This is a genomic window from Rhizobium sp. HT1-10, from assembly GCF_049472505.1.
In the GTDB taxonomy this organism is placed as follows: Bacteria; Pseudomonadota; Alphaproteobacteria; order Rhizobiales; family Rhizobiaceae; genus Rhizobium.
Genome location: NZ_JBCEBQ010000004.1, coordinates 343,303 through 458,645, shown reverse-complemented (window position 1 = coordinate 458,645; position 115,343 = coordinate 343,303). Strand labels below are relative to the sequence as shown.

Below are 115,343 nucleotides of genomic sequence, written 5' to 3'. Positions count from 1 at the left end.
CCTTCCTCGACGTCAAGGGCGGATCGCTCGTTACGCAACAGCCCGTGGCAATCTTCAAAGGCCTCGCGTCAATTGTTGCACAGTCGCTCAAGATGACGGATAAGGGAACTGTAATCGAATTCGACGGACAGGTGAAAATGCACATCGATGCGTCCACCGTCCACAATACGGGCAGCTAACCGCCGGGCGGACCATGACAAACGATTGTCGCATGAACTTTTCCAACTCTGCACTCCGCAACGCAGCCGTAGCCTGCGCGATTGGCGTGTTCGCTGTGATGACGGCATCTGGCGCGAGCGCCCAGCAGTCGACCACGACGAAGATGACCGGCCTCAATCTGAACAAGGATCAGCCGATCCAGATCGAAAGCGACAAGCTGGAAATCCATGACGCGGAGAGCAATGCCGTGTTCACCGGCAAGGTCAACGTTGTCCAGGGGACGACGACGATGAAGGCCGGCAAGATGATCGTCTTCTACAAGAAGAAGGCGCAGGCCGACGCCGCTGGCCAGGCCGCAGCCGCCAAGAAGCCGCAAGCCGGCAACTCGGTGGTATCGGGCGACACCGACATCGACCACATCCTCGTGTCCGACAAGGTCTACCTGACGTCAGGCACACAGACTGCCACGGCCGACAATGGCTCCTTCGACATGGCAGCCCAGCTCGCGGTGCTGAAGGGCGACAAGGTCATTCTGACGGACGGTCCGAATGTGTTCACCGGCTGCATGCTGACGGTGCACATGGATAGCGGCGAAGCACAGCTCGACAGCTGCGGCGGTCGCGTCCAGATCCAGCTCGATCCGAAGTCGAAGCAGCCTAACGCTGCGAAGACGAACTGATCGCGACTCTCGGGTGACAACACAAGATATGACTTCGAATCCAGGCACCTCCGAGCCATCGTCGCAGGCGCAGCCGTCCCGCTATGAGGGCACGTTGATCGCGCGTGGCCTCACGAAGACCTACCGCACGCGGCGCGTCGTCAATGGCGTGTCACTGGTCGTGCGTCGCGGCGAAGCCGTCGGGCTGCTCGGCCCGAACGGTGCCGGCAAGACCACCTGCTTCTACATGATCACCGGTCTCGTTCCCGTCGATGAGGGCAAGATCGAAATCGACGGCAACGACGTGACGACGATGCCGATGTATCGTCGTTCCCGTCTTGGCGTCGGATATCTTCCGCAGGAAGCTTCGATTTTTCGCGGCCTCTCCGTCGAGGAGAATATCCGCGCGGTGCTCGAAGTGCACATAAAGCGCAAGGATGAGCGCGAGGCCAAACTCGACTCCCTGCTCGAAGAATTCCATATCCGCAATCTACGCACCATGCCCGCCATCGCCCTTTCGGGCGGCGAGCGTCGACGCCTGGAAATTGCCCGCGCCGTGGCAACCGACCCGACCTTCATGCTGCTCGACGAGCCCTTCGCCGGTGTCGATCCGATCTCGGTTTCCGACATTCAAAACCTCGTCCACCACCTGACGGCGCGTGGAATTGGCGTATTGATTACAGACCACAACGTCCGCGAAACGCTGGGGCTGATCGACCGTGCCTATATTATTCATGCCGGCGAAGTACTGACCCATGGTCGAGCCAATGACATCGTTAACAATCCAGAGGTTCGCCGCCTTTATCTTGGCGACAATTTCAGTCTCTGATAGTCTATACTGGCACAGAAATTAATCTTGCCCCGATAGATGCCCTTGACCAAACCCAATAAAAAAGCAATTTTTGGGCCAGTTGGAAAATGCTGACCGTTTCAAAGCGGTAGCAGCGTTTCCCAGAGGGATCGAAGGGGAGTTCTGCGTCCGTCATGGCCTTATCCGCCAATCTTTTCCTGCGCCAAAGCCAAAGTTTGGTCATGACGCCGCAGCTGATGCAGTCCATTCAGCTGCTACAGATGACGCATTTCGAACTCAACCAATTCATAGCCCAAGAAGTCGAAAAGAATCCGCTGCTCGAATTTTCATCTGATGACGGTGAATTGGGCAGCGGCAACAGCCGAGAACCGGAAGAGGACAGCCGCGGTGTGTCCGACGATGGGCGGGCCGACGATGCCGCTGCCGAGCGCCAGAGCGGCGAACTCGCGAGCGACTGGTACGAGAGCGGCGGCAGCGGCCATACCGAGCGACTGAACGACGAGCTCGACAGCAATTTTAGCAATGTCTATCCCGACGACGGGCCGCCGCAGCGCCTGGACGCTCCCGAGCTCGTCAGTCAGTGGAAATCCATGCCCGGCAATACCGAGGCAGCCGAGCGCTACGAACTGGACGACTTCGTGGCCGGGCAAATCTCGTTGCGGGATCACCTGAACCAGCAGATCCCCTTTGCCCTCAATTCCCGCGTCGACCGCATGCTCGCGGAGCATCTCGTCGACCAGCTCGATGACGCCGGCTATTTTCGCGGAGAAGTCGCCGAGACCGCGGCGCGTCTCGGTACCGCCTGCGCCGAAGTCGAACGTGTTCTCTCAGCGCTTCAGACGCTCGATCCTCCTGGCGTGTTCGCGCGCTCCCTGTCCGAGTGCCTTGCCATCCAACTGCAGCAAAAGGATCGGCTCGACCCTGCGATGGAGCGGTTGCTGCAGCATCTGGAGCTTCTGGCGCGCCGCGACTTCGTAACGCTGAAGCGGCTCTGCGGCGTCGATGAGGAAGACCTTCTCGACATGATGAGCGAAATCCGCCAGCTCAACCCCAAGCCGGGCAGCAACTTCGAAACCAGCAATACAGAGGCAATCACCCCCGACATCGTGGTGCGATCCGCGCAGGACGGCAGTTGGCAGGTGGAGCTCAATCCCGATACGCTGCCAAGGGTGTTGGTCAACCAGTCCTATTTCGCGCGCATATCGAAAACCGGCGATGACTACGCCTTCCTCTCCGAATGCCTGCAAACCGCCAATTGGCTGACCCGCAGCCTTGACCAGCGCGCCAAGACGATCATGAAGGTAGCAAGCGAGATCGTCCGGCAGCAGGACGCCTTCCTGATGAACGGCGTCAGCCAGTTGCGACCGCTCAATCTGAAGACCGTTGCCGATGCCATCAAGATGCACGAATCAACCGTCAGCCGCGTCACGTCCAACAAGTACATGCTGACGCCGCGCGGCCTGTTCGAACTCAAATATTTTTTCACGGTATCGATCGGCGCCGTGGAGGGCGGCGACAGCCATTCCGCGGAGGCCGTGCGCCATCGCATCAGACAGCTGATTGTCCAGGAGGCGCCGAACAATGTGCTCTCCGACGACGACATCGTAGACACGCTGAAGAAGAGTGGAGTTGAGCTCGCTCGGCGCACGGTTGCGAAATATCGGGAGGCGATGAACATCCCCTCCTCCGTCCAGCGGCGGCGTGAAAAGCGAGCCATGGCAAGGGTTGCAGGCTTCTAGGCCTAGCACTAATTCAACTTCATGGTGCACTTTTCCCCTATGCGCGCGGATGGGCTGTTGACTCTCGACAGCGTCGGCGCTAGAAGCCCGCCGCAATCCGGTGCAAGGCATCATCATTCGAGGAAATCCCGCTTCTCCCCACTTTTCGTCGACCGAGGCTTTTTGTCAAAGATCGTGCGAAGTGCTTGGATGAGCTAGACGCTTGGCGTAAGCTAGCCGGCGCAACCACTACAAAAAGGGAAACTCCATGAGTGTGCGTGTATCCGGTAAACATATGGAAATCGGCGAATCCTTTCGGCAGCGGATCGAAGAGCAGATCGATATGGCAGTCACCAAATACTTCGACGGAGGCTATTCGGGGCAGGTTACGGTGCAGAAGTCGAGTTCGCGGTTCGCTGCGGACTGCAAGCTTCACCTCGACAGCGGCGTCATCCTGCACGCCGCCGGTGAGGCGATGGATCCGCAAGTGGCCTTCGATGCTGCTCAGCAGCGCATCGAGAAGCGCCTGCGTCGCTACAAGCGGCGGCTGAAGGACCATCATGCGACCAATCCTGCCGACGATGCCTTTGGTGAAGTGGCCTACACCGTGATGGACGGCATGCCGGATGAGGACCATGAGGTCGCCGACGATTTTGCACCGGCGATTATCGCCGAGAGTTCGAAGCAATTGAAGACGATGTCGGTGGCGAACGCTGTTATGGCGCTCGACATGACCGACGAACCGGTGCTGATGTTTCGCAGCGCCGGCAAGGAACTGAACATCGTCTATCGTCGTCATGACGGCAATATCGGCTGGATAGACGCAGCTAGCATCAAGGGCTGAGACAGCACGGTGAGCGGCGGGTTACCCGCCGCTCTTCCGGGAGCATCCCGGCACACGAGGAAAAAAGAATGGCTTTGGCAGATCTGCTTCAGCAAGACGCGATTATCCCTGCCCTGAAGGCAAACTCCAAGAAACAGCTTCTTCAGGAAATGGCGGCGAAAGCTTCCAAGCTGACGGGGCTGCCAGAGCGGGATATTTTCGACGTCATCCTGCAGCGCGAGCGGCTGGGTTCGACGGGCGTCGGCAATGGCATCGCCATTCCTCACGGCAAGCTGCCAAGTGTCAAGACGATCATCGGCGTATTCGCTCGACTGGACGCATCGGTCGATTTCGAGGCGCTGGACGATCAGCCCGTCGATCTGGTCTTCCTGCTTCTGGCACCCGAGGGCGCCGGCGCCGACCACTTGAAGGCGCTGTCGCGCATCGCTCGCGTGCTGCGCGACCAGGATCTGGTGGCCAAGCTGAGGGCAACGGAATCGGCCTCGGCGATCTATGCATTTCTCAACGAAGAGCAGGCTTCGAACGCCGCCTGATCTCTTGCCGCCGTAGCTCCAGTGGCTACGGCTTTCCGGTGTGACACTGCGGAGATATGCGCCGCCGACGCCGTGATAGCGATTGACTCGCTCCTTTCACTCTCCCACCTTGCTATGCTCGTCACAGCAATCCAGCCACGGCGCGTCTACGCCGTGAGCGACTTGTCAAAACGAAGGCGTCTTTATCGGGAGGGTCTTTTGCGCCGCAGACGCGGTGCGCTGGATCCCCGCCACGAGGGCGAGGACGAGGACGAGGGAGGATAGATGCTGCAACGAGCGACCGCCAAAAGAGCGGCCACTCCAGACGAGTTGAGACGTTAACTTGGACGAGCTTCTTCTGAGCTCGCCCACCAAAAATCAGGCGTCTTTTTCGTCGAACGGGCTGTTGGCGCCGTTCTCGGTCTCGACGATCTTCGGGCCGCCCTTGGCAACACCAACCATGGCTGGGCGCAGGATGCGCTCGCCGATGCTGTAGCCGTCCTGCACAACCTGGACCACCGTGTTGTTCGGCACTTCCGTGTTGGGGATCTCGAACATGGCCTGATGGAAGTTAGGGTCGAACTTCTGGCCGACCGGCTCGAGCTTGCGCACGCCGTGGCGCTCAAGCGTCGACAGCATGGAGCGTTCGGTCATCTCCACACCTTCGATCAATGTCGACAGTCCGGCATCGGCCCCGGCGCGGACGTCGGCCGGGATGGCATCGATGGCGCGGCGAAGATTGTCGGAAACAGCCAGCATGTCACGGGCAAAGCCGGCCACGGAGTAGGACTTGGCGTCCTTGACTTCGCGCTCGGTGCGGCGACGCAGGTTGTCCATTTCAGCGGCCAGCCGCAGATAGCGATCGCGCAGTTCGGCGTTTTCGCCCTTCAATACTTCGATGGGATCCGGCTCCGACGGCGCTGCTTCCGCAGCGTCATCCACATCCGGCGCGAACTCTTCGATGTTCTCGTTGGGCGTGGCGTCGTGTGTATCATTGGTCGTATCGACGATCATGACAGTCTCCGAATTGGATGGTCTCTAGGATGTGCCCGATATCGAGGTTTGACCGCGAAAAATCAAGGCTTACGGATGAAGAACCGGCGATTTGCCGACAATCGCCGCGATTGAGCGCGACGGCGCTATAACCCGTTGCGCGACAGGCGGGAAATCAGCTGCGCGGTGTAGTCGACCATCGGCACGATCTTGGCATAGTTCAGCCGCGTCGGACCGATCACGCCGACAGCGCCGACGATCTTCTCATCGCTGTCCCGATAGGGTGCCACGATGAGGGACGAGCCCGACAGAGAAAACAGCTTGTTTTCCGAGCCGATGAAGATCCTTACCCCGGGCCCGGTTTCGGCGAGATTGAGCAACTCGATCAGGCTGTCTTTCTTTTCCAGATCGTCGAACAGCATGCGCAACCGGTCGAGATCGCCAGCGTCTGCAAGGCCCTCGAGCAGGTTGGCCCTTCCGCGCACAATCAGTTGCCCGGGCTTGCTTTCGTCATCGTCGCCCGACCAGACCGCGATGCCGCGCTCGACCAGATCGCGAGAGAGAACATCCAGTTCGTGGCGGACATCGTTCTTCGAGGTCTGCAACTGCGTGCGCAGGGCGGGTAGTGTCTGCCCGGTCATATGGGCGTTCAGAAAATTGGCGGCCTCCGTCAGCTGCGACGACGTCACTCCGGCCGGAAGTTCGATGATGCGGTTCTCGATCTGGTCATGCTCGCCGACGAGCACGGCCAGTGCCTTGGTCGGTTCCAGGCGGATAAACTCGACATGTTTCAGCACCGGGTCGCTCTTGGTGGTGATAACAATGCCCGCTCCACGCGAGATGCCTGACAGCATCTGGCTTGCACCCGACATCACCGACTGCATCGGCTGATCGCGATTGCTGCCGCGGATCTGACGATCGATGGTGGCGCGGTCCTCGGCCGAGAGGTCGCCGACCTGCATGAAGCCATCGACGAAAAAGCGCAGGCCGATCTGGGTCGGAAGCCTGCCGGCGCTTATATGCGGTGAGTAGATCAGGCCGAGCTCTTCGAGATCGCTCATCACGTTGCGGATCGAGGCCGGCGATAGTGACATCGGCAGCAATTTCGAGAGGCTGCGCGACCCTAGCGGCTCGCCATATTCCAGGTAGCTCTCAACGATGCGGCGGAAAACTTCCTTCGAGCGTTCGTCGAGTGCGGAAATTGCCTCTGAAATCGACGATGTCAAAACTCCCATATCGCCGTCATGCCCAATCCGTTGATCCTCATGAAGTTATAGCTGCTCGTGCGGCAATGACAAAGGAAAATGCCGCAGAGCCTGGCCAAGGGTGCCAGCCTGCTTTTTCTTTGCAAAAGTGGGCAGTCAATCGTAGAAGCGGGTCAACACCATCAGGAGTATAACATGCGGCCTTCAGGCAGAAAAACCGACCAGATGCGCAAGGTCTCGTTCGAGCGCAATTTCTCCAAGCACGCCGAAGGCTCGTGCCTGGTCAAGTTCGGCGATACCCATGTGCTGGTCACCGCCAGCCTTGAAGAAAAAACACCGACATGGCTGCGCAACAGCGGCAAGGGTTGGGTCACCGCCGAATACGGCATGCTGCCGCGCGCCACCGGCGAACGCATGAAGCGCGAGGCCGCAAGCGGCAAGCAAAGTGGCCGCACCCAGGAAATCCAGCGTTTGATCGGCCGCTCGCTGCGCGCCGTGGTCGATCTGCAGGCGCTCGGCGAGCGCCAGATCAGCCTCGACTGCGACGTCATCCAGGCAGACGGCGGCACCCGGACGGCGTCGATCACCGGTGCCTGGATCGCGCTGCACGACTGCCTGAAGTGGATGGAAGGCCGCAGCATGATCAAGCTCGACCGCGTCCTGAAAGACCATGTCGCCGCCATTTCCTGCGGCATCTTCGCCAGCCAGCCGGTCATCGATCTCGACTATCTCGAGGATTCGTCGGCGGAAACCGACGCCAATTTCGTCATGACCGGCACGGGCGGCATCGTCGAAATCCAGGGCACGGCCGAAGGCAAGCCGTTTTCGGAAGAGGAATTCCTGACGCTGCTCGGCCTTGCCAAGAATGGCTGCCAAGAACTCGTTGCGATGCAGAAGCAGGCGATCGGCTGATCGACGGAGGAAGCCATGTCCGCCACGATTGAAGGCATCCTGGAAACCGCGCTCTATGTCGACGATCTCGACGAGGCGGAGGCATTCTACGGAACGACGCTCGGACTGGTAAAAATCACCCGCCAGAGCGACCGGCACATCTTCTTCCGCTGCGGGCCCGGCGTGTTGCTGGTCTTCAACCGGGAAGAGACTGTAAAACCTGCTCCGGCGGAAGCGCTTCCGGTGCCGTCGCACGGGACGGTCGGAAGCGGGCATGCCTGCTTCCGCGTCGCCGCCGAAAATCTGGATGCCATGGTGCAGAGCCTCCGCGCTGCCGGCGTTTCGATCGAGGCCGATTTTCTCTGGCCGAACGGCGCGCGCTCGATTTACTTCCGCGATCCGGCGGGCAACAGTCTGGAATGCGCCGAACCCGGCCTCTGGGCCATCTGACAGGAATACCCATGCGCAAGCTCGAAACTAAGACCATCGTCGTTGCCAGCCACAATGCCGGCAAGATCGCCGAAATCGCAGACCTGATCGGCCCGATGGGATTTGTCGCCAAATCGGCCGCCGAACTCAATTTCGTCGAGCCCGATGAAACCGGCACGACCTTCGAGGAAAATGCGATCATCAAGGCGCTGGCCTCCGCCAAGGCTTCCGGCCTGCCGGCGCTGTCCGACGACAGCGGCCTCGTCGTCGATGCGCTCGGTGGCGATCCCGGCGTCTACACCGCCAACTGGGCGGAAACCGCCGACGGCACGCGCGATTTCGCCATGGCGATGCAGAAGGTCGAGACCGCGCTACAGAAAGTCGGGGCGACGACGGCGGACAAGCGCGGCGCGCACTTTGTGAGCGTCCTCTGCCTCGCCTGGCCGGATGGCCACACCGAGCTGTTCCGCGGCGAAGTCGAAGGCACCATTGCCTGGCCGCCGCGCGGCAGCGCCGGCTTCGGCTACGATCCGATCTTCCAGCCGACCGGCCATGACGTCACATTTGGCGAGATGACCGCGCAGGAAAAGCATGGCTGGAAGCCGGGCGAACCGGAAGCGCTCTCGCACCGGGCGCGGGCATTCAAGCGCTTTGTCGAAACCGGATTGCAGGCGTAGGATAGTCCGGTGAACATTGTCGATTCGCATAGCGCGCTGTTGCGCGACGCCCCCCTTCTGCCCGATACCGGCGAACCCGGTTTCGGCGTCTACGTGCATTGGCCGTTCTGTGCCGCCAAATGTCCCTATTGCGACTTCAACAGCCACGTCCGCCACCAGCCTGTCGACCAGCCCCGCTTTACCGCCGCCTTCCTCAGGGAAATGGCGTCGATGCGCCAGCTGAGCGGCCCGAAGACGGTGACCAGCATCTTTCTCGGCGGCGGCACGCCATCGCTGATGACGCCGGAGACTGTCGGTGCCATCCTCGACGGCATCGCTCAACATTGGCACGTCCCCGATGGCATCGAGATCACGCTTGAGGCCAACCCCTCCAGTGTCGAGGCGGAGCGCTTTCGCGGCTATCGTTCGGCCGGCGTCAACAGGGTTTCGCTCGGCGTTCAGGCCTTGAACGATCGCGATCTCAAGTTTCTCGGCCGCCTGCACAACACCGAGAACGCCCTGAAGGCGATCGGGCTCGCACGCGACATCTTTCCGCGCATGTCCTTCGACCTCATCTATGCCCGCCCTGACCAGACGGTCGAAGACTGGGAACGCGAATTGAAGCAGGCGATGTCCTATGCCGTCGATCACCTTTCGCTCTACCAGCTGACGATCGAGGAAGGCACGCCCTTCTTCGGCCTGCACAAGGCAGGCAAGCTGGTCGTTCCAGACGGGGACCAGTCGGCCCTGCTCTACGAGGCGACCCAGGAGATCACCGAGCGCGAGGGGATGCCGGCCTACGAGGTCTCCAATCATGCACGCCCCGGCGCCGAAAGCCGTCACAACCTCACCTATTGGCGATATGGCGACTATGCCGGCATCGGGCCCGGCGCCCATGGTCGGCTCAGCCAGGGCCACAACAAGCTGGCAACGGCCACCGAGCGCAAGCCGGAGAGCTGGCTCGACATGGTCGAGCGCGACGGCCACGGCATTCTCGACCAGGAAATGCTCGGCTATGACGAGCAGGCCGACGAATTGCTGCTGATGGGGCTGAGGCTGAAGGAAGGCATCGATCTCGTTCGCTGGCAGCATTACTCCGGCCGCGAGCCGGACCCGAAGCGCGAGGAATTCCTGCTCGAGCACGGCTTCATCGAGCGCATCGGCAATTCGCGGCTGCGCTGCACGCCGGCCGGCATGCTGATCCTCGATTCCGTGGTGGCAGACCTCGCCTGCTGAAATCAGGCGTTGGTGAATGGACAAGGCGGTGCAAGCACTTCAGTACCGCCTCACCCTCGCAGGCTGAGCGGCCTTCATTCATAAATCGAGCGACCAGGTCTGGCCGACGAGATCGTGGCCAAAGGCGTGATGCGGGGCCTCGTTGACAAGCTTGAACCCGGCGCGTTGGTAGAGCCGCCGCGCGGCGGTCAGTACGGAATTCGTCCATAGATCCAATCGCGCATAACCGCAGGCACGCGCCCGTTCGATGCAGGCATCGACGAGCATCCTCGCCACCCCTGTTCCGCGCGCCTCGGGTTCGACATAGAGCAGCCGCAGCTTGGCGACATCAGGCTGATCGCTCCGCACCAGAAAAATCGAACCGACGATCCTGCCGTCAAGCTCGGCAATCCAGGCCCCCTCCTTTGCGGCATCGAAGAACTGATGGAAATCAGCCAGGATCTTCGCGGCCAACGCCTCATAGTCGCTGTTCCAGCCATATTCATGCGCATACAGCACTGTCTGGCGATGAACGATCCAGCCCAGATCGCCCGGTCGCGGATCGCGCAACGTCAGGGCTTTCGTCGGGTCTGCCTCGAAAATCCGCGTCATTGTCTGGGCCGCCCACAGGAGACTACGGCGGTCCGACGGCGGCAGGCCATGGAGCAATCCGCCGACCGCGTCGCGCGTGTTGCCTTCAAGGGCCGCAAATGCCGTGCGGCCGGCCTCCGTCAGAGACAGAAGGACGTTTCGAGCATCGCCTTCCTGTGCTCGCGTGTCCAGCAATCCGCGGCTGGCAAAACGCTTCAGGGTCCGACTGACCTGAGCGCGGTCAAGATCGAGGGCTCGGCCTATTTCAGCTGCGGTGGGGTCGGCTCGATACGCCAGCTCGTAGAGAACGCGCGCCTCGCTCAGCGTAAACGGGCTCCTGTCGAGATGGGCGTTCAGCAGGCCGATCCGTTTGGTGTAGATGCGGTTGAAAGCACGAAGGGCGTCTATGTCCTGTTCGTCAGCGTCGCTTGCCATAACACATCCCTATACGGTTGACTGAATCAACCATATAGATTGTTGATTGAATCAACAATAGCGGCGGGTGCGCCAGAATGTGGATTTGGTCGCAGCCCGCCGCTCCATGGCTTTGCCTTTCGGATTGATGCCCGGCTAAGGAATTCGCATGACAGCCCGACGGCATCGAGAGTCGGGAAGATCGCGCCCGTTTTCAGGGCGACCCACCCGCACCAAATAATCGGTCGCGACCTGGCGTCCGAGGCCAACTTAGAGTTTATTCGAGACCGTAGCGTCATGCCCCCTCGTGAACCTGCCGTTACCTGCTAGAACACAGGCAGGCTTCTCAGGAGATTTTCAGATGACCCGTACCCTTCTCGTGATCGACATTCAGCAGGACTATTTCCCGAACGGTGCGCTCCCGCTGTGGCAGGGTGAGGAAACCGAGGGACGGATCGTCTCGGCGATTGCCCAAGCGCGCGCCGCCGGCGACAAGATCGTTCTCGTACAGCATGTTTCGACAGCCACGACCGGCCTCTTTGCCGCTGGTGGCGCTGGGACTGCCATCCGTCCCGACATCCTCGCAGCCGCAGGCGACGCTCCCGTTGTCATCAAGCGCAGCGCGGACGCTTTTCAGGACACCGATCTGGCGACCCACCTCGCCGGAACGGAGGAATTGCTCGTTTGCGGAATGATGACGCAGAACTGCGTGGTATTTACCGCGATATCGCGGGCGGCGGACGAATTCAAGGTTCGGGTAATCGGCGATCTCTGCACGGCGCCGACAGAAGTCGTGCACCGCATCGCGCTCAATGCGCTGAATTCGAAACTGCAGGTTTCGACGGCTTCGGACGTCTGGATGTAAGCGACGTCACGGCTCACCGGATATTGGCGCGCGGATTAGAGTTCGCGCTTCCCTGACAACAAGACGGCCGGCGCATGCAGGCCGTCTCGTTTGGTTTGACGATCTCTATTCGTTGATCAGCCGCTTCAGCAGCTCGATCTCATGCGACAACTTGGTATCGCCCGAAATCAGCTCTTCGATCTTGCGGACGGCATGCAGCACCGTGGTGTGATCACGTCCACCAAAGCGGCGACCGATTTCCGGGAAGGAGCGCGGTGTCAGGGTCTTGGCCAGATACATGGCGATCTGGCGCGGCTTGACGATAACCCGCGTGCGACGGTTCGAAACCAGTTCCTGGCGCGACACATTATAATGGCGGGCGACGACACGCTGGATGTCCTCGATACGCACCCGGCGCGGCTCGCCTGACCCGACCAGATGGGCGAGCAGCTCGTCGACGCGCTCGACCGTCAGGTTCGGCTCGAAGGAGCGACGGAACACCAGCTGATTGAAGGCGCCTTCCAGCTCACGACCGCTGGCCGTCACGCTGCGGGCAACGTGCGACAGAAGCTCGGCCGGAATTTCCAGCGACGGATCCTCGATCTGGGCAGCGGCCAGGCGGCGATTGAGGATTTCGAGACGCATCTCGTAGTCGGGGGCCTCGAGCTCGATGGCAACGCCGCCCTGAAGACGCGAGCGGACGCGCGGATCGAGCGATTCCAGCTCCCAGGGTGCGCGGTCTGCGGCAACGACGACCTGCTTGGCGCTGTCGAGCAGCATGTTGAGCAGATGGCAGAACTCGTGCTGGATCATCTTTCCCTGCAGGAACTGCATGTCATCGATGATCAAAAGGTCGATATTGCGCAGCGATTCCTTGAGGGTCAGCGCATCGTTGTCGCGGATGGCGGTGGCAAAGCGCCACATGAAATATTCGGCCGTCAGATAGACGACACGCAGCGCGCGCGGATTGCGGACGGCAGCATTGGCGATTGCCTGCAGCATGTGGGTCTTGCCGAGGCCAACGCTCGAATGCAGGAATAGCGGATTGAAGCGCACGGCACCGGCGCCAGCTTCGGCGATCGTCTCTGCGGCTGCAAGCGCGATGCGGTTGGAACTGCCCTGGACGAATGTATCGAAGGTGTAGCGGGCGTCGAGCGGCGAGCCAAATAGCGGTGTACCGAAGCTCGGCGTGCGGGCAGCACCCGCTGCCGTGACGGCTTGCGCCACGGCCTGGCCCGCAGGCTGGGCCGTCGGACGGCGCAGGGCGGCAACGGAGCCGCTATCGGGTACCACGACCTGCTCATCGACCGTTGCAGCTTTTACGCCGTGCCTCTGGGCGGTGCGGACGAGGATCTCGACCTTGAGGATCTCGGCATCCTCGGCCTGGAACAGGCTGGTGATCATGTCGAGATAACGGTTGTTGATCCATGACTTCAAAAAGGTGGTCGGGACCGTGAGACGAACGACGCTCTTTGAGACGGAGTGAAGCTTCAATCGGGCAAACCAGCTGGCGTATACGTCGGCACCGACCTGCGCCTTCAAACGTGCGCTCACACGCTCGAACAATACACCATGCTTCATGTCTGCTTTGTCCCCCGCCACTTCAAGGCAACTCGTGCTCAACGCCTGCTGCGCACCGTCGCCACCTTTTACCAGCGCGCCGGTCGTCATCGTATTCATCTGCATTTCGCCGCCTTCCAGAATTCAGTCCTGTCGGGCGAAGGAACGCCGCCCGATATTTTCTCGCAAGATGGTGGGGTTACGGCTCCTACTGAGCTTCGCCGCCACGCATCGGTTCATCATCCACAGCCCACATAGGAGCAGCGCAACGTCATTGACGAATTCCGCAATCAAGCGGCTTCCATCCTCGATCGTCTCGCCTCGTCGCAACTCTCCGGTCCTCGCTTACCGAGCGGCTGCGCCGTAGTGGCCATTCATTCTTGTCTCGTCCAAACCGACATTAAAATCAGCTTTCGGGACATACGCCCGCCTTCGGGAAACATCGCTGTCTTCCGGCTTGAACGCGTCAACTTTATGAAAAAACGGAAACTAACGCTCCGTCGCAAGAGACAAAACTATCCACCCTGCCTGAAATGGCAGCGTTCGCCAAAGCCGTTTCGGATGAAGCCGCGCCCCTTGCTGGATTTCATTTAGGCAGGATCGGACCACAAGATCAACGGGCATTTTTGCACCGATTGGAGGGTTTGCCATTGACTCCCGCAGCCAATTTTGGCTGTCACGACCCTGTCAAAAAAGAATCGCTTTTGAATCAAGGGGATTCACCCTTGGTGCATTTTCGACACGTCGAAAAACAAAAAAAATAATAAACTTCTTGACTCAATTGGCCGAGCCGACTGGCGGAAAAAGCCGCAATCTACGCCCTTAAATTCCGCCAAGCCTCTGATTTACAACTTCTTTTTGCGTCACGCCGACGACATTATTTTGACACATATGTTTGGCGCGGGCTGTGGAAAAAGCTGAATCCGAAAAGCCCGGCCAATGGCCGGGCTCTGATCTTAACGATGCAATCGTTCGATAAAACTTAAGCGGCGGGAGCCGAAAGCGCCTTCACACGCTTGGCCAAACGCGACACCTTGCGCGATGCCGTATTGGCGGGAACCACGCCCTTGCTGGCTGCACGAGCCAGTTCAGGTTCGACCGCCTTGAAGGCTGCCGTTGCCAGAGCAACGTCGCCGGAAGCGATGGCTTCCTCGACCTGGCGAACGAATGTACGAACGCGCGAACGGCGCGCCTTGTTGACGTCTGTACGGCTAGCAATCTTGCGGGTCGCTTTTTTTGCCGAGCTGGTATTGGCCATGTATGCCTCTCTAGAATTCGAACAAAGTCCCGTCATCGTCGCGCCAGAACTCGCGGTCCTGTCATCCAGCAATGCGGGAGCAATCGCGGAAAACCAGATAGGCTTTCCAAACTGTGGCGGGCATATAACCTTAAAGCGCCGGGTCGTCAACGCGGATTCCGGAAAAACCGGCGCCGCCTGCGTTTTCCACCATTGCCTCCAGCCTTACCGGTTTTTGAATTCCGGCTTGCGCTTGGCCACGAAGGCAGCCATGCCTTCCTTCTGATCCTCGGTGGCAAACAGGCTCTGGAACAGGCGCCGCTCGAAGCGCAACCCCTCCTCCAGCGAGGTCTCCGCGACCCGGCCGACGGCCTCCTTGGCCATCAATACCGAGAGGCGGGAGTGGGAAGCAATCTTGCCGGCCGCCGCCAGGGCTTCCTCCAGCAGCTTTTCGGCCGGCACCACGCGCGCGACAAGACCCGATCGCTCGGCCTCGGCGGCATCCATCATGCGGCCGGTCAGCACGAGGTCCATCGCCTTGGCCTTGCCGACCGCGCGCGTCAGGCGCTGCGAGCCGCCCATGCCGGGTATGATGCCGAGCGTGATCTCCGGCTGGCCGAACTTCGCGGTTTCGGCGGCGATGATGAAATCGCACATCATCGCCAGTTCACAGCCGCCCCCGAGCGCGAAGCCTGCAACGGCGGCGATGATCGGCTTGCGGGCCTTGGCGATCTCGTCCCAGCCGCTGAGGAAATCCGCAGTGTAGACGTCGACGAACTGCAGGGCTTGCATTTCCTTGATATCGGCGCCGGCGGCAAAGGCCCTGTCTGAACCGGTCAGGACGATGGCGCCGATGGCGTCATCCCCGTGGAAAGCGTCATAGACGACCTTGAGTTCGCCGAGCATGGTCGCGTTCAGCGCGTTGAGCGCCTCCGGGCGGTTGAGTCGGATGAGGCCGACGGCGCCGTAGGTTTCGACGATCAGGGTTTCATAGGCCATGGATTTGTCCTCGCACTATTTCTGGCAGGTGGCACAATAGAAGGTCGAGCGGCCGGCCTGGACGATGCGCTCGACCGTACCGCTGCAGCCCGGCGTCCGGCAAGCCGCCCCCTCCTGGTCATAGACGGAAAAGGAATGCTGGAAATAGCCGAGGGAGCCGTCCGTCTGGATATGATCGCGCAGCGACGAGCCGCCGGCGGCGATGGCATCGGCAATCACCTCCCGGATAGAGGCCACCAGCAGCACCAGCTTTTCACGCGGTTTGCCGGCCTTGGTGACGAGAGTGCCGCTCGCCCGCAGCGGCGACAGGTGTGCCCGCCACAACGCCTCGCAGACGTAGATGTTGCCGAGGCCCGCGATCATCTTCTGGTCAAGCAGTGCGCTTTTCAGCGGCTGTGCCTTGCCAGCGAAGCGCTTTGCGAGATCGGGCGCGCTCAGTGCGTTGCCGGTTGGCTCGGGGCCGAGGTCGCGGAAAAACGGGTGGGACGCCATCTCGCTGCGGACGACGATGTCCATGAAGCCGAAGCGGCGCGGATCATTATAGACGATCCGCGATTGCTCGCCATTGCGCGTCAAATGGAAGATGACGTGGTCATGGGCCTCGTTCTTGGAACGCGGATGATGAAAACCGCCCGGCGTAACGGCCGCAATATCAGCTTCGATGCGGAACGATCCCGACATGCCCAGATGGGCGATGACGGTCATGCCATTGTCGAGGTCGATCATAAGATATTTGGCACGGCGGGACAGGGAAACAATCCTGCGTCCGGCGACAGAAGCGGCGAACTCCAGCGGAAAGGGAAAGCGCAGGTCGCCGCGACGCAGCTCCAATCGGACGATCTCCGCCCCTTCCATCGCCGGGGCAAGGCCGCGCCGGACGGTTTCGACCTCTGGTAATTCAGGCATGGTGATCCATCTTTAAGGCTGACCAACGGCGATCCGACCGCGACCAAATGCGCTTTGCTTTCCGGCGGCCATGTTCTAAACCATCGGCAAAGCCGAGTGTCAGGCAATCAGATAGCGTGGCAGCGGCATTTTCGCTACGGTCCGTGGTGATTTAGCAATGGAGTTGAGTGATGGCAGACAGCCGCACCGCCGCCGATGGCGGCATGGAAACGTCCTACGGATTTCGCGACGTGGCAAGCGGCGAGAAGCAGGGCCTTGTCAACGACGTCTTCCATAAGGTCGCCAAGCGCTACGACGTCATGAACGACGTCATGTCGATGGGCCTCCACCGCGCCTGGAAGGACGCGATGATCGGCGCCCTGCATCCGCGTAAGGACCCCGACTACAAGGTGCTCGATGTGGCCGGCGGTACCGGTGACATCGCTTTCCGCATCGTCGAGGCTTCCAACAAGCTGGCGCACGCCACCGTGCTCGACATCAACGGCTCCATGCTCGCCGTCGGCGCCGAACGGGCCGAAAAGAAGAAGATTTCAGAGAACCTCACCTTCATCGAGGCCAACGCCGAAGAGCTGCCTTTCGAGGCCGGCAGCTTCGATGCCTATACGATCGCCTTCGGTATCCGCAACGTGCCGCGCATCGACGTGGCGCTGAAGGAGGCCCACCGCGTGCTGAAGCGCGGCGGGCGGCTTCTGGTGCTGGAGTTTTCAGAAGTCGATCTGCCGCTTCTGGACAAGGTCTACGACGCCTGGTCGTTCAACGCCATTCCGCGCTTCGGCAAGGCGATCACCGGCGAGGCAGAACCCTATCAGTACCTTGTCGAATCGATCCGCAAGTTTCCCAACCAGCAGGACTTCGCGACGATGATCCGCCAGGCCGGTTTCAGCCGCGTTTCCTTCACCAACTATACCGGCGGCATCGCGGCGCTGCATTCCGGCTGGAAGCTGTAGGCGCATGACGGGAAAATCTTACCGTTCGGGACCGTCTGCATGAGCACGTTCGGTGGGTATTTCGGCCTCCTCCGGGTCGGCTGGGTCCTTGTGCGCGAAGGCGTGGTCGAAGCCCTGCCATCGGAAGGATTGCCGCCGTCGGTCAGCCTGGCGAAGTCGTTCGTCGCGCTGTTCGCCCGCCGGCGCGCCAAGACCAAGGCCCGCAGCGACAGGCTTTCAAAGGCCGTCGAGCGCCTGGGACCTTCCTATGCCAAGATCGGTCAGTTCCTGGCGACGCGGCCGGATGTCGTCGGCATCGAATTTGCCAACGACCTGTCGCAGTTGCAGGACAGCATGGCCTTCTTTCCGATGGCCGCCGCCAAGGCGAATATCGAAGGTTCGCTCGGGCGGCCGCTGGACGAACTCTATGCCAACGTCGGCGAGCCCATCGCCGCAGCCTCGATCGCCCAGGTGCATCCGGCCGAGATCAGGACGCCCGAGGGCCGCCGCAAGGTGGCAATCAAGGTCATCCGTCCCGGCGTGCGCCAGCGCTTCGCCAACGACATCTCGGTCATGTATCTGGTGGCCCGGCTGCAGGAGCGCTTCGTGCCGTCCAGCCGCCGCCTGCGTCCGGTCGAGGTGACGCAGGCGCTGGAGCAGACGACGAGGGTCGAGATGGACCTGCGGCTGGAAGCCGCTGCGCTGTCCGAAATTGCCGAGAATACAGCCAAGGACGAGGGTTTCCGCGTCCCGACGGTGGATTGGGAGCGCACCGGCCGCGATGTCATCACCATGGAATGGATCGACGGTATCAAGATGTCCGACGTCGAGGCCTTGCGCGCCTCCGGGCATGACCTCAACCACATCGCCGACACGCTGATTCAGTCCTTCCTGCGCCACACGCTGCGCGACGGCTTTTTTCATGCCGACATGCACCCCGGCAATCTCTTCGTCGATCCGCAGGGCATCATCGTTGCGGTCGACATGGGCATCGTCGGGCGCCTCGGGAAGAAGGAACGGCGCTTCCTGGCGGAAATCCTCTACGGCTTCATCACCCGCGATTATCTGCGCGTGGCGGAGGTGCATTTCGAGGCGGGCTATGTTCCGGCCCACCACAACACGGAGAGCTTCGCCCAGGCGATCCGGGCCATCGGCGAGCCGATCCACGGCCAACCCGCCGAAACCATCTCCATGGGCAAGCTGCTGACGCTGCTGTTCGAAGTCACCGAGCTGTTCGACATGGAAACGCGGCCGGAGCTCGTCATGCTGCAAAAGACCATGGTGGTGGTCGAAGGCGTGGCGCGGATGCTCAATCCGCGCTTCAACATGTGGAAGGCATCGGAACCCGTGGTCGGCGAGTGGATCCGCAACAATCTCGGCCCGAAACGCATTCTCGGCGACATGCAGGACGCGGTGAAGGCCGGCCTGAAATTGGCGGAAGCCGTGCCCGAGATCGCGGCCAAGACGGAGCTCTTCCACCAGCGCCTTCTGGCGATGAGCGAGAGCGGTCTGCGCTTCGACAAGGAGACAGCAGATGCCATCGGCAAGTCCGAGGCGCGACATAGCCGCTCCGGACGGATCGCGCTCTGGCTGATCGCCCTGACGCTGCTCTATATTGCCTGGAAGCTCAGCTGAGGGCTGTTGAGCGAAACTCTATCTCAATCCTGTCTGGCGACACGCCTTGCCGCCGGACGCTGCATGACGGCACAAACGATGAAGAGCTGCCTGTGATCCCCTGGACCCTGCTTGATACCGCATCCATTCCGAACGGCGGCGGGGAGCTGCGGCTGAAGCAGCGTGGCCGCGAGTTCTCCATCATGCTCGGCACAAACGAGCTGATGAACAGCAGGCTGAGTGGCTCGGAAGAAGCGCTGGCGACGCTAAGCTGCGAAAGGATGGCCGGCCGCGCCGCACCGCAGATGCTGATCGGCGGGCTGGGTATGGGATTTACGCTGCGGGCAGCTCTCGGCGCGCTCCCCAAGGATGCAAGAATCACAGTCGCCGAGCTGGTGCCGGCTGTGGTCGCCTGGGCGCGAGGGCCGATGGCGGAAGTGTTCGATGGGTGTCTGGACGACCCGCGCGTCACCGTGCGCGAGGGGGATGTCGCGGCGGTGATCCGGGAGGGCAAGGGGCGCTACGACTCGATCCTGCTGGATGTCGACAATGGACCGGACGGACTGACGCACGCCGCCAATGACGGCCTGTACGACCGGGAAGGCCTGCTCGCTGCCCGCGATGCTTTGAAACCCGGCGGCGTGCTTGCCGTCTGGTCTTCCGGCCCCGACAGCCGCTTTACCAAGCGGCTTCGAGATGCGCGGTTTGCCGTCGACGAGGTCGCGACGCGCGCCAACGGCAAGCGTGGCGGCGCCCGTCACATGATCTGGATCGCCGTCAAGGCCGGGTAGATGACAGAGCCAGGCTTCAGCTGGGAGCCGACTAGGCAGGCATATTTGCCGGCTAATAAAACGCCTTCCGAACGGCGTTTAGCTCCAGAAATTGCCGCGACTTGGCGCGGCGATTGTCTGTCACGACTGGCACATGCCGGTTCACGAATGCCAAGATGGCAGGATGGTCAGGACCTCTTCCTGCGCGAGCCCTTCGGTTGCGCGGCGGTCTTTTCGGTCCGCTTCTCGGCCGGCTTGGCGGTTACCTCGACGGTGGTGGCCTGCGGACTGCTGATGCCTTGTTCCACAGCAGGTTCTTGCTCGGCAAGTTCCTGCCAAGCCTGAAGCCAGTGGCGCATGTCGTCGCCATGCGGGCGCCCTTGCTCTTCCCAGATGCTGTAAGCGCGGTCGCGGATCATCCGTTCGCGGTCTTCGGCCATATGTCTACTCCTCTTTAAACCTTCGCCTTCCGGCAGCGGTTAACGAAAGCAACCATGGGAAGTTCCCGCGATCCAGGCGGCTCGCAATGTCACCTACACAGCTCAGGATGGACAGCGCCGAGCGAACTCCTCAGCCTCGCTGGAGTCTCACGACGTTGGTCCAGTTTTGCGGCGGGGGCGCCGGCTGCATGTCGCTTGCTTGCAATTCGCAGATGAAGCCCGTGCAGTTTGTCGGTAAGCCTTCGCTATACCCGAAGCAACGCAGGACGCTCAGCACCTCGCGATAACGCCCCTTGCCGAGGTGCACGCGGTAGGATTCGCGGCACACGGTATCCTGGATGATGGCGGTGTGTAGCGACTTTGCGATGCGTTTGCGGTCGCTGGCATGCAGACAACCAAGCAGCGCCTCCACCGGGACCCCCGACTTCAGCTCTTCAGCATCGATCGCAAATATACGTGCAACCTCGGCATCACCGCAAAACTTGTTGGTCACCATGTCCCACCAGCAAAGCCCAAGGCTCTCGGCTGGAACCCGTACATTCTCAAGGGCGATCGATCCACCGTCCAACATGACCTGCTCCCAGGCCAGTAAAAGAAGTACCTAATATGCAATACCCGCTGAAACGCGAAGCAACATGAAATTTATTCTGGCCAACGTCTGTTTTTATACTGACTGGGACGTCCGTCTACAGCGCTTCACTTTTTCGTCCTCGCCTTCAGACAGAAATGCGACAGTTTGCCCATTAAAAACGTGGCAGCACCGGCATCTTTGCCATTGTGCAGCGGCCGTGGGCCAGATCCTTGAACTTCCTGCACTCTTGCCGTGCCTTGCGCGATTGCACGGGCGAAACCTGAATGGCCATCGAAGCCGGAAGCCATGGGACTGGCATCGAGCGCGTTTCGCATGTCCGCGGCTCGTCGGTTATTGTCTCCTGCGCCTGAGTGAGCCTCACCCGGGCGTTCTCGACAAAGGCGCCATCGACGTCGCGGATCTTGCCGCAAAGCGCACGGTGCATTTTCATTTCACCATGGCCTGATCTGCCATTCAGCGCGGCTTGAGGCTGGCCTCCTCGGCAGCTTCGACAAACACCTTGCGGGCATCCTCCGAATCCTTGTTGCCGGCAATGGCGGCCCGACAGAAGCGGCGGGCGGCGGCGTGTCGCGGACCTGGGCTGCCCGGCCAGGGGCCGTCAAGAAACTGCAGCGCTTCGGCCGGGTTCTTCAGCGTGATGAATTCGCCTGGCTTGACCGTCAGGGTGACGACCTCGCTCCATCGTGTAGGGCGCATGATATCTCCATTGCCATAGGCGCCCGCCTCCGGGGAGGTCGCCATAGGACTTGATTATGATCAGTGTGGATGGGCCTGCGCCGCTTGGAACAGCGGCGGGCCGGTAGGCGATCGATCCGGAACGACATGCAATCGGCAAGCAAAAAGGCCAGGCAAAGCTGCCTGACCTTTCGAAGATGTTTTGCCCCAAGCACCTGCCGCAGCCGGGAGGGGCAGAAGAGCTTTATACGGCCTGAAGGTTGCCGGCGGACATCTTGCCCGACTTGTTGTCGCGCTCCAGCTCGTAGGAGAGCTTTTGCCCCTCGACGATTTCACGCATACCGGCGCGTTCGACGGCGGAGATGTGAACGAAGGCATCGGCATCGCCGTTGTCTGGCTGAATGAAGCCGAAGCCCTTGGTGGAGTTAAACCATTTCACTGTGCCGGTGGCCATTTTGAAGCCCTTTCAAATAATTTCAGTCATCGCCGCGGTGATGCGGCGAGTTTCACTCTCGATTTTGAAGGGGAAGTTCGTCCAGGGCACGCAGGATACGTGCAATAACAAAAGTCAAACAAGCAATATCGATAGGCTTGAGATAGGTATCGGCGGGGGCAATGTCAACGTCCGCCCGTCCTGCGGTCGCCCCGCGCCTCAGGCAGCGAGGCTTTCAAGCCCTGCGGCCTCGAACATGCGCTCGAGATTGAGAAAGCAGATCATGCCGCTTTCCTGCGCGATGATGCCGTCGGAATAGACCGTGCCGCCCGGCACGTTCATGTTCGGCACCGGCTGCAACAAGGCCGCATCGATCGTCAGGATGTCCGACACGCTATCGACGATCAGGCCCATGGCCGTATCGTTGATCTCGGCAACCACGATTGCGCTTCGCTCGGAGGGAACGGTGCTTTTCATGCCAAGCTTGAGGGAGAGATCGATGATCGGGATGACGGTACCACGCAGGTTCATCACGCCCATGACTTCGGCCGGGGAGTGGGGAATTGGCGTCGCTGCGTCCCAGCCGCGGATCTCGCGAATTGCCGTCGTCCGCACGCAAAACTCCTGACCATTGAGGTGGAAAGACAGGATTTCGAGCGTGTCGCCACTCGAATGCGTTTGCTTGTGGGCGATGTTCATCGAAACTCCTGTCCGCCGAGCGGATTGTTGCCATCGGTAGATGCGGCCGACCCAGAGCCTTGCGGGTCGGTCAACAGCAGAATGACGGCAAACCCTTAGGTTTCGATTAAATCAAGGATTGCTGTTTTAAGTAAAACGGAATTTGGCCAAGTGTTGGCACGCACTCAATTGCCAGCATCCGCGCAACATATCCCTCATGACTTGCCTGCGGGCTGTACTGTCAGGATGTCATAGTCGTGTGTAATGCGCATATTGCACCAACAGGCAAAGGCCGAGCTTAGCAGCGCCAGACTTTCGCCGATCGCCAGCCTGTTGTTGGAGTTGCTGAGCAGCGTCAAGGCGAAGAATAGCAGACCGACGGCATAGACATGGAAGGCGGCGCGCGGAATGGCACCTACCCTGAAAGCGCGAAAGACGGAAAAGAACAGGGCCGCCAAAATCGCCGACATGACCGCAGCTCCGAAGATGCCGTAACGCACCAGTATCTCCAGATAGCCGTTATGGAAAAGCGTGTACCTGACATTCGGATAGCGCGACGCGTTCAACTGATCGACCCATTTGCTCCCCCAACCGAAGATCGGAGCGGCGGAAATCATCTCACCCGCATCATACCAGAGCTGCAGTCGCTCATCCATGGAGACGGGGGTGGTCGGCGAATCGATTGTTCCCCGAACGACGCCATCGAAATCGCTGCCGTCCTGGAAACCCTCCAGCATGGAGATCGCCGCTCCAACGGTCGGGCCGGCCGTCTTGTGGAGGTTATGACGCACCGCATAAACGCCGCAACCAAGAACGATAGCCGCTAGGACAATGACCAACAAGCCGGCTTTTGCGCGCAGATATGTGAGGGAAAGCAGGCCGGCGATTGGCAGCGTCAGGGTCAGCGCCAGCCACACGCCCTTGGATTTGGCGCCGTAGATGGATATCAGACAGAGCACCATGACCAGCGGGCAGACCACTAGCGCGTAGCGGCGCAAGTGAGGCTTCGCATTGTGGTCGGACAGGTAGTGAAGCAGCCAGAAATAGGCCGCCAGCAAGATCAGACCGCAAGCGACGGCACCATGAATCTGGTTGTTCATGATCAGCGGCTTGACAGTTTCACCTGCGAAAATAGCGCCGAATTTCGACGTCGCGCCGAGCATCAGCAGCGCAATCGCGAAAAATGCAGCGACGACGCGCTCGATCCAGGCCTCGGTCATTGAAAAGGCGACGCCGAGGATCGGGAAGAAGAAGGGAAAAGCATAGAGCCATTCCGATGCGCCGCTCTCATGGGGACGCGTCAGGAAATAGAAGTGCAGGAAACGAACAGCGACATAAACGCCCCACGCCATACACAGCCAGCCAAGCCAGTTGGTTGCCGGCCGACGCGGCATTGTCAGGTAGTGGCTAAGCGCGAGGGCTGCGAGAACGGCGCAGGCGTAGCGATAGGCATCCGTTTCAACAAAAACTGCCGAAGCGGCGACAAGCCAGGCGATGCTCATGACGATCATCAAGATGTTTTTTGGCTTCGTGACATTCGACGTGTTCATCATCTTCCCTGATCGCCCGGAGTAACCAGCGACCGTTTCCGGATCGCTCAATCATTTCTTGGTCCACCAAGGCTTATTCCCAAGGCGGCCGGAAGCTGTAAAGCGAAGATCAGATTTTCAAGAGGCGAGAGGCAGAAAATTTCTGCCATCATGGCAAGAAGACCGCACCTCTTCAGTGCGTCACCCCGTCCCGCCGCAGAACCCTGACCGCCGTCAAAAGGATGATCCGAAGGTCAAAGCCGAAGGAGCGACGCTGCAGATACTCCGCATCGAGCTTAACCTTTTCCGGGATCGGCAGCTCGTCCCGGCCGTTGATCTGCGCCCAGCCGGTCAGTCCCGGCACCAGGGCTTCGACGCCACAGGTGGTGCGCAGAGCAATAAGGTCTTGCTGGTTGAAGAGGGCCGGACGCGGGCCGACGAGGCTCATATCGCCCTTGAGGATACACCAGAGCTGGGGCAATTCATCCAGGCTGGAACGGCGCAGAAACGCGCCGATCGGCGTCAGGTACTGCTTCGGATCGGCGAGCAGATGAGTGGCGACGGCAGGCGTATCGGTGCGCATGCTGCGGAATTTCGGCATGCGAAAAATGCGGTTGTTACGGCCAACCCGGTCGGACCAATAGAGAACGGGGCCACGAGACGTCGCCCGGACACAGAGAGCCACCACCAGGATGGGGATGGAAAACACCAACCCTGCGACCAGGGCTGCGAACAGGTCGAAACTGCGTTTGGCGATGGAATAGAACATGAGCGTCTGCCAAGCTGAAAGTTGGGCGTGAATCTCATATCCTGGACATTTTCACAATCTGATTGTCTCGTCGTCACGGTTCCCCGTTGGACTGGACCCTTGTGCACCTATCGTTCGACCGACCTTGCGGCTATGAGCAGAGTTGAAAAAAGGATGATCCGGATGCCAGACAAAGATACGGGAGCGGGCGCATGATCCTGGTCACCGGTGCCACCGGCTTCGTCGGAACGGCGCTTTGTACAGACCTCGCCACACGCGGCATCGCCTTCAGGCCCGTCAGCCGATTGGCGAAGCCGGGATTTCATGCGATTGGCGAAATCCATGCCGGTACGGACTGGTCGGAAGCGCTCATCGGCGTCGAGACCGTTGTCCATCTCGCAGCACGGGTTCACGTCATGGACGAGAAGGCGGTGGACCCGCTGGCGGCCTTTCGCGCCGCCAATGTCGAGGCTACAGTCAATCTGGCACGGCAGGCCGCCGCATCCGGTGCGAGGAGGTTTGTCTTTGTTAGTTCGATCAAGGTGAACGGCGAAGCGACAACGCCGGGACGACCTTTTACCGCCGAGGACCGGCCCGACCCGCTCGATCCCTACGGCGTCTCCAAATGGGAGGCCGAACAGGCATTGTTCGCGCTGGGTCGTGAGACCGGCATGGAGATCGTCGCAATCCGCCCACCGCTTGTCTACGGGCCGGGGGTGAAGGCCAACTTCGCGAGCCTGATGCGGCTCGCCAGGCGCGGCCTGCCACTGCCGCTCGCCGCCGTCGCCAACAGGAGGTCGCTAGTCTTCGTCGGCAACCTCACGGACTTCATCATCCTCTGCACCCACGAGCAGCGCGCTGCCAATCGCACGTTTCTCGTCAGCGACGACGACGATCAGTCGATCAGTCAGTTGCTGAGAGGCATTTCCAACGCCATGGGGCGCAAGGCGTGGCTGCTGCCGGTGCCGCCTCGCCTGCTGGCGATCGCCGCATCCGTCCTTGGCAAGGGGCAAGCCGCGCAGCGGCTGCTTGGCTCGCTGCAACTCGACATTGGCGAAACCCGGCGGATTACCGGATGGACGCCGCCATTTTCGACTGCCGAGGGTCTTGCCAGGACAGTTGATGCGTTTCTGCAGCAGGATGTACGCTCGACTTAGAGGCTCCACACCGCATGGCCGCTGAGGCCAGGATTGCTAAGAGTCAGCGCCGACTTGACGTCGACCACCACGCCGCCGGGTTTCAGCAAGCCAAGCAGGGCCTGCGCGTCGTCGGCGAGATATTGCCGGTGCGGGACTGCCAGGACGAGCGCATCAAGGGCCGGAAAGGCGGACAGATCCGTGAAACGGACGTCATACTCATGCGCAGCCTCATCGGCATCCGCCATCGGATCGTGGATTAACGGCTGCAGCCCGAACTGGTGCAACTCGCGAATGATGTCGGGCACCCGGCTGTTGCGCAGGTCTGGAACGTTCTCCTTGAATGTCAGGCCAAAGATACCGATCCGGGCGCCATTGATCGGCTTTTCCGCTGCAACCAGCATCTTGATCAGCTTCTGGGCAATGAAGGCCCCCATGCCGTCGTTGATCCGCCGGCCGGAGAGGATGACCTCCGGATGGTAACCGAGTTCCTCGGCTTTCGCTGTCAGGTAATAGGGATCGACGCCGATACAGTGGCCGCCGACAAGGCCTGGCGTGAAGGGCAGGAAATTCCACTTCGTCCGCGCTGCCTCCAGCACGTCGGCGGTGCGGATGTCCATCTTCTCGAAGATGATCGACAGCTCGTTCATCAGGGCGATGTTGAGGTCGCGCTGGGTGTTCTCGATGACCTTTGCGGCCTCGGCAACGCGGATGCTGGTGGCGCGATGGATGCCGGCCTCGACGACGCGGCTGTAGATGGCAGCGACCCGCTCGAGCGTCTCGGAGTTATCCCCGGACACGACCTTCACGATACGCTCGAAAGTGTGCTCGCGATCGCCGGGATTGATGCGCTCCGGTGAATAGCCGAGGTGGAATTCCTGACCTTGCTTAAGGCCTGAGACCTCGGCCAGCACGGGGCCGCAGATCTCTTCCGTGACACCCGGAAAGACGGTGGATTCGTAGACGACGATGGCACCTGGCTTTAGCACTTTGCCGACGGTCCGCGACGCCGATATCAGCGGCCTGAGGTCCGGTTGGCGGTTCTTGTCGATCGGGGTGGGGACGGCGACGATGAAAACCGTGCGGTCGCCGAGGTCCTCAAGCCGGCTGGTTATCGATAGCGACGTCTGTTCAAGACGCTCCGGCGTCACCTCGCGGGTCGAGTCGCTGCCGCTGCGCAGTGCTTCCACCCGGGCGGCGTTGATATCGAAGCCGATGACGCCTTCATATTTGTCGGCCAACGCCATGGCGACCGGCAGTCCGACATAACCAAGGCCTATCACTGCAATTTTTTCGTTCACGAATTCTCTTCCTCAGGCGATCCGTGGCAGTTAACGCATCGGGAGCGGTGATGTCAGCTGAAATTGTGTCTTTAGGGCGGATGCAGGTATGGGCGCTGTTGGATGCTGCCCGCCACAGCAGGCACGGTTTGTGGCGATGAAGAGGCGAGCGCCCAGCTTCAGCAATCCCATTTCGCTTCAGCCAATTCTATGGGATGCCATTCTAACGAACGTAAGTTCGCAGGAACAATCTTCGTTACATTATACGACCAGATTGGTAGGCTTACAGCACAAACAAGGAGGTGTTTATGCAGACGCTACGGCTATCCCGACTTCTTGCCACCGCAGTGCTGATCGGCAGCTTCTCGCTGTCGGGGCTTGTGCCTGTCTTTGCGGCAGAGCAGACGCTGCTGAATGTCTCCTACGATCCGACCCGTGAGCTCTACAAGGATTTCAACGCCGCCTTTGCCGCCAAATGGAAAAAGGATAGCGGTGAAAGCGTCGAGCTGAAGGCCTCGCATGGCGGCTCGGGCGCCCAGGCCCGTTCCGTCATCGACGGCCTCGCCGCCGATGTGGTGACGCTGGCGCTCGAAGGCGACATCGACGCCATCGCCAAGGCCACTGGCAAGATTCCGCCAGACTGGAACACCAAATTCCCGAACAAGAGCGTGCCCTATACCTCGACGATCGTCTTCCTCGTGCGCAAGGGCAACCCCAAGGACATCAAGGACTGGCCCGATCTCGTCAAGGACGGCGTCCAGGTGATCACTCCCAATCCCAAGACCTCGGGCGGCGCCCGCTGGAACATTCTGGCGGCCTATGCCTGGGCCAAGCAGGCCAATGGCGGCGACGATGCCAAGGCGGAAGCCTATCTCACGCAGCTGCTGAAGCATGTTCCGGTGCTCGACAGCGGCGCGCGCGGCGCGACCACGACCTTCGTGCAGCGCGGCCTCGGCGATGCGCTGCTTGCCTGGGAAAACGAGGCGTATCTGTCGCTGGAAGAACTCGGGCCCGATAAGTTCGAGATCGTCACACCCTCGGTGTCTATCCGCGCCGATCCGCCGGTCGCCATCGTCGATGGCAATGTCGACAAGAAGGGCACCCGCAAGCTCGCGGAAGCCTATCTGAACTATCTCTATTCCGACGATGGACAAAAGATCGCGGCTGCGCATTATTACCGTCCGATCAAGCCTGCCGCCGCCGACCCGAAGGACATCGCCCGTTTCCCCAACCTCAAGCTCGTCTCGATCGACGATTTTGGCGGATGGAAGGAAGCGCAGCCCAAGTTCTTCGGAGATGGCGGTATCTTCGACAAGATCTATAAGCCGGGACAGTAAGACTACATGCATGCAGCGACCCGTTCACGGTGGCAATTCAGGCAACCGAGCGTCATTCCAGGCTTTGGAATGGCGCTCGGTTTTACCTTGATATGGCTTATCCTTATCGTTCTCATTCCGATCTCCGGCCTGTTGCTGAAGACGAGCACGCTCGGCTGGCCGGCCTTCTGGTCGATCGCATCCGATCCCCGTGTTCTTGCAGCCTTGCGCATGAGCTTCGGCGGCGCGCTGATCGCGGCCGTCGTCAACGCCATCTTCGGCGTCATCCTCGCCTGGGTGCTGGTGCGCTACCGTTTCCCCGGCAAGCGGATCATCGACGCGGTGGTCGACCTCCCCTTTGCGCTGCCGACGGCGGTGGCCGGTATCGCGCTCACCACGCTCTATTCCCCGAACGGCTGGATCGGCCAGTTCCTGTCGCCACTCGGCATCAAGGTCGCGTTCACGCCTATTGGCGTGGTCATCGCGCTGATCTTCGTCGGCCTGCCCTTCGTCGTGCGCACGGTGCAGCCGATCATGGAAGAAATCGACCGCGAGGTCGAGGAAGCCGCCGCGACGCTGGGTGCAAACCGTTTCCAGACCATCACTCGCGTGCTGCTGCCGGGGCTTGCGCCCGCCGTGCTGACAGGCTTTGCGCTGTCCTTCGCCCGTGCGGTCGGCGAGTACGGCTCGGTGATCTTCATTGCCGGCAACCTCCCCTACGTCTCCGAAATCGCGCCGCTGCTGATCGTCATCAGGCTGGAGGAATATAATTATGCGGCCGCGACGGGCATTGCCGCGATCATGCTGATCATCTCCTTCGTGATGCTTCTGGTCATCAACCTCATCCAGACCTGGAGCAGAAAGAGGTACGGTTATGGCGCTTGATACCCAACCAGGTCAGCATAAACTGACGTCGGCGGTAACCGAGAGCCGCTTTGCGCGCTGGACGCTGATAGCCGTCTCCCTCGTTTTCCTGGCGCTGATCCTGCTTCTGCCGATGGCGGCTGTCTTTGTGGAAGCCTTCCGCAAGGGTGCCGGTGCCTTTGTCGAGGCGCTGCAGGACGACGAGACCTTTGCGGCCATCAAGCTGACGCTGATCGTGGCCGTCATCAGCGTGCCGCTCAACCTCGTCTTCGGCGTTGCCGCCGCCTGGGCGATCGCCAAGTTCGAATTCAAGGGCAAGGCCTTCCTGACGACGCTCATCGACCTGCCCTTCTCGGTTTCGCCTGTCATCGCCGGCCTGGTGTTTGTGCTTCTGTTCGGCTCCAACAGCCTGCTTGGGCCCTGGCTCGCCGAGCACAACATCAAGATCCTGTTCGCCGTGCCGGGTCTGGTGCTGGCGACGATGTTCGTGACCTTCCCCTTCGTCGCGCGAGAATTGATCCCGCTGATGCAGGACCAGGGAACCGCAGACGAGGAGGCAGCTCTGTCGCTCGGCGCCAGCGGCTTCCAGACCTTCTGGTATGTGACGCTGCCGAATATCAAATGGGGCCTGCTCTACGGCGTCCTGCTCTGCAACGCCCGCGCCATGGGCGAATTCGGCGCGGTGTCCGTCGTATCAGGGCATATCCGCGGCGAGACCAACACCATGCCGCTGCAGATCGAGATTCTCTACAACGACTATAATTTCTCCGGCGCATTCGCCGTGGCAACGCTGCTTGCGCTGCTCGCCCTGGTGACGCTTATTCTGAAGACGTTGCTGGAAATGCGTTTCAGCGAGGAAATCGCTGCGAGCCGGCGTCACTAAGGAAGACTGATGGAAGTTCGCGTTCAAAACATCCGCAAGGATTTCGGCCGCTTTCCGGCGCTCAACGACGTATCGCTGGACATCCGCTCCGGCGAGCTGATCGCGCTGCTCGGCCCCTCCGGCTCCGGCAAGACGACCTTGCTGCGGCTCATCGCCGGGCTGGAGACGCCGACGGAAGGCACAATCTACTTCGGCAACGAAGACGCCTCTGTCAAAACGGTGCAGCAGCGCAATATCGGCTTCGTGTTCCAGCACTACGCGCTGTTTCGCCATATGACGGTGCTCGACAATATCTCCTTCGGCCTCAAGGTCCGCCCTTCTGCCCGGCGCCCTGCCCGCGCGGAAATCCGTCGGCGGGCTATGGAGCTGCTGGATCTTGTGCAGCTCTCCGGCCTCGAGAAACGCTATCCGGCGCAGCTCTCCGGCGGCCAGAGGCAGCGCGTGGCGCTGGCCCGCGCCATGGCCGTCGAGCCGAATGTGCTGCTGCTGGACGAGCCTTTCGGGGCGCTCGATGCGCAGGTGCGCAAGGATCTGCGCAAGTGGCTGCGCGAGATCCACGACCGCACCGGCCATACGACGGTCTTCGTCACCCATGACCAGGACGAGGCGCTGGAGCTTGCCGACCGAGTCGTGGTCATGAGCCAGGGTGCCATCGAGCAGATCGGCACGCCGGACGATATCTACGACACCCCGAACTCGCCCTTCGTCTTCGGCTTCATAGGCCAGTCCAACTGCATGAAGGTGCACGTGACCGACGGGGCGATCTGGTTCGAGGACCGACCGCTCGGATTGAATGCGCCGGGAGAGCCGGAGGGTCCGGCCAACCTCTATTTCCGCCCGCACGACATTGAGCTGCTGGACGGCTGCGGCGGCTGCATCGCCGGCCTGCTCACCGCCAGCCGGCGGGTAGCAGGCACGCGGCATATCGAGATCGATATCGGCGGCGGTCATCCGCGTATCGAGATCGAGCTGCCGCCGGAAAAGGTCGGCGAGCTGGACCGCAGTCGCATTGCCTTCCGTCCGACCCGCTGGAAGCTGTTTCGTCCGCCCGTCTGAGGGGATCAGGTCTCGCCGGCCGTCGCCAGCTGTGTCAATGTCGTCTTGATCGGCAGATGATCGGAGGCCATACGCGCCAATGGCGTGTTATGGACCTCGATCGCTGAGATCAGTCCGGCGCGGTTGGCGATCATGCGATCGAGCGCGAGGATCGGCATGTTGGCCGGAAAGCTCGGCACCGCCGCCGGCTGTGGGCCGAAGGCCGCATGAAAGGTGTTGAGCGAGGAGCGGTCGCCAAGGCGCCATTCGTTGAGATCGCCCAGCAATATCGTCGGCAATTCGCCGGCCCTCGTCATGATCTCGACTAGCGTGCGCGCCTGCTGGGCGCGAGATCGGCGCAGCAGCCCGAAATGGGCTGCGATGATCCGCAGGATGCTGCCGCTCGACAACTCGATTTCCGCCACCAGCGCGCCGCGCGGCTCCAGCCCCGGCAGCTTGATCTGGTGGACGTCGCGGACAATCCCCTGCTTGAACAGCACCACATTGCCATGCCAGCCGTGGGCCTTGGCAACGCCGGACACGGGCACCGCCACTAGACCTGCCTCACGCTCCAGCCGCGTCAGATCGAGCAGGCCGGTGCGTTCGCCGAACCGGCTGTCCGCCTCCTGCAGCGCGATAATATCGGCGTCGATTTCCTGAATTACCCGAAGGATACGATCAGGGTCGAAGCGACGGTCCGAGCCGACGCATTTGTGCACATTGTAGGAGGCTATCCGGGTTCCGGGCGCGCGCTCGATCGCTGGAGCCTGATCGCGTATGGACTTCCTGTTGCGGATCGAATGCAGAATACTTTTGCGCAGGCTTTCGTTCTTGCTATGCATCTCACTCGACCGACTTGGCGGCGCCCAGGCTATGTCCCTGTCAGAACTATAGGGCTGCCGGGCGCAACTGCCAGTCTTTAATGCTCCCTACGATCAGAGATAGGGCGATCCCAGCCAAAGAACCTTCTCCATAAGCCGGACCCAAAAGGGCCGCCTGCGCAACACGTGCAGGTCGACCTGTTTTGCCGTCGCAAGACTTTCGCGGATATGATCGCCGATCATCTTGGCGAAGTCGCGGTCGATGACCTCCATGTCGACCTCGAAATTCAGACGAAGCGAGCGGGGATCGAGATTGGAGGAGCCGACATAGGCCCATATGTCATCGATCGACAGCAGCTTGGAGTGATTGAAGGGGCCGCTGGCGCGCCAGATGCGGCAGTAGTTCTTCAACATCTGATCGAACTGCGCCGTCATGGCCCGATCGACCAGCGTCAGGTTGTTGACCGCCGGTACGACCACATCGACAGTCACGCCGCGCCTTGCCGCTGTCACCAGCGCGCTGATCAACTCGCGGTCCGGCAGGAAATAGGGCGACATGATCAGGATCGAGGTGCGCGCCACCGAGAAGGCGCCGATCAGCATCTTGTGATTGGTCTCGAGACTGCGGTCCGGCCCCGAGGAGACGACGCGCACCAGCATCGGAGCCTCCGGATCCATCTGCTGCTCGGCGATCCGCCACTCGTGACCCTGGAGGATTTCACCGGTGGCAAAGCGCCAGTCTTCCGATGCGGTGTGGAAGAGATCGGCGACGGCCGGGCCGGTGACCCGGAAATGCGCATCGTGGGCGGCGTTATCGCCGGCGAACTCGGTGGTGAAGCCTTGTCTGATATTCATGCCGCCGGTCAGCGCCACCCTGCCGTCGACAATCAATATCTTCCGGTGGGTGCGCAGGTTGGCATAGGGAAGACGCAGCCCGATGATGACATTGCCATTGAAGACATCGACAGTGACGCCGCCGTCCCGCAGGTGGCCCATGATGCTCGGCACCGAATAGCGCGCACCGACCGCGTCGATCAGCACCCGGACGGTGATGCCGCGCTTGACGGCGTCGATCAGCGCATCGGCGATGCGCAGCCCGATCGGATCGCGGTCGAAGATGTAGGTTTCGAGCAGGATGCTGCGTTCGGCCGAGGCGATCTCTTCGAGCATGGCCGGATAGGCGATGTCGCCGCTTGCAAGCATCTCGATCGAATTACCGCTGGTCAGCGGATGCCGGGCGACCCGGTCGCCGAGGATCTTCATGGATGCGAAGCGAGCGCCGAACGTCTTGCGAATGGCCTCGCCGTTCGCCTCGAAGATGGCAAGTTCGCTCCGCGTCTCCTGACGGAACAGCAGGTCGCGCTGCAGGCTGAGGGATGCCCTGCGTATGCGATTGATACCCGCCACGCCATAGAGCACGGCGCCGACGATCGGCGAAAGGAGGATTACCGCGACCCAACCCGTGGCGGCGCGAACTTCCTCCTTCGTCATGGCGGCGTGAACGGCCGCCGTCGCACCCAGGCTTATCGACAGGACCAGCAAAATATGCGGCCAATAGGTGGTGATCAAATTGAACATGCGGCGACTATAACGGGGCGTGCGGCCGGTGCAATGCGCTGCCTGCCCGGGTATCAGCGGCAGGAACTTCTTTTGCACTGCAAAAAACGAGGGATTAGCTTTTTCAATTGAAGCGCGGGGGGAGCAGGACCATACTGCTGCTACCTTAGCTCTGTTGTTGGCGTGAGCTTCGAGCGGATGTAGCCGACTGCGTAAATCATCCTATTCAGCGGCGACGTCTCCTGCCGGTCGTGCAAGCGATAGCGAGGACATGACATCCGCAGGTCGAGAAGGGACATCCGGGGATGCGTCTTGCGGGGGTCCGGAACTGGAACATAAACACCCTTTCCAAGTTGTATTAATTCTAGGTTCAACGGAGCGAGCAATGACAGAGTCCCGAGACGAATGGATCATGAAACGAGCTTATTCCCTTTGGGAAGAAGAGGGATATCCGACAGGTCGCGATTCCGCCCATTGGGAACAGGCGACGAAGGAGCGGGCGGTTATGGAGACGACGGCGCCCCACGGGCTGGAGGTCAAGCCGAAGACTCGACGTTCTGCTTCAGCGCCGACGACGTCGAAAAGCAATGGCGCGACGCCACCGGCGGCAGTCGCCGCCAAGTCGAAGAGTAAGAAAGGCATCTCAGCCAAAGTCTAGACCTTCGCACCCGGCGAGTTCGACGCGCGCATTGTCAACAGGCCCATCCTTCGGATTGGGCCTGATTTCGTCATGGCGGGTTTGAGCGGGACGCAATGTCCAGCGGAACAAACGCCTGGATTGAAGGTTACGCACTCGCAGTAGAAATGCGTCGACACATCGCTGCTCGACTGCGACGGAGACTTCGGCGTGACCGACGGCACCCTATGGCGCCCTGTTGGTTCACCCATGTGAGGACCGCATGCTCATCGCTCTCATTGCCACGACCTATCTGGCCCTGGCGCTTACAATAGTTTTGGCCGTCGACCAGATAGCCGGCCTTATGTTCAGGGTCCCTGGAGAGGTCGTCCCCCGCCGCCGGCTGGACATCTACGGCCTTGTGCGTCGGGTGGTCAAAACGCGCCTCTAGCCAACCAGGGCGGCGACCTCTTCCAACGGTGCATGTTGGCGCTACATCTTTGACGATGTAGCCAGGCGGCCCAACGGGCTTTGCCTCTATCGACGCCCAAGCCGATGAATGGAATAAGGAACACGACATGGCCTACGAGCTCTATTATTGGGACGGCATTCAGGGGCGTGGCGAGTTCATACGCCTGGCACTCGAAGAGGCGGGTGCCGATTATGTCGACGTGGCGCGCGGCGATGGTCCGGGGCTCGGCACCGATGCGATGCTCGACATCATGAAGAACGGTACGCAGCCGTTCATCCCCTTCGCGCCACCTTTTCTGAAGGATGGCAACGTGTTCATTTCCCACGTCGCCAACATCCTTCTTTTCCTCGGACCCCGGCTCGGCCTTTCGCCGGAAGGCGAGGCACAGCGCCATATGGCAAATGGGCTGCAACTGTCGATCACCGATTTCGTTGCCGAAGTGCACGACACCCATCATCCGCTGGCGACCTCGCAATATTACGAAGATCAGAAGGACGCCGCCAAGATCCGCGCCGCCTCTTTCATCAAGGAGCGCATGCCCAAATATCTGGGCTATTTCGAGCGGGTGCTGCAGGAGAATGCAGCGGGCCCATCCTACAGCGTCGGCAATGCCTTGAGCTATGTCGACCTGTCGCTTTTCCAGGTGATCGAAGGCCTGCTCTATGCCTTTCCCAAGGCTATGGAGGGCTACGCGTCGCGCTGTCCCGCGCTCATGGCCTTGCACGACAGCATAGGCAAGCGGCCGAACATCCTGCGCTACCTCGCATCGGAACGGCGGCTGCCTTTCAACGAGGACGGCATCTTCCGCCACTATTCCGAGCTCGATCAGCAGGTCGGATGATCATCTAGTCCCCAAGGAGACCGTCATTGGCCAAGCAGCCCCGATACTGGAAAGGCTATCTGAAACTGTCGCTGGTGACCTGCCAGGTCTCGCTGACGCCCGCCACGACCGAGAACGCCAAGATACGCTTCAACGTGCTGAACCGACAAAGCGGCAACCGACTGGAGAGCCACTATATCGATTCCGGCACGGGCAAGCCGGTGGATGACGACAATCAGGTGAAAGGCTACGAGCGCGGCGACGACGACTACATCTTTCTCGAGGACGAGGAGATCGAGGCGATCGCGCTCGAGAGCAACCGCGCCATCAACATCGATAATTTCGTGCCCAAGGATTCGATCGACTGGATCTATTATGACGCGCCGCACTTCCTGACGCCGGAGGACAAGGTCGGCATGGAAGCCTTCTGCGTCATCCGCGAAGCGATGCGGGCGAGCGCCGTTGTCGGCATCGCCCGCCTGGTGCTGAACCGCCGCGAACGCGCCGTGCTGCTCGAGCCGAGCGGCAACGGTATCCTGTTGTGGACGCTGCGCTACGGCGACGAGGTCCGTACGCCGGACAAGGCCTTCGCAGTCGCCGAAAAGCCGGAGGCGAAAGCGCTGGCGCTGATGAAGACGCTGATAGAAAAGCGCCGGGAGGATTGGTCGCCCGAGATGACCCAGGACCCCGTTCAGGACAAGCTGGCAGCACTGATCAAGGCGAAGAAGAAAGGCCGCGGCAAGAAGGTCGCTGCCCCGCAAAAAGAGCCGCAGCCGGCGCAATCGGGAAATGTTATCAACATCATGGACGCCCTGAAAAAGAGCATCGAGGCCAACAGGAAAAGCAAGGGTGCCTAAAGGATTGCCGTGGTGTCTCAGCCGGCCTTCTTGCGCGCCGGCTGAGCTTTGGTCGCCTTCGATTTAGCCTTCGCCTTGGGCACGGCCTTCGGCTTGGACATGCCCGCGCTCTCGCGCAGTGCCTGCATGAGATCGACAACCTTTTCTTCCCGGACGGGCTGCTTCTTCGGCAGCCGCTTGCCTTCCACCTTGGCCTTGACCAGCTCGACCAAGGCGGCCTCGTAGCGATCGTCGAAGGCGGCGGCGTCGAAGCTGCCTTTTTTGGTTCCGATGATATGGCTCGCCAGTTCCAGCATTTCGCCGGTGACCTCAATCTCCGGAATGTCCTCGAAAGCCTCTTCCTCCGACCTGACTTCGTAGTCGAAGTTCAGCATGGTGGCGATCAGGCCCTTCTTGTAGGGGCGGATGAGCAGCGTGCGATAGCGGCGGAAGAGTACGGCGTGCGCCAGGGCCGCGACCTTTTCCTTTTGCATGGCCTCGATGACCAGCCCAAGAACCTCGCGATCGTCTTCCTCGACCGGCATCAGGAAGTAGGGTCGGTCGAAATAGAGCTTGTCGATATCGTCCCAGCCGATGAAGCTGTCTATCGCCAGCACCTTGTCGCCGTCTGGGATCACCGAGGCAAGCTCGTCGCTCTCCATGATCAGGTAATCGCCATCATCGAGCCGGTAGCCCTTGACCTGCTCGTCGCGATCCACGGGTTTTCCCGTTTCACTATCGACGAACTGGCGCTCGACGCGGTTCCCGGTCTTGCGGTTGATGATGTGAAAGGATAGCCGCTCGGACGACGAAACGGCAGTGTAGAGCCCGACCGAGCAACTCAGCGCCCCGATCGTCAACTGGCCCTTCCAACTTGCCCGCGCCGCCATCGTCAATGGCCACGCCGGCGGTTGTCGAGGGCGATGATCTTCTCCACAGCCGCCAGTTCCTCGCTGCTGACGGCGGGAACCGGATCGCCGGCGACTGCCTCCAGCACCTCGTTCGAGAGCGCGCCATTGTGCAGCACCCACTCCAGCGCCTCACGGGTTTCGCGTTCCGCCTTGAGCTGGGCATAGAGGGCGATGATCAACCGATCGCGTGGATCGGGCTGCCTCGAGCGCTTGCCGTTCTGCACATCTGCCATGCCCAACTCCTCAACATCTGGTTCGCAACGGCTGCCGCCGTGATTGGTTCCCACCGTCGGTCGACCGGCGGCATCGGTGGCTACGACGCCTCCGCCAGCGGCGCGGGTTCAGTCTCCTCGCTCTTGCGGATCAGGAAGTCGAGCAGGCGGTTTTCATCGGCCCGCAGACCGCGCAACGGCTCGACGAGAGGCTTGAACACCAGTTCGTCGAGGGAATGCTGCTTATTGGCAAGGTCGATGATCGACGGGTGAATATAGCTTGTGCGCGAGATCGCCGGCGTGTTGTGCAACACTTCGGCTGACGCCTCGGACATCTCCTTGACCGTCGGCCGCACGCTCTTTTCGAGCGATGTACGGGCCGATGTAAAGGCCGCGAGCGAGCCGGCCCATGTGCGGAAGGTCTTGGCAGATACCGAAAGGCCGGAGATTTCGCCCAGGTAGAGGTTGAGCCGGCCGGAATCCACCGGTCGCAGGATCCCATGCTCGTCCTTCCAGGCAAACAGCTGGCGGCCCGGCAGATCGGCAATTTCTTCGAGCATCCGCTGCAGGCGTGGATGTTTGAGGCTCCGCTGCACACGCTTACCACCCTTGGCGATAAAGCGCAGTTCGATCCGCCCGTCATTGAGCTTCAGGTGGCGCTTGAGCAGCGTCGTGGCGCCGTAAGTCCCGTTTTCCCGGGCGTAATTCATGTTGCCGACCCGGAGGTGCGCCTCGTCCAGCAGGGTCGCCAGGGCAGCAAGAACGCCGTGGATGTCATCGAGTCCGCCATCGAGATGGCGCAGAACGGCCCGTCGTATCTTTGGAAGCGCCTGACCGAACTCAATCAGCTGGTGGAATTTCTCGACGCTTCGGTGGGACTGCCAGTCCTTGTGGTAGCGATACTGCTTCCGGCCACGAGCATCCAGGCCGGTCGCCTGCAGATGGCCTTCGGGCTGCAGGCAGATCCAGACATCCTCGTAGGCCGGCGGCAGGCCGAGCGACGCTATCCGCTTGCGGTGGATAGCGTCGTCGAGCAAGCTGCCATCCGGCAGCTTGTAGCAGAAACCCTTGCCTCTTCGATGGCGGCGAATACCAGGTTCGCTGTCGTTTACATAAACAAGACCAAGATCTGCAATCGACACGTCACTCATCGAAGCTTCCCGTTACTTCCTGTCTGGTTGAGCCTGGCGACCGAAGTGGAACCAACGCTTACGCTCCGCAGCCTTCGGTTCATCCGGCTGATTGCTCTTCGGCGTAAAGACGGCGACACTGGCGGCGTAGACCATTGCCGTATTTTCTACCTCATGGATGGTGAAGGATTCCTCCGAGCCGGTGTCGGCGACACGGCACCAACCTTCGTCGTCGCCAAGCTCCGGCAGCTTGAATTCGCAGTCGCCGCCGGCGTTGAAGACCAGGAACAGGTCATCCGGATTGTCCGCGTCCGTCGCGTGGACGCTTTTGCCGACGTAGACACCGAGCACACGCAGCTCGCCGTCGTCCCAGGCACCCTCGTCCATCTGGTTGCCGTCCGGCTTGAACCAGGCGATTTCTGCGCGGCCATCCTCCGAGGTCTCGCCAGTCAGGAAGCGTTCCTGCCGGAGAACAGGATGCGCCTTGCGGAAGGCGACGGCCTTCTGGCAGAACTCCAGGAACGGGTCCTTGATGCCGGCCCAGTCGACCCAGCCAATTTCGTTGTCCTGGCAATAGGCATTGTTGTTGCCGCCCTGGCTGTTGCCGACCTCGTCTCCTCCGACGATCATCGGAACGCCCTGGCTCAGCATCAACGTCATGATCATGTTGCGACGGCGGCGGGCGCGGGCCTGGTTGATTTCCGGATTGTCGGTAGCACCCTCGGCACCCATGTTGTCGGAGTGATTGTCAGAGTGACCGTCGTTGTTGTTTTCGCCGTTCGCTTCATTGTGCTTCTCGTTGAAGGACACCGTGTCCATCAGGGTGAAGCCGTCATGGGCGCTGAGGAGATTGATTGAGGTGGTAGCACCGCGATCCGAGTGATTGAACTGGCGGGCAGAACCGGCGATGCGCGAGGCAAGCTTGGCGACCTGGCCGCCTTCGCCCGTCCAGTAGGTGCGCACGGTGTCGCGGAATTTGTCGTTCCATTCGCGGAAGGGATAGGGGAAGCCGCCGACCTGATAACCGCCCTCGCCGATATCCCACGGCTCGGCGATCAGCTTGACGCCGGCCAGTACCGGATCCTGGCGGATGGCGTCGAAGAAGCCGCCCTGCCGGTCGAAATCCATCTCCTCGCGACCGAGCGTGCTGGCGAGATCGAAGCGGAACCCATCGATATGCATGACGCCGACCCAGTAACGCAGGCTGTCCAGCACCATGCGCAGCACCATCGGATGGGAGACATTCAGCGTATTGCCGGTTCCCGTGGTGTCGAAGGTGTGGCGCTGGTCTTCCGGCGACAGCCGGTAGTAGCTTTGGTTGTCGAGACCGCGGAAGCTCATGGTCGGCCCGCGCTCTGAGCCTTCGGCCGTATGGTTATAGACAACGTCCATGATGACTTCGATGCCGGCCGCATGGAACCGGCGGACCATGGTCTTGAATTCGGTGATCCTTTCGCTCGACATGTAGCGGCCCTGCGGCGCGAAGAAGCCGAGCGTCTGGTAGCCCCAGAAGTTGCGGAGGTCTTTTTCCTCGAGGTAGCGGTCATCGACGAAGGACTGGATCGGCAGCAGCTCGATGGCGGTTATGCCGAGCTTTGACAGATGCTCGATGATCGGCTCGCTGCACATTCCGAGGAAGGTGCCCCGGATCTTTTCCGGTACGTCCGGATGGGTCATCGTCAGGCCGCGCACATGGGCTTCGTAGATGACAGTTTCCGTCCAGGGGCGGCGGATGGCCTTGTCTCCATCCCAGTCGAAATCGGAATCCTGGACAACGCCTTTGACCATGAACGGAGCACTGTCACGCTCGTCGAAGGACAGGTCGCCGTCCTCGGCGCCGATGGTGTAGCCGTAAAGCGCATCGTCCCACTTGAGGTCGCCGATGATCTGCTTGGCATAGGGGTCGAGCAGGAGCTTGTTGGGATTGAACCGATGGCCATTGGCCGGATCATAGGGGCCATGTGCGCGATAGCCGTAGACGGTGCCCGGGCCGATGCCCTCGATGTAGCCCGACCAGATATCGCCCTCGCGCTTCGGCAGCGCCATGCGGGCTGTCTCGGTCTTCCCGTCTTCGGTGTAGAGGCAAAGCTCGATCTTCTCGGCATTGGCTGAGAAAACGGCAAAATGCGTGCCAGCGCCCGTATATTCGGCGCCGAGCTCCGGTTTCATGAAGTCCAGTTCCGAGAATGAGAAGCTCATGGGTGTCGATCCGTCCGTGGGTTCAAGGTGGTTGTCAGGTCGCGCAAACGACGGTCAGGACATAACCTGTCCGCCCCACGCGCCAGCCATCGAGCAGCGGCTCGACGACAGACGGCGATGGGGTGATCGTCATGAACATGAAACAACCGTTTGCAGAATTGTGGCTAGCCCGGCGCTACCGGGCCGCCATTGCAAACGTGATGAGGGAATTTAGGTTCCACAAAAATAAGATCAGCCGCCGAAGCGGCCGATGAAGGCTTCCGCCAGCGCCTGGTTAGGGCATCAGCTGGCCGCCGTTGACCTCGACGATCTGGCCGGTGATGTAGCCGGACAGGGTGTTCGAGGCAAGGAACAGAAAGGCACCGACGCAGTCTTCCGGCGTGCCGACGAAGCCCATCGGAATAGACTTGCGTTGCAGCTCCATCTGATCGGCATCGGTGTAGCGTTCGTGGAAGGGTGTCGCGATGACGCCGGGTGCGACGGCGTTGACGCGGATCTTGTCGGCGACGAACTCCTTGGCGTGCCCATGGGTTATGGTCGATACGAAACCCTTGGAAGCCGCGTAGAGAATGGCGCCATTGCCGCCGCCGTTGCGGGCCGCGATCGAGGTGGTGTTGATGATGAAGCCACCCTGCTTCTTCAGGAAGGGGTGCGCAGCCCGTGTCGCCGCAAGCACCGAGCGGGCGTTGAGATTCATCACCCGCTCGTAATGGGCATCGGTCATTTCCGCGGTGGGCAGGCGACCGAGCATGCCGCCGGCGTTGTTGACAAGACCGTCGAGATGGCCAAAGGCCGCCGCAGTTTCGTTGACGACGCGCTCGCTCTCTCCTGCCTCCGAGACATCGGCCTGTATCAGATAAACCGTTCCGCCGGATGCGGTGATTTCGGCTGCGAGACTCTCGGCCGGTTCTCGGCTGGCATTGTAGTGGATACCGACCTTCATGCCTTGTTGCGCAAATGCGCGGGCAAGCGCTGCGCCGATGCCGGTCGATGCGCCCGTCACCAGGACAGCCTTGCCGGCGAGATCGGGAATGCGGATCGATGCGAGTGCCTGTGTCAGTCCTGTCATGGACGAATTCCTCCCTGGAATGCAATCTGCGCGGCTGCGCGGGTTAGTTCCCGTGATAGCAGCGGATACGATGCCGCCGCAACCAAGGGGACAAAAGCGACACCACGGTGTCTGCCGTCCCGTCAACATTTAGAACGAAAGCCAGGTTTGTCACCTGGTCGGCGTGGTGAATGGGGTGGCGGAAGAGCGAGTTTTCGTGTGGCGGCAACTTTTATGGAAATTGCTGGCTTCGCATGACGGAAAAAGTGTGGTTACGTTGTCGCCGATTGGGAACTGGTACAAAGACGCGCATGAAAAGCGATAAGCTCGAGCTTAAATTCTGGGGAGTCAGGGGAAGCATTCCTGTATCCGGCCCGGAATTCGAGCGCTACGGCGGAAACACATCCTGCATTCAGCTGAGCTTGGGCGGCCGTCACCTGCTGTTCGATGCCGGCACGGGTATCCGTGAGGCGTCGGCAGCGCTGCGCGAGGCTGGCGTCACCGACATAGACCTGTTTTTCACCCACTCCCACTACGACCATATCATCGGCCTGCCCTTCTTCGAGCCGATCTACAATCCCAAAGTCAGCGTCAACCTGTGGTCGGGCCATCTGGCCGGCAAGACGACAACGCGGGGAATGATCGACCAGTTCATGCGGCCGCCGTGGTTTCCAGTCGAACCGGACATCTGTCGTGCCACCCTCGGCTTCCGCGACTTCACGCCCGGCGACGTGCTGGAGCCGCATCCCGGGATTATCATCCATACCGTGATGCTCAACCATCCGGGCGGCGCGGTCGGCTATCGCATCGAATGGGCGGGGCGGATCATCGCCCTTGTCTACGACACGGAGCATCGGGACGGGCTGGTCAACCAGGCGGCACTGGACCTGATGCAGGGCGCCGATCTGGTGGTCTATGACACCACCTACACGGAAGTCGAAATGCCGAAATATCGCGGCTTCGGCCACTCCACCTGGCAGGAAGGCGTCAAGCTTGCCAAGCTCGCCGGAGTGAAGCGCCTGGCGCTGTTCCATCATTCGCCCTCCCGCACCGACGAGGAGCTGGACAAGATGCAGGCGCTCGCCCGGGAAAGCCTGCCTGACGCCTTTGCCGCCTTCGACGGCCAGACGATCAGTTTCTAGAAGGCCAGTTTCTAGATCATCAGCTCGCGCACCCGATGCCAACGCACGGCGCCGCTGCCTGCCGTTGCCTCGAACAATTTGGCCATGAAGTCCCAGCAGGCGTCATCGTGCACCAGATGGTGGGTCAGAACGCCGATCGGCTCGTCGCTGCCCGAAATGCGGCGCTCCAGTTCGGCCATCAGCACCGCCACCAGCTCGCTATGCGGACGGCAGCCGCGCGTACCGACCCAGTCTATGATGTCGACGTGGGTGTTGACCAGCTTGATCGGGCTCTGCTGTTCCGCCTCGCCGTAGACGGAGACAGCTTTAAATCCGGAAGCGGGCAGCTGTGGAAGCAGGGCCTTTGCAACGCGGTTCCACGGCGGCACCAGCATTGGCTCGAGCTGGGTTGGATAGAGCGTCTTCAGCTTGTCGAGACCATCGCGCAGTTCGCCAAGCACCACATCTTGGGGCCTTTCGGCGCCGAGCTCGCATTTCTTGCCGCGACCGGCAGCGTGGTTCTCATGGCTCCATCCATGGACGAGCACGGTGGTGTGGGATTCGTCTCGCAGCCGATCGACAAGCGGCCGGCCGGTAAAGGCTGGGATAACGGCGAGGCCGAGCGGCACGGCGAAGCGCGAGGTCAGCGCCAGCAGCCGATCGAGCGCCGGCGTCGGCTCGACCGCGTCGTCGTCGCGGAGCCAGAAGGCGACGTTGCGGCCTTCTTCAGCAATCCGCTGCAAGAGATCGTGCAACGGCTGCCAGATCGGTTCATCGCCCATAACGCTCTCCCAAATGCTGCTGCAGAATGATGTCGAGTCGTCTCGATGCCGCGCTGAGCGACCGCTCGTTGAAGACGAAGTCTTTCGCCGCCAAGCCCATGGCCCGTCGCTGGTCGGGATGGTCTAGCAGGCGGGCAACGGCGCCAGCGAAAGCAATCGCGTCGCCTTCCCGCGTCAGAATTCCGCTCTTGCCGTCCATGACAACCTCCGGCACGCCCGCCGTCGCTTGGGCGACGACCGGGAGGCCCGCTGCCTGGGCCTCTAGATAGGCAAGCCCATAGGCTTCGCCGCAGCCGGGCCAGACATAGATACCGCCCAGCGAAAGCTCCGTCGCGATCCGCTCGGACGATGCCTCGCCCAGCCATGTCAGACGCTGCGGCGGCAGGATCGCGAACATGGCTTCCACCTCCGCCCGCTTGGGGCCATCGCCGATGATCGTCAGCGTCCAGTCCTTATCGCGGATCTGATCGAGGGCGGAGGCAAGCATCCGGTAGCTTTCGAGCTTGTCGCCTGCGCGCATCATCGCCACGGTGACGAGGCGAGCGGGCGCATCGGCAGCGGGCGATGGGAAGCGCGACGGCTCGATGAAGGGAGGAAGGCGGGCATAGTTGCCATCGGGAACGGCGGCTTCGAGCCCCCGCCGATCGCGCTCGGTGAAGCACAGATTGACGGCGGCCTGGCGTACCGCATCCGCGACCAGACGCTGGTTTTCCCGCCAGCCGAGCCCGTCGCGCCGCGTCGAGTAGGAGGCCTCGGCCGTGACATAGGGAATGGCGAATGCGCGTGAAACGGCCGGTCCGATCTGATCGGGCGTCTTGTAATAGGTGTGGTAGGTGAACCACATCTCTGGCCGCTGCTCCGAAGGCAGCGCCAATAGGCGGACTATTTCAGCTTCCGCCCTTTGCGTTATCTCGGCCCGGGCCTGCAGATCCGGGGTCGCGGTAAAGCCGCGCAGCTCCGAGGCGGTATCGACATGGTGGCCGGCCAACTCCAGTGCGGCGATCAACTGGCGCGCCATCAGGCGATCACCCGACGGCACCGGATGGCTCGGCGATTTCAACGGCGCGTAAAAGGCGATCCTCATCGGACCATCGATTTGTTGACGCAGCATCCAGCAGAAGGCAATTGAACCAACAGGCCAAAACGTGTCACCTGCTGGGCAAAGCAAATGCTCCACGGTCTTCCGTCTGCCCACACCTCGACAGGGTTCGGCAATATGTTTAGATCAAGGATCATTCCACAATCCGGCCTGCCGCTATTCGTGACAGGTGGTCGTTAGCTCATCCGAGTGCATTTGTGAACAGCCTTCCAGAAGCGGATTGAACCCATAGCTGCGACCCTCCCCCTGTTTTCCAATCGCTCCATCCGCAGGGCCAGGCTAGGGTCCGGGCTGGTCATGTTCCTGTTCGTGATCATGCATCTCAGCAACCACGCGCTCGGGCTCATCTCCGTGAATGCGGCCGAGGGCGGTCGAGATGTCTTCCTGCTGATCTGGCGAAACCCTGTCGGCACGACAGTTTTTTACGGCGCCGTCCTCATCCACCTCGTGCTGGCATTTCGCGCCCTCTATGTCCGCCGGACGCTGGCGATGCCGATGAGCGAGGCCTTCCAGATCGTCACCGGCTTGCTTGTCCCCCTTCTGCTGATCGACCATGTCATTGGCACCCGTCTCGTCTACAGCCTTTACGGCGTCGCCGACACCTATCACTCGACCGTGCGCTCGCTGTGGGTCACTGCGCCGACCATCGGCTTGCGACAGGCCGTGGCCCTGGTCATTGTCTGGATACACGGCTGCATCGGCATGCACTTCTGGCTGCGCTATCGCTCCTGGTATGCGCGTGTCGCTCCTTTCCTGATGGCCTTTGCCATCCTCTTGCCGGTGCTGTCCCTGCTCGGCTTCGCGGCCATGGGACGGACCGTCGCCTATCAAGTCTCGCACGCGACCGGAGGCGGCCATCCCGGCGGATATTATGGTCCCCACGCCATTGGCAGCGAACCGACCGCTGTCGGCGGCTACGGGGAGACGCTGCCATACCGTGTGGCGCTTCACGGCCTTCTTGCTGTGGCCGTTGCCGGCCTGCTGTTGATGCGCGGCAAGCGCCGCTGGACGGAGCGAGCCCATCAGATCGCCATTCGCTACCCCGGTGGCGAGACGGTCCAGGTGCCGCGTGGCTTTACCGTACTCGAGGCCAGTCGCCTTGGCGGTATCCCGCATTACTCGATCTGCGGCGGCAAGGGTCGGTGTTCCACCTGCCGGGTGCAGGTGCTGGATGGTGCCGGGAGCTTGCTGCCGCCTGACCCCACCGAGCAGAAGACACTCACCAGGATCGGCGCTGCACCCGACGTGCGGCTCGCCTGCCAGCTTCGCCCGAGCCACGACATCACCGTCGTACCGATGCTGGTGCCGATGGCTGAGACGGCGACTCCCACCTTCAGCCAGGAAGCAACCCCCGGGCGAGAGCGGGAAATAGCGGTCCTCTTCTGCGACATCCGCCATTTCACCACGCTGACCGAGGAGCGGCTGCCTTTCGACATTGTCTTCCTGCTCAACCGCTACTTCACGATCGTCGGGCGCGTCATCGAGGCGGAAGGTGGACGCATCGACAAATTCATCGGCGACGGCGTCATGGCACTGTTCGGCCTTGGCACCACGCCGGAGATCGCCTGCCGGCAGGCGCTGAAGGCCGCAGCCGCTATCGTCACCGAGATCGACAAGCTGGCGGCGGAACTGGCGGACGAACTCCCAAAGCCCCTGCAGATCGCCATCGGCGTCCACACCGGCCGTGCCGTGGTCGGATCGATGGGCTATGGCAATGTCAAGGCGTTGACGGCCATCGGCGATACGGTGAATGTGGCGAGCAGGCTGGAGAGCGCCGCCAAGGAATTCGAGACGGCGCTGGTTTTTTCCGAGCCCGTCGCCCTGCTCTCCGGAGTGGAGCTTACCGGTATCGAGGGACGGCAAATCGCCGTGCGGGGGCGTACTGAGGCCTTGCATGTCTATATCGTCCCGAAGAGCGAATGCGGCCGCTTTGCATGAACCAGCGGCCGGTGTAGGGAAAGCAATGATCAAGGCCAGCCATTGGACCGGAAAGACCGTCAAGCGACGCCTGCGCAAGCTGCGGGATCGGCTAGCAACGCGTCTGTTCGACACGGCCATGGGTCGCAAGTTTTTGATCGGCGGCATCGGCCCGCGCGTTTTGACCATGACGGTCGATTGCGGCGATCATAGCATGACGGTCTCACCGTCCGACTACATCGGTCGAAAGGTGTTTCGAAAAGGCCACTTCGAACGGGACCATGTCGACCGGCTGCTGGCCGTGCTGCGTGAGCGGGGCTTGCAGCGCCGGGGCGACGTGCTGCTCGAACTTGGCGGCAATATCGGCACGCAGACCGTCTATTTCGCACTGAGCGGGGCCTACCGAAGGATCGTCACCATCGAGGCCGATCCGCGCAATATCAAGCTGCTAACCCACAACATCATTCAAAACCGGCTGGAAAACCGCGTCACGATCATGGCCTGTGCCGCCGGTGACAGGCTCGGCCAACTGGATTTTTTCCAGCATCCCAGCAACCACGGCAAGAGCAGCGCGCTGCAACAGGGCGGTGGCACCTCGTGCATATCGGTACCGGTCAAGCCTGTGATGGATATCCTCGCCGATGCCGGCGTAGAGGCAAGCCAGGTGGGACTGGTCTGGATGGATATCGAGGGCTACGAGCCGGTGGCCTGCCGATCCATGGAAGCGCTGATGGCGCGCCGCGTGCCAATCTACATGGAATTCACGCCGGCATTCTACCGCCCGGAGGAAGCCTCCCGTCTCCGACAGCAACTGGCAGGCTTTTACCAGACCTGCCTGGTCTTCAGCGACGACCGGCAGATCGAGATGCGTGTCATCGACCTGCCTCTGACCGGAGCCCAGTTCGACGTGCTGTTTTACGGATAGACCTATCTGCGGCGATAGATGAAATAGCGGTCCTCGTGAACTCCGGCCGGCAATGGAAGGGAGACGAGATCCGGGTGATCCAGCGGAAGACCGCTCACGGCAAGACCCTCTGAAACCAGCACGCCCGCCATCAGTTGCGGGAGCCAGCGCAATGTGAGGGCATCCTTTTCCGGGTAGCCTGTGCCGATGTCGGCATGGGCGAGCGCCGCGTTGACGCCGAGGAAGGCCTGCGCGGTTTCCTCGATTTCACCGAGCACGAGATCGCCAGATGGCGGCATGGAATGGGCGGACGCATTGGCTGCGCGGTCGAAGGCGATGATGCGGCGTTTGGGGAAGCGTTCGCGCAGGTGGTCGAAGGTCCGGCCGTTGCCGAGGCCCAGCTCCAGGATCGGCCCGTCGATCGTCGCCAGATCGTCGGTGATCTGGTTGAGAATGTCGCGCTGCGCGCTCAGGCGACGAATGAAGCTGTCCAGACGGCTCATGGTGGTAATCCCTTACCTTCCGCAAATATGCATGCCCGACTAGCAGGTCGTGGCGGCCCCGTCGACTGCGCGAAACGAATTGCAGCCCTGCGTGCCGGCGTCATCAGTGCAACTCATCTCGCACCGGTCTCGTTCACCCTCCGAGGATGTGCTACAGAACTCATGCTCGCTGACGCTGGCTTTTCCGAACGCGTATCGAAGGCACCGGGGTGGGGATATGAATGGCTTGAAACATGACGCGTTCTTTAGCGCCCTGCCGGTGTTTACCCGGTTCGAGGGCGTGACGTCGGACGAGAACTACAGCCCCCTGCCGGATGACTGGTACCTCGCGCTGGCCGATATCGTCAGCTCCACCGAGGCCATCGCGGCCGGACGCTACAAGGCGGTCAACATGGCGGGAGCCAGCGTGATTTCGGCCATCCTGAACGCGCTTGACCGGGCTGACTATCCCTTTGTTTTCGGCGGTGACGGCGCCTGCGTCGCCATCCCTGCCGATGGCCTTGCGCGTGCCCGCCAGGCGCTGGCCTCGGTTCAGTCATGGGTGGCGGAGGATCTGCACCTCAGTTTGCGTGCGGCGCTCGTACCCCTTGCCGATATCCGGGCTCAGGGGCTCGACGTGCGGGTGGCGCGGTTCAGCCCCACCGAGTCCGTGTCCTATGCCATGTTCTCCGGCGGCGGTGCCAGCTGGGCGGAAGCGCAGATGAAGGCCGGCCACTACGGCGTGGAGGCGGACGAGGGCAGGCAACGTCCGGACCTGGCAGGCCTCTCCTGCCGCTGGAACCCGATCGAAGCGCAGAACGGCGAGATCGTTTCGGTCATCGCTGTGCCTGCCGCACACGGCAATGGCCCAGAGTTCCAGAGCCTCGTTGCCGACATCATCGCCATTGCCGGAGAGCAAAGCCGCGAAGGCCACCCCGTGCCTTTCGAGGGACCGAATCTGGCCTTGGCGCTCGAGGGCGTCGCCGTCGAGGCGCGCGCCACCGCGTCCGGCGGACGGATCCTGCGACGCAAGCTTGCCATCGCAGCGCAGATAGGCCTGACGCTTGCACTCCACAAACTCGGCCTTCCCCTCGGCTCGTTCGATGCACGGCGCTATAAGCGCCAAGTCGCGGCTAATACCGATTTCCGTAAATTCGACGACGGCCTGAAGATGACGATCGATCTCGATGCTGCGAGGCTGGCGCGGCTGGAGGCGCGGCTGCAGACTGCGGAAGCCGAGGGTGTCTGCCGCTACGGGCTGCACCGCCAGGCATCGGCACTGATGACGTGCTTCGTGCCGACGCCGCTCTCGCATGATCATATGCATTTCATCGATGGAGCAAATGGTGGTTATGCGATGGCCGCCGCCGCCCTCTCCGGAAAGTCGCGACCGCAGGCAGAACCGCCAAGGAAAGCGGACGGCACCAGCCACGTCGCATCCTTGCCGGCGACGCCTTAGACGGCCGCCCGGGTGCACGCTGCGCACCGGTCTTCCGCCTCGCCCATTGCCTCGTCACGAAAGCGTCTTATCTGCCAATGTGACGACTGCCTTGGGCCCGTTTGCCCGTCAAGAAGAAGCTGGAGACCGGTCCGATGCCCAATGCCCCCTCCAGCGTCTCCGATATCTTCCTCGACAAGGTCGCGGAGTGGCTGACGCAGGCTGCGCTCAAGGGGGAAAATCTCGAAAGCGTCGTGCGCGGGTTCTGCGACCGGATCGCAGCCTCTGGCCTACCGATCGCCCGCGTCCATCTGACGTTTTCCATGCTGCATCCGCTCTACGGTTCGCTCGGCTTCACCTGGCGACGCGCCAGCGGCTTGACGATCGAGGGCTACAGGCACACGGACGGAGAGCCCGAGCGCTTCCTGCAAAGCCCCTATTACCACCTGCTGACCAGCAATCTCGATTACATGCGCCGGCGGATCGATGTCGACGGGCCGCTCGATTTTCCTATCTTCGCGGAATTGCGCGAGGAAAAGATCACAGACTACATTGCGTTCGTGCAGAGGTTTGGCGAAGGCTCCGTGCAGGGCATGATGGGCTCCTGGTCGACGGATGCCGCCAGCGGCTTCAGCGAGCCGATGATTGGAGCGCTCCTGCGGATGCAGAACCATCTGGCGCTCGCCGCGAAGATGGCGGTTCTCGGCAAGCTCGCCAGCAACATGCTGACGACCTATCTCGGCGGCGATGCCGGCAGGCGCGTGCTGAACGGCCAGGTTCGTCGCGGCGACGGGGAAACGATCCGCGCTGTCCTGGTGATGGGCGACATGCGGCAATCGACGATGCTGGCTGAAAAAGAAGGGCGTCAGGTCTACATCAACACGCTCAACGAATTCTTCGATGCGATCGCCGCACCCTTCAATCGCAATGGCGGCGAGATCATGAGCTTTCTCGGTGACGGCTTTCTAGCGGTCTACCCCTGCGATCGGCACAAGGAGCCCTCCAGAGTTGCCTGTCGGGCAGCACTGGCGGCGGTCCATCAGGCGCAGGATCGAATAGCACAACTCAACGAGGCAAGGATAGGCCGGGACCTTGTTCCGGTCCGGTACGGGATCGGCCTGCATGTCGGCAACGTCATGTTCGGCAATGTCGGCCTGCGGGACCGATTGACCTTCTCCGCGTTCGGGGCAGCCGTCAATGAAGTCGAGCGGCTGCAGTCGCTGACCAAGAAATATTCGAGAGAAGTCATCGCAAGCAAGGCTTTTGCCGGCTATAGCGGCGGCGATTGGGTGACGCTGGGCGAGGAAAAGCTCCGTGGCGTGCGAAACAAAGTGACTGTTCTTCACCCTGCGCCGTTTGTTGCCATGACGGATCGGGACGATACTGTTTTCGACGCGACGGCGGATGGTTTGTCGGAGGCAGAGCAAGTTATCCTCCTGCACCGGGATGCGCGGAAGAAGGATATCCGGCCTCAGGCCTGAAAACAGCCGCCAAAATCGATTATAACAAAAGCCCGGCGCATATCAGGAGATGCTTGAAGGCAAAGAGGATTTACGCCCAAAGACTGGAACCCGTTAACTGGACACCCGTTATAGGCTACGTTAGTGTGCGCGGCGGGCACGAATGAGGACGGGGGAAATTCTTTTGCATGGCGTCTGAGACGGACTTGCTGCGTATCGAAAATCTCGATGTATCGTTCTCGCTTTTTGGCGAACGCCTTCCTGTCGTAAAGGGCGCAAACCTCAGAATTCTTCCCGGAAAGGTGACAGCCCTTGTCGGCGAGTCCGGATCCGGCAAATCGATCATCAGCCAGGCTATTATGGGTATCCTGCCGGCCCCCGCGGATGCCTCCGGCCGCATTCTTTTCACTGATCCGAAGAACGGCGTCACCACCGATATTCTGAGCCTGACGCGGGATAGCCCGCCGATGCGGGCTTTGCGCGGCGGTCGGATGGCAACGATTTTCCAGGAGCCGATGACCTCGCTGTCGCCGCTCCACACCGTCGGCAATCAGATCAGCGAAGCGCTGCGCATTCACAGCACGGCCACCAGGGAAGAGCAGCGTCGCAAGACGGAAGAGATGCTGGAACTGGTCGGGTTCCAGGACCCGAAACGCACCTTCAACATGTATCCGTTCGAGCTGTCCGGCGGCATGCGGCAGCGCGCAATGATTGCCATGGCGCTGATCTGCAGCCCGGCGCTGCTGATCGCCGACGAGCCGACAACGGCGCTCGACGTTACCATCCAGGCACAGATCCTGAGCCTGTTGCGCGACCTCCAGCACAAGATGCAAATGGCGATGCTGCTGATCACGCACGATCTCGGCGTGGTCGCCAATATGGCCGACGAAGTGGTGGTCATCTATCACGGGGAGGTTATGGAGGCGGGCCCGGTGGAGACGATCTTCCGCGATCCGCAGCACCCCTATCTGAAGGGCTTGATGTCGGCCGTCCCACATTTCGACATGAAGCCCGGCGAGCGGCTGAAGTCGCTACGCGACGTGCCGGTCAACATCGACACGTTTTCCGCCAAACGCGACGCCGGGCCGGCAGGACCCGACGTGCTGCTCACCGTCCGCAATCTCAGCAAAAGCTACAAGACAAAGAAGCGCGGCCTGTTTGCCACGGGCAACAGCTCCGAAATGCGCGCGGTCGACAATGTCAGTTTCGATATCCGCCGGGGAGAATGCCTCGGGCTTGTGGGCGAAAGCGGCTGCGGCAAGACGACGGTCAGCAAGATCCTGATGCGGGCCGTCCAGCCGGACGGCGGCTCTGTTGTCTTCAATGACGGCCATGGCGACGTCGATGTGCTGTCGGTGCATGGCGACGATCTGCTGGAAATGCGGACCAACATTCAAATGGTGTTCCAGGATCCGGTTTCCTCGCTTTCGCCGCGCATGACGGTCCGCAATATCCTCAGCGAGCCGCTGGAGATCCATGGACGAGGCGACAGTGACAGCCGCAAGGAAAAGGTCGCAGCTCTGATGAAGGCGATCGGTCTCGACGAGCGCTATCTCAGCCGCTACCCGCACAGCTTTTCCGGCGGCCAGCGGCAGCGCATCGGCATCGCGCGGGCGCTGGCGCTCGGGCCCAAGCTGCTGATCCTCGACGAACCTGTTTCAGCGCTCGATGTTTCCGTGCAGGCGCAGATCCTCAACCTTCTGAAGGACCTACAGAAGGAACTGGGGCTGACCTACCTGTTCATCTCGCACAACCTGGCGGTCGTCGATTACATGGCCGACCGTATTGCCGTGATGTATCGCGGCCGCATCGTCGAGATCGCGCCTCGCGGCATCATCCTTCGCGATCCCGTTCATCCCTATACGCGTTCGCTGCTATCAGCAGTTCCCTTCCCGGATCTCGACCGGCCGCTCGATTTCGCCGGACTGCAGGCCGTCGGCCCAAGTTCGAAGCGCAACTGGGGACCGAACTTCTCCGAGGTCGAAGGCGAGGAGCTCGCCTATGCCGATCTCGGCGACGGCCATTTTGTCCGCGCCCATCGGGACGCCAACATTCAGGAATTGCGCACGTGGTAACCCGTCGGACGTTCCTCGGCGCCCTCGCCTCGACGATGCTGCCGTTTCCGGCACTGGCGGACGGGGGACCGCCGCCGGAGCCAGACTATCTGCGCGAACGGCTGGCAGCGGGAAAGCTGCCGAAGATGGTCGACCGCTTGCCGACCCAGCCCCGTGTCGTCAATCTATCCGGGATGGCGCGTCAGCCGGGTGTCTACGGCGGCTCGTTGCGAACCATCATAAGCAGCGAAAAAGACATTCGCTACATGACCATCTATGGCTACGCGCGATTGGTCGGTTATGACGAGCAACTGCGGATGCATCCCGATATACTGGAAACATTCGAGGCGCCTGACGCCACGGTGTTCACCTTCAAGCTGCGGGCTGGACACAAGTGGTCCGACGGTTCGCCGCTCACGGCCGACGATTTCCGCTACTGGTGGGAAGACGTCATCCTGAACAAGGAACTGACGCCCGGAGGCGGCGCGCTCGAACTGCGTCCACACGGCAATCTGCCGCGCTTCGAAGTGCTCGATCCGCTCACAGTGCGATACACCTGGGACAGACCAAACCCCGATTTCCTACCAAGCCTGGCGGCTCCGCAGCCCTTGTCAATCTTTGGGCCCGCCCATTATCTCAAGCAGTTCCACAAGAAGTACCAGGACGAGGCGACGCTGCAGTCGCTGATGAAGAAGGCGCGCGCGAAGAAGTGGGCCGATCTGCACATCAGAAAAGCCGATCGCTACCGCCCGACCAATCCGGACCTCCCGGTCCTCGACCCATGGCAGAACACGACCGCGCCGCCAGCGGAGCAATTCGTCTTCGTTCGCAACCCCTTCTTCCATCGGGTCGACGAGAATGGCCGGCAACTTCCTTATATCGACCGCTTCGTACTCAACATCAGCTCGTCGCAGATTGTCGCGGCCAAGACCGGTGCCGGCGAAAGCGACCTGCAGGCGACTGGCCTCGATTTCAATGACTACGCCTTCCTGAAGGAAGCCGAGAAGAACTATCCGGTGAAGGTCCGCCTGTGGACCCTGACACGCGGATCACGGGTCGCTTTGCTGCCCAATCTCAATTGCACCGATGCCGGTTGGCGTGCTCTGTTCCACAATGTGCAGGTTCGCCGCGCCATGTCGCTGGCAATCAACCGGCATGAGATCAACATGGCTGTCTTCTACGGCCTCGGCCATGAAAGCGCCGACGCGATGTTGCCGCAGAGCCCGCTTTTCAAGCCGGACTATGCTTCCGCCTGGGCCCAGCACGATCCTGACATGGCCAATCGCCTGCTGGACGAAGCTGGTCTTCAGAAGCGCGACAGCGACGGGATCAGACTGCTGCCGGATGGCCGCCGTGCCGAAATCACCGTCGAAACTGCCGGCGAGAGCAGTGTCGATACCGACGTTCTGGAACTGGTCACCGACCATTTCAGGGCCGTCGGCCTAGCGCTGTTCACCCGCACCTCGCAGCGCGACATCTTCCGCAGCCGCGCCATGGGTGGACGCATCCTGATGTCCATCTGGTTCGGATTGGACAACGGCGTTGCCACTGCTGACATGAACCCCAGCGAACTTGCCCCGACCATGGATGACCAGATGCAATGGCCGCTCTGGGGAATGCACTATCTGTCGGCCGGAACCCAGGGCGTGGCACCCGATTTGCCGGCTGCCAAGGAGCTTGTCGATCTGCTGCTGCAATGGCGAGCGGCGGCGAATTTCGAGGATCGCGAAGCGATCTGGCATCGGATGCTGGCGATCTACACGCAAGAAGTCTTTTCGATCGGCCTCGTCAGCGGCACCTCCCAGCCGATCCTGCACACAGCCAAACTCCAGAACGTTCCAGACAAGGGGCTCTACGGTTTCGACCCGACGTCCTATCTCGGTGTCTACCTGCCCGACACCTTCTGGCTGAAGGAGGACGCATAGATGTTGCGGTACATCATCTGGCGCATAGGCGTGATGGTCCCGACCCTGCTGGTCATCTCGATGCTGGTTTTCACCATCATCCAGTTGCCGCCCGGCGATTTCTTTCAAAGCCAGATGGCCGAGCTGCGGGCTGCCGGCGAGACCGCCAATCTTCAGGACATGGAGGAACTGCGCCACGAATATGGGCTCGATAAGCCCCTGCCCATTCAATACATCTACTGGGTCGGCGGCATGCTGCACGGCGATTTTGGCTACTCGTTCGAATACCAGCTGCCTGTCTCCGAAGTCGTTGGCGATCGCCTTTGGCTGACCGTGCTGGTCTCCTTCACGACGATCCTCTTGACCTGGCTGATCGCCTTCCCGATCGGCATCTATTCGGCGACGCACCAGTACAGCTGGAGCGATTACAGCCTGACATTCCTCGGGCTGCTCGGCATCGCCATCCCGAACTTCATGCTGGCCTTGATCCTGATGTATTTCGCCAATGTCTGGTTCGGCGTTTCGGTCGGGCATCTGATGGACCAGCAATATCTCTCGCAGCCGATAAGCTGGGCTAAGGCAAGATCCATTCTCTCGCATCTGTGGATCCCGGTCATCATCGTCGGCACGGCGGGGACGGCCGGCATGATCCGCAGGCTGCGGGCCAACCTGCTCGACGAGATGCAGAAGCAATATGTGATCACCGCGAGGGCCAAGGGCCTGCATCCGCTTCGGGCCCTGATCAAATACCCCTTGCGGATGGCGCTCAACTTTTTCGTCGCCGATATCGGCTCGATACTGCCATCGGTGATATCAGGCGCTGAAATCACCGCCATCGTGCTCTCGCTCGAGACGACCGGGCCGATGCTGATCAAGGCGCTGCAGAGCCAGGATATGTATCTGGCCGGCTCGTTCCTGATGTTCCTGGCTTTGCTCAACGTCATCGGCGTGCTGATTTCCGATATCGCGCTTGGCTTCCTCGACCCCCGTATCCGCTTGCAAGGCAGGAGCACCCGTTGACGTCAACCCTGCCTGAACCCGGCGCACCCCTGCAGCACTACGTGTCGACGGCGCCGTTCGACCCGATGCAGTTCGAGCAGATGTCGGCTGGCCAGACCCGCTATCACAAGGCCTCGCAGAAGCGGCTGATGTGGTGGAAGTTCAAGCGTCACCGGGTCGCCGTTGCCTCCGGCATCTTCCTGCTGCTGCTGTACGGTATGATCATCATCGCCGAATTCCTGGCGCCCTATGGGCTGCACAGCCGCAACGTCGACTTCATTCATGCGCCGCCGCAGGGCATCCACATTTTCCGCGACGGAAAGCTGGTTTCCCCCTTCGTCTATGGACGCAGCATGTCGCTCGACCTCAATACGCTGCGCCGCACCTATACCGACAAGCCGGACGACGTGCAGCCCATCCGCTTCCTCTGCCGCGGCGACGCCTATAACTTCTGGGGCATGGTCCCCTCCAACCTGCATCTCGTCTGTCCGGCGGTGGGCGGTGATATGCATCTGCTCGGCACCGACCGGCTGGGACGCGATGTTCTGTCGCGCATCATCTATGGGGCGCGCATCTCGCTCAGCATCGGTCTGATCGGCATCTCCATCAGCTTTGTGCTCGGCATCGTTCTCGGCGGGCTGGCCGGATATCACGGCGGCTGGTTCGACCTTCTGGTGCAGCGGGTCATCGAGGTCCTGCAGTCGCTGCCGAGCCTGCCCTTGTGGATGGCGCTGGCAGCCATCATGCCGGTCACGTGGAGCCCGATCGTCGTCTATTTCGGCATTACCATCATCCTCGGCATTCTGGACTGGACGGGTCTGGCGCGGGCGGTGCGCTCGAAGCTGCTGTCGCTGCGCGAGGAAGACTATGTGCTGGCAGCCCAGCTGATGGGCGCCCGATCCAGCCGGATCATCGGCCGGCACCTGGTTCCCGGCTTCATGTCGCATCTGATCGCGACGGCCACCATCTCGATCCCGAGCATGATCCTTGGCGAGACGGCCCTCAGCTTTCTCGGGCTGGGGCTGCGGCCACCGATTACCAGCTGGGGTATCCTGCTGACCGAAGCGCGCAGCGTCAGCGTCATCGCATTCTACCCCTGGCTTTTGTTTCCAATGATTCCAGTGGTTTTGGTGATTCTGGCATTCAATTTTCTTGGAGATGGCTTGCGCGATGCCGCTGATCCCTACAAATAGCGTAAGGCGCGGTCGACAAACGACGCGGGCCGCGCACCACCGCATTGGCTCCCTCTTGCAAACCGGCTGCTGCAAAAGACGTTTGGACTTGAGGTTTTGCCCATGAAGCGGCGCGTAGAAGATGCACGTATCCTCATGTACAGCCATGACACGTTCGGGCTCGGCCATCTGCGCCGTTGCCGGACGATCGCGCATTCCCTGGTGGGCGACTATCGGGGACTGAACGTGCTGATCATCTCCGGCGCGACGATCGCGGGTGCGTTCGATTACCGGGCGCGCGTCGATTTCGTGCAGGTGCCGAGCGTCATCAAGCTGAAGGATGGCGAATACACGTCAATGGCCGGCGATGTCGATCTCAAGGACACGCTGCGGATGCGCCAGGCCGTCATCCAGCAGACAGCCGAAACGTTTCAGCCAGACATCTTCATCGTCGACAAGGAGCCACTCGGCCTGAAGGGCGAGGTCGAGGAGACGCTCCGCTATCTCAAGGCGCGGGGCACGACGCTGGTGCTCGGCATGCGCGACGTCATGGACGCGCCGCATCTGCTCGACGCCGAGTGGAAGAAGAGCAACATGCTCGACAAGATCGACCAGTATTACGACCGCGTCTGGATCTACGGGCCGCCTGACTTCTACGATCCGCTGCTTGGCCTCGACGTTCCGCCTGGTGTCAGGCGCAAGATGGATTTTGTCGGCTTCCTTCAGCGCAGTGTGCCGCAGGGCAAGAAGTCCGAGCATGTGCCTGACGAGGATTACATTCTGGTGACGACGGGCGGCGGCGGCGACGGCGCCGACCTGGTGCGCGACATCGTCAACGCCTATGAGCAGGACCGCTCGCTGCAGTTCAAGACCCTGATCGTGCTCGGCCCCTACATGCCCGCCCGCGAACGGATGGAACTTGTCGAGCGGGCCAATCGGATTGCCTGTCTCGAAGTCATCGAGTTCGACAAGCGGATGGAGGAGCTGATCGACGGCGCCACCGCCGTGGTCGCCATGGGTGGCTACAACACCTATTGCGAGATCCTGTCCTTCGACAAGCCGGCCCTGATCATCCCGCGCACGCGACCGCGCGAGGAGCAGTTGATCCGCGCCCAGCGTGCAAGCGAACTTGGCCTGATCGACATGCTGCTGCCGGAAGAATCGGCCGATCCCATGCAATTGTCTGCGGCCCTGAAGTCGCTGGTCACGCGTGCGCCGCCATCCCAGAGCGGCGAAGAGAAGATGCGGCTGGAGGGGCTGGTGCACATTTCCCAGATCGTCGGCGACTGGCTCGACGATCGGGAGAGCTACCCCTCGCTTTCCGTCGTCGGCGAATAGAGCGCGCCCCATTGTCGATCCGAAAGAAAATACTGGTTGTCCTCAAGGGCTATCCCCGCCTGTCGGAAACCTTCATCGCGCAGGAACTGCTCGGCCTGGAGCAAGCAGGCTTCGACCTGACGTTGATCTCGATGCGCCGACCGACAGACAAGAAACGCCATCCGATCCACGACGAGATCAAGGCGCGCGTCGTCTATCTGCCGGAATATCTGCACGACGAACCCATCCGGGTGTTGCGGGCTGTGCTCGCGGTGCGCGGCAAAGCCGGATTCCGGCCGCTGCTCAGGCAATTCTGGGCCGATCTCAAGCGGGACCTGTCGCGCAACCGCTTCCGCCGTCTTGGCCAGGCCATGGTGCTTGCCCATGAGTGGCCCGACGGCGGCGAATGGCTGCATGCCCACTTCATTCATACGCCCGCTTCGGTGACGGCCTATGCCAGCATTCTCACCGGCACGCCCTGGACCTGCTCGGCCCATGCCAAGGACATCTGGACATCGCCCGATTGGGAACTCAGTGAGAAACTGGGGCAAGCACGCTGGGCCGTTACCTGCACCCATAGCGGCTTCGATCACATGCGCAGCCTGACGCCGTCGAAAGAGCGCGTGCATCTCAGCTATCACGGTCTCGACCTCGCCCGCTTCGGACCATTCGTCGGGGACCACTCCGACCGCGACGGCAGTCTGCCAGAGGCCCCGGTGCTGCTGCTCAGCGTCGGACGGGCCGTCGAGAAAAAGGGATATGATGTGCTGCTGCAGGCGCTTGCACTGTTGCCAAGGAGCCTGCACTGGCGCTTCGAGCATATCGGCGGCGGCGACAAGCTGGCAATGCTGAAGGCAGTTGCCGACAGTCTGGGCATTGCCGATCGGATCACCTGGAAGGGCGCGTTGGCGCAGGAAGAGGTACTGGCCCATTATCGCCGCGCCGATCTGTTTGCGCTTGCCTGCCGAGTGGCATCAGATGGCGACCGGGATGGCCTGCCGAACGTTCTGGTCGAAGCCTCGAGCCAGCGGCTGACCTGTATCTCGACAAAGGTTTCCGGCGTGCCGGAGCTTTTGACCGACGGCGAGAATGGCCTGCTGGCGCCTCCTGAGGATCCAACAGCCCTGGCAGCGGCGCTCGAGGCGGCCATTCGTGACCCTGCCCTGCGGCACCGGCTTGGGGCTGCCGCCGAGCGGCGGGTTCGCGAGCATTTCGACTACCACTCCAGCATCCGGCAGCTCAGCCGGCTGTTCGAGGAGGAATGGCGGAAAGACGACAACTGGAAACAATCGGCGTGACCGGACCACGGGTATTCTTCTACGTTCAGCACCTGCTCGGCATCGGCCATATCGCCCGTGCCAGTCGGATTTCGAGCGCATTGGCGCGCAACGGGTGCAAGGTTACGCTGGTGACCGGCGGCCTTCCGGTCTCGGGCTTTCCGGGAGATGACGTGACCGCCGTTGCCCTGCCGCCGGTGGCGGCGGCGAGCTCCGGCTTCTCCGGCCTTGCCCATGCTGACGGCACGCCTGTAGATCAGCGGTTTCTCGACGACCGGCGCGACCTGTTGCTATCCGCCTTTCGCGCGGCCACCCCGGACGTGGTCATCATCGAAGCCTTCCCCTTCGGTCGGCGGCAGATGCGGTTTGAACTGCTGCCGTTGCTCGATGCGATCGAGGCGGCAAAACCCCGGCCGAAGCTCTACACCTCGGTTCGCGATATCCTGCAGCAACAGAAAAAGGCCGGGCGCGACGAAGAGACGGTTGCAACGTTGGACGCCCATTTCGACGGCGTCCTCGTCCATGGCGATCCCGCATTCGTGCGGCTCGAGGAAACCTTTCCGCTTGCCGGCCGCATCATCGATAAAATCAGCTACACGGGCCTCGTTGCCCCGCCGATGCCGCCTGCTCCTTCCGAGATCTTCGACATCGTCGTGTCGGCCGGCGGTGGCGCGGTCGGGCGCGACCTCATCCGCGCCTCGCTCGATGCGGCCAAACAAGTCGCCAGCGACAAGCGCTGGTGCCTGATCGCAGGCCCCAACCTGCCCGAAGCCGATTTTCTTGCCCTGCAGCGGGAAGCCACAGCCAACCTGCAGCTGGTGCGTTTCCGCAAGGACTTCCCGTCATTGCTGCGGGGTGCGAACCTGTCGATCTCCCAGGCCGGCTACAACACCGTCTGCGACCTCCTCGTCACCGGCTGTCGCGCCATCGTCGTGCCGTTCACCGCCGGTGGCGAAACGGAACAATCGGTCCGAGCCGAGCGCCTGCAGGCACTTGGGCTGGCCTCGGCATTGCCGGAGGCGGGGCTGACGGCCGACATGCTCGCTAGATCGATTTCGGAGATCCTCGAAAAGCCGAAGCCGGCTTTGCATCGGATCGATGTCGGAGGCGCCGAGCGCACGGGCTATATCATTCAAAACGCTGCGTGAATTTTGCTTCATTTGCCAGTGCTTTGACCTCGTTTTGCAGACTGTTGTGATATAAGCTGCATAGCAGGGGAATCGGATCGGCCTGCCACCATTGCGATCTGCTGTGTGGTCCCGGGGAAAAGCGGCATGCTAGACAGGACGGCGAGCATGGCGGCTCTTGATTTTAGAAGCATCCGATAAGCATGGAAAAAAGCCTAGCCAAATACATCTGGTCGAATACGCGCCTCGAGCAGATCTGGATCCTGACGGTCGTCGCCGCGTCGATGGTGCCTTACTTCCTGTCCTTCGATCTGCCAAAACAGATCGTCAACGGCCCGATCCAGGGCAAGGGCTTCGAGGGCGAAGGCGCCACGCAGTCCTTCGTGCACATTGCCTATGACATCCCCTTCGTCGGTCATGTCGAGGTCTTCAAGGGCTTCAAGCTCGACCGCTTCGAGATGCTGATCGCGCTCAGCCTGGTGTTCCTGGCGCTGGTCGTGCTCAACGGTTTGTTCAAGCTCTATATCAATACCTACAAGGGGCGCCTTGGCGAGCGCATGCTGCGGCGCATCCGCTTCCAGCTGATCGACCGGGTCCTGCGGTTCCCGCCTTCGCATTTCAAGCGCGTCAAGGCGGCCGAAATCGCGACGATGATCAAGGACGAGGTCGAACCGCTCGGCGGCTTTACCGGCGATGCCTTCGTGCAGCCGGCGCTGCTCGGCGGCCAGGCGCTGACGTCGCTGATCTTCATTATCATGCAGAATTTCTGGCTTGGCATGATCGCCGCCGGCATCGTCGCGATCCAGGCCGTCGTTATTCCCCGGATGCGCAAGCGCCTGCTGGAACTCGGCCGCCAGCGCCAGTTGACAGCGCGCGAGCTTTCCGGCCGCGTCGGCGAGATCGTCGATGGCATCGGCGCCATCCATGGCAACGACACCTCCAATTTCGAGCGCGCCGATATCGCCGCCCGGCTGGGGTTGATCTTCTCGATCCGCTACGACCTCTACCAGTGGAAATTCCTGGTCAAGTTCATCAACAACTTCCTCGCCCAGGTAACACCGTTCCTGTTCTATTCGATCGGCGGTTTTCTCGCCCTGCAGGGTCGGCTCGACATCGGCCAGCTGGTTGCCGTCATCAACGCCTACAAGGACCTGCCAGGTCCACTGAAGGAACTGATCGACTGGGACCAATCGCGCCAGGATGTGCAGGTCAAGTACAACCAGGTCGTTGAGCAGTTCAGCGTCGACCGGTTGCTCGACCCCCGCATTCAGGTGATGGATGCAAAGCCGGCGGCGCGGTTGAGCGAGGCGCTGGTTGCGCACAACCTCACCATCAGCGACGACAGCGGCGCCCGGGTTCTCGACCACATCTCGCTGGAGATCCACCCGGGCGAGACGGTGGCGATCGTCGGCGAAAGCGGCAGTGGCGGCGAGTATCTTGCGGATGCCTTTGGCCGGCTTGTCTGGCCGGACAGCGGCAAGGTGACGGTCGATGGCAACGATCTTCTCGAGCTGCCGGAATCCGTCACCGGCCGGCGTATCGCCTATGCTGGATCGGAAACCTACTTCTTCCACGGCACGCTGCGCGACAACATCCTCTATGGTCTCAAGCACGCACCGCTGACCACCGTCACCTATGAGGGCGAAGCGGCGTTGCGCAACAAGTGGGCGGTCACGGAGGCCAAGCGCGCCGGCAATCCTTCCCTCAGTCTCGACAGCGACTGGGTCGACTATGCGGCAGCCGGAGCGACGGGCCCGGACGATCTCTACAGCGTCATCCGCCCGGTCCTCGATTCCGTGCTGATGTCGCAGGACATCCTCGATATGGCCTTGCGCTCCACCGTCGACACCGAAAGACACAAGGACCTCACCGAGCGGATCGTCGAACTGCGCCACGCGCTGATCGACCGCTTGAAGGAGCAGGACCTCGACGGGCTGGTCGTGCCTTTCGAATTCTCGGCCTTCAACACACAGGCGACCGTCGGCGAAAACCTGTTGTTCGGAACGCTGAAGCGTCCGCTGATGACCAACCGCAAGCTGGCATCCCATCCCTATTTCATCAAGCTGTTCCAGGAAAGCGGGCTGAACAGCGAGCTCTACGAGATGGGGATCGAAATCGCCGAGAACACCGTCGAACTGTTCAACGACCTGCCGCCGGACCATCCGTTCTTCCAGCAGCTGACGTTCATGACGGCGGACGATATTCCGGACTACCAGGCGCTCCTGCAAAAACTCAGCGGCCGCAACTTCGACAGCGCGACGCCCGAGGAGCGGGCGGCGATGATCCGCCTGAGCTTTTCCTACATCGAACCCCGCCACCGCTTCGGTCTCTTGACCCGAGAGCTGATGGACAAGATCGTCGAGGCGCGCACGGAGTTTCACAAGCATATTCCAGACGACCTCAATGCCGTGATCGAGCGTTACGATCCGGAGCGGTTTACCGCATCGGCGACGCTGATGGACAACGTGCTGTTCGGGCGTATCGCCCACCAGCAGGCCGATGCGCCTGAACAGATTCATGTCATCATGCGCGATCTCTTCGATCGGCTTGGGTTGCAGGACAGCGTGCTGTCGATCGGGCTCGATTTTGACGTCGGCTCGGGCGGCAAGCGGCTCACAAACGTGCAGCGCCAGAAGCTCAATCTCGCCAGGGCACTGCTGAAGAGAGCAGACTACATGATCTTCAACCGGCCGCTGGTGGCGCTCGACCACCGCATCCAAGACCAGATCGTTCGCACCGTTCTCAAGGATATCGAGAACAGCGATCACAAGCCGGCGATCATCTGGGTACTTTCGAATGTCAGCCTGGCAGAACAATTCCAGCGCGTACTGGTTTTCCAGGGTGGAACGCTGGCGGAAAGCGGCACGACCTCCGATCTTTTGGAGCATAACGGTATGTTCAAAGAACTTTTATCGTTATAGGCTATCAGGCGGCGGCGAATGGGGTTTAGACGCGCATGCTTTTGAGAGACGAAGTCGAAATGTTGAGGCGAGTGCCGATCTTTGCCCGCATAGCGCCGGCAAAGCTCAAGCTGTTGGCCTTCACGTCCGACCGCGTCAGCTATCGGACGGGGCAGATCCTGTTTCACCAGGGCGACCTCGGCGACGCAGCCTATGTCGTCCTTGCGGGCACCGCCGATATTCTCGTCGATACCCCTGCCGGTGAAATCAAGGTTGCCGATGTCGAGGTGAACTCGATTGTCGGCGAGATCGCGATCCTCTGTGACGTCTCCCGTACCGCGACCGTCAAGGCCACCTCGAACGTCGAGGCCCTGAGGATCAGCAAGGAGCACTTCCTGAAACTGCTCTCCGACTTCCCCGAAATGGCCGTCGATATCATGCGGGTGCTGGCCGACAGGCTGAACCATACGACCGCAGAGCTGACGGCCGCCCGCAGCCAGGCGACACCCGAGCCCCAGCCGACCCACTAACTGCAATCCGGGTAGGCCGCGAGCCACGGCTCTGGGCTCGTCCCGCGTCCGTTCGCACGGAACCAAATGCACTTCCGCTAGTTTTCCGGACCGAGGCTTCACCGCACGGCGCTGGCACTATGCATTCATGCTCATTCCTCTGGCTCGACGACCGCGATGCGGCTGCGCCGGCCATCGATGAGAGTGGCTGCAGGCCGAGCAACCGTCCCATTCTCCCAGGAAAACTATGACGCTGCCCAGCTCGACCTACCGCATCCAGTTCCGTGACGGCATGACCTTCGAGCATGCCGAACAGATCGTCCCCTATCTCAGCCGGCTCGGCATCAGTCACCTCTATGCCTCACCGATCTTCACTGCCACGGATGGGTCGACCCATGGCTACGATGTCACCAACACAAACGAGATCGATCCGGCGATCGGCGGGAGAGCAGGTTTCGACAGGCTGTCGTCGGCCCTTCGTGCTGCCGGCATCGGCCTCCTCGTCGACATCGTCCCGAACCACATGGCCGCTTCTCTCGAGAACCCCTGGTGGCGGAGCGTCGTCGAATGGGGAGAGGCAAGCCCCTACGGCCGGCACTTCGACATCGACTGGCGACGCAAGCTGACCCTGCCGCTGCTGGGAAAGCCCTTGGACGAAGCCTTGGCCGAGGGCGAGCTCAAGCTTGTCGTCGACGAGGAAGCCGGCGTTTTGGCGATTGCCTACTACGAACAGATGATGCCGCTGGTGCCCAGCAGCTATGCGGACGTGCTGTCCGGGGTCGACGCCCCGGCCGCGGCCAAACTTCTGACGCTCGCCTCTACGGCCGAACCAGAACACGAGGCGGAGTTCCATCGCAGCACGCGGGCACTGCTCACGGGCAGCGCTGCCGACATCCGGGAAGCGTTCGAGCGGAAATATGCCGATCCAGCCTCTATCCGGGCCGTGCTGGACGCCCAGCCCTGGAAACTGCTTTTCTGGAAAGACGCACCGCGCGAGCTCAGCTATCGCCGGTTCTTCGAGGTCACCGGTCTTGTCGGGCTGCGCGTCGAGGATCCTGCAGTGTTCGACGACGCGCATCGGCTGACGCTCGAACTGGTGCGCAACGGCGCCATCGACGGGTTGCGTCTGGATCATATAGACGGCCTCGCCGATCCCGCCGGATATCTCGACCGCCTGCGCAGTGCGGTCGGCGACGACACCTATATCGTCGTTGAGAAAATCCTGGCGGAGGGAGAGACGCTGCCTAAGGCCTGGCCGATCTCCGGCACCACCGGCTATGAGTTCATCACCACGCTGCCGGACGTCCTGGTCGCCACGGCGGGAATGAAGACGATCACCGACACCTATCGCGGTCTCGCCGATGGCGAGCCGGAATTTGCCGAAGGCGCCCTTGCCGTCAAGGCGATGCTGGCGCGCAAGAATTTTGCTGTCGAGACCAATACTCTGTTGAAGCTGCTGCAGACCGCTGGAGAAGGTGTCGATGACGCGCCGGATAGGGATAAGCTGGAGATGGCGCTTGTGTCGCTGCTCGTTGCATGCCCTGTCTATCGAACCTATGGTTCGCAGGGGCGCCTCGAGGTAAGCGACGCAGATATGTGGGAGAGGATCGTCAATACAGCGGCGAGCTCGACCCATGCGCCCGACGGCCAGGCCTTGGCCTTCATCGAACGGGTCTTCCAGGGCGAGGTGTCGCCGGCTGCCGCAGATGCAGCCCAGGAATTCCGCCGGCGCTTCCAGCAGCTGACAGGTCCGCTCACCGCCAAGTCCATCGAAGACACGATGTTCTACCGCTACAACCGCCTGATCGGGCTGAACGAGGTGGGCGGCGAGCCTGCATCCGATACATTCGGTGTCGAGCGGTTTCATGAGGAGATGGCAAAGCGGGCCGAGACCCAGCCGGCGGGCCTGTCGGCCAGCTCGACGCACGACACCAAACGCGGCGAGGACGCCCGGGCACGGCTTTATGCCCTCAGCGAAGCGCCCGAAGCCTGGTGCGCTGGTGTGAAGCGCTGGCAGACGATCAACGCTGCCCATGTCGCAAACCTGCCGGATGGCAATGCGCCGGAGCCGAGAATCCAATGGATGCTTTATCAGGCGCTGGCCGGCGCCTGGCCGGCGGAGGCCAGCACCGATGCTCCCGAGCCCGCTGGTCTTTCCGAGCGTTTCCTCGGTTACGTGGAGAAGTCGCTGCGCGAGGCAAAGCAGCGTACCAACTGGGGCGAGGAAAACGCCGCCTATGAAAATGCCGTCAAAACCTACGCGGCAACCTTGCTGGAACCTGGCAATACCGAGTTCCTGCAGGATTTCGCCAGGACGCTACAGCCCTTCGTCCGCGCCGGTCTGTTCAATGGCCTGACGCAGACGCTGATCAAGCTGGCAGCACCGGGCATCCCGGACATCTATCAGGGCGCCGAGCAGCTGGATTTCAGCCTTGTCGATCCCGACAATCGCCGTCTGCCGGACTATGCTAAACTCGTTGCCGACCTCGAGATCAAGATTGCAGACAGAGACGAAGGCTTGCTGTCGCGAGGCGTCGTCAAGCAGCAGCTGGTTGCCAAGGGCCTTGCCCTGCGAAAGGCCGAGCCTCTGCTCTTTTCCGAGGGCGACTACGAGCCACTTGAGGTCACCGGCAAGCGCGCGGACAAGGCGGTCGCATTTCTCCGCCGCCATCAAGGAAAAGTGGCGCTTGCGATTGCGCCGCGTCAGGTTTTCGACCTTGGCGCAACGGAATGGCCATGCGGCGATTACTGGGGCGACACCACCATCGTCCTCTCTAGCGATGACAATTGGGCCCTGCGCAATGTCATCGACGACCGGATTTTTGAAGCCGGTCGTCCCTTGAAACTGGCGGATATCCTGCAGACCTCGCCGGTTGCCTTGTTCGTCTCCGAATAGGACAAGAGGGGCTTGCTTCAGAGCATGCCCCTCGCCGCAAGGTTGCGCATCAAATGGGACACACCGAATGTCCACGGCGCGCAGTCCGTCGACAGCAGCACGCGGTTGCGGAGGGCACCGAGTTTGTTGTTTGAGATGGTGACGATGTCGCCGATCTTGTGGGTAAAACCCTGGCCCGGGATGCCACGGTCCTCGACGGGGGCAAACAGCGTGCCCATGAACAGCACCAGGCCGTCGGGATACTGGTGATGCCGGCCGATCGTTTGGGCAACCAGGTCGAGCGGATCGCGGCTGATTTCCTTCATCGAACTCTTGCCATTGAGCACATAGCCGTCCTCGCCTTCGATCTTCAGATCTAGGTCGGCATTGCGGACGTCGTCTATGCTGTAGGTATCGTCGAAAAGGCGGATGAACGGGCCGACCGAACAGGACGCATTGTTGTCCTTGGCCTTGCCGAGCAGCAGGGCGGAGCGGCCTTCGACATCGCGCAGGTTTACGTCGTTGCCGAGGGTCGCGCCCTTGACCCGGCCCTGGCTGTCCACCGTCAGCACGATTTCCGGCTCGGGATTGTTCCACTTCGAGATCGGATGCAGGCCGACGTCGGCACCGTGACCGACTGACGACAAGACCTGCGCCTTCGAGAACACCTCGGCATCCGGGCCGATGCCGACTTCGAGATATTGCGACCAGACGCCATCCTCGATCAGCGCCGCCTTGACCTTGGCCGCCTCGGGCGAGCCGGCCTTCAGATTGCGGAGACTGTCGCCGATGATCGCGGTGATGCGGGCGCGGATGCTGTTGGCGAGATCCGGATTGCCGGCCGCTCGCTCCTCGATCACCCGTTCGAGCATCGAGCGCGCAAAGGTCACGCCGCAGGCCTTGACCGCCTGAAGATCGATAGGGGCAAGGAGATGGGTCTGACCTGTGTTGCTTTCGCCCGAAAGCAGTGCCTGGAGGCTGCCAATTGTTTCGCCGTCCCGGGTGCGAAGGAACGCCGCGGGATCGTCCATCTCCAACAGGGCGGATACCGTCGGTATGTCTTTCGATGTCACGTCGTAGACGCGTCCCTGACGCACAACCACGACCGACGGTCCCTGCTTTGCCCTATCCCAGACCCTGCCGACATAGCTGCCCGTGTCGAAATTATCGCTATAACCCGCCATGACTGGCCTCCCGTTTTCATTTCGTAATCGACGCGCCGCTCTCCCGGGCAGCGCTGTAGTGAATTTTCCGGCGATAGCTCGCCCTCCGACATGAAGCCGGCTATCGACAACCGGACGGCATGTTGGTCACCGCCGGAAGCTTGTCAACAATCGTAACGCGCGGCTCGGCGGATGGTGCCGCGTCGGCCCCTGACCGTCTCATCAGGCCACAGCGGGATAGCCGAGCGCTATGGCCTGCTGCTCGAGATCTGCCAGGCGCTGGTAGGCGTCCTCGGACAGCACCTCGAAACGTCGGAGCGAGAGGACGTCCCTCACGTCCGCAAGCGACGGCGCTGCGGCGACCTCATCGAGAATCCGACGCATCAGAGCGAGTTCCTCGTCAGTGGTCTCACTGGAGGTGATGAAAGGCAGACCTGGGCCTTCCGGCGTTTCGGCAAGCACACGCAAGCCGGCCAGCCGACCCGGATCGAACCGCCCGATGTTGCCGAAGGTCACGCAATCGATCGCCGCGACGTCGGCCTTGCCCGAAGCAACGGCATCGATGCTGGCAACGTGCCCGCCGGTTTCCACCACCGAGGCGAAAAAACGGCCGTTCGTCGCCAGGGGCGCAATGGCCGCGCGGAAAAGGTTGCTGCCGGAATTCGAGCCCGGCTCGTTGATGGCGGCCGTCAGACCCCTGAGGTCATCGAGGGTCCGAGCAGGACTATCCTTGGCAACGATAATCTTGCTGCGGTTCAAAGGCCCGTCACAGCCGGGAAAGCCGTAGACCGGCGTTGCCAACAGGCGGACACGGCCGCGCAGCTTCTTGACGAAGGGGAAGCCGCAGGTCTGCGCCAACAAAAGATCGGGGCGCAACCATGCCTGATCATAGACAACATCGCGATCAAGACTGTCGGGCACACCGTCCATCCCGGACTGGCGCAACCGGTCGCGCACATAGGCCCAGAGCGCGTCGTTGGCGACGGCGATGGGCGTGGGCGCCGTGTACATGGCAAGGCTGGCAAGACGCATCGGGACATCGATCCAGTGGCTGCAGGATATGACTTGTTACATGCCGGCCGGTACAGTTGACTAGCCGAAAACGGCAGTGGCTGTCGGCAGTTGGCTGAACGCCTAGGCAGAGGCTTCCGATGCGCGGATGATCGCTTGCAATGTCGGCGCCTCCGCACCCGACCAATCGAGAAATCCCTGAAAGCGCCGACGGATCTTCTCGGCGTGGTTCTGGGCTATGTCGGAAAGCCTGTGATCGAGGAAGGGATTGTCGAAGCGCTGCAACGTCGCAGAGACATAGGCCTTCGCTTCTGCCTGCATGGCTTTGCGGGCAAACCCCGGGACGACCTCGGTTTCATAGAGCGAGAGCAGAGATAGTCTTGTCTGCTCACTGCCCAGCATCTCCCGCACGGTCAGCCCTTCTTTCCGGCCTCCTTCGATCCAACGATGGGCGAGAAAGCTGTGGCCGAGATTGAGAATGAACAACTTCAACTTTTCATAGGGCTCGATGTCATCAGCCACGACCACGTCCGGATGGACGCAGGGCAAAGCCTGGCCAGCGACCCTCTGGATCGCCCAGAGCGCGTAAGGCTCGGCAACGGCACCGGCTGGAAAAAGCGGCTCTGAGACGATACGGTCGACAAGCGTGTTGCAGAAGATCACTTTGCTTTCGAGCCAGGCGGAGAAGTCACCGCCCTGATACCAGCGGGCTGCGAGATCGAGAACAATCGCCCGGAGCGCCTCACCATTCCTGCTGATCAGCTCGCAAGGCAGGATCGTCAGGCCATCGCCACCCGCGGCAAATCTTGCATGCAGCAAGACAGTGAGCTTGCCGGGAAAGGAAACCGGCAGCCCGGACGGCAGTGCCTGCGGCTCGCCGGTGATATCATAGCCGCGGTCGGCGGTGTTGCAGAGCACGAGCGACACTTCCTCGATGAAGATGCGCTCGATCTCGCTCCAGTCGGTGGAGGCGGAGAGCGCGCGACGGACGCTCGTCACCTGCCGGACGCGGTCGACCGGCTGGCCATCCTCGATGCCGCGAATGCGAACGGGAAATCCGCCATCGGCAGCCAAGCCCTTCAGACGCTCGGCGCGCTCGCTCGAGCCTGTCGTCTGGACGACGGTGATCGGTCCCAGCGCTTCGCCTCTCGCCATCGCCTCGCTGATGAAGAGATCGGCATGGGCCTGGAGAAAGCGGCTGGTGCCGAACTGCATGATGGGGGTCTTCATGGATGTTTTCCTTCCTCGCTCGGAGCCTGCTGTATGGATTGCAGAAGGGTTTGCCGGGCGGACTGCAGGTGATTGCGGCAGGCCTTCTCGATACGGGCGGCATCACGCGACTGGAGAGCCTCGATATAGGCCAGATGTTCCGTGATCGCCCGGGCATTGCGCTCGCGGGCAAAAGCCTTGTTCCACTGGTAGTGGTAGTGAAAGACGATGGCGATGACGTCGTAGAAATCGGCGATGAAGCGGTTCTTCGACGCGCGATGGATGAGCAGGTGAAACTTCTCGTCCAGTTGCGAAAAATCGCGGTACCGGGCGTCGAGATCGGCGACCAGCTCGTCGTGCTCCTGGCGGATCGCGGCAAGGCTCGCCCAGGCCGGATGATCGGCCGGCAACCGCCCGAATTCGGACGCCGAATGCAGCTCGAACATCTCGCGCACATCAGCCAGCTCCAGGGCGAACTCGCGGGTGAAGCCCTTGAGCGTCCAGTGGCTGTTGGGGCGTTTCTCGATCAGGCCGAAGCGCGAAAAGCGGATCAGGAATTCCCGCACGCTGGTCGTGCCTGTGCCGATTTCGCGGGCCAGTTCCAGCTCGTTGATTTGCATGCCCGGCTGCGCTTCGTCTGAGAGAATGCGCAGCATGAAGCTGCGTTCGATGATGTCGTGCAGCGAGTTGGTTTCCTGCTCGGGGAAAAGGTCGCTGGCGATGGGCGGGCGCAGGACGGTCTTTTCCCGCTTGTTCCACTGAATGATACCGACCTCGCTCAGCCGCAGGAGGATCGCCCGCGCCGTGCTGCGGCTGATGCCGAGCTGGGCTGCGATCTCCGGCTCCGACGGCAGGGCGGCATGCGGCAGCAGCGTTGCTGCATAGCGGTTGAACGCCTCCTTGAAGACCGTATTCTGTCTGGCCATACCGACCCCCTGATGCCTGCAGGACCCCATGCGATCTGCCGCCTTTTAAGGCTGCAAACCGTACCTGGCCACTGCGATGCGCCCTTGAACGGCGCTTATTTTTGGCGGTGTTCTCTCCCCGTCCGCGGCGATATTCCCCGTTGACTTCAAAATGTTTATTGTAGATAAAAAACAAAATCAATGACGATTGCCGATGTAGCGGTCGTTTCGACAGGGAGATGATGTTGAACAACCAGCCTTGGATCATCTTGTCCGACGGCGACAATGTCGCCGTGGCGACAGCGCCGATTGCTGCAGGGACGGTCGTCGACCGCTCGCTGACAACGCGCGCCAAGATTGATCCGGGTCATAAGTTTGCCCTCAGCGATATTGGCCTTGGCGATGCTGTGGTCAAATACGGCCAGGCGATCGGACGGACGACCGCTGACGTCAAGGCCGGTGATCACGTTCATAGCCACAACCTGCATTTCGAGAACGACCGCCTGTCGGCGACCACATCCATCCCGCCGGAAACCGCGACCGATGCCGAGAAGGCCCGCACCTTCATGGGCTACCGCCGCGCCGACGGTCGCGCCGCGACGCGCAACTACATCGGCATCCTTGCCAGCGTGAACTGTTCCACCACGGTCTGCCGCGCCATTGCCGAGGAGGCAAACCGGACGCTGCTGCCTCACTACGATGGCATCGACGGTTTCGTGCCGATCGTGCACGACCAAGGCTGCGGCATGAGTTCGACCGGCGACGGCATGCACATCCTGCACCGGACGCTCGCCGGTTACGCCCGCCATGTGAATTTCGGTGGGGTGCTGATGATCGGCCTCGGCTGCGAGGTCAACCAGCTGACACTTTACGGGCAGAGCGGTGCCGGTGCCTCCAAGCGCCATTTCAACATTCAGGATGCGGGCGGCTCGCGCCGTGCCGTCAACCTTGCCATGGGCGTGCTGAAGGAAATCTGCGAGGAAGTGGGCACTGCGCGGCGCGAACCGATCTCCGTCAGCGAGATCATCATCGGCCTGCAATGCGGCGGCTCCGACGGCCTGTCCGGCATTACCGCCAATCCGGCCCTGGGCGTAGCGGCCGATCTCCTGGCGGCAGCCGGCGGTACGGCCATCCTGTCGGAAACTTCGGAAATCTACGGCGCCGAGCACCTGCTGCGCAGCCGGGCTGTCAGCGAGGATGTGGCGGCCAAGCTCGATGCCAAGATCACCTGGTGGGAGCAATATGTCGCCCTGCACGGCGCCTCGCTCGACAACAACCCCTCGCCCGGCAACAAGCGCGGCGGCCTGACGACCATTCTCGAGAAATCCTTGGGTGCCGTCGCCAAGGGCGGGCGCTCGCCGCTGACGGATGTCTACGGCTATGCCGAACGTGTGACCGGCCGCGGGCTGGTGTTCATGGATACCCCCGGCTACGATCCGGTATCGGCGACCGGCCAGGTGGCAGGCGGCGCCAACATGATTGCCTTCACGACGGGTCGCGGCAGTTGCTTCGGGTCTCGCCCGGCCCCGTCGTTCAAATTGGCCAGCAACTCCGCGCTCTACCAGGCGATGGAAGAGGACATGGATATCGACTGCGGCACGATCGCGACAGGTGAGACGACGATCGCGGCCAAGGGTCGGGAAATCTTCGAGCTGATCATCGAGACGGCATCCGGCAAGAAGACCAAGAGCGAAGCCTTCGGCTACGGCGACAACGAATTCGTGCCCTGGCATCTCGGCGCAACACTTTGAACAAGACAGATCGACAATCGTCTGGGGAGAGATGATGAACAGGAGGAAAATCGGCAGGACGGCGCTCGAGGTCACCGAGATCAGCTTCGGTGCAGCAGCGCTCGGCGGTCTATTCCGCGCCTGCCCGCGCGATCAGGCGATGGAGACCCTGCAGGCGGCCTGGGACAGCGGCATCCGCTATTTCGACGTCGCTCCCTGGTACGGCCTCGGCCTCGGCGAGCGGCATGTCGGCGATTTCCTGCGCGACAAGCCGGATGGCAGCTATGTGCTGTCGACCAAGGTCGGCCGGCTGCTGCGCCCGGTGCCGACAGGCACCGTCCCGGACTACAGCTACGTCGACCCGCTCTCCTTCGATGCGGATTACGATTATTCCTATGACGGCATCATGCGGTCCGTCGATTTCAGCTATGCCCGCCTCGGCCTCAACCACATCGACATCCTCTATGTCCATGACATCGGCGTCTATACCCACGGAAGAGCTGCCAACGAACATTATCTCGGGCAATTGCTCGGCTCCGGGCTGAAGGCGCTCGAGCAGCTGAAGTCGTCGGGCGCCATTGCCGCCTACGGGCTCGGCGTCAACGAGGTGCCCGTCTGCCTCGACGTGATGCGCGCTGCGCCGATCGACTGCATCCTGCTTGCCGGGCGATACACGCTGCTCGACCGCTCGGCCGTCGACGAGCTCATGCCGCTCTGCGAGAAAACGCAGACATCGCTCGTTATCGGTGGCGTCTTCAACTCCGGCATCCTGGCCACCGGTCCCGTTGACGGCGCCAATTTCGACTACATGCCGGCGACCGAAGAGGTGCGGGAAAAGGTTGCCGCCATGGAGGCCATCGCCAAGAACAACGGCCTGCCGCTGGCCGCGCCAGCGCTGCAGTTTCCGCTGCGCAGTCCGCTTGTTGCCTCTGTGCTGATCGGCACGGGGAAGGCCTCGAGCCTGGACCGCAATATCGAGAATTTCGCCCAGCCAGTGCCAGACAGCCTCTATCCAGAATTCGAGCCATACGCGCTTGTTGCGCCGCCGCTCGGGGAAGATGCAGTTCGGGTCTAGCGGACGAAGAAGATAAAGGCCGAAAGCGGAGCATAGGCCTATTTGGAACATACATTCCATCTTGACACGTTAATGGAATTTATGTTTCGTTGAGTAAAGTGGCCGTGGGGAGACGGCCTTGGAGAGGGAGGAGAGTTGCGGACGCGGTCCGCATTCAAGACAGTTCGAGCCACACAAGGCTGGCGTGCCCAGACGCGCGCTCCCGTTCGCGTCGACCATCAAGCGACTACCGATACAAAATCGTCCGCATGCGTTCAGCGGGTCGATTTCTCTGGAGGAGAACGCACCTGAGAGGAGAATTTACATCATGAAATCCATTCTTTCCCGCCGTGCATTTGCTGCCCTCGCCGGCGCCGCTTTCATCGCCACGTCGATGCCAGCAGCGTCCTTCGCTGCCGAAGTGACGATCCCGATCATCGTCAAGGACACCACGTCCTTCTACTGGCAGATCGTGCTCGCCGGCGCCCGCAAGGCCGGCAAGGACCTCGGCGTCAAGGTACCGGAACTCGGTGCCCAGGCTGAGACGGACGTCAACGGCCAGATCAGCATCCTGGAAAATGCCGTTGCCGGCAAACCTGCTGCCATCGTCATCTCGCCGACCGAGTCCAAGGCACTCGGCAAGCCGATCGACGAAGCTGCGAAGTCCGTTCCGATCATCGGCATCGATTCCGGCGCTGACTCCAAGGCATTCAAGTCGTTCCTGACCACCGACAACACCCAGGGCGGCCGCATTGCTGCCGACGGCCTGGCTGCTGCCATCAAGGGCATGACCGGCAAGGAAGAAGGCGACGTCGTCATCATCACCAACACCCCCGGTGCCGGCTCTCTCGAGCAGCGCCGCGCAGGCTTCATGGAAGAAATCAAGACCAAGTATCCAGGCCTCAAGATCGTTGCTGACAAGTATGCCGACGGCCAGGCGACCACCGGCCTCAACATCATGACCGACCTGATCACATCGAACCCGAAGATCGTCGGCGTCTTCGCCTCGAACCTGATCATGGCACAGGGCGTTGGCCAGGCGATTGCTGAAAACAAGCTCGGCGACAAGGTCAAGGTCATCGGCTTCGACAGCGACGACAAGACGATCGGCTTCCTGAAGAGCGGCGCCATCGCCGGCCTCGTCGTCCAGGACCCCTACCGCATGGGTTACGACGGCATCAAGACGGCACTTGCCGTCTCCAAGGGCGAGAAGGTTGCTGAAACCGTCGACACCGGCGCCAACCTCGTGACCAAGGCGAACATGAGCGAACCGAAGATCGACGCTCTGCTGAACCCGAAGCTGAAGTAAAAAACCAACCAGAGAGGCCGCGCGCAAACCGCGCGGCCTTTTCCACCCAACAGATGCGCTTAGGTGAAATGCGAACGACGCCCGACGAAAGGTGCCGGCCGCAAGGAAGAGGATAGGCCCATGGCCGGATTGGAAGAGGTCAGTCATCGCCACGATGACAGTGCCGCGCTCAAGGAAGCAAACCGTGTCCCGCCGGGATCGCCCATTCTCGAACTGAAGGCGCTGCAAAAGAATTACGGGTCGGTGCAGGCCCTGAAGCCCGCGACGCTGACGTTCCTCGCTGGCGAAATCCACGCCATTGTCGGTGAAAACGGCGCCGGCAAGTCCACGCTCATCAAGCTTCTGACCGGCGTCATCTCGCGCACCTCGGGCGAAATCGCCTGGTGCGGAAAGCCGGTCGCGCTGGCGACGCCGAACGAGGCAATCGAGCGCGGCATCAACGCCGTTCACCAGGAAGTCGTGCTGTGCCAGCATCTCTCCGTGGCGGCCAACATGTTTCTCGGCGACGAGGTCAACCGCTTCGGCCTGATGCGCAAGAAGCAGATGGAGAAGATGGCGCAGACGGTGCTGAACGATCTCGGCTTCGGCCTGCCCGCCGCAGCGCCGCTGAACTCGCTGACGATCGGTCAGCAACAGCTGGTGGCGACGGCGCGGGCTGCGATGCGCGGCACGCAATTCCTGATCTTCGATGAACCCACCGCTTATCTCACCCGCCAGGAATCGGCGCAGCTGTTCAAGCTGATCCGCCGCCTGCAGGCGGAAGGTGTGACCATCGTCTATATCAGCCACCGGATGGAGGAAGTATTCGAGCTTGCGGATCGCGTCTCGGTCCTGCGCGACGGCACCCATGTCGGCACACGCCTGATCGGCGAGACCAGCGACGAAGAGCTGATCCAGATGATGATCAACCGCTCGATCGAACAGATCTACCACAAGGAAGAGATTCCGATCGGCGAGACCATCCTCGATGTTCGTGGGCTGTCCGGGCCCGGCTTTGAGGATATCTCGCTGACGGTCAAGGCCGGGCAGATCGTCGGCCTCTACGGGCTGATCGGCGCCGGTCGCAGCGAATTCGTGCTCGGGCTCTACGGCCGCGAAAAGACGACATCAGGCGAAATCCACTGGATGGGCAACAAGACCGAGATCAAGAACGAGCGGAGCGCCATGGCCCTCGGCATCGCGCTTGCTCCGGAAAGCCGGCGCGACCAGGGGCTTTGCCTCAACCAGTCGATCGGCCTCAACATCAACCTGCCGGTCTTCCAGCGGTTGAGCATGGGCCCGGTGATCAATCGCGGCAAGGAAGCGGCCAACGCCAACAAGCAGATCCGCGATCTCAGCATCAAGACCCCCACGCGCCACGTCGCCGCCTCCAGCATGTCGGGCGGCAATCAGCAGAAGGTGGTCATCGGCAAATGGCTGAGCCATGGCGCCAAGCTCTTCATCTTCGACGAACCGACCGTCGGTGTCGACGTCGGCACGAAGGCGGAAATCTATCGGCTGTTTGCAACGCTTCTGAAGGAAGGGGCCGGCATCATCCTGATCTCCTCCTACCTGCCCGAAGTCTACGAGCTCGCCGACCGGCTGCATGTCTTCCGCAGCGGCCAGCTGGTGGCGAGCCACGATTTCCATGCCGCATCGCACGAGGAAGTCCTCGGCGAAGCCATCGGCGCCTGAGACAAAATTATTAAGGGAAGAATTCGATGACAGTCACCCCAGCCGAAACCGTCGCCCCGCCCCCGCGCAAGCGGATGAACATCCTCTTCAGCCTGACGCTGATCGGGTTGCTGCTGTTCCTCTGGCTGGCGCTTGCCTTTGCGACGGACAGCTTCTGGACATCGCTCAACATCAGCAATCTGCTGCGTCAGGGCTCGATGACGGCGATCCTGGCGCTCGGGCAGACATTCGTGATCATCACGGCAGGGATCGACCTTTCGGTCGGCGCCATCGTCGGCTTTGCCGGCGTCATCATCGCCTGGCTGCTGCAGGCAGGCGTGCCCGTCTGGGCGTCGATCATCATCACGCTGCTGTTCGGCACGGCGATCGGGGCCTTTCATGGCTTTGGTATCGTGCGCATGGGCCTGCCGCCGTTCATCATCACGCTGGCGACGCTGACGTCGCTGCGCGGCATCGGCCTTCTTATCACCAACGGATCGTCGATCAACATCACCAATGAAGCCTTCAGCAACTTTGCCCGCGCCGATTTCCTCGGCGTCCCGAGCCTGTTCTGGATGGTGATCATCATGGCCGTTCCGGCCTTCGTGTTCCTGCATCTCAGCCGCTGGGGACGCTATCTCTTTGCCGTCGGCTCAAACCCGGAAGCTGCCCGCCTCTCCGGCGTCAACGTCAAGGGCATGATCTATCTCGCCTATATTCTGTCCGGAACCTTCGCTGCCTTCGTCGGCGTGCTGCTTGCCTCGCGCATTGCCATCGGCAACGCGACGCAGGCCGACGGCTGGGAACTGCAGGCGATCGCCTCGACCGTCATCGGCGGCACCAGCCTCTTCGGCGCTGTCGGTACCGCCTACGGCCCGCTGATCGGCGCCTTCATTCTGGCAACCATCAACAACGGCGCCAACCTGCTCAACCTGAACTCCTTCTGGCAGCGCGTCATCACCGGCGTTCTGATCATCCTGATCGTCTATTTCGACCAGTTGCGCAGAAGAAGATCCTGATTACCCGCAAGCCTCAAGTCGCCGGCAGGGCATCCTGGTCATAGCCGACCCTGGACAATCTCTGCTGGCGCCGCAGGCCTCGTTCGGCCCGAACGCGGGCTGCAAGCAGCAGTGACAGGAAGAAGCCGTCAAGGCTCATATTGTAGCCGACACGGCCCTCGACCATGCCACCGACGATGATGAGAAAGGCTCCGATGGCGCAGAGCCTCGCCTCGAAGGTCTTTTTCTGGAAGGGCAGGACGAAGGCGACGTAGAACAGTCCCGATACGAACAGGAAGAGACCGACGACCCCGCCGTCTCCGACGACACCGATGAAGATGTTGTGCGGCTGGCGTATCGAGCCGAGAGCCGCGAGCTGGAAGAACAGATCCTCCGTCACCGGCGAGACGGAGGTGAAGGCGCCCGGACCCTGGCCCAGGAACCAGTGATCCACCACCCGGCCGAGATAGGCCATCCAGATATCGGTACGCCCGGTCAGCGTCGCATCGCGGCCGAACGCGCCTGTGATCGGCACCCATAAGAAATAGACGCCGACTGCAAGCAAGAGAACCGAGCCGATCAGCGCCGTTGAGCCGATGAAGGGCGAAAGCCGCGACTTCGACATCGACATCAGCAGCACGTAAAAACCGATAGCGGCGACGGCGACGGCCAGCGAGCCCTTGGAGTCCGAACCCACCAGGCAGACGGCGGCAACCAGGAACAGCAGCAGGCTTTGCCACCGCCCGATCGCCTTTGAAAAAAAGAAGGCAAAGACCGTCGCCCACATGGCAAGCGCGCCAAGATAGTTCTTCTGCTGGAAGGCACCCTTCCAGACGCTGGCGCCGCCGTAGACTTCCTTGCCGGCCGTCGGCACCGCCACCACCAGCACAATCGAGATGATGAGGATGACGGTGAGGTAGCGGCCCATCACCCGGGCTATCAGGTTGGCCGGCAAAAGCAGGCCGATGACCGATCCGCTCAAGGCCATCAGCAGCCAGAATATCTCGATACGGACAGAGCTGACGACGGAAAAGCCCTGCACGCCTGATATAAATCCCATGCCGATGAAGGGCAGGAATGGCATCAGCGCGGTGCCGACCGCCTTGTAGGAATAGGAAGAGAAATAATAGAAGACGGCGATGCTGATGCAGAGCCAGACACCGTAGCGGAACGGAACCCCAAAAGGCTGAACGCCCTCCAGGTCCTCCTGGGTCAGATCGACGCCACCCCAGTACCAGGCACCGGAGAACTGGATCAGGCAGAGCACCAGCAGCACGACGAGGAAAAGCTTCGCCATGACAGGCAACGACTTCTCCTGCGTGGAGACCGCTGTGTAGATTTCGTCGCCCGCATAGGCTTGCGTCATTTCGGCGCCTCCGGGGGCTTCATGCCGTCGATCTGGTAGGCTGATATCCGGTCGATTTCGAAGGCGGCGGGAAGCGGCGTGCCCTCATCCGCGACGCCGACCATCTTGCCGCCGATCGCCAGATTAACCAGCATGTACATGGGAATGTCGTAGCCGGGCGGCGTCGTCAGCACCTGCACCGGCTTGCGGTCGATATACCAGGTGATGCGGTCCGGCTGCCAGAGCGCACCATAAGTGTGGAAGCCGGATGTGGCTGTCGTCAGCGGAACGCGGCAGCCGGAATGCTGATAGGCGCCGGTGCCGCCCATCTTCCAATGTGCCGTCATCACCATCTTGTCGGCCTGCTGGCCAACAACCTCGAGGATGTCGAGCTCGGGCGGCCATTTGTTCTTGTCGGTCGGCAGCAGCCAGAAGGCCGGCCAAAGCCCTTTGCCCTCGGGGATCTTGGCGCGCATTTCGAAATAGCCGTAGGTCTGGGCGAAGGATTTGCGGGTGGTCAGCACCCCAGAGGTGAATTGATAATTGTAAAGCGCCTGCTTGAATTCGTCGGGTGTGCGCTCGCCGACAATCGAAAGGATCCCGTCCTTGACCTTGAAGGGATTGAGGCCGAGCGGCTTGCGGCCCTGCCCCTTGTAGCCGGGATCGACGTAGATCTCCTGCTCCTTGTTGCCCTGCAGTGTGCGCTTGGTCATCCAGCTGTAGTCGCCATCATAGTGGGGCGTCCATTTGTCACCGGTGAGATCGAGCGTGTCGAAGTCGTCGTTGAAGGTCTGGGTCAGATGGACCTCCGGCCCGCCGCTGGCAGCGGCTGCCGGCTGGCAGGTCGCGGTTCCCGGCGTGGAGGGCATTGGCAAGGAAAGCCGATCGCCTGCAGCCAAGGCCTGGGAACTGACGGAGACAAAGAGAAGACCGCTTGCGAAAGCCCTAAAAGCGTTTGAGTTCATTGGATAGCTCCTCTGAATTTGGCAAGTCTGTTTCAATACTGAGTCAGTTCCGGTGCCAGACGCTGGGCAAGGACAACCGACCCAGGCGCTGTCAGGTGGCCGTAGTCCCATTGCATGGGAACGCCCGTTTCCGTCGTCGTCTGGCACTTCGTCGTGCCCGGCGGGCAGAGCAGGTCGTAGATCGAGACATAGGTGACACCCTTGTCCTTCAGCGTCTCGGCAAACTGGCCGTCGATCGTCTTCATGGTCGCTACGCGTCTCTCCTGGGCAAGGTCGCCCGGCCCCCAGAGCGCCTGGGTGGCGAGCAGCCTTGCCAGGCCGATCCTGTATTCCGGGATCGGCCCCAGGACGAAGACCTTGGTGCCGATCGACTTCAGCCGATCGATTGTCGCCAGCAGGTCCGGCATGTCTGTCGCCACCCAACGCGCCGAAATGATGACCGCCTGCGGATGGCGCTGGCTCAGCGTGTCGTAGATGCCCTCCATGAAGGCGCGGCAGTTCTTCAGGCCATTCCCCTTGATCAACGGCTTGCAGCCCGAGGATGTCGCCTGCATCAGGTTCACATCGGGCATCGCCTTGCTGAGGCCGGTCCACCAATGGGCACCGTGGCTATCACCGATCAGAACGTAGTTGGGCTTTGTGTCCGAATAGCGAAGGCAGGCCTCCCGGTCATAGTCAGCGGGAGTCTGCAGCTCGCCGTCGAGGAAACATGTGCCACGGCGATAGGCGGCGCGGTCGTCATATTGGAGATAGGTTGCCAGCCGGTCGACCTCGGGAGAGAAGCGCATCGGCAGGCCGGAGGCGACGATGCACCAGAGGCCAAAGAGAATCCCCAGCGCCGATATGCCGAAATTGGCGATCCACAGCCGCCTGGCAGGCACGGCGGTCCGGTCGCGGGCGGGCTGCTCGACGAAACGCCAGGACACATAGGACAGAACGGCGGTGATCGGCGCGACGATGACGAGGTCCTTCGGCTCCAACGGGCGCTCGGCCAGGAGGTGATAGAACACGGCGACCGGCCAGTGCCAGAGATAGAGCGAGTAGGATAGCAGCCCGACGAAGACCAGTGGTCGCAGCGACAGCAGGCGGCTGACGTAAGTGGCCGGACCGGCGCCGGAATAGATGACGAGGGTGGCGCCAAGAACGGGGGCAAGCGCCGTCATGCCGGGAAAGGCTGTCGTCGGCTTGTAGAGCAGGCCCGCTGCCAGGATCAGGAACAGACCCGCAGCGCCAGCGCCTTCGCGCAGAATGCGCTGCGGAAAGACCGGGATCCTGGCCAGTGCCAGCAGCGAGCCGGCGAACATTTCCCAGAAGCGCGGCGGCGAGAAATAGAAGGCGGCGGGCTGTTGCGTGTGCATCAGCCAAAGCGCCAGGCCGAAGGAAAGGACGGCCAGGACGGCAATTGCCGCTGTCACGAAGCGCGGCAGGAATCGGTAGAGGGCGAGGAGGAGCAGCGGGAAGAAGATGTAGTACTGTTCCTCGACCGCCAGCGACCAGGTATGCAGCAGCGGCTTGGTTTCGACGTCGCTGAGGAAATAGCCGCGAAAGCCGTAGAAATAGAAGTTCGAGGTGAAGGTCAGCGTCGAGATCACGCTCTTCGAGTAATCGACCAGCTCGGAGGGATAGAGGATGACGAAGGCGGCCACGGCCGAGGTCACCAGCATGAAGGCGAGAGCCGGGAAGATGCGCCTGACGCGCCGCTCGTAGAACTTGATGAACGAGAACTGTCCGGCGAGCATCTCGCGGCTGATGATGCTGGTGATCAGATAGCCGGAGATGACGAAGAACACATCGACGCCGACAAAGCCGCCGCGAAAGATCCCGGACTGGAAATGGTAGAGGATGACCGACAGGACCGCGACGGCGCGCAGGCCATCGATGTCGCCGCGATATTTTACATTGCTCATTCGGCACCCGCTCCCTGCTTGTGGCCCAAGGATGTTTTCATGGCAGCCGCCATCACCAGGTCCGCTCGAAGGAATAGCCGTCGTCATCTGTGCGGGCGCGCAGCACCTTGGCTGGCAGACCGCCGACGATGACGTCGCTTTCCGGCAGTCGTTTCGTTACCACCGCACCCATGCCGACGATGACGCGGTCCCCGACGCCGCTGCCCGGCGCAAAGCGCACGGCCGTGCCGAGGAAGCACTTCTCACCGATGACGATATCGCGGTTCATCGTGCCGGCACCGTGGGTGAGGAATTGCGACGCGAAGCCGGCCACCCAGCTGCCGTCGCCGATGGTAATGCTACCGAGGATGTCGAACAGGTGGCTCTCGTTGATCAGGCAATTGCGGCCCGTTTCGAAGCGGCGGGCATAGCCCATATGGGCCTGGCGCGGATCGGCTGCGGCATCGCCGCATTCGAAGCGGTTCCAGCGGCCGATGAACGTGCCTTCGCCGAGTGTGACCGAAATCGGCCCGATGAAGCTGGTTCCCCGGCGAATGGTGACATCGGCTCCGGAGGTGAAGCGATCGACCGCGATCATGACGCCAAAGCCGATGCTGGTTCCCTTGGCCAGGCGGTAACCCATGAGGTGCCGGTAGGCTGCGGCACGCAAGGCCTTGTGCGGCAATCGCGAGATGACCAGAGCCAATATCTTACGGGATCGATTCATGCTGCTTCCTTGATCTAGGCAACCGGCAACGCGAGGACGCGGCCGTTGATGGCGGCGATGGCGGCGCGACGCTCGTCTATCGGCAGCGGGTTGGTCGACTGGATGTGGACTGCAATATTCTCCGGCTCCATCGCCGCGAGGATCGCCTCCACGTCGATGACCGCATCCGGCGACCAGACCGAGTTGGCGAGCTTCATGTCCCGGATCGGGCGCGGCTCGGCCAAGGCGGCGACCTCGACGACGTACTCGCCGTAGAGAATGTATTCCGAAACGGTTTTCGCCTTGGCGATGGCGCGCTGCCAGTTCGGGCCGGTGACAGACTGGATGCGGCTGATGAGGCCGTCCAGAGTGGCGCGGTCCCAGGGGATCAGCTGGCCGATATAGTTGAAATGCTCCTGTGCCTTCGGCTTTTCGACGCCGAGCAATTCATGCGCCGTCTTCCGCCAAAGGCGGTGGGTATCGAGGTCGCGGCCGCGCACATGCTGTTGCAAAATGAGCCGGCCGTCGCTCCTCAAGGCTTCCAGCGAGAAGGGGCGGACGAGAAAGACATCGCTGTCGGCGAAAATGAAGACATCGGCCTTGGTCAGATCGCCGGCGCAGAGTTTGACAATCTGCTGCACGAGCCAGCCGCTGACGCGCCCGACGCCGGGCAGGTAATATTGCTCGCGGATGCGCAGCGTCTTGCCGAACGGCAACTTGATGATGGTCGGGACCGGAAGCCGGCGGAACCCGTGCGGCCGCAGGATGCTTTCACGCGCGATCACGCGGCGGCGCGGTCCCTGCAGCACGCTGAACATCTTCATGTCACTCTCAGGGACGATGACGAGGTGTTCGAAATCGAACGCGCAGAACCTGTCGATGCTGCGGCAGAGATCGACGGCATTCTCGAAATCGTTGCGGTAGGAAGGCGTGATGATGGCGACCTTGGCGTCAGTCATGGATGTCTCCCGATGGCGTAATAAGTCCCTGCGTCGCGTTGCGACGGCGTCTGTTGAGGCAAGCCGTCACCTAGGCCCGACCGCCGGGATGTCAAAGGCCTTCGGCGGCTTTGGAGCCCAGAAGCGCCGGTGCAGCCAGCCGGTCATCGGCCGCTCGAGCAGCAGGTAGACGAAGGCGGCCACGATCATCGCGAAGCCACCGGCGACGACGATGTAGAGCCAGGGGCTATGGATGCCGATGCGCGGCGCCACCAGGGCGACGAGGTTGATCGAGAAGGGATGCGACAGATAGAGCGCGAAGGAGGCGTTGCCGCCGAACACCAGGGCCCGCATCAGCGGCTTCAGCGCACTGTCGAGCTTTTCGTCGAGCAGAGCGGGGCCCGCGCAGGCGACAAAGGCCGGAAGACCCATCCACAGCGGCCGCCAAAGCCCGCCAAGTTCCGTCAGGCCGGTTACCTTGAAGACGACCATCAGCGCCATGCCGGCCACGAAGAGCGACCAGCCGACCAGCGGCCCGACGCGCACGCCGGTGTCGCGCAGATGCGCCAGCGCAATGCCGAACAGAAACTCGAAGACGATGGGATTGGCCCAGAAGGCAAAGGGCGGGGTCTGCACGACGTGGAAATAGGGCAAGCCGCCGAGCACGAGCAGCGCCGCGATCACGAAGGTCATGCCCCAGCTCTTATTGAAGAACAGGCCGACGGCGAAGACGGCGTAGAACAGCATTTCGAAGTTCAGCGTCCATCCGAGAATGAGCACGGGATAGAAATGGCCGTAGGGGTCAGGCAACGGCAGAAACAGGAATGAGCCGACGATCTGCTCCAGGGACGGGCTGCCGTAGCGGACGGAGCCGGCAAACAAGACCATGGCGCACAGCATGGCGATCGTGAAAAACCAGTAGGGCGGAGCCACGCGGACGATGCGGCGCAGGATGAACTGCAATGGCGCCCCGGGCTTGCCGAAACTGTTGCGCGACAGGTGGTACATGATGAAGCCGCTGATGATGAAGAACAGATCGACGCCACCTGCCCAGAAGACCGGCTCGAACGGCTTGAAATTCGCCGTGTCGACGAAGGACTGGTCCATCACCTCGTGCTGAAGATGGCTGATCAGCACCATCATCGAGGCGACAAGGCGGAGGACCTGTATTTCCTGGATCTGCTTCTTCTGGGGCTGCTGCAAGTCGGAAGGACCCTTCTGGAACTAGAGGACGGAGGAACGCGGCGCGGCGGGTTGGGAGGCGGAAACGGCGCCGCGCTGGCTCATCGCGGCGCGGTAGATTTCCAGTGTCTTCTCGCCGATGCTTGTCCAGTCGCCACCGGCGGTGATCTTGATCGCGGGGCGTCGCTCGATGGCATCGGCGAGCGCTGCGGCCAGAGCACCGACGTCGGCAGGTGGGACCAGGGTGCCATTGGCCTCCTGCATGTCCTCCGCGAAGATGCCGACATCGGACGCGATCATCCACTTGCCGGTCGGCTTCAGCAGGAAATAGACGCCGCTCGCGTCGATCTGCCTGTAGGGAAACAGAAAGCTGTCGGCCTCTTCGAACAGCGCGGCCATCTGGCTTTCGTCGAGGCGGCCGAGCCGGAGTTCGATCACATCCTTGAGGCCGAGTGCTGCAATGCGCTGCTCAAGCGGCGCCATATCCATATGGGCAGCGCCGGCAATGACGACGCGCGCGCGCTGACGAAGCTCCGGCTGCAACTGCCCCAGGGCCTCGACCAGGACATCGAGCCCCTTATAGGGCTTGATCTGGCCGAACATCACAAAGGTCCAGCGAGGATCTCGCGTTTCGCCGGCCGGTCGCGGCGGCGCTGCGACGTTCAGCGTCAGCGGTCCGTGGGGCACGATCGATACCTTGCTCTCGGCAATGCCGCGCGAGATCAGGTTACGTCGAGCACCGCGCGTGTGGACGATGACGTGGTCGGCAGCCGCGATCGGCATGTCGAAGCCGGAATTCTGCAGGAAAGAGATCTTTTCGCCGTTGAAGGGCACCGTGTCATGAACCGTCATGACCACCGGGCAGACGCGGCGGACGAGACGCATCGCCAGCGCGTCGAACAGCGGCAGCACCGCCCACTGCACATGCATCACCATCGGGCGGTGGCGATAGACGTGGGTGACAAGGCGAAGGAGATCGACGATGTGCGATAGCCCCTTGGCAAGGCCGCGCAGCTTCTGGCGCTTCGCCGGAATGGCTTCGACGCCGCGATAGAAGGTGATGCCGATATCCTCGGCTGACACCTCGGAGTGCTCACCAGCCCGCAGGGGACGCGCCGCCCAATAGGGAGACACGCCGACGGCGCGCAGGCCCCGCGTCAGGCCGGCATCATAGGCCGGCGTGAACAGCGAGGGATCGACCAGCAGCGCCGGCATCCGAGCATTTTCATTCGGAGCCTTCAAACGGCCTCTCCCAATCCACGGTAAGTCTTGTCTGGTTGCCACTGACTTTCACGCAATGTCAGAATCCCCGTGATGAAGCCGAGCGCCCAGGAGACATGCATGGTGCAGGCAGCGGGGCCTGCCAGCAGACCGCAGAGCGACCGCTTCTTGAAAGCGATGCTTGCCGACGTTAAAGCCAGCACGAAGATGTAGAAGGCCGGCAGCATCAGCAGCACCGGGAAAAGCGGGCTCATCACGATGGCGGCCGCGCAAGCGCTCATGAAGGAAGGCACCGCGAACTGTCGGATCTTGAACGATGTTGGATGCCGCCGAACCGTGCGCGACCGGCCCTTGCCATAGCTGTAATACTGCTTGAACAGCTTGCGGAAGGTCGAGCGTGGCTGATACTCGATGCGGATATCGGTATCGAGATAGATCTTGCCACCCAAAGCCCTTAGCCGGCAATCGAATTCCGCGTCCTCGTTGTGCGTGAAGGTTTCCTCGTAACCGCCGGCCCGACGGAAACTCTCCGTCAGCATGGCGGCATGATGGCCGTGATCGACGAAACGGCTCTGGCGCCCGCCACGATGGGCGGAGCCGCCGGAGCCGACGGGTGAATCCGAGACCCACGCGACGGCACGCTGGAGGCAGCCGTCTCCGACCGAATCCATCGGCACCACCACCGAGTCCGCACCGACAGCTTGCAGGCGGTCGACCAGTGAGCGGAGATAGCCGCGCGGATAGGAGGCATGTGCGTCACAACGAACCATCACGTCAGAATCCTGTCCGTATTGACGCACAGCGAGGTTAACGCCGGCACTTTGGAGGCGCTGCGGATTGTGCATCAGGAAGAGGTCGTCGCGTCGCTCGGCAAGGCTTCGCACGAGCTCGACCGTACCATCCGTGCTTCCGCCGTCCGCAATTACAAATTGTACTTTGCAGTCCGGCAGATCGACGTAAAGCTGATCGACTACAGCCTCGATATGAGCAGCTTCATTCAGCGTCGGAATAGCGACCAGAACACTTCGAACCATTAAGAATCCCATCCCGCTCGGTTTTCAATGTGGCGCTGCAAGGGTGAGCATGTCGGCATCTTTGGCAAGCCTAGGTGTAGGAACATGTCATTGAAATTAATGATGAATGTGGCAAAATTAACGCCATATTCTTGCCTGTTGAAAACGACTGTAGAGGAAAAATTGACGATTTGCCATAGCCTAATGTTGCATTGCACTATAGACTACACTCAAGCTAGGACGACAACCGTGACGAACGAGATTGCACTAGATGGCTGATATTGTGATCGGCATTCCCACTTTTCAGCGGCCGGATTTGCTGCGAAAACTTCTGTCGAGCTTGGTTAACGAAGTTAATCATAGCGTATGGCTGGTTGTAGCGGACAACGGCTGCTCAGCTGACACGGAGGCCGTCGTCAAGGCTTTTGCGGCGGAATTTCCGCGTTGTTTTTACGTCCCAATTCCGGAACGAGGACTGGCCCCGGTGCGCAACGGGCTGGTGCGCGCCGTGACCGAAATCGTGCCGAATTGGCGCTGGCTAGCGATGCTCGATGACGATGGCTACGTTTCCGAGGGATGGCTGGCAAACCTGATCGCCTGCGGGGAAAGCCTGGATGCGCATCTGGTCGGCGGGCCCGTCGAAGGGGTTCTCCCGGATGGCGCGAATATTCTCGCGCGCAACAGCATCTTTGCTCGGCGTCGCCGCTGGAAGACTGGCTTGGTCGAATCCCTCAACACGACGCAGAACCTGCTGATCTCTCGAACCCTGCTGGACGTGGCGCCTCAGCCCCTGTTTCGTAACGAGTACAGCGCATCCGGCGGCGAGGACTACGATCTGTTTCGCCGGGTTCGCAAGGCCGGCGGGCGAATTGCCTGGTGCGACGAGGCGGTCGTCTTCGAGCCGACGCCGGAAAGCCGGCTGTCGCCGAGCCGCGTTCTCTCTCGCTATTATACGACCGGGATCTACATGTCGCAGATCGATCGCTTCTACGACGGCACCGGCAAGACCTGCACCACTGCCCTAAAGGGTTTTGCTGCCTCGCTGCTGCGGACGATCGGTGCGGGTTTCCGCCGCGATCCGAACGGAGCGGCGCAGGGTATGCTTTCGACGGCGCATTACGCAGGACGGGCCGTCGGCCTGCTCGGCGGGCGCGCTGCGCGCTACACCTAATATCAAGGAGAGACCGTGACGATATCCGACACGAATGTGAGTACCAAGGCGCCCCGCGAGGGTCTGGCGGTCGGCCTTTGCACCTACAAGCGTCTGCCATCGCTGATGCGGTTGCTCGACCACATCGCCATCAGCGCTAAGGCACTCTCGTCGCCGCCCGATATCATCATCGCCGACAATGACGGGCGGGATCCGGCAGTTGCCGCAAGCGTCGCCGAATTCTCGACCCGCTCCGGACTGACGGTGCATTATCGCATAGAAACGCATCCCGGCATCTCCGCGGCCCGTAACGCGGTCTTCGACGAAGCCGAAAAGCTGAACCTGCGCTTCGTGGCGATGATCGACGACGACGAGTGGCCGTCTCCGGAGTGGCTGAGCGAGATGCTGAAGGCACAGGCTTCGGAAGCGGCGGCCGTCGTTGGCGGGCCGGTGCGGCCGGTGTTCCCGGACAATGCCGCACATCTGCGCAAATATTCGCGCTACTGGTCGGTCGACAAGCAGTTCCTGAACGGCAAGCCTTTCGTCTTCTGCACCTGCAACTTCCTGATCGACCTGCAGGCCATCGCAGCCATCCCACGGCCGCTGTTCGATGAGGAGTTCGGACTTTCGGGCGGCGGCGATACCGTGTTTTTCCGGGGGCTGTTCTTTGCAGGCATGAAGATGGCCTGGTCGGAAGCGGCCTTCGTCTACGAGGAAGTGCCGCAGTCGCGCGCCTCGATCGCCTGGATGCGCCAGCGGCGCTTCCGCGTCGGCAACCACGCCGTTCGCTGGGAAAGCCTTGGCGGCGGTGGCCGCAAGAGCTTTGCCAAGACCCTCGGCCTCAGCGCCCGGCTGGTGCTCTATCCCTTCCTGCAACGGGAGCCTGAATCGCGGATGCTCGGCTGGATGCTGGAATTCGACAAGGTGCGCGGCCGATACAATGCCCATTTCGGCGATGTTTTCGTCGAGTATGCGCGTCCAAAGGCCGAAGAGGCAAAGCCAACGGAAACACCGAAGCAGGAAGATAGCGGCAGGGTCTGCCGTTGACAGCGACACCGGGGGCACCAGTTTCGCCCTTCTGTACCTGGACCGACCAAGGAGCCGATCTGGCATGCTGAAACGAACGATGGCACTAGGCCGTCATCTCGAGGCCCGCTTCAAACTGATGACCTTCGTTGGCGCGCTGATGCCGACGGTGTCGGCGCTTGCGGTGCAGCTCGTGGCCTTCGCGCTGACAGCGCGGGGCCTCGGCGTCGAGGCTTTCGGTTCCTATACGGCCATCCTCGCGGTCACCGTCGTCAGTGTTGAACTCGTCGGCTTTGGCGGCGCCGATCTCTTGGTGCGGGCTGTGTCGCGCGAGCCGCAGAAGTTCGCTTCCTATTTCGGCAACCTGCTGCTTCTCGCCGCCGCGACCTTTCCGGTCGTCGCCGCTGCCGGGCTTGCCGTGGCGGTCGGCTTCATGCAGACCGAGATCGGGATCTGGCATGTACTCGCTATCATCGTCGGCGAGGTCGCGCTCAACAGGATCGCCGCCTCGGTGGAATTGATCATGGTGGCGCATCGCCACACGGTGCGGGCCGGCTGGATTCGCCTAACCACGGCCGCGCTCCGCATGGTTCTGGCGCTCGGCTACTTCCTGGCGCTCGGGCGCAGCGACCTCAACGGCTGGATCGAGCTTGCTTTCACCCAATGCATGATCACTTCGCTCGTCTATCTCGGCCTGGTGATCAGGCTCTACGGTCGTCCGCATTTCGTGCTGAAGCGGCATGAATGGAAGGCCGGCGGCGCCTTCTGCGTCAATCAGGCAGCCCGTGCCTCGCAAGGGAACTTCGACCGTATCCTTCTCGGGCGCTTTGCCGATGCGGCCAGCGTCGGGATCTACGGGGCGGCTTCCCGAGTGCTGGCGCTCGGGCTGTTTCCGCTGCAGGTCGTCACCCGCATCACCTATCCGAACTTCTTCGTTCACGGCAAGGAGGGCCTCGCCTCCAGCCGTCGTTACGCCCTGAAGATTACGCCGATGCTGTTTGCCGTCGGTGTCGCCTCCAGCATCGCGGTGGCGGCAGCCGGCTACCTGGCGCCGTTTGCGCTCGGCAAGGATTTTGCCAGCATGGCCAATATTTCCGCCATGCTAGGCCTCGCCCTGCCGCTGATCGCCCTGCAATATCCGCCCGCCGATGCCCTGACCGGTGCTGGCAGGCAGGGTATCCGCGCCTTCATCTCGCTCTGCGCCACCTTCGGCTTCGGGTTGCTGATGGCCTTCGGCGTCAAAATCGCCGGCGTGCCGGGACTGGTGGTGGCCTTTCTCGCGAGCCATGCGACCCTGGCCGCTGCCATGTGGCTGGCCGCCTTTCTCGTCGAGGACAGGACCATCCCGGAATTCGTTGCAACAGGCGAGGAGACCCCCGCTTGAGCGCGACCTCCGATCATCGCCAGATTCATCATCCGGTGGCGCGTCAGCGCCCGTTGGCGGGAGGCGTCGCGCGATGACGTCGGAAGCCGCAGCGATTGCGCTTGCCAATGCGGGACCGGTTCCCCTCACCGGCCCGCATCAGGACAGCGCCCCGAAACAACGGCGGCCGAGGCTTGAGCAACTGGACGGATTGCGCGGCATTCTCGCGCTTTTCGTGGTGGTCTATCACCTGCAGGACCCGTTCCCCGCCATCACGTCGGTGCTCCTTGTCCATCTGCCGATCCTGTCGCAGGCCTGGTTCTCGGTGGACGTGTTCTTCATCATGAGCGGCTTCGTGATGATGTATGTCTATGGCGCGGCCTTCTCCGGCAAAGTGGGCTGGGCCGACTATCGCGATTTCTTTGCCGCCCGCATCGCCCGTCTCTATCCGGTGCATCTGTTTGCCATGGGCATCCTGCTTTTGGCGCTGCTCCCGTTCATCCACGGGAAGCCCGATTTCACCTCGGTCGATGGCCGCTACTCCTGGAACTCGGCACTGGCGGCGCTGTTCATGCTGCACGGTCCGTGGATCGATCATCGCACCTGGAACTTCCCGTCCTGGTCGATCAGCGCCGAATGGCATGCCTATGCGATCTTCCCCTTCGCAGCGGTTCTGGCCAGCCGCTGGAATGCGCGCCTGGCGGCTGTGATCCTCACGCTCTGCTGCGCCGGCGCGCTGGTGCTCTACAATATCGACACCCACACAGATCAGTATCCGACCAACTCGCCTGTAGTGCTCATCCGCGTATTGACGCTGTTTGTCGGCGGGATGGCCCTGTTTCGCCTCAATTTGGCATATAGTCACTTTCTGGCGGCCCCATGGACCATCTGGGCTGTCATCGCCGCGCTTCTGATTATTTTGAGCGTTCCTGACATCGCGTCAATTGCCGTGCTTCTCGCGCCGGTCCTTGTCCTCGCCGTCTTGCAGTGCCCGAATGCATCACGCTTGTTCTCCAACAGCCCCGCTCTGTTTCTGGGCAAGATTTCCTACAGCCTGTACATGACGCATGCGTTGGTGAGCATCGTCGGCATCAGCCTATGGCTGAAGGTGGCGCCGCTGCTGTTCGGCATCGATCCGACGGCGCCGCTCGCAAGCTGGCTGTGCTTCGTCGCGGCTGTCGTTGCAGCACTGGTATTCGGCTGGCTGACCTGCCGGTTCGTCGAGGTCCCGCTGCGCAAGGCGATCCTGAAGAGGTTCGTGTGATGCGGCCGCTCATCTACCCCTTGTTTTCCCCTGTCCCTGTCTCAGGTCTCCCCAACCCGATACAGGCAACCGAAGAGTACCGCGATTGATGAATTCCTGGTTTGCTTCAGCCGAAAATGTAACTGCGTGTAACGACTGGACATCCATGACGTTCGAGCCGGCTTCGCCGATCCCGTCACTTGCGACATCTGCGGGCGAGGATCGCCCCGGATACCAAGCCCGCTCGGATCATAACCAGTTGCGCCGCCGCCGGTTCCCGATCGAATTCAAAAACAAAGCGTGCTACCGATCTGGTGGCGAGCGTGCTTTCCACGCGCTGAAGATGGGGCTTGGCATGAAGGCTGCAATCCGCTGGCGTAAAGGGTCCGTCGTCGCCTTGATGGTGATGTTGTCGAGCTGTACCTCTCTGCCGCGTTCGGGCCCCGATGCCGGGCTGATCGACAGCCAGGCGCTCGTCAAGGTTTCCTCCAAGGAGCGCAAGGTCGGCATCGACTACGCCCTGGTCGACCTCAACCAGAACACACTGAAATTCTTCGACGGCAAAGCAGCGTCCTCGCTGAAAGCCAGCTTCGGAACAGCGCGGTCCTCCGCCCCCGATATCCCGCTTGGCTACGGCGATGTGGTTCAGGTTACGATCTTCGAGTCCCAATCGGGCGGCCTCTTCATTCCTGCCGATGCGGGCAGCCGCGCCGGCAACTTCGTGACCATCCCGAGCCAGACGATCGACCGCGGCGGGACCATCAGCGTTCCCTATGCCGGACGGATCGTCGCCGCCGGCAAGCGCAAGGAGCAAGTCGAGGCCGATATCGTCAAGAAGCTCTCGAGCCGCGCCATCGAGCCGCAGGTGGTCATCACCACGGTGACAAGCAATTCGAGCCAGGTCTCCGTGCTCGGCGATGTCAACGCGCCGGCGAAGGTCGAACTCAGCCCGGCGGGCGAGCGCGTCCTCGATGCCATCTCGCAGGCCGGCGGATTGTCGACGGCAGCGATGGAAACCAACATCACCCTGCAGCGCCGCGGCAAGACCGCTACGGTGCCCTATGAGACGCTGCTGAAGAACCCGTCGGAAAACATTTTCGTTTCGCCGATGGACACCGTGATCGCCGATCACCATCCGCGAAGCTATGTGGCCTTCGGGGCAACGGGAGCGAACGGTCGCTATACCTTCGACGACGAAAACCTCACCCTAGCTGACGGCCTCGGCAAGGCCGGCGGCGCCCTCGACACGCAGGCAAATCCGGCGCAGGTGCTGCTCTATCGCCTGGTGGATACGAAGGTCCTGCGTGACATGGGCATCGATACCACCCATTTCCGCGACGAGCAGGTGCCTGTGGTCTTCCGCGCCAACCTGCGTGATCCGGCCGGCTTCTTCGCCGCCCAGAAATTCGCAATGGCGGACAAGGATGTCATCTACATCTCGAACTCCGCCTCCGTCGAGCTGCTGAAATTCCTGGATATTGCCAACTCCGTCACCTCGACGGCGGCGGGCACCACGAGCGATGCGGTCACGACACGCAAGTCGATACGGGATCTGTAAGCCAAGGCATTGCCGAGCCGCCGGTCGTGCGGCTCGGTCAGGTAATTGACACCGCCATCTGCCCGTCCATGCTCTGCGGGCGTGGCGGAGTTTGAAACGTTCAGCCACCGATGAGAGTAGGAGATCGCTCTTTGCTATCACCCAAAAAGTCCAACACAGACAGCTGGGCCGGCTTCGACCACGATGAGATTTCCGAGATCATCGATCTCGACCGCATTCTTGCGGCTGCCCGCCGGCAATGGCGGGTATTTGCCGCTTCTATCGTGACTTTCATCATTCTGGGCATCGTCTATCTGTTGCTGGCCGTGCCGCAATATACCGCCAGCAGCAATGTGCTGATCGACCATGGCACCTCCACCATCGTCAACCAGATGACCGATACGACGGTCCCGGCCGGATCTGTCGACGACGAGGGCAACATCCTCACCCAGGTCGAGGTCCTGCGATCCGATACGATCGCCACTGCCGTCATCCAGAAGCTCGACCTGCTGAACAACTCGGATTTCGTCGGCAAGGGTCCTTCCTTCATCAGCCAGGCAATCGGCCTTCTCAACTTCAAGAAATGGTTTGGCGACGCGAATGAGATTGCGGTCGATGCAGCCGAAGTGAAGATGCAGAACGCCGTGGCACAGATCGAGCGCAACATGCAGGTCGAGCGGGTCAATCGCTCTTTCGTGCTGTCGATCAGCTATACGTCGCCTTCACCGAAGCTCGCCCAGCAGATCGCAGCCGGCATCGCCGATGCCTATCTCGAGGACAAGCTCAACTCGAAGTACGACGCGACGCGACGCGCCGGTGACTGGCTGCAAGACCGCATCGAGGAGCTGCGCAAGAAGGCGCTCACTTCCGATCTGGCCGTTCAAAAGTTCCGCTCGGATAACGGGCTGCTTCAGACCAGCGGCCAGCTCGTCAGCGACCAGCAGCTGACGCAGCTGAATACCGCCCTGACGACGGCGCAGGGGGACCGGGCCGCAGCGCAGGCGAAATACGATCGCGTCCAGTCGATCATCCAGTCGAAGGACATGAATGCGGTTGTCTCCGACGTGCTGGGCAGTTCGACGATCAACGACCTGCGCAAGAAATATCTCGACGCATCAAAGACCGAGGCCGATATCTCCCGTCGCCTCGGGCCGAACCATGAGCAGGCCGTGCGCCTGCGCGGCGAGATGCAGGAATATCAGCGTCAGATGTTCGAAGAACTCGGCCGTATCGCCGAGAGCTACCGGAACGATCTGGATGTCGCCAAGGCGCGGGAAAAGGCCTTGGCCGACAACGTCGCCTCGGCAACCTCGGTTTCGGCAACGGCGGGCGATGCGCAGGTGCAGTTGCGGGAGCTGGAACGGACGCGAGATACCTACCGCGATCTCTACCAGAGCTTCCTCACCCGCTATCAGCAGGCTTCGCAACAGGAATCCTTCCCCATCACCGAAGCCCGCGTGATCACCAAGGCGACCATGCCGCTCGGTGCCAGCAAGCCGAAGAAGATCATCGTGCTGGCGCTTTCGATCATTCTCGGCTGCATCGTCGGCGGCGCGATCGGGGTCTTCCGGGAGTTCCGGGATCGCTTCTTCCGGACCGGTGACCAGGTCCGGGACTCCCTGCATCAGGAATATCTGGGCATTGCGCCGATCGTGAAGCCGGTCACCGCCGCCGAGCCGGTGCAGGAGCATCCACGCAGCATCCGGCAGCTTAATGGGGTCTCGAACTATGTCGCCGAACATCCCCTGTCGGCCTTCGCCGAGACCATGCGCAGCGCCAAGATTGCGATCGATGTGGAAAGCGGCGAGCGAGCGGCAAAGGTCGTCGGGATAGTCTCCAGCCTGCCCGGCGAAGGCAAGTCGACGATCTCGATGAATTTCGCACAGCTGCTGGCGCTACAGGGCGCACGAACGCTGCTGATCGACGCCGATCTGCGCAATCCCGGTGCGACCAGAACCATCGGCCGCCATGCCGAGGCTGGCCTGCTGGAAGCCCTGCTCGAGCGACGGCCGATCCAGGAGCTGCTGTTGATCGATCAGAAGACCAAGCTCGCCTTCCTGCCTGCCATCGTCAAGCGGCGCATACCCCACTCTTCGGAGCTACTGTCCTCTCCGGCGATGAACGCGCTTCTCGACACGGCGCGGGCGAACTTCGATTATATCGTCATCGACCTTCCGCCACTTGGACCGGTGGTCGATGCGCGCGCCATCAGCCCAAACATCGATGCTTTCCTGTTCGTCGTCGAGTGGGGGAAGACATCGCGCAAGGTGGTGCGCAGCACGTTCGGCTCGGAACCGGCGATTGCCGGCAAATGCGCCGGCGTCATCCTCAACAAGGTCGACACCGAGAAGATGAAGCTCTACCGGGCGCACGGCTCGAGCGAGTACTACTATTCCCGCTACACCTCCTACTACCACGACAATTGAGCCGAAAGGCCGGGCCTAGCGCCCGGCTTTTCGCTTGGCCAGCACATTTTCCCGCCACACCGTGAACAGTCCGGCAGCGACGACAATGATCGCGCCGATCACCATATTGGCCGTCAGCACCTCGCCGAAGATCACGACGCCGATGATCGCGGCATAGACCAGCTGCAGATAGGTCAGGGGCTGGATGACCACGGCGTCGAGAAGATCGTAGGCGCGGATCAGGCAATAGTGGCTCGATATCCCCGTCAGGCAGAGCAATCCCATCCATATCCAATCCTGCGGCGCCAGCGGCATCCAGAAGAAAGGCCCGACGCAGGTCATGGCCACGGCACCGACCACCCCGGTGTAGAGAAAGCTCGTCATCGAGGCGTCGTCCCGGCTGACGAGCCGGGTGACGATGACATAGAACGAGAACAGAAAGGCCGATGACAGCGGCACCAGGAAACGGACATCGAAAAACCCGGTTTCGGGCTTCAGTATCAGCAGGACGCCGAGAAAGCCGACGCAGATCGCCGTCCAGCGCCGCCATCCGACGGTCTCCCCGAGGATCGGCACCGACAGCAGCGCCACGATTAGCGGCCCGGATGAGAAGATCGCCTGGGAATGGGCGAGACCGACAAGCGCGAAGGATTGGATGACGATGACGATCTGGGCCGCCAGCAGCAAGCCGCGCAGCACCTGCAGCAGCGGCCGTTTGGTCCGTGCCGTGACCCGCAGGCCACCGCGTCCACGGGAAGCCAGCGCGATGGCAAAGAGGGCGAAGGTCCAATAGCGGATCATCGCCACCAGGAACGGTGGATAGGCTCCAGCCAGGTGCTTCGATATACCGTCCTGGATGGAAAACAGCGTGATGGCGACGATGGTGAAGATATAGCCGCTTCTGGTGGCGTTCATGATTGCTCGCGGGCAAGGATTGCTGAAATGGGAGGAGAAATCGACCTCGCCCGATCGATGTCCCTTTTTCTAACTAGAGCGCTCCTTTCAGAACGCACGGCCATCCATCGAAGTTGGACCTCATCGGACGGAATTTAGACGCGATCGCGAAAACGTCTCTGGTAGGCGGGATCGTAGAGGGCGCTCTCTCGGAAATCGTCCGATGCCAGCGACGGGCCGACAAAGATCAGCGCGGTGCGTTCAATCGGTTCGGCCGCGACCTTGGCTTCGATATCGGCAAGAGAGCCTCGCAGGATGCGCTCGTCCGGCCAGGAGGCCTTGACGACGATCGCTACCGGGCATTCAGCCCCGTAATGGGGGGTGAGCTCCCGCACCACCTGCGACAGGGCGTGGATGGCAAGATGGATGGCAAGCGTCGATCCGGTGGCGGCAAAGCCTGCCAAGGTCTCGCCCGCCGGCATCGGCGACGCGCGGCCGGAGACGCGGGTGAGCACAAGGCTCTGCGCCACGGCGGGTATCGTCAGCTCACGGCCAAGCGCCGAGGCGGCAGCGGCGAAGGCCGGAACCCCTGGCGTCATGGTGTAGTCGATGCCGCAGGCACGCAGTCGGCGGATCTGCTCGGCGACCGCACTCCAGACCGACAGATCGCCGGAATGCAGCCGCGCCACGTCCTCGCCGGCAGCATCGGCACGACGATATTCGGCCTCGATTTCGTCCAGCGATAGCGGCGCCGTGTCGATGATCCGGGCGCCGGGCGGGCAGTAGGCAAGAAGCTCCTTCGACACCAGCGAGCCGGCATAGAGGCAGACGGGGCATGCTGCGATCAGGTCGCGGCCACGCACGGTGATGAGGTCGGCGGCACCGGGGCCGGCGCCAATGAAATGGACGGTCATTCTGCGGTCTCTGTCGTTTCGGGCTTGGTCCAGCACCATTGGGTTACCGGCATGGCCGGCCGCCATCCGTGCATCGTGCCGATGGCGGTGACGCGGGCAATGTCGATCCTGGTGAGCGATCCGCCGTGGCTTGAATATTCGGCAAGCAGCACCGCTTCCATCTCAGTCGTCACGCCATTGGCGACCAGGCGTCCACCGGGTTTCAAGGCTGCCTTGGCGGCCTCCATGACGCCGGCCTCGCTGCCGCCGCCGCCGATGAAGATGGCGTCCGGTTGCGGCAAACCCATGAGGGCCTGCGGCGCAGTGCCTTCGACGAGCGTCAGGCCCGGTACACCGAAATTGCCAGCGTTCTCGCGGATGCGCTCGGCCCGCTGGGGCACGGCCTCGACGGCGATCGCCCGCAGGCTCGGATCGGCCAGCAGCCATTCGATGGCAATGGAACCGGAACCGGCGCCGATGTCCCAGAGCAATTCCCCATGGCGCGGCGCGAGCGCCGACAGCGTCATTGCCCGGACTTCACGCTTGGTGATCTGACCGTCGTGGCTGAACAGCGCATCGTCGAGACCGGAGGTATAGGGAATGATGCGAGCGGCACCGTCGGACGCGACTTCGATCGCAAGAACATTCAGGGCATCCACCGCATCGGATACAAAAGCATCGGCCTTGTGGATCGTCACGCGCTCGCGAGGACCGCCCATGGCTTCGAGCAAGGTCAATTTCGAACGGCCGAAGCCGAGGTTAGTCAGCAAGGCGGCGATCTGCCCGGGACTGCCGGCATCCGACGTCAGCGCGATGATCTTTCTGCCGGGATGAAGATGCGGACGGATGAGATCGATCGGCCGACCATGCAGCGACAGCACCGTCGCCTCCTGCAGGGGCCAGCCGAGCCGGGCGGCTGCGAGACTGAAGGCCGAGGGAGACGGCATGACCTGCATTTCGGCCGCGGGCACGAAGCGAGACAGCGTTGCGCCGATGCCGAACCAAAAGGGATCGCCGGAGGCAAGCACGACGACAGGCTGCCCGCGCCGGGCGAGGAGATGTTCGATCGACCGGTCGAGGGGGCTGAGCCAGCTATGGGCCTCGCCTGTGATCAGCGGCGCCACGAGTTCCAGATGCCGCGCACCGCCATAAACGATGGGGGCTGCGGCGACGCGTTGCCTCGCCTCGTCGCTCAGTCCGGCTGGACCGTCCTCGCCAAGGCCGATAAGGGTGAGCCATCGCATGGGCAAGGGGAAAGACGTGTCAGACATGGGCAAGACCCGCATCCTGATCCTGGGGGGCACGACCGAGGCTCGGTTGCTGGCGGAGCAGCTTGCGGAACACGAAGGCGTCGACGTTCTGCTGTCGCTGGCCGGGCGGACGAAGGAGCCGCTCCCCCAGGGTGCGCCGGTCCGCGTCGGCGGATTCGGCGGCAGTGCGGGTCTCGCCGACTTTCTCAAATCCGAAGGCATCGAGATGATGGTCGATGCCACCCATCCCTTTGCGCGGCAGATCTCGGCCAACGCCGCTGATGCGGCCAAGGTTGCCGATATCCCGTTTTTCGCCCTCGGTCGCCAAGCCTGGCAGCCTGTTGTTGGCGACCAGTGGCACGAGGTGGCGGATGTCGCGGCGGCGCTCACGGCGCTCGGCCCTACGCCGCGCCGCATCTTCCTGGCGATCGGCCGGCAGGAAGCGCATCATGCCGATCGGTTTCCGCAGCATTTCTATCTGGTGCGCAGCGTCGATGCCGTCGATCCGCCGCTGCAGGCGCCTGACGTCGTCAGCATCCTCGATCGCGGCCCCTTCGATCTCCCCGGGGAAGTCCGGCTGCTGAAGCAGCACCTGATCGATTGTATCATCGCCAAGAACAGCGGCGGAAGCGCTACCTATGCCAAGATCGAGGCGGCAAGGCTGCTCGGTATACCGGTGCTGATGATCGCCCGCGGCGCGGCTACCACCGTGCCGACCGTCAGCTCGCTCGAGGCTGCGCTTGATCGAATCGATCATTTTGTCTCCGGGGCGGCAAAGCGCGGCGTGTAGACAAGATCCGGCTTGGCCGAGCGCCGGATGATCTTCGTTTCCGGCGAGCCTATGATGACGCAGGTCGCCATGTCGGCGACGGCGGCATCCGCCTCACCGAGCGGCGTCACCGTCAGCCGTTCGTCCGGGCGTCCGGCGGCGCGGCCGAAAATCACGGGTGTTCCGGCCGGCAAAACCAGGCGCAAAATCTCGAAGGCGCGGCCCAGCTGCCAAGGACGTGCCTTGCTGATGGGATTGTAGAGCGCGATGACGAAACCGGCCTGAGCCGCCAGCGTCAGGCGCCGCTCGATCAGATCCCAGGGCTTCAGATTGTCCGACAGCGACAGGGCGCAGAAGTCGTGGCCGAGCGGTGCGCCCAGACGGGCCGCTACGGCCAGCATCGCGGTGATGCCGGGAAGGATTACCAGGTCGACGGCGCGCCAGCTCTCAGGACCGGTGTCGATCGCCTCGCAGATGGCCGCGGCCATGGCAAAGACGCCGGGATCGCCGCCCGACACGACACAGACGACGGCCCCCGCCGATGCCCGCTCCAGCGATGCCCTGGCGCGGTCGATCTCCTCGCGATTGTCGGAGGCGATGCGCAACTGGTCCGGCCTCAACGAGAGGCGGTCGAGATAGGGGCCGTAGCCGAAGAACTCCGTGGAGGCCGCGACGGCCGCAGACGCTTCCGGTGTCATCTGGTCGGGATTGCCCGGTCCCGTGCCGATCACATAGAGCCGGCCGCTCACGCGCCACGCTCCCAGCCGGGGACCAGGATCAGCGAAAAATACGGCGCTTCGCGATCGTCGCGCGCGACCATCTCCGTCACCGACTGGTTCTTCATCGTGCCGCGCTCGACATAGACGGCGTGGTGCAGGCGCCCGGAGGCGGCCAATGCCCGGCGGATTTTCGGCAGGTTGCGGCCGACCTTCATGATGACAGCCGCCTCGGTATCGGCGAGACGGCGAGCCAGCTCGTCCTCATCCATGGTGCCGGGCAGCACGGAGAGAACGTCGTCGCCCTGGACGATCGGCATGCCGGCCAGCGACCAGCAGCCCGACATCGCGGTGATGCCGGGAATGACCTCGGTCGGGTGGCGGTGGGCAAGACGGACATGCAGGTGCATGTAGGAGCCGTAGAACATCGGGTCGCCCTCGCTGAGGATCGCGACCGTCCGGCCATCCTTCAGGTGAGCCGCGACAAGCTCGGCGGAGGCGTCGTAGAAGGCCGTGATCAGCCGCTTGTAGTCGTCATGGTGCTTGTCGATCTCGGTCGTGACCGGATAGTAGAGCGGCAGCAGCGTCACATCCGAGCGCAGCAGGCCATCGACCACCGTACGGCCATTGCCATGTCGGCCGGCCTTGGCGAAATAGGCAACCACATCGGCCTGCTCCAAGGCCTTGACGGCCTTGACAGTCAGAAGATCAGGATCGCCGGGACCGGTGCCGACGCCGATAAGGCGGCCGGTCGAAAGAGGGGTCATAGGCCGCCTCGCGCCAGGGCGTTGACGGCGGCGGCGGTCATGGCGCTACCACCAAGACGTCCGCGCACGATGCCGTGAGGAACGCCGTAGGAATTCTCCGCCAGGGCATCCTTGGATTCGGCCGCACCGACGAAGCCGACCGGCATGCCGATGATCGCTGCCGGCTTCGGCGCGCCGTCGCGCAGCATCTCCAGCAGGTGGAACAGGGCCGTCGGCGCATTGCCGATCGCCACAACGGCTCCGGCCATGCGCTCGCCCCAGAGGTGCATGGCGGCGGCCGAGCGGGTGTTGCCGCTGTCCTTGGCCAGCGCGAAGGTCCGCGGGTCGTGCAGGGTGCAGATCACCTCGTTCGACGAGGGCAACCGGGCGCGGGTGATGCCGTGCGCAACCATCTCGGCATCGCAGAAGATCGGCGCGCCTGATGCCAAGGCGGCACGCGCGGCGGTGACGAAGTCGCTTGAAAAATGAAAATGCGCCGCTGCCTCGACAAGCCCACAGGCATGCACCATCCGCACGGCAACATCGGCTTCCGCCTCCGAGAAGCGCGTAAGATCGGCCTCTGCTCGGATGATGGCGAAGGACTTTTCGTAAATCGCGTCGCCTTGGCGGATGTAATCGTAGTCAACCATGCCTATTCCTGTCTCAACGCGGCGACGATCGGGTCGCTGCCAAGCCGTGTAAGGCACTCCCCGACCGATTCGCCAGCGGCTTTCGCGCCGGCGACCCTGTCGGCGAGCCGCCGCAACGTCCGTTCCAATGTCATCTCGTCAACCACGGCCACCGGTGCGGCCGATGCCTTGTCGCCGGCTACCAGGCCGAAACCCGTCGGCAGGCCGACCACCGCGATGGCACTGGCGCCAGGATGGGCGCATCCCTTGGGACAGCCAGACAGATGCAGGACGATGGATCCATCCAGCAAATCCGGCAGCCAATCGACGGCCCGGGCGGCGAGTTCTTTCGTGCGATAGCTCGCCGAGGCGCAGCCGCCGGCGCCGGCGCAGGTGGCGATGTGGCTGGCGGGCGTATCGGCGTCGATCCAGAAACCGAAATCCGCGGCCCGCATCTGCAGCTTTTCCATCGTGCCGGCGGAGGTCCCCAGCAGCAGAAGCGCATGGTCGGGCGCAGTCCTGATCTCGTGCACACCCTGCGTCTCGGCAATGTCCAGGAAGGTAATCAACTCGGCGGCATGGATCTGGCCGAAGGCCAGCCGCAGACCAAGCACCATCGCGTCGGGAGCCAATCGGTGGAGGCCGACACAGGGGGTGGTCTGTTCCGCCGAGCTGACGGCGGCATGTTCGGCCAAGACGGGGCGGCTCGCGGCGAGATCGCGGCCTCGGGCGCGGGCGCCGAGCCCATCCAGGGTTTTCAAGAGATCGAGCACAATGGCAGGGGTCTGCTCATCACTCGCCACCGATATGGGGACGGCAGTCCAACGCGTACCGCCCACGGAGATGCGCCACTGCGGCTTGCCATCGGCCATTGGCGTCGCCATCAGGCGGATGTCGGCCGTCACCTTGTCGAGCGACAGCAAGCCGCCTGTTTCAATGACGATCGTCAGCTTCGGCGCAAGCCGTAGCGGCACGGGCAGCTGCGCCAGGGCCTCGCGCAGGCGCGCCGCCATTGCGCGGGCATCGGCGATTTCGGCCGGGTCCAGCCCTGACAGCGGCGGCGTTTCGATGGTGAGGCCGATTTCAGGGGTGATGCCGGCGCGGGCGATATCGGCTTCGAGGCCGGGCATGGTCTCCCGCGACAGTCCACGCAATTGCAGGTTTCCCCGCGCGGTAATCTCGAGCAGACCGTTGCCATGGCGGGCGGCGGCCTGCGCAAGCTGGCGAAATTGAGAGGGTGTCAGGCCTGATGTCGAAGGTCTCAGCCGGACAAGCAGGCCGTCGCCGGTCTGCATCGGGCTCGCCAGCGAAGGGCAGGCACCGCGAACGAGGCGCGATGGCAATGACACGTCATGGCCGAAACCGACGCGCGGCACAGCGAGACCCGGTTCGGCCATCGTTTGCCCATCTATCGCCATATCCACACCCTTTCCTGAAGTCTCCTTACATCATCCCGTCTGTGAGGCAAACAATTTGGCGGGTGCGGCAGTCCGTCGCTCAGTCGTCGAAATCCTGACCCTTGCGCAACAGGTAGATGTCCATGATCCAGCCGTGGCGGGCGCGGGCTGCGGCGCGCGTCGCGGCAATCGTGGGCGCCACGTCTGCAAGGCGCCCCGAAAGCAGGATTTCGTCGTCAGTCCCGAGATAGGCGCCCCAATAGATGAACGCATCCGGGTCTTCAATTTTCGCGAAGGCCTGCTCGCCGTCGAGCATGACGACCGCCGTCCCGACCAGCGCCGGGAAAGACGCCGCCAGCCGCCGGCCGGTGGTGATTTCGACCGGCTTGCCGACGAGATTGAGCGGAATGCGATGGCTGGCCGTCAGCGCCTGGATACTGGTAATGCCCGGGATGACGCTATAGTCGACGGCCACATTGCCGCGCGCCAAGACCCGCTGGAGAATGCGGATGGTGCTGTCATAGAGCCCTGGATCACCCCAGACGAGCAGCGCAGCGCTGCCGTCCTCGGCCATGTTGTCCGTCAGCATCTGTTCGTAGACAGCGGCAATGTCGGCATGCCAGGCATCGACGCCCTGGGTGTAGGATCGGTCTGCCGTCTGGCGCACCGGCACGTCATAAGCGATAAGCGGAGTGTCCTGGCGGGTCAGATAACGGGCACAGATCTCGCGCCGAACGTCGGCAAGGCCCGTCTTTGCCTCGCCCTTGTCGGGAATAAAGACCACATCGACCGCATTCAGGGCGTTGATACCCTGCACGGTCATGTGCTCCGGATTGCCGGTTCCGATGCCGATCAGATACAGATGTCGCACGCCCCGCTCCCGCCGCCTTGCCTTCTTGTTCCGGGCCTGTTTATGGCGGCTGGCCTGGCGTCGCAACGGTTCCGATTGCGAAATCGATTGTCGCTGGTCAGGGTCTGTTTCGGCGGATATTTGATAGACTGGGCGACGCAGGCGCAAGAACGCCTCCCAGCGCTGCATTTCTTGTTCATTTTCATACCGTTAAGCCACACATCGAGGGAATCAATGCAGCCGCGTACCTATGGACTTCTGCTGGTGACCGTTGCCACGGTGATGTGGAGCAGCGCCGGGCTGTTCGTACGCATGCTCGATCTCGATGTCTGGACGACGCTCGGTTGGCGGTCCGTCTTCGGCGGCCTGACGCTCGTCATCATCTCGCTGTTCGGACGGCGCGCCAAGGCGCCGACGGCAGCCATCCCCTATGGGATGTATGCGCTGCTCGGGCTTTTCTCCGCCCTTTCGATGTTCGGCTATATCGCCTCGCTGAAGCTGACGACGGTTGCCAACGTCCTTTCCATCTATGCGACAGTGCCCTTCATCGCCGCCGGCCTGGCCTATCTGCTGATGGGCGAACGGGTGGAGCGACGGGTGCTGATTGCCAGCGCCGTCGCCTTTGTCGGCGTGCTGATCGTCGCCGGCTTCTCGGCGCGGCTGACGGACCTGGCCGGCAATAGCCTGGCATTTCTCATGACCGTGACCTTCAGCATCTTGCTGGTGATGGCGCGGAAACATCCGTCGCTGCGGATGGCGCCGGTCAATGCCATCGGCTCCGGGCTCTGCGTGCTGCTTTGCCTGCCGCTGATGTCGCATGCGCTGCCGAGCCTACCGGAACTGGGCATCCTGGTCGTCTTCGGCTCGACGACCTCGGGGCTCGCCTACCTGCTCTACCTGACCGGCGGCCGTTATATCCCCTCCAGCGAAGCCGGACTGATCGGGCTGATGGACGTGGTGCTCGGACCGCTCTGGGTGTGGCTGGTGTTTTCGGAATGGCCGGGTGGCTCGACCATCGCCGGCGCGGGCCTCATCCTCGTGGCGGTATTCTGGTATCTCTGGAGCGGCTTGCGAAACTCGGCGGCGCGCAAGGCGGCCTTGCTCGAGGCCGATCGAGCCGCCTGAACGGCGATGCCTCGATCAGCGCCGCGCCAGCCGTGTCGCGGCCAGCGCCGCGATCATGCAGGCGACCAGCAGCACGAGATTGAAGCTGATGACCCCGGACCAGCCATCGGCGAGCCAGAAATAGCCGCCCAGCGAGCCGGCTATGCTGGAGCCGAGATAATAGGACAATAGATAGAGCGACGAGGCATGGCCCTTGGTGTCGCGCGCCAGGCGCCCGACCAGGGCACTGGCGACCGAATGGGTGACAAAGAAGCCGATGGTGACGAGGACAATGCCGGCGATGATCAGTGGCAACGACGAGAACAGCGTCACCAACCCGCCGGTGGCGGCGATCATGATGCCGACGGGCATGACCCGGAAGTGGCCGAAGCGATCGCCGAGCAGGCCAGCCGCCCAGGAACCGGCGATGCCGAACAGATAGGCCGCGAAGATCAGCCCGAGCTCCGTCTGGTTAAGATTATAGGGTGCTGCCACCAGCCGGAAGCCGGCATAGTTATAGACCGTGACGAAGGAGCCCATGATCAGAAAGCCGATGGCAAACAGGCAGGGAAGCGCCGGATTGCGCAGATGGCCGAGCCAGGCCTTGGCATGGAAGGCTGCATTGAAGCCTTTGCGCGGCGTGAAATTGCGCGATGCCGGCAGCAGGAAGAGGAAGCCGATGGCCGCGGCAAGGCCCAGCACACCGACTGTGGCCAAGGCCGGACGCCAGGAGAAGTACTCGGCCATCATGCCGGTGACGACGCGGCCTGCCATGCCGCCGAAGGCATTGCCGGCGATATAGAGGCCCATCGAGGCGCCGAGCCCACGCGGGTCGATCTCCTCGGCCAGATAGGCCATGGCAACAGCCGGAACGCCTCCGAGCAGAAAGCCTTCGAGCCCGCGAATGATCAGGAGCGTCTGCCAGTTCGGAGCGAGTGCGCAGCCCAGGGTGCAAAGGGCTGCGCCAAGCAGCGAGGCGAACATCAGGCTGCGACGGCCGACGCTTTCGGAAATTGCCGCAGCAATGAAGATCGCAAAGGCGAGAAAGCCGGTCGACAGGGATAGCGACAAGGAACTAGCGGCCGGACTGACGCCGAAATCCCGGGCAAAAATCGGCATCAGCGGCTGCACGCAGTAGAGCAGCGAGAAGGTCGAGAAGCCGGAGAGGAACAGAGCGATACTGGCGCGCCTGTAGGCCGGCGTGCGACGCACGAGAAACTGCAGCGGCTCGGAAGCGGCAACGACAGTCAGCGTTGGGCGGGCAGCGGCGGGAGTGGCGAATTTCTTCGGAGCGGCAAGGGACATGGGCACCAACCTTTTCTGCACCCTGATCTAGTCAAACCCAGATCATGTGTCCAATATATGGACGGCATGTTTGCGATAGGTTTTGGAGATACCGATGGAGCTGCGTCACCTGCGCTATTTTCTGGCCCTGGCCGATGCGGGCAACTTTACCCGGGCAGCGGCCAAGCTCGGAATAGGGCAGCCGCCGCTTAGCCAGCAGATCCGCGACCTCGAGACCGAGATCGGCGTACAACTGTTCCATCGCGTCCCCCACGGGGCCGAACTCACGGCGGCCGGACAGGCTTTCCTGCCGGAAGCGCAGGCGGCTATCGATGCCGCCGAGCGGGCGAAGCTCTCGGCACAACGCGCCAACCGGGGCGAAACCGGGCGCCTGTCGCTCGGCTTTACCGCCTCGTCGGCCTTCAATGTCCATGTCAGCGGCACGATCCGCCGCTATCGCGGCCGCTGGCCGGAGGTGCGGCTGTCGCTGATCGAAATGAACAGCAAGGGGTTGATGGAGCGGCTGATGCGCGGCGAGATCGACGCCGCCTTCATCCGCCCGGGCCTGGAAAACCCGCGCGAGGTTCGCCTCAAGATGCTGGAGACCGAGCGGATGGTGATCGCGCTTCCGACCGGGCACCGACTGGCTGCCGCCGAACGACTGCCGCTTTCGGCGCTGGCCGGCGAGCATTTCATCCTGTTTCCGCGCGTCGCCGGGCTCAGCCTCTACGACGATATCGCTGCCGCCTGCCGCGAAGCCGGTTTTGAGCTCGTGGTCAGCCAGGAGGCGCCGCAGATCCCCTCGGTGGTCAACCTGGTGGCCGCCGATCTCGGCGTCTCCATCGTTCCCGCCTCCATCGCCCAGATCAAGCTCGACGGCGTGGTCTACCGCGAGATCGACGGCCCGCCGCTGGTGGCGCGGCTCGGACTGGCCATGCTGAAGAGCCAGCGCTCGCCGGTGACGGACAATCTGATGAGCTTGCTGGCTCAGTCCGAGGGTGGCTAGGTCGACATTGCTGTCTCCGCTAGCTTCTCAATCGCCCTCCTTGATGGTGAAGATTGCGCCTACGGCGAGCTCTAGCCACACTATCGCCATGCAATCTTGACGCCACCTCGCTAAAAAGTTGAAGATGTTGTGTAAGCGGGCAACTTGCAAACCCGTGAAGAGACCATCGGCAGCAGCTCATATGACGCTTAACCGAGTTCACGATGGTGAAAAGGGTGCTTGTCGGAAGCAATCAGCCTTGAGGCATAAAAGGCGGTATCGGGTCGTGCGGATTTTGCTCGGGATCTCAATTATCATTCTGTTGGTTGCATTTCTGCTCGAAAGCGAGGGCGGTGATTCGGATAAGGCGTCTATCGAAGGCATCAAGCGCTCCCTCGGGCAGGATCAATCGATTGGCAATTGTCGCGGGTTCGACTTCTCTGGAAAAGTAAGCGATGGCTTTTTCGTTCAGCATGGCGGCCAAAAGGTCCGGGTCAGGATTCCCGTCGATTATCTGCTTTTCCCTGAGGCAGGCTCAACGTTCACGCGAGAGGGGGATGGAAAGGCGAATTTCAATTTCCACCGCGAGACGCTGAAGCCATACCCGCGACACGAGATGTTTGGAAAGATTATCGCAGGAAAGGAAGAGTGGGTCAGTTTCCTTGTCACAAACCTGATCGAAATTGACGCGATTGCCAAATTCTCGGCGAACCTTTTTTCGGGGACAGAAATGACATCTGAGACGCCTTCTTTCCCTGAAAGACTTGTCTCCGAGGATCTCTTCGAGGTTCAATTTCAGCCTACGTGGCAAGCCAAAAATCTCTTCTTCGGCAAAACGGGGACGCTTATTACCGATGTCATCTCCTGCGATGTTCCCGCATTGGGAAATTTCCCGCATTGCCAGCAGATCACCCGGCTCGGTAAGTTTGACGTAAAAATTGGCTACCCCCGCGACCAGATAACCCACTGGAAATTGTTGAAGGAGAAAACCAATGACCTTCTAGAGTGCATGGCGGAATAGATCATACTCGGGCGACCAGCTCAGAAGCTAGGAGGGCTCCCAGTAAGGCGGACTGCCGAACGTCGTCTTCAGGTGATCGGCGATGGCGCGCAGTTTTGCGGCAGGGCGGCGGCCTTCGGGATGGGCCATGTAGATGAACTCCTCGATCGCCTGGCAGCCGACGTCGATCGCGACCAGTGCCCCCTCCTTGAGGGAGGCTCCGACGATGAAGGTCGGTAGCAGCGCTATTCCCAAGCCGGCAATGGCTGCGTCACGCATCATGTCGCCATTGTTGACCCTCAGGCCGAGTTGGGCGCGCAATTGCACCACCCCGTCCGGCGTCTGGAAGCGCCAGTCGGCAAGGCCGCGGTTGGTGTAGAAGATGCCGCGATGCCCCTCCAGCTCGGCCAGCGACGTCGGGCGGCCGCTACGCTCCAGATAGTCCCTTGAGGCGACCAGCAGCCTGCGGCTCGGGGAAAGCGTCCAGGCGATCAGCCGGCTGTCGACGATCGGGCCATGGCGGAGGATGGCGTCGTAGCCGTCGGAGACGGCATCGACACGGCGGTCATCGAGATCGAGCGAAAGCTCGATCTTCGGATGGGCTGCCAGGAAGGGGTATAGCGCCGGGCCAAGATGCATGCGCCCGAAGGTCACAGGCGCTGCGATCCGCAACGGCCCGGCCAGGGTACCACGCCGCTCGGCCATATCGCCGGCGGCCTCGGCAATCTCCTGCATGATCCGGGTTGCCCTTGGCAGAAACGCCAGTCCGTCTTCGGTCAGCGTCAGCTTGCGCGTCGTGCGATGAAGCAGCGTCGCCCCGAGCGTGCGTTCGATCTCGGCCAGCCGCTCGCTGACCACGGATTTCGACAGGTTCAGGCGCTGCGCCGCATGGCTGACGGAGCCGGCCTCCACCACGGCGAGAAACGCGGCAATCCCGTCGATCTTCATCATCGTTTGGCAATTCCGAATTGCAGTTCCACAAAGCGCAGACTAATCGCAACGGGCAACAGATGTCATTTTCTTCTTATTGAACGCCGGGCTTGAGCCAGGTCGAAAATCGAGAAGGAGATTATCATGTCACGTTTGCTGAACAAGACGGCCCTGATTACCGGCGGAACCAGCGGTATCGGCTTGGAGACCGCCCGCCAATTCATCGCGGAAGGCGCCCGCGTTGCCGTCACGGGCTCCAGTGTCGCAGGCATCGATGCCGCTCGCGCCGCGCTCGGTGACAGCGCGCTGGTGATCAAGGCCGATGCAGCCGATGTCGAAGGACAGAAGGATGTCGCCGACGCGGTGAGAAACGCCTTCGGCCATCTCGACATCCTGTTCATCAATGCCGGCATCGCCGAATTCGGGCCGCTCGAGCAATGGACGGAGGAGAGATTCGACCGGTCCTTTGCCGTCAACGTCAAAGGACCGTTCTTCCTGATGCAGGCGCTGCTGCCGCTGATGTCGAACCCGGCTTCCGTCGTCCTCAACACGTCGATCAACGCCCACATCGGGATGCCGAATTCCAGCGTCTATTCGCTGACCAAGGGTGCCCTGCTGACATTCGCCAAGACGCTGTCCGGCGAACTGATCAGCCGCGGCATCCGGGTCAATGCCGTCAGCCCCGGCCCGATCACCACGCCGCTTCACGACAAGCTGAGCCCTACGCCTGCCGACGCGAAAGTGATGACCTCACAGATCCAGGCGCAAATCCCGGTCGGCCGGTTCGGCACTGCCGGAGAGGTGGCTAAAACCGTCGTTTTTCTTGCATCGGACGAGGCCGCCTACATCGTTGGCAGCGAGCTGATCATCGACGGTGGCATGAGTAATCTTTAATCAGGCACTGTTCGTTGCGGGGCCGCGCCATCGGCGTGGCCTTTTTCGAGATCCGTCGTCGCCAAAAGCATCGCCAAATTTCACATGTTTTTTTCCACGGTTCTTGCCGCAAACCGCTCTTGCCTGCATAAGGGGGCATGGGACTTGATTCAAAAATATTCGACAGCATTCGTACGAAACGAAAGAAGCCAGCTTCGCAGGCAGACGATTCCGGGCCGAAATGCCACTGGGACGGCTGCGACAAGAAGGGCACCAACCGCGCGCCCGTCGGACGCGAGGCGGAAGGTGAATTCTTTCTGTTCTGCCTCGAGCACGTCAAGGAATACAACAAGGGCTACAACTTCATGTCCGGCCTGTCGGACGCGGAGATCGCCAGGTATCAGCGCGAAGCTGCAACCGGTGGGCGCCCGACCTGGAGCATGGGTGTCAACAAGGGCGCGCAGGACGCACCTGCGCAGTCCGAAGTGAAATCCGGTGCCGCCCAGGCCTACAAGTTCAGGCGGCCGCCTCCCCGTCGCAGCCCCGCCGCAGACCGCTTCGAACCACAGGTGCGCGGCCGCAAGCTGAAGACCCTTGAAGCCAAGGCTTTCGAAACGCTGGGCCTGGCGCAGACGGCGACGGCGGCAGAGATCAAGGCCAAGTACAAGGATCAGTTGAAGCTTCATCACCCGGATGCCAACGAAGGCGACCGTGGCTCGGAGGCCTATCTGCAGGCTGCGATCGAAGCCTACAAGATCCTCAAGATGAACGGCTTCTGCTGAGATTGTCGCAGGGCCGCAGCACCGAGATCTTCCGCCCAGACCGGTCGGCGATTGCATGTTGCCGGCCGAAGCCCTAGGTTTCCGGACAATCAAGGCGGCAGGTTCAGACTATGGTTCTCTCGGGAAAACGCATTCTTCTGATAATTTCCGGCGGAATCGCCGCCTATAAGAGCCTAGACCTCATCCGGCGGCTGCGCGAGCGCGGTGCCGCCGTGCGTCCGGTGATGACGGCAGGCGCACAGCAGTTCATCACGCCTCTGGCCGTTGGCGCACTTGCCGCCGATCATGTCTATACCGAGCTGTTTTCGCGGCAGGACGAACAGGATGTCGGGCATATTCGTCTGGCGCGCGATTGCGACCTCGTGCTGGTGGCACCTGCCACCGCCGACCTGATGGCCAAGATGGCCCACGGCCTTGCCGACGATCTTGCCTCGACCATCCTTCTGGCGACCGACAGGCCGGTGCTCGTTGCCCCGGCAATGAACCCGAAGATGTGGGCGCACGCCGCAACGATGCGCAATTTCGAGACCCTGAAAAGCGACGGCATTCGCTTCGTCGGTCCGATGGCGGGCGAAATGGCCGAGAGCCGCGAAGCCGGCACCGGCCGCATGGCGGAGCCGCTTGAAATTGTCGCCGCCGCCGAGGCCCTGCTCGGCCACAAGCCAAGACCGCTCTCGGGACGCAAGGCGATCGTTACCTCCGGACCGACCCACGAACCCATCGACCCTGTCCGCTACATCGCCAACCGGTCTTCCGGCCGGCAGGGCCATGCCATTGCCGCGGCGCTCGCCGACCTCGGGGCCGAGGTTATTCTGGTCTCCGGTCCGGTTTCGATCCCCGATCCGGCTGATGTCACGACGGTGCATGTCGAGCGGGCGGAGGAGATGCTGGCAGCGGTTCTGGGCGCGCTGCCGGCCGATATCGCCGTCATGGTGGCCGCCGTCGCCGACTGGCGCGTCGCAGCGATGGCCGAGCAGAAGATGAAGAAGCAGCCGGGCGAGCCGCTGCCCGCCCTGACGTTAACGGAAAATCCCGACATCCTGAAAACGCTCGACCATCACGCATTGCGGCCGAAGATGGTCGTCGGCTTTGCCGCCGAGACTCAGGATGTGGAAGCCAATGGCCGCGCCAAGCTTGCGCGCAAGGGCGCCGACCTGATCGTCGCCAATGACGTCTCGCCGGCAACCGGCATCATGGGGGGCGACCGCAACAGCGTCACGCTGATCAGTGCGGCCGGGGCGCAAGCCTGGCCCGAGATGAGCAAGGACGACGTCGCCATCAAGCTGGCAGCGCTGATCGCCGAGCGCTTCAGGCCGGAATAGCCAGCGCGGCGACCTTTGCCACGCCCCGCTTTTCGGGCTGAAACACGGCAACATCGACACCGCCCGCCGTGACCGTCACGGCGCTGCCGTTTGGAATTTCAGCCCAGCTGTCGATATCGTCATTCAAGGGCTCGGACACCAGGCAGTAGCCCTGACCGCCGCCGAGCGGCGCTGCATAGAGTGTCGGCGCCTTGCCATCGGTGGCATAGCGGATGGCATAGAGCGACTTGCCGTCGGAAAAGGCCGCCGTGAACCGCAGCAGCGGCGCGCCGGTGATATGCTCGGCCAGGCCTTCGACGAAGCTCATGGTTTCGGCCATGGCCGCCAGCGGCGTCTGGCAAAGACCGAACTGCAACGCCAGCAGGAACAGCAACTCGGAATCGGTGGTGCCGGAGCGGACGTTGAACAACTCGTCGTCGAGCATTCCCTCCATTGGCCGGCGCAGCCGTTCGAAATCGGCGATCTGGCCGTTGTGCATGAAAGACCAGTTTCCCCAGACAAAGGGATGGCAATTGTCACGCCGAGTTCCGCCACCGGTCGATGCCCGGACATGGGCGAGGAATAGCGGCGAGCGGATCTGCCGCGCCATGCTCTTCAGATTGCAATCGGACCAGGCAGGCAGGATATCACGGTAGCGACCGGGCTCCGGCCGATCGCCATACCAGGCAATGCCGAAGCCATCGCCATTGGTGGCCGTCTTGGCACGGGTGGCGCAGTGGGATTGTTCGATCAGCGAATGGGCGGGCGAGGAGACAAGCTCCTCCAGGAAGAGAGGGTCTCCGCGATAAGCTGCCCAGCGACACATACTTTTTGCTCCGATTCTCGCCCGGATTCAGTCCAGCGGAAGAATGTCGAAATCATGACTATTGTTGAACGGAAGGGATAACAAAAGGTTAACTCCGCCGTCTGTCAACACGGAGCATGACAGATTCTTGACGGATGTCCGATCACATTTCGCAGCGCAGCATTTCAGCGGGTGAATGAGCATCCGGTCAAGCCGCCACCCCCGGAGTTCAGCAGCCGCCCTATCTCGCCCGCGTCGCTTTGTCCTGGCGGTGCGTATTCCAGAAAGACGCTTGACGGCCAGGTGATATGCACCTAGTGACAAAGTCATCAGATGACTTTACGAGTGGCATCATGCATCCTCTTCCTCGCAGCAATCTGGCGGAAACCGCCGCCGAGACCATCCGCGCCGAGATCCTTGGCAAGCGCTGGACCGTCGGAGACAAGCTTCCGAACGAGGCGGCCCTCTCGACCATGCTGTCGGTCAGCCGCGGAACGATCCGCGAGGCGGTGCGGGTGCTGGTGTCGCAGGGCTATCTGGAGACGCGGCAGGGATCGGGCACCTATCTGCGCTCGGATGTCGACCGCAGCAGCAGCCTCGATCTGGCGCGGCGCTCGAGCTTGCGCGACCGGTTCGAGGCACGCTGCGCACTCGATGTCGAGGGAGCACGGCTGGCGGCACTGCGCCATACGCCCGCAATCATTGCCAACCTTCGCGAGCTGCTGGCCGCGCGCGGCACCCATCAGGGACGGCAGGACGCGGCCTTCATCGCCCGCGACCTTGCCTTTCATCGGGCGGTGATTGCCGCCTCGGGAAACAGCGCGATGATCGATATCTATGCCTTCTTCACTGCCTCCATTCAGGAGACAATCGAGGCGACGATCGGTGAGGAAGTCCCGGAGCCGGACGACCAGGCCCATGCAGACATCGTCGATGCCATCGAAACCGGCGATCCCGATGCCGCCGATGCGGCCGTGCGCCGCTTCATGGCCCCCGTCCTTGCCTCCCTCGATCGGAGCCTCTTCTCGTGACCATCCATGCTTCGCCCTCCCCGCTGTCGGCCGCTCCGGCAACAGCGCCGCTCCCTGCCGCCGCTTCGATGCCGCTGATCGATGTCGATATCGACGAGGTTCAGCCGTCGCCCCCGAATGTTCCGCGCGTGTGCGTCTCGCGGTTTCTGCTCGGTGTCAGTCTCGTGCTCATTGCGTTTAATCTGCGCGATCTCTTCTCGAGCGCTTCGGCGCTGCTGCCAGAAATTCGAGACACGTTCGGGTTATCGACCACGGGCGCCAGCCTGTTGACGACGCTTCCCGTGGTCTGTCTCGGACTGTTCTCTCCGCTGGCGCCGCGTCTCGCCCAGCGTCTCGGAACGGAGCGGACGCTGCTTGCCGTGCTGCTCCTGCTCGCTTTGGGGATAGGCCTGCGCGGTGTCGGCTGGATGCCGCTGCTCTTCATCGGCACGGCGCTGGCCGGTGCCTGCATCGCAGTCGGCAACGTGCTGCTGCCGGGGCTGGTGAAGCGGGATTTTCCGGACAGGATGGCCTTGATGACCGGTCTATATACCATGGCGCTTTGTGCCAGCGCGGCTTGTGGCGCCGGCCTT

At 61.9% G+C, this 115,343-nt stretch carries 106 protein-coding genes (2 of these 106 only partly in view); 57 read left to right on the top strand and 49 right to left on the bottom strand.

Annotated features, from left to right (window positions below; all coding sequences use genetic code 11):
- The 6 genes from VH564_RS13755 to ptsN all read left to right on the top strand — a co-directional run.
- Positions 1-179 carry the 3' portion of an LPS export ABC transporter periplasmic protein LptC gene (locus VH564_RS13755; protein WP_423340397.1) on the top strand. 484 nt of this gene lie to the left of the window's left edge, so only the last 179 of its 663 coding nucleotides appear in the window; the start codon falls outside the window, past its left edge; the stop codon is at positions 177-179.
- Between the two features lie 14 nt (positions 180-193).
- On the top strand, positions 194-838 hold the full coding sequence (locus tag VH564_RS13750) for an LptA/OstA family protein (RefSeq protein ID WP_423340396.1): 645 nt from the start codon (positions 194-196) through the stop codon (positions 836-838).
- Between the two features lie 28 nt (positions 839-866).
- A complete protein-coding gene (gene lptB, locus VH564_RS13745) occupies positions 867-1,646 on the top strand; it encodes an LPS export ABC transporter ATP-binding protein (protein ID WP_423340395.1) in 780 nt (259 codons plus the stop codon).
- A gap of 155 nt (positions 1,647-1,801) precedes the next feature.
- Positions 1,802-3,367, top strand: coding sequence for an RNA polymerase factor sigma-54 (gene rpoN, locus VH564_RS13740; RefSeq protein WP_423340394.1), 1,566 nt, complete (start codon positions 1,802-1,804; stop codon positions 3,365-3,367).
- A 247-nt stretch (positions 3,368-3,614) separates the two neighbouring features.
- Positions 3,615-4,190 carry a ribosome hibernation-promoting factor, HPF/YfiA family gene (hpf, locus tag VH564_RS13735; protein WP_423340393.1) on the top strand — a complete coding sequence of 192 codons (576 nt, stop codon included), beginning with the start codon at positions 3,615-3,617 and terminating at the stop codon, positions 4,188-4,190.
- A gap of 68 nt (positions 4,191-4,258) precedes the next feature.
- Complete coding sequence (gene ptsN / locus VH564_RS13730; RefSeq protein ID WP_423340392.1) at positions 4,259-4,723, top strand: PTS IIA-like nitrogen regulatory protein PtsN; 465 nt, start codon at positions 4,259-4,261, stop codon at positions 4,721-4,723.
- Between the two features lie 357 nt (positions 4,724-5,080).
- Here the strand turns inward: ptsN and grpE are convergent, their stop codons facing one another.
- Both grpE and hrcA read right to left on the bottom strand, forming a co-directional pair.
- On the bottom strand, positions 5,081-5,716 hold the full coding sequence (gene grpE, locus VH564_RS13725) for a nucleotide exchange factor GrpE (protein ID WP_423340391.1): 636 nt from the start codon (positions 5,714-5,716) through the stop codon (positions 5,081-5,083).
- A 125-nt stretch (positions 5,717-5,841) separates the two neighbouring features.
- Complete coding sequence (gene hrcA, locus VH564_RS13720) at positions 5,842-6,930, bottom strand: heat-inducible transcriptional repressor HrcA (protein WP_423340390.1); 1,089 nt, start codon at positions 6,928-6,930, stop codon at positions 5,842-5,844.
- A 165-nt stretch (positions 6,931-7,095) separates the two neighbouring features.
- On the opposite strand from hrcA, the gene rph reads away from it, so the two are divergent.
- Genes rph through hemW form a run of 4 tightly spaced genes read left to right on the top strand, consistent with a single transcriptional unit; the run spans position 7,096 to position 10,112 of the window.
- A complete protein-coding gene (gene rph / locus VH564_RS13715; protein WP_423340389.1) occupies positions 7,096-7,812 on the top strand; it encodes a ribonuclease PH in 717 nt (238 codons plus the stop codon).
- A gap of 15 nt (positions 7,813-7,827) precedes the next feature.
- Positions 7,828-8,241: a VOC family protein gene (locus VH564_RS13710; protein WP_423340388.1), complete on the top strand. Its 414-nt coding sequence runs from the start codon at positions 7,828-7,830 to the stop codon at positions 8,239-8,241.
- A gap of 11 nt (positions 8,242-8,252) precedes the next feature.
- The gene (gene rdgB / locus VH564_RS13705) at positions 8,253-8,897 is read left to right on the top strand and encodes an RdgB/HAM1 family non-canonical purine NTP pyrophosphatase (RefSeq protein ID WP_423340387.1); all 645 of its coding nucleotides are present in this window, start codon (positions 8,253-8,255) and stop codon (positions 8,895-8,897) included.
- Between the two features lie 15 nt (positions 8,898-8,912).
- A complete protein-coding gene (gene hemW / locus VH564_RS13700; protein WP_423340537.1) occupies positions 8,913-10,112 on the top strand; it encodes a radical SAM family heme chaperone HemW in 1,200 nt (399 codons plus the stop codon).
- A gap of 78 nt (positions 10,113-10,190) precedes the next feature.
- Here hemW and VH564_RS13695 read toward each other — a convergent pair whose 3' ends face one another.
- Positions 10,191-11,117: a bifunctional helix-turn-helix transcriptional regulator/GNAT family N-acetyltransferase gene (locus tag VH564_RS13695; protein WP_423340386.1), complete on the bottom strand. Its 927-nt coding sequence runs from the start codon at positions 11,115-11,117 to the stop codon at positions 10,191-10,193.
- A gap of 340 nt (positions 11,118-11,457) precedes the next feature.
- Here VH564_RS13695 and VH564_RS13690 point away from each other — a divergent pair, with 340 nt between their 5' ends.
- Positions 11,458-11,961: a cysteine hydrolase family protein gene (locus VH564_RS13690; protein ID WP_423340385.1), complete on the top strand. Its 504-nt coding sequence runs from the start codon at positions 11,458-11,460 to the stop codon at positions 11,959-11,961.
- Between the two features lie 105 nt (positions 11,962-12,066).
- On the opposite strand, the gene dnaA is transcribed toward VH564_RS13690, so the two are convergent.
- From dnaA to mutM, 4 genes are all read right to left on the bottom strand, one after another.
- Complete coding sequence (gene dnaA, locus VH564_RS13685; protein WP_423340384.1) at positions 12,067-13,626, bottom strand: chromosomal replication initiator protein DnaA; 1,560 nt, start codon at positions 13,624-13,626, stop codon at positions 12,067-12,069.
- Positions 13,627-14,482: 856 nt separating this feature from the next.
- Positions 14,483-14,758 (bottom strand): 30S ribosomal protein S20, encoded by a 276-nt coding sequence (rpsT, locus tag VH564_RS13680; RefSeq protein ID WP_423340383.1) that lies wholly within the window; start codon positions 14,756-14,758, stop codon positions 14,483-14,485.
- 204 nt (positions 14,759-14,962) lie between these two features.
- Positions 14,963-15,736: an enoyl-CoA hydratase gene (locus VH564_RS13675; RefSeq protein WP_423340382.1), complete on the bottom strand. Its 774-nt coding sequence runs from the start codon at positions 15,734-15,736 to the stop codon at positions 14,963-14,965.
- Between the two features lie 15 nt (positions 15,737-15,751).
- Positions 15,752-16,642 carry a bifunctional DNA-formamidopyrimidine glycosylase/DNA-(apurinic or apyrimidinic site) lyase gene (mutM, locus tag VH564_RS13670; protein WP_423340381.1) on the bottom strand — a complete coding sequence of 297 codons (891 nt, stop codon included), beginning with the start codon at positions 16,640-16,642 and terminating at the stop codon, positions 15,752-15,754.
- Between the two features lie 170 nt (positions 16,643-16,812).
- Here mutM and ubiE point away from each other — a divergent pair, with 170 nt between their 5' ends.
- From ubiE to VH564_RS13655, 3 genes are all read left to right on the top strand, one after another.
- Positions 16,813-17,589 carry a bifunctional demethylmenaquinone methyltransferase/2-methoxy-6-polyprenyl-1,4-benzoquinol methylase UbiE gene (gene ubiE, locus VH564_RS13665; protein WP_423340380.1) on the top strand — a complete coding sequence of 259 codons (777 nt, stop codon included), beginning with the start codon at positions 16,813-16,815 and terminating at the stop codon, positions 17,587-17,589.
- A gap of 39 nt (positions 17,590-17,628) precedes the next feature.
- Entirely contained in the window at positions 17,629-19,203 is a 1,575-nt protein-coding gene (gene ubiB, locus VH564_RS13660) for a 2-polyprenylphenol 6-hydroxylase (protein WP_423340379.1), read from the top strand.
- Between the two features lie 92 nt (positions 19,204-19,295).
- Complete coding sequence (locus tag VH564_RS13655) at positions 19,296-19,973, top strand: spermidine synthase (protein ID WP_423340378.1); 678 nt, start codon at positions 19,296-19,298, stop codon at positions 19,971-19,973.
- Positions 19,974-20,140: 167 nt separating this feature from the next.
- Here VH564_RS13655 and VH564_RS13650 read toward each other — a convergent pair whose 3' ends face one another.
- The 8 genes from VH564_RS13650 to VH564_RS13615 form a co-directional block, all read right to left on the bottom strand.
- Positions 20,141-20,392 carry a DUF2934 domain-containing protein gene (locus VH564_RS13650; protein ID WP_423340377.1) on the bottom strand — a complete coding sequence of 84 codons (252 nt, stop codon included), beginning with the start codon at positions 20,390-20,392 and terminating at the stop codon, positions 20,141-20,143.
- 130 nt (positions 20,393-20,522) lie between these two features.
- The gene (locus tag VH564_RS13645) at positions 20,523-20,963 is read right to left on the bottom strand and encodes a hypothetical protein (protein ID WP_423340376.1); all 441 of its coding nucleotides are present in this window, start codon (positions 20,961-20,963) and stop codon (positions 20,523-20,525) included.
- A gap of 125 nt (positions 20,964-21,088) precedes the next feature.
- Positions 21,089-21,298: a hypothetical protein gene (locus tag VH564_RS13640; protein ID WP_423340375.1), complete on the bottom strand. Its 210-nt coding sequence runs from the start codon at positions 21,296-21,298 to the stop codon at positions 21,089-21,091.
- Positions 21,299-21,437: 139 nt separating this feature from the next.
- Positions 21,438-21,680 carry a DUF982 domain-containing protein gene (locus tag VH564_RS13635; protein ID WP_423340374.1) on the bottom strand — a complete coding sequence of 81 codons (243 nt, stop codon included), beginning with the start codon at positions 21,678-21,680 and terminating at the stop codon, positions 21,438-21,440.
- 223 nt (positions 21,681-21,903) lie between these two features.
- Positions 21,904-22,113: a cold-shock protein gene (locus VH564_RS13630; protein WP_423340373.1), complete on the bottom strand. Its 210-nt coding sequence runs from the start codon at positions 22,111-22,113 to the stop codon at positions 21,904-21,906.
- Positions 22,114-22,311: 198 nt separating this feature from the next.
- On the bottom strand, positions 22,312-22,791 hold the full coding sequence (locus tag VH564_RS13625; protein ID WP_423340372.1) for a chemotaxis protein CheW: 480 nt from the start codon (positions 22,789-22,791) through the stop codon (positions 22,312-22,314).
- A gap of 194 nt (positions 22,792-22,985) precedes the next feature.
- Positions 22,986-24,320 (bottom strand): O-antigen ligase family protein, encoded by a 1,335-nt coding sequence (locus VH564_RS13620; RefSeq protein ID WP_423340371.1) that lies wholly within the window; start codon positions 24,318-24,320, stop codon positions 22,986-22,988.
- A gap of 172 nt (positions 24,321-24,492) precedes the next feature.
- Positions 24,493-25,068, bottom strand: coding sequence for a sugar transferase (locus tag VH564_RS13615; protein ID WP_423340370.1), 576 nt, complete (start codon positions 25,066-25,068; stop codon positions 24,493-24,495).
- Positions 25,069-25,259: 191 nt separating this feature from the next.
- Here VH564_RS13615 and VH564_RS13610 point away from each other — a divergent pair, with 191 nt between their 5' ends.
- Positions 25,260-26,204, top strand: a complete 945-nt coding sequence (locus VH564_RS13610; protein ID WP_423340369.1) for a UDP-glucose 4-epimerase family protein — start codon at positions 25,260-25,262, stop codon at positions 26,202-26,204.
- Here the strand turns inward: VH564_RS13610 and VH564_RS13605 are convergent.
- On the bottom strand, positions 26,201-27,484 hold the full coding sequence (locus VH564_RS13605) for a nucleotide sugar dehydrogenase (protein WP_423340368.1): 1,284 nt from the start codon (positions 27,482-27,484) through the stop codon (positions 26,201-26,203). The genes VH564_RS13610 and VH564_RS13605 overlap by 4 nt on opposite strands.
- Positions 27,485-27,771: 287 nt before the next feature.
- Between VH564_RS13605 and VH564_RS13600 the strand changes: the two genes are divergently transcribed.
- The 4 genes from VH564_RS13600 to VH564_RS13585 are packed head-to-tail and all read left to right on the top strand — an operon-like array spanning position 27,772 to position 31,582.
- Positions 27,772-28,800, top strand: coding sequence for a sulfate ABC transporter substrate-binding protein (locus tag VH564_RS13600; RefSeq protein WP_423340367.1), 1,029 nt, complete (start codon positions 27,772-27,774; stop codon positions 28,798-28,800).
- 6 nt (positions 28,801-28,806) lie between these two features.
- Positions 28,807-29,664, top strand: a complete 858-nt coding sequence (gene cysT / locus VH564_RS13595; protein WP_423340366.1) for a sulfate ABC transporter permease subunit CysT — start codon at positions 28,807-28,809, stop codon at positions 29,662-29,664.
- Positions 29,654-30,526 (top strand): sulfate ABC transporter permease subunit CysW, encoded by an 873-nt coding sequence (gene cysW / locus VH564_RS13590; RefSeq protein ID WP_423340365.1) that lies wholly within the window; start codon positions 29,654-29,656, stop codon positions 30,524-30,526. The genes cysT and cysW overlap by 11 nt, the downstream gene beginning before the upstream one ends.
- A 9-nt stretch (positions 30,527-30,535) precedes the next feature.
- On the top strand, positions 30,536-31,582 hold the full coding sequence (locus VH564_RS13585; protein WP_423340364.1) for a sulfate/molybdate ABC transporter ATP-binding protein: 1,047 nt from the start codon (positions 30,536-30,538) through the stop codon (positions 31,580-31,582).
- Between the two features lie 5 nt (positions 31,583-31,587).
- On the opposite strand, the gene VH564_RS13580 is transcribed toward VH564_RS13585, so the two are convergent.
- Both VH564_RS13580 and VH564_RS13575 read right to left on the bottom strand, forming a co-directional pair.
- Complete coding sequence (locus tag VH564_RS13580; protein ID WP_423340363.1) at positions 31,588-32,403, bottom strand: endonuclease/exonuclease/phosphatase family protein; 816 nt, start codon at positions 32,401-32,403, stop codon at positions 31,588-31,590.
- Positions 32,404-32,496: 93 nt separating this feature from the next.
- Positions 32,497-33,960, bottom strand: coding sequence for a phospholipase D-like domain-containing protein (locus VH564_RS13575; RefSeq protein ID WP_423340362.1), 1,464 nt, complete (start codon positions 33,958-33,960; stop codon positions 32,497-32,499).
- A 364-nt stretch (positions 33,961-34,324) separates the two neighbouring features.
- On the opposite strand from VH564_RS13575, the gene VH564_RS13570 reads away from it, so the two are divergent.
- From VH564_RS13570 to VH564_RS13560, 3 genes are all read left to right on the top strand, one after another.
- On the top strand, positions 34,325-34,597 hold the full coding sequence (locus VH564_RS13570) for a DUF2934 domain-containing protein (protein ID WP_423340361.1): 273 nt from the start codon (positions 34,325-34,327) through the stop codon (positions 34,595-34,597).
- A 536-nt stretch (positions 34,598-35,133) separates the two neighbouring features.
- On the top strand, positions 35,134-35,868 hold the full coding sequence (locus VH564_RS13565; RefSeq protein ID WP_423340360.1) for a glutathione S-transferase: 735 nt from the start codon (positions 35,134-35,136) through the stop codon (positions 35,866-35,868).
- A gap of 26 nt (positions 35,869-35,894) precedes the next feature.
- Positions 35,895-36,704 carry a Ku protein gene (locus VH564_RS13560; RefSeq protein WP_423340359.1) on the top strand — a complete coding sequence of 270 codons (810 nt, stop codon included), beginning with the start codon at positions 35,895-35,897 and terminating at the stop codon, positions 36,702-36,704.
- Positions 36,705-36,721: 17 nt separating this feature from the next.
- On the opposite strand, the gene VH564_RS13555 is transcribed toward VH564_RS13560, so the two are convergent.
- The 5 genes from VH564_RS13555 to VH564_RS13535 all read right to left on the bottom strand — a co-directional run bounded on the left by VH564_RS13555 (position 36,722) and on the right by VH564_RS13535 (position 42,204).
- Entirely contained in the window at positions 36,722-37,573 is an 852-nt protein-coding gene (locus VH564_RS13555) for a Ku protein (RefSeq protein WP_423340358.1), read from the bottom strand.
- Between the two features lie 2 nt (positions 37,574-37,575).
- Positions 37,576-37,827, bottom strand: a complete 252-nt coding sequence (locus VH564_RS13550; RefSeq protein WP_423340357.1) for a hypothetical protein — start codon at positions 37,825-37,827, stop codon at positions 37,576-37,578.
- Between the two features lie 80 nt (positions 37,828-37,907).
- Complete coding sequence (locus VH564_RS13545; RefSeq protein ID WP_423340356.1) at positions 37,908-38,957, bottom strand: DNA topoisomerase IB; 1,050 nt, start codon at positions 38,955-38,957, stop codon at positions 37,908-37,910.
- Positions 38,958-38,969: 12 nt separating this feature from the next.
- A complete protein-coding gene (gene glgX, locus VH564_RS13540) occupies positions 38,970-41,135 on the bottom strand; it encodes a glycogen debranching protein GlgX (RefSeq protein WP_423340355.1) in 2,166 nt (721 codons plus the stop codon).
- 274 nt (positions 41,136-41,409) lie between these two features.
- Positions 41,410-42,204 (bottom strand): SDR family NAD(P)-dependent oxidoreductase, encoded by a 795-nt coding sequence (locus VH564_RS13535; RefSeq protein WP_423340354.1) that lies wholly within the window; start codon positions 42,202-42,204, stop codon positions 41,410-41,412.
- Between the two features lie 290 nt (positions 42,205-42,494).
- On the opposite strand from VH564_RS13535, the gene VH564_RS13530 reads away from it, so the two are divergent.
- Entirely contained in the window at positions 42,495-43,325 is an 831-nt protein-coding gene (locus tag VH564_RS13530) for an MBL fold metallo-hydrolase (RefSeq protein ID WP_423340353.1), read from the top strand.
- A gap of 11 nt (positions 43,326-43,336) precedes the next feature.
- Here the strand turns inward: VH564_RS13530 and VH564_RS13525 are convergent, their stop codons facing one another.
- Both VH564_RS13525 and VH564_RS13520 read right to left on the bottom strand, forming a co-directional pair.
- Positions 43,337-44,086 carry a polysaccharide deacetylase family protein gene (locus tag VH564_RS13525; protein WP_423340352.1) on the bottom strand — a complete coding sequence of 250 codons (750 nt, stop codon included), beginning with the start codon at positions 44,084-44,086 and terminating at the stop codon, positions 43,337-43,339.
- On the bottom strand, positions 44,076-45,170 hold the full coding sequence (locus VH564_RS13520) for a glycosyltransferase family 4 protein (RefSeq protein WP_423340351.1): 1,095 nt from the start codon (positions 45,168-45,170) through the stop codon (positions 44,076-44,078). The genes VH564_RS13525 and VH564_RS13520 overlap by 11 nt, the downstream gene beginning before the upstream one ends.
- 234 nt (positions 45,171-45,404) lie before the next feature.
- Between VH564_RS13520 and VH564_RS13515 the strand changes: the two genes are divergently transcribed.
- Positions 45,405-47,123, top strand: coding sequence for an adenylate/guanylate cyclase domain-containing protein (locus tag VH564_RS13515; RefSeq protein ID WP_423340536.1), 1,719 nt, complete (start codon positions 45,405-45,407; stop codon positions 47,121-47,123).
- A gap of 25 nt (positions 47,124-47,148) precedes the next feature.
- Entirely contained in the window at positions 47,149-48,027 is an 879-nt protein-coding gene (locus VH564_RS13510; protein ID WP_423340350.1) for an FkbM family methyltransferase, read from the top strand.
- A 2-nt stretch (positions 48,028-48,029) separates the two neighbouring features.
- On the opposite strand, the gene VH564_RS13505 is transcribed toward VH564_RS13510, so the two are convergent.
- Entirely contained in the window at positions 48,030-48,509 is a 480-nt protein-coding gene (locus tag VH564_RS13505; protein WP_423340349.1) for a class I SAM-dependent methyltransferase, read from the bottom strand.
- A gap of 217 nt (positions 48,510-48,726) precedes the next feature.
- Here VH564_RS13505 and VH564_RS13500 point away from each other — a divergent pair, with 217 nt between their 5' ends.
- The 12 genes from VH564_RS13500 to treY all read left to right on the top strand — a co-directional run bounded on the left by VH564_RS13500 (position 48,727) and on the right by treY (position 67,541).
- Complete coding sequence (locus VH564_RS13500) at positions 48,727-49,947, top strand: DUF3095 domain-containing protein (protein ID WP_423340348.1); 1,221 nt, start codon at positions 48,727-48,729, stop codon at positions 49,945-49,947.
- A gap of 134 nt (positions 49,948-50,081) precedes the next feature.
- On the top strand, positions 50,082-51,407 hold the full coding sequence (locus tag VH564_RS13495) for an adenylate/guanylate cyclase domain-containing protein (RefSeq protein WP_423340347.1): 1,326 nt from the start codon (positions 50,082-50,084) through the stop codon (positions 51,405-51,407).
- 167 nt (positions 51,408-51,574) lie between these two features.
- The gene (locus VH564_RS13490) at positions 51,575-53,461 is read left to right on the top strand and encodes an ABC transporter ATP-binding protein (protein ID WP_423340346.1); all 1,887 of its coding nucleotides are present in this window, start codon (positions 51,575-51,577) and stop codon (positions 53,459-53,461) included.
- Positions 53,455-55,365 carry an ABC transporter substrate-binding protein gene (locus tag VH564_RS13485; RefSeq protein ID WP_423340345.1) on the top strand — a complete coding sequence of 637 codons (1,911 nt, stop codon included), beginning with the start codon at positions 53,455-53,457 and terminating at the stop codon, positions 55,363-55,365. The genes VH564_RS13490 and VH564_RS13485 overlap by 7 nt, the downstream gene beginning before the upstream one ends.
- Entirely contained in the window at positions 55,366-56,364 is a 999-nt protein-coding gene (locus tag VH564_RS13480) for an ABC transporter permease (protein WP_423340344.1), read from the top strand.
- Positions 56,361-57,536, top strand: coding sequence for an ABC transporter permease (locus tag VH564_RS13475; RefSeq protein WP_423340343.1), 1,176 nt, complete (start codon positions 56,361-56,363; stop codon positions 57,534-57,536). Before VH564_RS13480 ends, VH564_RS13475 begins: the two co-directional genes overlap by 4 nt.
- Positions 57,537-57,638: 102 nt before the next feature.
- Complete coding sequence (locus VH564_RS13470) at positions 57,639-58,853, top strand: glycosyltransferase family protein (RefSeq protein WP_423340342.1); 1,215 nt, start codon at positions 57,639-57,641, stop codon at positions 58,851-58,853.
- A gap of 11 nt (positions 58,854-58,864) precedes the next feature.
- A complete protein-coding gene (locus VH564_RS13465) occupies positions 58,865-60,130 on the top strand; it encodes a glycosyltransferase (RefSeq protein ID WP_423340341.1) in 1,266 nt (421 codons plus the stop codon).
- Positions 60,127-61,257: a glycosyltransferase family protein gene (locus VH564_RS13460; protein WP_423340340.1), complete on the top strand. Its 1,131-nt coding sequence runs from the start codon at positions 60,127-60,129 to the stop codon at positions 61,255-61,257. The genes VH564_RS13465 and VH564_RS13460 overlap by 4 nt, the downstream gene beginning before the upstream one ends.
- A gap of 182 nt (positions 61,258-61,439) precedes the next feature.
- On the top strand, positions 61,440-64,157 hold the full coding sequence (locus VH564_RS13455; RefSeq protein ID WP_423340339.1) for an ABC transporter transmembrane domain-containing protein: 2,718 nt from the start codon (positions 61,440-61,442) through the stop codon (positions 64,155-64,157).
- Between the two features lie 35 nt (positions 64,158-64,192).
- Complete coding sequence (locus tag VH564_RS13450; protein ID WP_423340338.1) at positions 64,193-64,666, top strand: cyclic nucleotide-binding domain-containing protein; 474 nt, start codon at positions 64,193-64,195, stop codon at positions 64,664-64,666.
- Between the two features lie 226 nt (positions 64,667-64,892).
- Complete coding sequence (gene treY, locus VH564_RS13445) at positions 64,893-67,541, top strand: malto-oligosyltrehalose synthase (RefSeq protein ID WP_423340337.1); 2,649 nt, start codon at positions 64,893-64,895, stop codon at positions 67,539-67,541.
- Between the two features lie 17 nt (positions 67,542-67,558).
- Here treY and VH564_RS13440 read toward each other — a convergent pair whose 3' ends face one another.
- From VH564_RS13440 to VH564_RS13425, 4 genes are all read right to left on the bottom strand, one after another.
- A complete protein-coding gene (locus VH564_RS13440) occupies positions 67,559-68,704 on the bottom strand; it encodes a fumarylacetoacetate hydrolase family protein (RefSeq protein ID WP_423340336.1) in 1,146 nt (381 codons plus the stop codon).
- Positions 68,705-68,905: 201 nt separating this feature from the next.
- Positions 68,906-69,715 carry a phosphate/phosphite/phosphonate ABC transporter substrate-binding protein gene (locus tag VH564_RS13435; RefSeq protein WP_423340335.1) on the bottom strand — a complete coding sequence of 270 codons (810 nt, stop codon included), beginning with the start codon at positions 69,713-69,715 and terminating at the stop codon, positions 68,906-68,908.
- Positions 69,716-69,817: 102 nt separating this feature from the next.
- Positions 69,818-70,924: a mannitol dehydrogenase family protein gene (locus VH564_RS13430; protein WP_423340334.1), complete on the bottom strand. Its 1,107-nt coding sequence runs from the start codon at positions 70,922-70,924 to the stop codon at positions 69,818-69,820.
- Positions 70,921-71,829 (bottom strand): FCD domain-containing protein, encoded by a 909-nt coding sequence (locus VH564_RS13425; protein WP_423340333.1) that lies wholly within the window; start codon positions 71,827-71,829, stop codon positions 70,921-70,923. The genes VH564_RS13430 and VH564_RS13425 overlap by 4 nt, the downstream gene beginning before the upstream one ends.
- Positions 71,830-72,053: 224 nt before the next feature.
- On the opposite strand from VH564_RS13425, the gene VH564_RS13420 reads away from it, so the two are divergent.
- The 5 genes from VH564_RS13420 (at position 72,054) to VH564_RS13400 (ending at position 78,573) form a co-directional block, all read left to right on the top strand.
- On the top strand, positions 72,054-73,559 hold the full coding sequence (locus VH564_RS13420; protein ID WP_423340332.1) for a UxaA family hydrolase: 1,506 nt from the start codon (positions 72,054-72,056) through the stop codon (positions 73,557-73,559).
- Between the two features lie 34 nt (positions 73,560-73,593).
- Positions 73,594-74,613, top strand: a complete 1,020-nt coding sequence (locus VH564_RS13415; RefSeq protein WP_423340331.1) for an aldo/keto reductase — start codon at positions 73,594-73,596, stop codon at positions 74,611-74,613.
- 298 nt (positions 74,614-74,911) lie between these two features.
- Positions 74,912-75,901 (top strand): ABC transporter substrate-binding protein, encoded by a 990-nt coding sequence (locus tag VH564_RS13410; RefSeq protein WP_423340535.1) that lies wholly within the window; start codon positions 74,912-74,914, stop codon positions 75,899-75,901.
- 120 nt (positions 75,902-76,021) lie between these two features.
- Positions 76,022-77,575: a sugar ABC transporter ATP-binding protein gene (locus VH564_RS13405; protein WP_423340330.1), complete on the top strand. Its 1,554-nt coding sequence runs from the start codon at positions 76,022-76,024 to the stop codon at positions 77,573-77,575.
- A 26-nt stretch (positions 77,576-77,601) separates the two neighbouring features.
- On the top strand, positions 77,602-78,573 hold the full coding sequence (locus tag VH564_RS13400) for an ABC transporter permease (protein ID WP_423340329.1): 972 nt from the start codon (positions 77,602-77,604) through the stop codon (positions 78,571-78,573).
- A 13-nt stretch (positions 78,574-78,586) separates the two neighbouring features.
- Here VH564_RS13400 and VH564_RS13395 read toward each other — a convergent pair whose 3' ends face one another.
- The 8 genes from VH564_RS13395 to VH564_RS13360 all read right to left on the bottom strand — a co-directional run bounded on the left by VH564_RS13395 (position 78,587) and on the right by VH564_RS13360 (position 87,829).
- Positions 78,587-79,918, bottom strand: a complete 1,332-nt coding sequence (locus VH564_RS13395; protein WP_423340328.1) for an O-antigen ligase family protein — start codon at positions 79,916-79,918, stop codon at positions 78,587-78,589.
- The gene (locus tag VH564_RS13390; protein ID WP_423340327.1) at positions 79,915-80,862 is read right to left on the bottom strand and encodes a glycoside hydrolase family 16 protein; all 948 of its coding nucleotides are present in this window, start codon (positions 80,860-80,862) and stop codon (positions 79,915-79,917) included. The genes VH564_RS13395 and VH564_RS13390 overlap by 4 nt, the downstream gene beginning before the upstream one ends.
- A gap of 32 nt (positions 80,863-80,894) precedes the next feature.
- Entirely contained in the window at positions 80,895-82,769 is a 1,875-nt protein-coding gene (locus VH564_RS13385) for an acyltransferase family protein (RefSeq protein ID WP_423340326.1), read from the bottom strand.
- A gap of 52 nt (positions 82,770-82,821) precedes the next feature.
- On the bottom strand, positions 82,822-83,475 hold the full coding sequence (locus tag VH564_RS13380; RefSeq protein WP_423340325.1) for an acyltransferase: 654 nt from the start codon (positions 83,473-83,475) through the stop codon (positions 82,822-82,824).
- Between the two features lie 14 nt (positions 83,476-83,489).
- Positions 83,490-84,413 carry a DUF6492 family protein gene (locus VH564_RS13375; RefSeq protein ID WP_423340324.1) on the bottom strand — a complete coding sequence of 308 codons (924 nt, stop codon included), beginning with the start codon at positions 84,411-84,413 and terminating at the stop codon, positions 83,490-83,492.
- Positions 84,414-84,479: 66 nt separating this feature from the next.
- Complete coding sequence (locus tag VH564_RS13370) at positions 84,480-85,595, bottom strand: acyltransferase family protein (RefSeq protein WP_423340323.1); 1,116 nt, start codon at positions 85,593-85,595, stop codon at positions 84,480-84,482.
- Positions 85,596-85,616: 21 nt separating this feature from the next.
- Entirely contained in the window at positions 85,617-86,816 is a 1,200-nt protein-coding gene (locus VH564_RS13365; RefSeq protein WP_423340322.1) for a glycosyltransferase, read from the bottom strand.
- Complete coding sequence (locus VH564_RS13360; RefSeq protein ID WP_423340321.1) at positions 86,813-87,829, bottom strand: glycosyltransferase family 2 protein; 1,017 nt, start codon at positions 87,827-87,829, stop codon at positions 86,813-86,815. The genes VH564_RS13365 and VH564_RS13360 overlap by 4 nt, the downstream gene beginning before the upstream one ends.
- Before the next feature lie 250 nt (positions 87,830-88,079).
- Between VH564_RS13360 and VH564_RS13355 the strand changes: the two genes are divergently transcribed.
- The 6 genes from VH564_RS13355 to VH564_RS13330 all read left to right on the top strand — a co-directional run bounded on the left by VH564_RS13355 (position 88,080) and on the right by VH564_RS13330 (position 96,553).
- Positions 88,080-88,979, top strand: coding sequence for a glycosyltransferase family 2 protein (locus tag VH564_RS13355; RefSeq protein ID WP_423340320.1), 900 nt, complete (start codon positions 88,080-88,082; stop codon positions 88,977-88,979).
- A 15-nt stretch (positions 88,980-88,994) separates the two neighbouring features.
- Positions 88,995-90,005, top strand: a complete 1,011-nt coding sequence (locus tag VH564_RS13350; RefSeq protein WP_423340319.1) for a glycosyltransferase family 2 protein — start codon at positions 88,995-88,997, stop codon at positions 90,003-90,005.
- Positions 90,006-90,069: 64 nt separating this feature from the next.
- The gene (locus tag VH564_RS13345) at positions 90,070-91,368 is read left to right on the top strand and encodes a lipopolysaccharide biosynthesis protein (RefSeq protein WP_423340318.1); all 1,299 of its coding nucleotides are present in this window, start codon (positions 90,070-90,072) and stop codon (positions 91,366-91,368) included.
- Between the two features lie 73 nt (positions 91,369-91,441).
- Positions 91,442-92,611 carry an acyltransferase family protein gene (locus VH564_RS13340; RefSeq protein ID WP_423340317.1) on the top strand — a complete coding sequence of 390 codons (1,170 nt, stop codon included), beginning with the start codon at positions 91,442-91,444 and terminating at the stop codon, positions 92,609-92,611.
- Positions 92,612-92,945: 334 nt separating this feature from the next.
- A complete protein-coding gene (locus VH564_RS13335) occupies positions 92,946-94,148 on the top strand; it encodes a polysaccharide biosynthesis/export family protein (protein WP_423340316.1) in 1,203 nt (400 codons plus the stop codon).
- A 131-nt stretch (positions 94,149-94,279) separates the two neighbouring features.
- A complete protein-coding gene (locus VH564_RS13330) occupies positions 94,280-96,553 on the top strand; it encodes a polysaccharide biosynthesis tyrosine autokinase (protein WP_423340315.1) in 2,274 nt (757 codons plus the stop codon).
- 15 nt (positions 96,554-96,568) lie between these two features.
- On the opposite strand, the gene VH564_RS13325 is transcribed toward VH564_RS13330, so the two are convergent.
- The 3 genes from VH564_RS13325 to cbiE all read right to left on the bottom strand — a co-directional run bounded on the left by VH564_RS13325 (position 96,569) and on the right by cbiE (position 99,590).
- The gene (locus tag VH564_RS13325) at positions 96,569-97,447 is read right to left on the bottom strand and encodes a DMT family transporter (protein WP_423340314.1); all 879 of its coding nucleotides are present in this window, start codon (positions 97,445-97,447) and stop codon (positions 96,569-96,571) included.
- A 134-nt stretch (positions 97,448-97,581) separates the two neighbouring features.
- The gene (cobM, locus tag VH564_RS13320; protein WP_423340313.1) at positions 97,582-98,340 is read right to left on the bottom strand and encodes a precorrin-4 C(11)-methyltransferase; all 759 of its coding nucleotides are present in this window, start codon (positions 98,338-98,340) and stop codon (positions 97,582-97,584) included.
- A complete protein-coding gene (gene cbiE, locus VH564_RS13315) occupies positions 98,337-99,590 on the bottom strand; it encodes a precorrin-6y C5,15-methyltransferase (decarboxylating) subunit CbiE (RefSeq protein ID WP_423340312.1) in 1,254 nt (417 codons plus the stop codon). The genes cobM and cbiE overlap by 4 nt, the downstream gene beginning before the upstream one ends.
- On the opposite strand from cbiE, the gene VH564_RS13310 reads away from it, so the two are divergent.
- The gene (locus VH564_RS13310; protein WP_423340534.1) at positions 99,589-100,359 is read left to right on the top strand and encodes a cobalt-precorrin-6A reductase; all 771 of its coding nucleotides are present in this window, start codon (positions 99,589-99,591) and stop codon (positions 100,357-100,359) included. The two genes, cbiE and VH564_RS13310, sit on opposite strands and share 2 nt — an antisense overlap.
- On the opposite strand, the gene VH564_RS13305 is transcribed toward VH564_RS13310, so the two are convergent.
- The 5 genes from VH564_RS13305 to cobF all read right to left on the bottom strand — a co-directional run bounded on the left by VH564_RS13305 (position 100,323) and on the right by cobF (position 104,697).
- Positions 100,323-101,087 carry a precorrin-3B C(17)-methyltransferase gene (locus VH564_RS13305; protein WP_423340311.1) on the bottom strand — a complete coding sequence of 255 codons (765 nt, stop codon included), beginning with the start codon at positions 101,085-101,087 and terminating at the stop codon, positions 100,323-100,325. The genes VH564_RS13310 and VH564_RS13305 overlap by 37 nt on opposite strands.
- Positions 101,084-101,821, bottom strand: coding sequence for a precorrin-2 C(20)-methyltransferase (locus tag VH564_RS13300; protein ID WP_423340310.1), 738 nt, complete (start codon positions 101,819-101,821; stop codon positions 101,084-101,086). The genes VH564_RS13305 and VH564_RS13300 overlap by 4 nt, the downstream gene beginning before the upstream one ends.
- Positions 101,818-102,450, bottom strand: a complete 633-nt coding sequence (locus tag VH564_RS13295; protein WP_423340309.1) for a precorrin-8X methylmutase — start codon at positions 102,448-102,450, stop codon at positions 101,818-101,820. The genes VH564_RS13300 and VH564_RS13295 overlap by 4 nt, the downstream gene beginning before the upstream one ends.
- 2 nt (positions 102,451-102,452) lie before the next feature.
- Positions 102,453-103,847, bottom strand: a complete 1,395-nt coding sequence (cobG, locus tag VH564_RS13290) for a precorrin-3B synthase (RefSeq protein ID WP_423340533.1) — start codon at positions 103,845-103,847, stop codon at positions 102,453-102,455.
- A 79-nt stretch (positions 103,848-103,926) separates the two neighbouring features.
- The gene (gene cobF / locus VH564_RS13285; RefSeq protein ID WP_423340308.1) at positions 103,927-104,697 is read right to left on the bottom strand and encodes a precorrin-6A synthase (deacetylating); all 771 of its coding nucleotides are present in this window, start codon (positions 104,695-104,697) and stop codon (positions 103,927-103,929) included.
- A gap of 213 nt (positions 104,698-104,910) precedes the next feature.
- Here cobF and VH564_RS13280 point away from each other — a divergent pair, with 213 nt between their 5' ends.
- On the top strand, positions 104,911-105,801 hold the full coding sequence (locus tag VH564_RS13280; protein ID WP_423340307.1) for a DMT family transporter: 891 nt from the start codon (positions 104,911-104,913) through the stop codon (positions 105,799-105,801).
- Positions 105,802-105,816: 15 nt separating this feature from the next.
- Here the strand turns inward: VH564_RS13280 and VH564_RS13275 are convergent, their stop codons facing one another.
- On the bottom strand, positions 105,817-107,085 hold the full coding sequence (locus VH564_RS13275; RefSeq protein ID WP_423340306.1) for an MFS transporter: 1,269 nt from the start codon (positions 107,083-107,085) through the stop codon (positions 105,817-105,819).
- A gap of 94 nt (positions 107,086-107,179) precedes the next feature.
- Here VH564_RS13275 and VH564_RS13270 point away from each other — a divergent pair, with 94 nt between their 5' ends.
- Together VH564_RS13270 and VH564_RS13265 are read left to right on the top strand one after the other, a co-directional pair.
- Positions 107,180-108,070 carry a LysR family transcriptional regulator gene (locus tag VH564_RS13270; protein ID WP_423340305.1) on the top strand — a complete coding sequence of 297 codons (891 nt, stop codon included), beginning with the start codon at positions 107,180-107,182 and terminating at the stop codon, positions 108,068-108,070.
- Positions 108,071-108,335: 265 nt separating this feature from the next.
- Positions 108,336-109,070: a hypothetical protein gene (locus VH564_RS13265; RefSeq protein WP_423340304.1), complete on the top strand. Its 735-nt coding sequence runs from the start codon at positions 108,336-108,338 to the stop codon at positions 109,068-109,070.
- Positions 109,071-109,097: 27 nt separating this feature from the next.
- On the opposite strand, the gene VH564_RS13260 is transcribed toward VH564_RS13265, so the two are convergent.
- A complete protein-coding gene (locus tag VH564_RS13260; RefSeq protein WP_423340303.1) occupies positions 109,098-110,000 on the bottom strand; it encodes a LysR family transcriptional regulator in 903 nt (300 codons plus the stop codon).
- A 123-nt stretch (positions 110,001-110,123) separates the two neighbouring features.
- Between VH564_RS13260 and VH564_RS13255 the strand changes: the two genes are divergently transcribed.
- The 3 genes from VH564_RS13255 to coaBC all read left to right on the top strand — a co-directional run bounded on the left by VH564_RS13255 (position 110,124) and on the right by coaBC (position 112,956).
- Positions 110,124-110,873 carry an SDR family oxidoreductase gene (locus VH564_RS13255; protein ID WP_423340302.1) on the top strand — a complete coding sequence of 250 codons (750 nt, stop codon included), beginning with the start codon at positions 110,124-110,126 and terminating at the stop codon, positions 110,871-110,873.
- A 137-nt stretch (positions 110,874-111,010) separates the two neighbouring features.
- Entirely contained in the window at positions 111,011-111,634 is a 624-nt protein-coding gene (locus tag VH564_RS13250) for a J domain-containing protein (protein WP_423340301.1), read from the top strand.
- A 110-nt stretch (positions 111,635-111,744) separates the two neighbouring features.
- Positions 111,745-112,956 carry a bifunctional phosphopantothenoylcysteine decarboxylase/phosphopantothenate--cysteine ligase CoaBC gene (coaBC, locus tag VH564_RS13245; protein ID WP_423340300.1) on the top strand — a complete coding sequence of 404 codons (1,212 nt, stop codon included), beginning with the start codon at positions 111,745-111,747 and terminating at the stop codon, positions 112,954-112,956.
- Here coaBC and VH564_RS13240 read toward each other — a convergent pair.
- Positions 112,943-113,761 carry a class II glutamine amidotransferase gene (locus VH564_RS13240; RefSeq protein WP_423340299.1) on the bottom strand — a complete coding sequence of 273 codons (819 nt, stop codon included), beginning with the start codon at positions 113,759-113,761 and terminating at the stop codon, positions 112,943-112,945. The genes coaBC and VH564_RS13240 overlap by 14 nt on opposite strands.
- Positions 113,762-114,093: 332 nt before the next feature.
- Here VH564_RS13240 and VH564_RS13235 point away from each other — a divergent pair, with 332 nt between their 5' ends.
- Together VH564_RS13235 and VH564_RS13230 are read left to right on the top strand one after the other, a co-directional pair.
- Entirely contained in the window at positions 114,094-114,771 is a 678-nt protein-coding gene (locus VH564_RS13235) for a FadR/GntR family transcriptional regulator (RefSeq protein WP_423340298.1), read from the top strand.
- Positions 114,772-114,839: 68 nt separating this feature from the next.
- Positions 114,840-115,343, top strand: partial view of a CynX/NimT family MFS transporter gene (locus VH564_RS13230; RefSeq protein ID WP_423340532.1) — the 5' portion only. Its footprint extends 741 nt past the window's final position; only the first 504 of its 1,245 coding nucleotides appear in the window; its start codon is at positions 114,840-114,842; its stop codon lies beyond the right edge, outside the window.

Coding starts and splice junctions, on each gene's coding strand:
- VH564_RS13425 (WP_423340333.1), bottom strand. CDS start 71,829: ATGGCCAGACAGAATACGGTCTTCAAGGAGGCGTTCAACCGCTATGCA.
- VH564_RS13415 (WP_423340331.1), top strand. CDS start 73,594: ATGAACAGGAGGAAAATCGGCAGGACGGCGCTCGAGGTCACCGAGATC.
- VH564_RS13455 (WP_423340339.1), top strand. CDS start 61,440: ATGGAAAAAAGCCTAGCCAAATACATCTGGTCGAATACGCGCCTCGAG.
- VH564_RS13555 (WP_423340358.1), bottom strand. CDS start 37,573: ATGGCGGCGCGGGCAAGTTGGAAGGGCCAGTTGACGATCGGGGCGCTG.
- VH564_RS13710 (WP_423340388.1), top strand. CDS start 7,828: ATGTCCGCCACGATTGAAGGCATCCTGGAAACCGCGCTCTATGTCGAC.
- VH564_RS13385 (WP_423340326.1), bottom strand. CDS start 82,769: ATGAGCAATGTAAAATATCGCGGCGACATCGATGGCCTGCGCGCCGTC.
- treY (WP_423340337.1), top strand. CDS start 64,893: ATGACGCTGCCCAGCTCGACCTACCGCATCCAGTTCCGTGACGGCATG.
- VH564_RS13295 (WP_423340309.1), bottom strand. CDS start 102,450: ATGGTTGACTACGATTACATCCGCCAAGGCGACGCGATTTACGAAAAG.
- VH564_RS13625 (WP_423340372.1), bottom strand. CDS start 22,791: ATGAACATCGCCCACAAGCAAACGCATTCGAGTGGCGACACGCTCGAA.
- VH564_RS13340 (WP_423340317.1), top strand. CDS start 91,442: ATGACGTCGGAAGCCGCAGCGATTGCGCTTGCCAATGCGGGACCGGTT.
- VH564_RS13380 (WP_423340325.1), bottom strand. CDS start 83,475: ATGAATCGATCCCGTAAGATATTGGCTCTGGTCATCTCGCGATTGCCG.
- VH564_RS13470 (WP_423340342.1), top strand. CDS start 57,639: ATGAAGCGGCGCGTAGAAGATGCACGTATCCTCATGTACAGCCATGAC.
- VH564_RS13335 (WP_423340316.1), top strand. CDS start 92,946: ATGAAGGCTGCAATCCGCTGGCGTAAAGGGTCCGTCGTCGCCTTGATG.
- VH564_RS13430 (WP_423340334.1), bottom strand. CDS start 70,924: ATGAAGACCCCCATCATGCAGTTCGGCACCAGCCGCTTTCTCCAGGCC.
- rph (WP_423340389.1), top strand. CDS start 7,096: ATGCGGCCTTCAGGCAGAAAAACCGACCAGATGCGCAAGGTCTCGTTC.
- VH564_RS13580 (WP_423340363.1), bottom strand. CDS start 32,403: ATGCATAGCAAGAACGAAAGCCTGCGCAAAAGTATTCTGCATTCGATC.
- rdgB (WP_423340387.1), top strand. CDS start 8,253: ATGCGCAAGCTCGAAACTAAGACCATCGTCGTTGCCAGCCACAATGCC.
- cobG (WP_423340533.1), bottom strand. CDS start 103,847: ATGGCGATAGATGGGCAAACGATGGCCGAACCGGGTCTCGCTGTGCCG.
- VH564_RS13235 (WP_423340298.1), top strand. CDS start 114,094: ATGCATCCTCTTCCTCGCAGCAATCTGGCGGAAACCGCCGCCGAGACC.
- VH564_RS13570 (WP_423340361.1), top strand. CDS start 34,325: ATGACAGAGTCCCGAGACGAATGGATCATGAAACGAGCTTATTCCCTT.
- VH564_RS13360 (WP_423340321.1), bottom strand. CDS start 87,829: ATGGTTCGAAGTGTTCTGGTCGCTATTCCGACGCTGAATGAAGCTGCT.
- VH564_RS13490 (WP_423340346.1), top strand. CDS start 51,575: ATGGCGTCTGAGACGGACTTGCTGCGTATCGAAAATCTCGATGTATCG.
- VH564_RS13405 (WP_423340330.1), top strand. CDS start 76,022: ATGGCCGGATTGGAAGAGGTCAGTCATCGCCACGATGACAGTGCCGCG.
- VH564_RS13395 (WP_423340328.1), bottom strand. CDS start 79,918: ATGACGCAAGCCTATGCGGGCGACGAAATCTACACAGCGGTCTCCACG.
- VH564_RS13525 (WP_423340352.1), bottom strand. CDS start 44,086: ATGGGCGATGAACCGATCTGGCAGCCGTTGCACGATCTCTTGCAGCGG.
- VH564_RS13640 (WP_423340375.1), bottom strand. CDS start 21,298: ATGCGAAACGCGCTCGATGCCAGTCCCATGGCTTCCGGCTTCGATGGC.
- VH564_RS13530 (WP_423340353.1), top strand. CDS start 42,495: ATGAAAAGCGATAAGCTCGAGCTTAAATTCTGGGGAGTCAGGGGAAGC.
- VH564_RS13310 (WP_423340534.1), top strand. CDS start 99,589: ATGGGCAAGACCCGCATCCTGATCCTGGGGGGCACGACCGAGGCTCGG.
- VH564_RS13535 (WP_423340354.1), bottom strand. CDS start 42,204: ATGACAGGACTGACACAGGCACTCGCATCGATCCGCATTCCCGATCTC.
- VH564_RS13255 (WP_423340302.1), top strand. CDS start 110,124: ATGTCACGTTTGCTGAACAAGACGGCCCTGATTACCGGCGGAACCAGC.
- VH564_RS13585 (WP_423340364.1), top strand. CDS start 30,536: ATGGAAGTTCGCGTTCAAAACATCCGCAAGGATTTCGGCCGCTTTCCG.
- VH564_RS13645 (WP_423340376.1), bottom strand. CDS start 20,963: ATGTTGGACGGTGGATCGATCGCCCTTGAGAATGTACGGGTTCCAGCC.
- VH564_RS13355 (WP_423340320.1), top strand. CDS start 88,080: ATGGCTGATATTGTGATCGGCATTCCCACTTTTCAGCGGCCGGATTTG.
- VH564_RS13345 (WP_423340318.1), top strand. CDS start 90,070: ATGCTGAAACGAACGATGGCACTAGGCCGTCATCTCGAGGCCCGCTTC.
- VH564_RS13575 (WP_423340362.1), bottom strand. CDS start 33,960: ATGTTCAATTTGATCACCACCTATTGGCCGCATATTTTGCTGGTCCTG.
- VH564_RS13615 (WP_423340370.1), bottom strand. CDS start 25,068: ATGTTCTATTCCATCGCCAAACGCAGTTTCGACCTGTTCGCAGCCCTG.
- VH564_RS13620 (WP_423340371.1), bottom strand. CDS start 24,320: ATGAACACGTCGAATGTCACGAAGCCAAAAAACATCTTGATGATCGTC.
- VH564_RS13610 (WP_423340369.1), top strand. CDS start 25,260: ATGATCCTGGTCACCGGTGCCACCGGCTTCGTCGGAACGGCGCTTTGT.
- VH564_RS13500 (WP_423340348.1), top strand. CDS start 48,727: ATGAATGGCTTGAAACATGACGCGTTCTTTAGCGCCCTGCCGGTGTTT.
- VH564_RS13260 (WP_423340303.1), bottom strand. CDS start 110,000: ATGATGAAGATCGACGGGATTGCCGCGTTTCTCGCCGTGGTGGAGGCC.
- VH564_RS13750 (WP_423340396.1), top strand. CDS start 194: ATGACAAACGATTGTCGCATGAACTTTTCCAACTCTGCACTCCGCAAC.
- cbiE (WP_423340312.1), bottom strand. CDS start 99,590: ATGTCTGACACGTCTTTCCCCTTGCCCATGCGATGGCTCACCCTTATC.
- hrcA (WP_423340390.1), bottom strand. CDS start 6,930: ATGGGAGTTTTGACATCGTCGATTTCAGAGGCAATTTCCGCACTCGAC.
- VH564_RS13695 (WP_423340386.1), bottom strand. CDS start 11,117: ATGGCAAGCGACGCTGACGAACAGGACATAGACGCCCTTCGTGCTTTC.
- VH564_RS13635 (WP_423340374.1), bottom strand. CDS start 21,680: ATGCGCCCTACACGATGGAGCGAGGTCGTCACCCTGACGGTCAAGCCA.
- VH564_RS13375 (WP_423340324.1), bottom strand. CDS start 84,413: ATGACTGACGCCAAGGTCGCCATCATCACGCCTTCCTACCGCAACGAT.
- ubiB (WP_423340379.1), top strand. CDS start 17,629: ATGAGCACGTTCGGTGGGTATTTCGGCCTCCTCCGGGTCGGCTGGGTC.
- dnaA (WP_423340384.1), bottom strand. CDS start 13,626: ATGCAGATGAATACGATGACGACCGGCGCGCTGGTAAAAGGTGGCGAC.
- VH564_RS13440 (WP_423340336.1), bottom strand. CDS start 68,704: ATGGCGGGTTATAGCGATAATTTCGACACGGGCAGCTATGTCGGCAGG.
- cobM (WP_423340313.1), bottom strand. CDS start 98,340: ATGACCGTCCATTTCATTGGCGCCGGCCCCGGTGCCGCCGACCTCATC.
- lptB (WP_423340395.1), top strand. CDS start 867: ATGACTTCGAATCCAGGCACCTCCGAGCCATCGTCGCAGGCGCAGCCG.
- mutM (WP_423340381.1), bottom strand. CDS start 16,642: ATGCCTGAATTACCAGAGGTCGAAACCGTCCGGCGCGGCCTTGCCCCG.
- VH564_RS13520 (WP_423340351.1), bottom strand. CDS start 45,170: ATGAGGATCGCCTTTTACGCGCCGTTGAAATCGCCGAGCCATCCGGTG.
- rpoN (WP_423340394.1), top strand. CDS start 1,802: ATGGCCTTATCCGCCAATCTTTTCCTGCGCCAAAGCCAAAGTTTGGTC.
- VH564_RS13280 (WP_423340307.1), top strand. CDS start 104,911: ATGCAGCCGCGTACCTATGGACTTCTGCTGGTGACCGTTGCCACGGTG.
- VH564_RS13650 (WP_423340377.1), bottom strand. CDS start 20,392: ATGGCCGAAGACCGCGAACGGATGATCCGCGACCGCGCTTACAGCATC.
- coaBC (WP_423340300.1), top strand. CDS start 111,745: ATGGTTCTCTCGGGAAAACGCATTCTTCTGATAATTTCCGGCGGAATC.
- ubiE (WP_423340380.1), top strand. CDS start 16,813: ATGGCAGACAGCCGCACCGCCGCCGATGGCGGCATGGAAACGTCCTAC.
- cysW (WP_423340365.1), top strand. CDS start 29,654: ATGGCGCTTGATACCCAACCAGGTCAGCATAAACTGACGTCGGCGGTA.
- VH564_RS13325 (WP_423340314.1), bottom strand. CDS start 97,447: ATGAACGCCACCAGAAGCGGCTATATCTTCACCATCGTCGCCATCACG.
- hpf (WP_423340393.1), top strand. CDS start 3,615: ATGAGTGTGCGTGTATCCGGTAAACATATGGAAATCGGCGAATCCTTT.
- VH564_RS13240 (WP_423340299.1), bottom strand. CDS start 113,761: ATGTGTCGCTGGGCAGCTTATCGCGGAGACCCTCTCTTCCTGGAGGAG.
- VH564_RS13270 (WP_423340305.1), top strand. CDS start 107,180: ATGGAGCTGCGTCACCTGCGCTATTTTCTGGCCCTGGCCGATGCGGGC.
- VH564_RS13400 (WP_423340329.1), top strand. CDS start 77,602: ATGACAGTCACCCCAGCCGAAACCGTCGCCCCGCCCCCGCGCAAGCGG.
- VH564_RS13480 (WP_423340344.1), top strand. CDS start 55,366: ATGTTGCGGTACATCATCTGGCGCATAGGCGTGATGGTCCCGACCCTG.
- VH564_RS13450 (WP_423340338.1), top strand. CDS start 64,193: ATGCTTTTGAGAGACGAAGTCGAAATGTTGAGGCGAGTGCCGATCTTT.
- VH564_RS13510 (WP_423340350.1), top strand. CDS start 47,149: ATGATCAAGGCCAGCCATTGGACCGGAAAGACCGTCAAGCGACGCCTG.
- VH564_RS13300 (WP_423340310.1), bottom strand. CDS start 101,821: ATGACCCCTCTTTCGACCGGCCGCCTTATCGGCGTCGGCACCGGTCCC.
- VH564_RS13505 (WP_423340349.1), bottom strand. CDS start 48,509: ATGAGCCGTCTGGACAGCTTCATTCGTCGCCTGAGCGCGCAGCGCGAC.
- VH564_RS13495 (WP_423340347.1), top strand. CDS start 50,082: ATGCCCAATGCCCCCTCCAGCGTCTCCGATATCTTCCTCGACAAGGTC.
- cysT (WP_423340366.1), top strand. CDS start 28,807: ATGCATGCAGCGACCCGTTCACGGTGGCAATTCAGGCAACCGAGCGTC.
- rpsT (WP_423340383.1), bottom strand. CDS start 14,758: ATGGCCAATACCAGCTCGGCAAAAAAAGCGACCCGCAAGATTGCTAGC.
- VH564_RS13550 (WP_423340357.1), bottom strand. CDS start 37,827: ATGGCAGATGTGCAGAACGGCAAGCGCTCGAGGCAGCCCGATCCACGC.
- VH564_RS13390 (WP_423340327.1), bottom strand. CDS start 80,862: ATGAACTCAAACGCTTTTAGGGCTTTCGCAAGCGGTCTTCTCTTTGTC.
- VH564_RS13435 (WP_423340335.1), bottom strand. CDS start 69,715: ATGCGTCTTGCCAGCCTTGCCATGTACACGGCGCCCACGCCCATCGCC.
- ptsN (WP_423340392.1), top strand. CDS start 4,259: ATGGCTTTGGCAGATCTGCTTCAGCAAGACGCGATTATCCCTGCCCTG.
- VH564_RS13675 (WP_423340382.1), bottom strand. CDS start 15,736: ATGGCCTATGAAACCCTGATCGTCGAAACCTACGGCGCCGTCGGCCTC.
- VH564_RS13690 (WP_423340385.1), top strand. CDS start 11,458: ATGACCCGTACCCTTCTCGTGATCGACATTCAGCAGGACTATTTCCCG.
- VH564_RS13545 (WP_423340356.1), bottom strand. CDS start 38,957: ATGAGTGACGTGTCGATTGCAGATCTTGGTCTTGTTTATGTAAACGAC.
- VH564_RS13565 (WP_423340360.1), top strand. CDS start 35,134: ATGGCCTACGAGCTCTATTATTGGGACGGCATTCAGGGGCGTGGCGAG.
- glgX (WP_423340355.1), bottom strand. CDS start 41,135: ATGAGCTTCTCATTCTCGGAACTGGACTTCATGAAACCGGAGCTCGGC.
- VH564_RS13630 (WP_423340373.1), bottom strand. CDS start 22,113: ATGGCCACCGGCACAGTGAAATGGTTTAACTCCACCAAGGGCTTCGGC.
- VH564_RS13275 (WP_423340306.1), bottom strand. CDS start 107,085: ATGTCCCTTGCCGCTCCGAAGAAATTCGCCACTCCCGCCGCTGCCCGC.
- VH564_RS13250 (WP_423340301.1), top strand. CDS start 111,011: ATGGGACTTGATTCAAAAATATTCGACAGCATTCGTACGAAACGAAAG.
- VH564_RS13600 (WP_423340367.1), top strand. CDS start 27,772: ATGCAGACGCTACGGCTATCCCGACTTCTTGCCACCGCAGTGCTGATC.
- grpE (WP_423340391.1), bottom strand. CDS start 5,716: ATGATCGTCGATACGACCAATGATACACACGACGCCACGCCCAACGAG.